This is a genomic window from Gemmatimonadota bacterium, from assembly GCA_022560615.1.
GTDB lineage: Bacteria > Gemmatimonadota > Gemmatimonadetes > Longimicrobiales > Gaopeijiaceae > UBA1138.
In genome coordinates this window covers 1-115,343 of the sequence record JADFSR010000004.1, presented here as the reverse complement: position 1 = coordinate 115,343, position 115,343 = coordinate 1, and the positions used below count along the sequence as shown (strand labels likewise).

At 65.3% G+C, this 115,343-nt stretch carries 102 protein-coding genes and 1 pseudogene (1 of these 103 running past the window's edge); 35 read left to right on the top strand and 68 right to left on the bottom strand.

What is annotated here, in order from left to right; translation table 11 throughout:
- The 22 genes and pseudogenes from IIB36_04175 to IIB36_04070 all read right to left on the bottom strand — a co-directional run.
- A protein-coding gene (locus IIB36_04175) for a hypothetical protein (GenBank protein ID MCH7530944.1) crosses the window boundary here: on the bottom strand, positions 1–1,685 show its 5' portion. 238 nt of this gene lie to the left of the window's left edge; the window shows 1,685 of its 1,923 coding nt (coding positions 1–1,685); the start codon lies at positions 1,683–1,685; the stop codon falls past the left edge of the window.
- Positions 1,686–1,701: 16 nt separating this feature from the next.
- On the bottom strand, positions 1,702–3,006 hold the full coding sequence (locus IIB36_04170; protein ID MCH7530943.1) for a M23 family metallopeptidase: 1,305 nt from the start codon (positions 3,004–3,006) through the stop codon (positions 1,702–1,704).
- 93 nt (positions 3,007–3,099) lie between these two features.
- Positions 3,100–4,302, bottom strand: a complete 1,203-nt coding sequence (ftsZ, locus tag IIB36_04165) for a cell division protein FtsZ (GenBank protein ID MCH7530942.1) — start codon at positions 4,300–4,302, stop codon at positions 3,100–3,102.
- A gap of 70 nt (positions 4,303–4,372) precedes the next feature.
- Entirely contained in the window at positions 4,373–5,602 is a 1,230-nt protein-coding gene (ftsA, locus tag IIB36_04160) for a cell division protein FtsA (GenBank protein MCH7530941.1), read from the bottom strand.
- Positions 5,603–5,892: 290 nt separating this feature from the next.
- Positions 5,893–6,630: an FtsQ-type POTRA domain-containing protein gene (locus IIB36_04155; protein ID MCH7530940.1), complete on the bottom strand. Its 738-nt coding sequence runs from the start codon at positions 6,628–6,630 to the stop codon at positions 5,893–5,895.
- Positions 6,623–8,035, bottom strand: coding sequence for a UDP-N-acetylmuramate--L-alanine ligase (locus IIB36_04150; GenBank protein ID MCH7530939.1), 1,413 nt, complete (start codon positions 8,033–8,035; stop codon positions 6,623–6,625). The genes IIB36_04155 and IIB36_04150 overlap by 8 nt, the downstream gene beginning before the upstream one ends.
- Complete coding sequence (gene murG / locus IIB36_04145) at positions 8,032–9,177, bottom strand: undecaprenyldiphospho-muramoylpentapeptide beta-N-acetylglucosaminyltransferase (GenBank protein MCH7530938.1); 1,146 nt, start codon at positions 9,175–9,177, stop codon at positions 8,032–8,034. The genes IIB36_04150 and murG overlap by 4 nt, the downstream gene beginning before the upstream one ends.
- The gene (locus IIB36_04140; GenBank protein ID MCH7530937.1) at positions 9,170–10,348 is read right to left on the bottom strand and encodes a cell division protein FtsW; all 1,179 of its coding nucleotides are present in this window, start codon (positions 10,346–10,348) and stop codon (positions 9,170–9,172) included. The genes murG and IIB36_04140 overlap by 8 nt, the downstream gene beginning before the upstream one ends.
- Positions 10,345–11,700, bottom strand: a complete 1,356-nt coding sequence (gene murD, locus IIB36_04135) for a UDP-N-acetylmuramoyl-L-alanine--D-glutamate ligase (protein MCH7530936.1) — start codon at positions 11,698–11,700, stop codon at positions 10,345–10,347. Before murD ends, IIB36_04140 begins: the two co-directional genes overlap by 4 nt.
- 37 nt (positions 11,701–11,737) lie before the next feature.
- Positions 11,738–12,844, bottom strand: a complete 1,107-nt coding sequence (locus IIB36_04130; GenBank protein MCH7530935.1) for a phospho-N-acetylmuramoyl-pentapeptide-transferase — start codon at positions 12,842–12,844, stop codon at positions 11,738–11,740.
- Positions 12,844–14,241, bottom strand: coding sequence for a UDP-N-acetylmuramoyl-tripeptide--D-alanyl-D-alanine ligase (locus tag IIB36_04125; GenBank protein ID MCH7530934.1), 1,398 nt, complete (start codon positions 14,239–14,241; stop codon positions 12,844–12,846). Before IIB36_04125 ends, IIB36_04130 begins: the two co-directional genes overlap by 1 nt.
- Entirely contained in the window at positions 14,238–15,713 is a 1,476-nt protein-coding gene (locus tag IIB36_04120) for a UDP-N-acetylmuramoyl-L-alanyl-D-glutamate--2,6-diaminopimelate ligase (GenBank protein ID MCH7530933.1), read from the bottom strand. Before IIB36_04120 ends, IIB36_04125 begins: the two co-directional genes overlap by 4 nt.
- The gene (locus IIB36_04115) at positions 15,706–17,679 is read right to left on the bottom strand and encodes a PASTA domain-containing protein (protein ID MCH7530932.1); all 1,974 of its coding nucleotides are present in this window, start codon (positions 17,677–17,679) and stop codon (positions 15,706–15,708) included. The genes IIB36_04120 and IIB36_04115 overlap by 8 nt, the downstream gene beginning before the upstream one ends.
- Entirely contained in the window at positions 17,676–17,960 is a 285-nt protein-coding gene (locus IIB36_04110) for a hypothetical protein (protein ID MCH7530931.1), read from the bottom strand. Before IIB36_04110 ends, IIB36_04115 begins: the two co-directional genes overlap by 4 nt.
- On the bottom strand, positions 17,960–18,889 hold the full coding sequence (gene rsmH / locus IIB36_04105) for a 16S rRNA (cytosine(1402)-N(4))-methyltransferase RsmH (GenBank protein MCH7530930.1): 930 nt from the start codon (positions 18,887–18,889) through the stop codon (positions 17,960–17,962). The genes IIB36_04110 and rsmH overlap by 1 nt, the downstream gene beginning before the upstream one ends.
- Positions 18,886–19,317 (bottom strand): division/cell wall cluster transcriptional repressor MraZ, encoded by a 432-nt coding sequence (locus tag IIB36_04100; protein MCH7530929.1) that lies wholly within the window; start codon positions 19,315–19,317, stop codon positions 18,886–18,888. Before IIB36_04100 ends, rsmH begins: the two co-directional genes overlap by 4 nt.
- Before the next feature lie 362 nt (positions 19,318–19,679).
- On the bottom strand, positions 19,680–21,413 hold the full coding sequence (locus tag IIB36_04095) for a tetratricopeptide repeat protein (protein ID MCH7530928.1): 1,734 nt from the start codon (positions 21,411–21,413) through the stop codon (positions 19,680–19,682).
- A 320-nt stretch (positions 21,414–21,733) separates the two neighbouring features.
- Positions 21,734–22,792, bottom strand: a complete 1,059-nt coding sequence (locus IIB36_04090) for a DUF4097 family beta strand repeat protein (GenBank protein MCH7530927.1) — start codon at positions 22,790–22,792, stop codon at positions 21,734–21,736.
- Between the two features lie 32 nt (positions 22,793–22,824).
- Positions 22,825–23,673: a hypothetical protein gene (locus IIB36_04085; protein ID MCH7530926.1), complete on the bottom strand. Its 849-nt coding sequence runs from the start codon at positions 23,671–23,673 to the stop codon at positions 22,825–22,827.
- A gap of 1 nt (position 23,674) precedes the next feature.
- A complete protein-coding gene (locus tag IIB36_04080) occupies positions 23,675–24,397 on the bottom strand; it encodes a zf-HC2 domain-containing protein (GenBank protein MCH7530925.1) in 723 nt (240 codons plus the stop codon).
- A complete protein-coding gene (locus IIB36_04075) occupies positions 24,394–24,618 on the bottom strand; it encodes a sigma-70 family RNA polymerase sigma factor (protein ID MCH7530924.1) in 225 nt (74 codons plus the stop codon). Before IIB36_04075 ends, IIB36_04080 begins: the two co-directional genes overlap by 4 nt.
- A 70-nt stretch (positions 24,619–24,688) precedes the next feature.
- Positions 24,689–24,937, bottom strand: a pseudogene (locus IIB36_04070) (sigma-70 family RNA polymerase sigma factor).
- A 195-nt stretch (positions 24,938–25,132) separates the two neighbouring features.
- Here IIB36_04070 and IIB36_04065 point away from each other — a divergent pair.
- Together IIB36_04065 and IIB36_04060 are read left to right on the top strand one after the other, a co-directional pair.
- Entirely contained in the window at positions 25,133–25,891 is a 759-nt protein-coding gene (locus IIB36_04065; GenBank protein ID MCH7530923.1) for a glycerophosphodiester phosphodiesterase, read from the top strand.
- 50 nt (positions 25,892–25,941) lie between these two features.
- Entirely contained in the window at positions 25,942–27,543 is a 1,602-nt protein-coding gene (locus tag IIB36_04060) for a glycerol-3-phosphate dehydrogenase/oxidase (protein ID MCH7530922.1), read from the top strand.
- Here IIB36_04060 and IIB36_04055 read toward each other — a convergent pair.
- The 11 genes from IIB36_04055 to IIB36_04005 form a co-directional block, all read right to left on the bottom strand.
- Positions 27,540–29,324 (bottom strand): PAS domain S-box protein, encoded by a 1,785-nt coding sequence (locus IIB36_04055; GenBank protein ID MCH7530921.1) that lies wholly within the window; start codon positions 29,322–29,324, stop codon positions 27,540–27,542. The genes IIB36_04060 and IIB36_04055 overlap by 4 nt on opposite strands.
- On the bottom strand, positions 29,321–30,643 hold the full coding sequence (locus IIB36_04050; GenBank protein MCH7530920.1) for an FAD-dependent oxidoreductase: 1,323 nt from the start codon (positions 30,641–30,643) through the stop codon (positions 29,321–29,323). The genes IIB36_04055 and IIB36_04050 overlap by 4 nt, the downstream gene beginning before the upstream one ends.
- 7 nt (positions 30,644–30,650) lie before the next feature.
- Positions 30,651–31,142 carry a hypothetical protein gene (locus IIB36_04045; GenBank protein MCH7530919.1) on the bottom strand — a complete coding sequence of 164 codons (492 nt, stop codon included), beginning with the start codon at positions 31,140–31,142 and terminating at the stop codon, positions 30,651–30,653.
- Between the two features lie 87 nt (positions 31,143–31,229).
- Positions 31,230–32,390, bottom strand: a complete 1,161-nt coding sequence (locus tag IIB36_04040; GenBank protein ID MCH7530918.1) for a DUF5009 domain-containing protein — start codon at positions 32,388–32,390, stop codon at positions 31,230–31,232.
- Positions 32,391–32,392: 2 nt separating this feature from the next.
- Positions 32,393–32,983, bottom strand: a complete 591-nt coding sequence (locus IIB36_04035) for a molybdenum cofactor guanylyltransferase (protein MCH7530917.1) — start codon at positions 32,981–32,983, stop codon at positions 32,393–32,395.
- A complete protein-coding gene (gene fdhD, locus IIB36_04030) occupies positions 32,980–33,819 on the bottom strand; it encodes a formate dehydrogenase accessory sulfurtransferase FdhD (GenBank protein MCH7530916.1) in 840 nt (279 codons plus the stop codon). Before fdhD ends, IIB36_04035 begins: the two co-directional genes overlap by 4 nt.
- Positions 33,820–33,823: 4 nt before the next feature.
- Entirely contained in the window at positions 33,824–36,073 is a 2,250-nt protein-coding gene (locus IIB36_04025; GenBank protein ID MCH7530915.1) for an FdhF/YdeP family oxidoreductase, read from the bottom strand.
- 47 nt (positions 36,074–36,120) lie between these two features.
- Positions 36,121–36,618, bottom strand: coding sequence for a YIP1 family protein (locus IIB36_04020; GenBank protein ID MCH7530914.1), 498 nt, complete (start codon positions 36,616–36,618; stop codon positions 36,121–36,123).
- Positions 36,619–36,803: 185 nt separating this feature from the next.
- On the bottom strand, positions 36,804–38,222 hold the full coding sequence (locus IIB36_04015) for a hypothetical protein (GenBank protein MCH7530913.1): 1,419 nt from the start codon (positions 38,220–38,222) through the stop codon (positions 36,804–36,806).
- 94 nt (positions 38,223–38,316) lie between these two features.
- Positions 38,317–39,006, bottom strand: coding sequence for a hypothetical protein (locus tag IIB36_04010; protein MCH7530912.1), 690 nt, complete (start codon positions 39,004–39,006; stop codon positions 38,317–38,319).
- A complete protein-coding gene (locus IIB36_04005; GenBank protein ID MCH7530911.1) occupies positions 38,997–40,211 on the bottom strand; it encodes a membrane dipeptidase in 1,215 nt (404 codons plus the stop codon). Before IIB36_04005 ends, IIB36_04010 begins: the two co-directional genes overlap by 10 nt.
- Positions 40,212–40,350: 139 nt before the next feature.
- Between IIB36_04005 and IIB36_04000 the strand changes: the two genes are divergently transcribed.
- Both IIB36_04000 and IIB36_03995 read left to right on the top strand, forming a co-directional pair.
- Entirely contained in the window at positions 40,351–42,951 is a 2,601-nt protein-coding gene (locus tag IIB36_04000; GenBank protein ID MCH7530910.1) for a DPP IV N-terminal domain-containing protein, read from the top strand.
- A gap of 125 nt (positions 42,952–43,076) precedes the next feature.
- Entirely contained in the window at positions 43,077–44,507 is a 1,431-nt protein-coding gene (locus IIB36_03995) for a hypothetical protein (GenBank protein MCH7530909.1), read from the top strand.
- 93 nt (positions 44,508–44,600) lie between these two features.
- Here IIB36_03995 and IIB36_03990 read toward each other — a convergent pair whose 3' ends face one another.
- Positions 44,601–45,143, bottom strand: a complete 543-nt coding sequence (locus tag IIB36_03990; protein MCH7530908.1) for a hypothetical protein — start codon at positions 45,141–45,143, stop codon at positions 44,601–44,603.
- Between the two features lie 327 nt (positions 45,144–45,470).
- On the opposite strand from IIB36_03990, the gene IIB36_03985 reads away from it, so the two are divergent.
- From IIB36_03985 to IIB36_03945, 9 genes are all read left to right on the top strand, one after another.
- Positions 45,471–46,340, top strand: coding sequence for a hypothetical protein (locus IIB36_03985; protein MCH7530907.1), 870 nt, complete (start codon positions 45,471–45,473; stop codon positions 46,338–46,340).
- Positions 46,341–46,473: 133 nt separating this feature from the next.
- On the top strand, positions 46,474–46,869 hold the full coding sequence (locus IIB36_03980) for a heavy-metal-associated domain-containing protein (protein MCH7530906.1): 396 nt from the start codon (positions 46,474–46,476) through the stop codon (positions 46,867–46,869).
- Between the two features lie 3 nt (positions 46,870–46,872).
- Positions 46,873–47,313, top strand: a complete 441-nt coding sequence (locus IIB36_03975) for a MerR family DNA-binding protein (GenBank protein ID MCH7530905.1) — start codon at positions 46,873–46,875, stop codon at positions 47,311–47,313.
- A 92-nt stretch (positions 47,314–47,405) separates the two neighbouring features.
- Positions 47,406–47,750, top strand: coding sequence for a mercury transporter MerT (locus IIB36_03970; GenBank protein ID MCH7530904.1), 345 nt, complete (start codon positions 47,406–47,408; stop codon positions 47,748–47,750).
- An 18-nt stretch (positions 47,751–47,768) separates the two neighbouring features.
- On the top strand, positions 47,769–47,954 hold the full coding sequence (locus IIB36_03965; protein ID MCH7530903.1) for a hypothetical protein: 186 nt from the start codon (positions 47,769–47,771) through the stop codon (positions 47,952–47,954).
- A gap of 60 nt (positions 47,955–48,014) precedes the next feature.
- On the top strand, positions 48,015–48,209 hold the full coding sequence (locus IIB36_03960; protein MCH7530902.1) for a hypothetical protein: 195 nt from the start codon (positions 48,015–48,017) through the stop codon (positions 48,207–48,209).
- On the top strand, positions 48,209–49,624 hold the full coding sequence (gene merA, locus IIB36_03955; protein MCH7530901.1) for a mercury(II) reductase: 1,416 nt from the start codon (positions 48,209–48,211) through the stop codon (positions 49,622–49,624). Before IIB36_03960 ends, merA begins: the two co-directional genes overlap by 1 nt.
- A gap of 1,186 nt (positions 49,625–50,810) precedes the next feature.
- Positions 50,811–51,419, top strand: coding sequence for a gluconate 2-dehydrogenase subunit 3 family protein (locus IIB36_03950; protein ID MCH7530900.1), 609 nt, complete (start codon positions 50,811–50,813; stop codon positions 51,417–51,419).
- A complete protein-coding gene (locus IIB36_03945; GenBank protein MCH7530899.1) occupies positions 51,416–53,074 on the top strand; it encodes a GMC family oxidoreductase in 1,659 nt (552 codons plus the stop codon). The genes IIB36_03950 and IIB36_03945 overlap by 4 nt, the downstream gene beginning before the upstream one ends.
- A gap of 40 nt (positions 53,075–53,114) precedes the next feature.
- Here IIB36_03945 and IIB36_03940 read toward each other — a convergent pair whose 3' ends face one another.
- A complete protein-coding gene (locus IIB36_03940; protein ID MCH7530898.1) occupies positions 53,115–55,340 on the bottom strand; it encodes an SMP-30/gluconolactonase/LRE family protein in 2,226 nt (741 codons plus the stop codon).
- A 139-nt stretch (positions 55,341–55,479) separates the two neighbouring features.
- Here IIB36_03940 and IIB36_03935 point away from each other — a divergent pair, with 139 nt between their 5' ends.
- The gene (locus IIB36_03935; protein MCH7530897.1) at positions 55,480–57,630 is read left to right on the top strand and encodes a carboxypeptidase regulatory-like domain-containing protein; all 2,151 of its coding nucleotides are present in this window, start codon (positions 55,480–55,482) and stop codon (positions 57,628–57,630) included.
- A gap of 92 nt (positions 57,631–57,722) precedes the next feature.
- Positions 57,723–58,847 (top strand): hypothetical protein, encoded by a 1,125-nt coding sequence (locus tag IIB36_03930; GenBank protein ID MCH7530896.1) that lies wholly within the window; start codon positions 57,723–57,725, stop codon positions 58,845–58,847.
- Between the two features lie 39 nt (positions 58,848–58,886).
- Here IIB36_03930 and IIB36_03925 read toward each other — a convergent pair whose 3' ends face one another.
- The 5 genes from IIB36_03925 to IIB36_03905 form a co-directional block, all read right to left on the bottom strand.
- Positions 58,887–59,213 carry a cupin domain-containing protein gene (locus IIB36_03925; GenBank protein MCH7530895.1) on the bottom strand — a complete coding sequence of 109 codons (327 nt, stop codon included), beginning with the start codon at positions 59,211–59,213 and terminating at the stop codon, positions 58,887–58,889.
- A gap of 34 nt (positions 59,214–59,247) precedes the next feature.
- On the bottom strand, positions 59,248–61,176 hold the full coding sequence (locus tag IIB36_03920; protein ID MCH7530894.1) for a pyrroloquinoline quinone-dependent dehydrogenase: 1,929 nt from the start codon (positions 61,174–61,176) through the stop codon (positions 59,248–59,250).
- Complete coding sequence (locus tag IIB36_03915; GenBank protein ID MCH7530893.1) at positions 61,173–61,622, bottom strand: hypothetical protein; 450 nt, start codon at positions 61,620–61,622, stop codon at positions 61,173–61,175. The genes IIB36_03920 and IIB36_03915 overlap by 4 nt, the downstream gene beginning before the upstream one ends.
- A gap of 112 nt (positions 61,623–61,734) precedes the next feature.
- Complete coding sequence (locus tag IIB36_03910; GenBank protein ID MCH7530892.1) at positions 61,735–62,193, bottom strand: hypothetical protein; 459 nt, start codon at positions 62,191–62,193, stop codon at positions 61,735–61,737.
- A 5-nt stretch (positions 62,194–62,198) separates the two neighbouring features.
- Entirely contained in the window at positions 62,199–63,248 is a 1,050-nt protein-coding gene (locus IIB36_03905) for a hypothetical protein (GenBank protein ID MCH7530891.1), read from the bottom strand.
- Positions 63,249–63,505: 257 nt separating this feature from the next.
- On the opposite strand from IIB36_03905, the gene IIB36_03900 reads away from it, so the two are divergent.
- Positions 63,506–64,807, top strand: a complete 1,302-nt coding sequence (locus IIB36_03900) for a hypothetical protein (GenBank protein ID MCH7530890.1) — start codon at positions 63,506–63,508, stop codon at positions 64,805–64,807.
- 87 nt (positions 64,808–64,894) lie between these two features.
- On the opposite strand, the gene IIB36_03895 is transcribed toward IIB36_03900, so the two are convergent.
- Positions 64,895–67,282: an ABC transporter permease gene (locus IIB36_03895; protein MCH7530889.1), complete on the bottom strand. Its 2,388-nt coding sequence runs from the start codon at positions 67,280–67,282 to the stop codon at positions 64,895–64,897.
- A gap of 132 nt (positions 67,283–67,414) precedes the next feature.
- On the opposite strand from IIB36_03895, the gene IIB36_03890 reads away from it, so the two are divergent.
- From IIB36_03890 to IIB36_03875, 4 genes are read left to right on the top strand one after another with little or no spacing between them, the layout of a single operon-like run.
- The gene (locus tag IIB36_03890) at positions 67,415–68,062 is read left to right on the top strand and encodes a CDGSH iron-sulfur domain-containing protein (protein MCH7530888.1); all 648 of its coding nucleotides are present in this window, start codon (positions 67,415–67,417) and stop codon (positions 68,060–68,062) included.
- 4 nt (positions 68,063–68,066) lie between these two features.
- On the top strand, positions 68,067–68,678 hold the full coding sequence (locus IIB36_03885; protein MCH7530887.1) for a NifU family protein: 612 nt from the start codon (positions 68,067–68,069) through the stop codon (positions 68,676–68,678).
- A 23-nt stretch (positions 68,679–68,701) separates the two neighbouring features.
- A complete protein-coding gene (locus tag IIB36_03880; protein ID MCH7530886.1) occupies positions 68,702–69,940 on the top strand; it encodes an ATP-grasp domain-containing protein in 1,239 nt (412 codons plus the stop codon).
- Positions 69,941–69,970: 30 nt separating this feature from the next.
- Positions 69,971–70,573 (top strand): scramblase, encoded by a 603-nt coding sequence (locus IIB36_03875; protein MCH7530885.1) that lies wholly within the window; start codon positions 69,971–69,973, stop codon positions 70,571–70,573.
- Positions 70,574–70,586: 13 nt separating this feature from the next.
- Here IIB36_03875 and IIB36_03870 read toward each other — a convergent pair whose 3' ends face one another.
- A complete protein-coding gene (locus IIB36_03870; GenBank protein MCH7530884.1) occupies positions 70,587–71,792 on the bottom strand; it encodes a twin-arginine translocation signal domain-containing protein in 1,206 nt (401 codons plus the stop codon).
- A 231-nt stretch (positions 71,793–72,023) separates the two neighbouring features.
- Between IIB36_03870 and IIB36_03865 the strand changes: the two genes are divergently transcribed.
- On the top strand, positions 72,024–73,265 hold the full coding sequence (locus tag IIB36_03865; GenBank protein ID MCH7530883.1) for a serine hydrolase: 1,242 nt from the start codon (positions 72,024–72,026) through the stop codon (positions 73,263–73,265).
- Positions 73,266–73,295: 30 nt separating this feature from the next.
- Here IIB36_03865 and IIB36_03860 read toward each other — a convergent pair whose 3' ends face one another.
- The gene (locus tag IIB36_03860; protein ID MCH7530882.1) at positions 73,296–73,649 is read right to left on the bottom strand and encodes a hypothetical protein; all 354 of its coding nucleotides are present in this window, start codon (positions 73,647–73,649) and stop codon (positions 73,296–73,298) included.
- Between the two features lie 68 nt (positions 73,650–73,717).
- Here IIB36_03860 and IIB36_03855 point away from each other — a divergent pair, with 68 nt between their 5' ends.
- Entirely contained in the window at positions 73,718–74,149 is a 432-nt protein-coding gene (locus IIB36_03855) for a heme-binding protein (GenBank protein ID MCH7530881.1), read from the top strand.
- Positions 74,150–74,188: 39 nt separating this feature from the next.
- On the opposite strand, the gene IIB36_03850 is transcribed toward IIB36_03855, so the two are convergent.
- On the bottom strand, positions 74,189–75,220 hold the full coding sequence (locus IIB36_03850) for a hypothetical protein (protein MCH7530880.1): 1,032 nt from the start codon (positions 75,218–75,220) through the stop codon (positions 74,189–74,191).
- 59 nt (positions 75,221–75,279) lie between these two features.
- Complete coding sequence (locus IIB36_03845) at positions 75,280–77,310, bottom strand: PQQ-binding-like beta-propeller repeat protein (GenBank protein MCH7530879.1); 2,031 nt, start codon at positions 77,308–77,310, stop codon at positions 75,280–75,282.
- Positions 77,311–77,471: 161 nt separating this feature from the next.
- On the opposite strand from IIB36_03845, the gene IIB36_03840 reads away from it, so the two are divergent.
- The 3 genes from IIB36_03840 to IIB36_03830 are packed head-to-tail and all read left to right on the top strand — an operon-like array spanning position 77,472 to position 82,357.
- Positions 77,472–78,746: a hypothetical protein gene (locus IIB36_03840; GenBank protein MCH7530878.1), complete on the top strand. Its 1,275-nt coding sequence runs from the start codon at positions 77,472–77,474 to the stop codon at positions 78,744–78,746.
- A 3-nt stretch (positions 78,747–78,749) separates the two neighbouring features.
- On the top strand, positions 78,750–80,306 hold the full coding sequence (locus IIB36_03835; protein ID MCH7530877.1) for an amidase: 1,557 nt from the start codon (positions 78,750–78,752) through the stop codon (positions 80,304–80,306).
- Positions 80,303–82,357 carry a PQQ-binding-like beta-propeller repeat protein gene (locus IIB36_03830; GenBank protein MCH7530876.1) on the top strand — a complete coding sequence of 685 codons (2,055 nt, stop codon included), beginning with the start codon at positions 80,303–80,305 and terminating at the stop codon, positions 82,355–82,357. Before IIB36_03835 ends, IIB36_03830 begins: the two co-directional genes overlap by 4 nt.
- 11 nt (positions 82,358–82,368) lie before the next feature.
- Here the strand turns inward: IIB36_03830 and IIB36_03825 are convergent, their stop codons facing one another.
- The 4 genes from IIB36_03825 to IIB36_03810 all read right to left on the bottom strand — a co-directional run bounded on the left by IIB36_03825 (position 82,369) and on the right by IIB36_03810 (position 86,176).
- Positions 82,369–83,160 (bottom strand): carboxypeptidase regulatory-like domain-containing protein, encoded by a 792-nt coding sequence (locus IIB36_03825; protein MCH7530875.1) that lies wholly within the window; start codon positions 83,158–83,160, stop codon positions 82,369–82,371.
- On the bottom strand, positions 83,153–84,502 hold the full coding sequence (locus IIB36_03820; protein ID MCH7530874.1) for a carboxypeptidase regulatory-like domain-containing protein: 1,350 nt from the start codon (positions 84,500–84,502) through the stop codon (positions 83,153–83,155). The genes IIB36_03825 and IIB36_03820 overlap by 8 nt, the downstream gene beginning before the upstream one ends.
- A 375-nt stretch (positions 84,503–84,877) precedes the next feature.
- The gene (locus IIB36_03815; GenBank protein MCH7530873.1) at positions 84,878–85,390 is read right to left on the bottom strand and encodes a TonB-dependent receptor plug domain-containing protein; all 513 of its coding nucleotides are present in this window, start codon (positions 85,388–85,390) and stop codon (positions 84,878–84,880) included.
- Between the two features lie 6 nt (positions 85,391–85,396).
- Entirely contained in the window at positions 85,397–86,176 is a 780-nt protein-coding gene (locus tag IIB36_03810; GenBank protein MCH7530872.1) for an SEL1-like repeat protein, read from the bottom strand.
- A 193-nt stretch (positions 86,177–86,369) separates the two neighbouring features.
- Here IIB36_03810 and IIB36_03805 point away from each other — a divergent pair, with 193 nt between their 5' ends.
- Positions 86,370–87,809 carry an amidohydrolase family protein gene (locus IIB36_03805; protein MCH7530871.1) on the top strand — a complete coding sequence of 480 codons (1,440 nt, stop codon included), beginning with the start codon at positions 86,370–86,372 and terminating at the stop codon, positions 87,807–87,809.
- Between the two features lie 24 nt (positions 87,810–87,833).
- On the opposite strand, the gene IIB36_03800 is transcribed toward IIB36_03805, so the two are convergent.
- The 3 genes from IIB36_03800 to IIB36_03790 form a co-directional block, all read right to left on the bottom strand.
- Positions 87,834–88,601 (bottom strand): DUF481 domain-containing protein, encoded by a 768-nt coding sequence (locus IIB36_03800; protein ID MCH7530870.1) that lies wholly within the window; start codon positions 88,599–88,601, stop codon positions 87,834–87,836.
- A gap of 342 nt (positions 88,602–88,943) precedes the next feature.
- Positions 88,944–90,050: a hypothetical protein gene (locus IIB36_03795; protein ID MCH7530869.1), complete on the bottom strand. Its 1,107-nt coding sequence runs from the start codon at positions 90,048–90,050 to the stop codon at positions 88,944–88,946.
- 64 nt (positions 90,051–90,114) lie between these two features.
- On the bottom strand, positions 90,115–91,695 hold the full coding sequence (locus IIB36_03790; GenBank protein ID MCH7530868.1) for an MBL fold metallo-hydrolase: 1,581 nt from the start codon (positions 91,693–91,695) through the stop codon (positions 90,115–90,117).
- Positions 91,696–91,836: 141 nt separating this feature from the next.
- On the opposite strand from IIB36_03790, the gene IIB36_03785 reads away from it, so the two are divergent.
- Positions 91,837–93,180, top strand: a complete 1,344-nt coding sequence (locus IIB36_03785) for a class I SAM-dependent methyltransferase (GenBank protein MCH7530867.1) — start codon at positions 91,837–91,839, stop codon at positions 93,178–93,180.
- Between the two features lie 9 nt (positions 93,181–93,189).
- Here the strand turns inward: IIB36_03785 and IIB36_03780 are convergent, their stop codons facing one another.
- The 5 genes from IIB36_03780 to IIB36_03760 all read right to left on the bottom strand — a co-directional run bounded on the left by IIB36_03780 (position 93,190) and on the right by IIB36_03760 (position 98,676).
- The gene (locus IIB36_03780) at positions 93,190–93,639 is read right to left on the bottom strand and encodes a cupin domain-containing protein (protein MCH7530866.1); all 450 of its coding nucleotides are present in this window, start codon (positions 93,637–93,639) and stop codon (positions 93,190–93,192) included.
- 1 nt (position 93,640) lies between these two features.
- On the bottom strand, positions 93,641–94,636 hold the full coding sequence (locus IIB36_03775; GenBank protein MCH7530865.1) for a hypothetical protein: 996 nt from the start codon (positions 94,634–94,636) through the stop codon (positions 93,641–93,643).
- The gene (locus IIB36_03770; protein MCH7530864.1) at positions 94,633–96,117 is read right to left on the bottom strand and encodes a cytochrome c; all 1,485 of its coding nucleotides are present in this window, start codon (positions 96,115–96,117) and stop codon (positions 94,633–94,635) included. The genes IIB36_03775 and IIB36_03770 overlap by 4 nt, the downstream gene beginning before the upstream one ends.
- A 101-nt stretch (positions 96,118–96,218) precedes the next feature.
- Positions 96,219–97,868 (bottom strand): PQQ-dependent dehydrogenase, methanol/ethanol family, encoded by a 1,650-nt coding sequence (locus IIB36_03765; GenBank protein MCH7530863.1) that lies wholly within the window; start codon positions 97,866–97,868, stop codon positions 96,219–96,221.
- Positions 97,869–97,881: 13 nt separating this feature from the next.
- On the bottom strand, positions 97,882–98,676 hold the full coding sequence (locus IIB36_03760) for a c-type cytochrome (protein ID MCH7530862.1): 795 nt from the start codon (positions 98,674–98,676) through the stop codon (positions 97,882–97,884).
- 168 nt (positions 98,677–98,844) lie between these two features.
- Between IIB36_03760 and IIB36_03755 the strand changes: the two genes are divergently transcribed.
- Together IIB36_03755 and IIB36_03750 are read left to right on the top strand one after the other, a co-directional pair.
- The gene (locus IIB36_03755; protein ID MCH7530861.1) at positions 98,845–99,768 is read left to right on the top strand and encodes an aldo/keto reductase; all 924 of its coding nucleotides are present in this window, start codon (positions 98,845–98,847) and stop codon (positions 99,766–99,768) included.
- A 93-nt stretch (positions 99,769–99,861) separates the two neighbouring features.
- Positions 99,862–101,442: a benzoate-CoA ligase family protein gene (locus IIB36_03750; protein MCH7530860.1), complete on the top strand. Its 1,581-nt coding sequence runs from the start codon at positions 99,862–99,864 to the stop codon at positions 101,440–101,442.
- A 42-nt stretch (positions 101,443–101,484) separates the two neighbouring features.
- On the opposite strand, the gene IIB36_03745 is transcribed toward IIB36_03750, so the two are convergent.
- Positions 101,485–101,742, bottom strand: coding sequence for a type II toxin-antitoxin system RelE/ParE family toxin (locus tag IIB36_03745; protein MCH7530859.1), 258 nt, complete (start codon positions 101,740–101,742; stop codon positions 101,485–101,487).
- A complete protein-coding gene (locus IIB36_03740) occupies positions 101,729–101,962 on the bottom strand; it encodes a CopG family transcriptional regulator (protein ID MCH7530858.1) in 234 nt (77 codons plus the stop codon). The genes IIB36_03745 and IIB36_03740 overlap by 14 nt, the downstream gene beginning before the upstream one ends.
- A 154-nt stretch (positions 101,963–102,116) precedes the next feature.
- On the opposite strand from IIB36_03740, the gene IIB36_03735 reads away from it, so the two are divergent.
- Positions 102,117–102,476 carry a helix-turn-helix transcriptional regulator gene (locus IIB36_03735; GenBank protein ID MCH7530857.1) on the top strand — a complete coding sequence of 120 codons (360 nt, stop codon included), beginning with the start codon at positions 102,117–102,119 and terminating at the stop codon, positions 102,474–102,476.
- Positions 102,473–105,139 carry an ABC transporter permease gene (locus tag IIB36_03730; protein MCH7530856.1) on the top strand — a complete coding sequence of 889 codons (2,667 nt, stop codon included), beginning with the start codon at positions 102,473–102,475 and terminating at the stop codon, positions 105,137–105,139. Before IIB36_03735 ends, IIB36_03730 begins: the two co-directional genes overlap by 4 nt.
- Before the next feature lie 140 nt (positions 105,140–105,279).
- Here IIB36_03730 and IIB36_03725 read toward each other — a convergent pair whose 3' ends face one another.
- On the bottom strand, positions 105,280–105,891 hold the full coding sequence (locus IIB36_03725; protein MCH7530855.1) for a histidine phosphatase family protein: 612 nt from the start codon (positions 105,889–105,891) through the stop codon (positions 105,280–105,282).
- 82 nt (positions 105,892–105,973) lie between these two features.
- Between IIB36_03725 and IIB36_03720 the strand changes: the two genes are divergently transcribed.
- Positions 105,974–106,126 (top strand): hypothetical protein, encoded by a 153-nt coding sequence (locus IIB36_03720; GenBank protein ID MCH7530854.1) that lies wholly within the window; start codon positions 105,974–105,976, stop codon positions 106,124–106,126.
- 28 nt (positions 106,127–106,154) lie between these two features.
- Here IIB36_03720 and IIB36_03715 read toward each other — a convergent pair whose 3' ends face one another.
- Positions 106,155–106,421, bottom strand: a complete 267-nt coding sequence (locus tag IIB36_03715) for a hypothetical protein (GenBank protein MCH7530853.1) — start codon at positions 106,419–106,421, stop codon at positions 106,155–106,157.
- A gap of 255 nt (positions 106,422–106,676) precedes the next feature.
- On the opposite strand from IIB36_03715, the gene IIB36_03710 reads away from it, so the two are divergent.
- A complete protein-coding gene (locus tag IIB36_03710; GenBank protein MCH7530852.1) occupies positions 106,677–107,822 on the top strand; it encodes a molybdopterin-dependent oxidoreductase in 1,146 nt (381 codons plus the stop codon).
- 36 nt (positions 107,823–107,858) lie between these two features.
- Here the strand turns inward: IIB36_03710 and IIB36_03705 are convergent, their stop codons facing one another.
- The 4 genes from IIB36_03705 to IIB36_03690 form a co-directional block, all read right to left on the bottom strand.
- On the bottom strand, positions 107,859–109,211 hold the full coding sequence (locus IIB36_03705; GenBank protein MCH7530851.1) for an aminotransferase class I/II-fold pyridoxal phosphate-dependent enzyme: 1,353 nt from the start codon (positions 109,209–109,211) through the stop codon (positions 107,859–107,861).
- A gap of 177 nt (positions 109,212–109,388) precedes the next feature.
- Positions 109,389–109,919: a hypothetical protein gene (locus IIB36_03700; GenBank protein MCH7530850.1), complete on the bottom strand. Its 531-nt coding sequence runs from the start codon at positions 109,917–109,919 to the stop codon at positions 109,389–109,391.
- Positions 109,916–111,064 (bottom strand): histidinol-phosphate aminotransferase family protein, encoded by a 1,149-nt coding sequence (locus IIB36_03695; protein MCH7530849.1) that lies wholly within the window; start codon positions 111,062–111,064, stop codon positions 109,916–109,918. Before IIB36_03695 ends, IIB36_03700 begins: the two co-directional genes overlap by 4 nt.
- A gap of 113 nt (positions 111,065–111,177) precedes the next feature.
- Positions 111,178–112,251, bottom strand: a complete 1,074-nt coding sequence (locus IIB36_03690) for an NADPH:quinone oxidoreductase family protein (protein ID MCH7530848.1) — start codon at positions 112,249–112,251, stop codon at positions 111,178–111,180.
- A 113-nt stretch (positions 112,252–112,364) separates the two neighbouring features.
- On the opposite strand from IIB36_03690, the gene IIB36_03685 reads away from it, so the two are divergent.
- Both IIB36_03685 and IIB36_03680 read left to right on the top strand, forming a co-directional pair.
- On the top strand, positions 112,365–112,622 hold the full coding sequence (locus tag IIB36_03685; GenBank protein MCH7530847.1) for a DUF2191 domain-containing protein: 258 nt from the start codon (positions 112,365–112,367) through the stop codon (positions 112,620–112,622).
- On the top strand, positions 112,619–113,059 hold the full coding sequence (locus IIB36_03680; GenBank protein ID MCH7530846.1) for a PIN domain-containing protein: 441 nt from the start codon (positions 112,619–112,621) through the stop codon (positions 113,057–113,059). Before IIB36_03685 ends, IIB36_03680 begins: the two co-directional genes overlap by 4 nt.
- Before the next feature lie 10 nt (positions 113,060–113,069).
- Here the strand turns inward: IIB36_03680 and IIB36_03675 are convergent, their stop codons facing one another.
- The 3 genes from IIB36_03675 to IIB36_03665 form a co-directional block, all read right to left on the bottom strand.
- A complete protein-coding gene (locus IIB36_03675; protein ID MCH7530845.1) occupies positions 113,070–114,347 on the bottom strand; it encodes an NAD(P)-binding domain-containing protein in 1,278 nt (425 codons plus the stop codon).
- Positions 114,344–114,889, bottom strand: coding sequence for a hypothetical protein (locus tag IIB36_03670; protein ID MCH7530844.1), 546 nt, complete (start codon positions 114,887–114,889; stop codon positions 114,344–114,346). The genes IIB36_03675 and IIB36_03670 overlap by 4 nt, the downstream gene beginning before the upstream one ends.
- Before the next feature lie 95 nt (positions 114,890–114,984).
- The coding region (locus IIB36_03665) for a DUF1501 domain-containing protein (protein ID MCH7530843.1) at positions 114,985–115,343 on the bottom strand (359 nt) is incomplete at its 5' end.

Genomic DNA, 115,343 nt, shown 5'->3' with positions numbered 1-115,343 from the left:
TGGTACAGCCCCGGAGCCATCGTGCCGAGGGACCGCGTCGTTCCTCCGCGGAACACGGTGTCGGCGACTACGGAATCCCCCCTCAGGATGTTGATTCGCACGGCAGCGGAGTCACGCGGCAAAGACCAAATGACAGGATCACCGCGGTCGAAAACCCACCGTACCGGTCGCGGCTCCGGTGCAACCAGGGAGTCGCCGGCGAGCACCCATCCGGCGACTCCCGACCAGAGGCGGCGATACGCGTCGCGGCCCGCGCCCTCTCGCATCGCCCAGCGCCAAAATCCGGAGGCGAGCCCGAGCGCCCTCCGTCCCCCGGCGTGCGTGTCGAGGTGGAACGCCGCCGCGGGAGCGCCGATACCTCGAAGCTGGAGGTTCAGGGGAGAAACCACAGTGATAGCGTCCGCGGGAACCAGGACATCTGTGAGCGGAGGAAGCCCGAGGAACTCAGCACCCGAAAGTTCACCGACCAACGGCGAAGCCGGGATGTCGCCAGAGGCGTACCACTCCCCTCCTAACGGCGTCGCCGTCCGCACGCCGGCGAGCGCGGCCCCCTCACGATCGCCCGCGAGCAGAATCGCGCTGGACGTGCCCTCCACGAGCCGGCGGCTCCACTCATCGGCGTCACCGTGAAGGCCGTGCACGACGACCAGCGCCGCATCGCGAACCGCTCGCCCAACCGTCGCTGAGTCGACGGGACCGGCTCGCTCCACCGCCGGCCCGATGGAAACAAACCATTCCGCTCCCACGCGCAGGTAGCCGACCCCCGGGAGGCCCGTGACGTCCTCGAGCACCGACAGCAGGAAGCGGGGCTCCCAGTCGGGCTCCAGCGACACGAGCACCAAAGCTCCCTCCTCGTGGCCGACGGTCGCGTAGGCGATCGCCTCGTCGTCCGAAGCGAAAGCGTCGGACGCGGCGGTCACCCGTGCCGAGTACCGGATGCGGCCAGCACCGTTGGGGACCGGAATCTCGATCTCGACACGACGGCGGAGGCCGGGGTCTGGTAGATCCACGAGCTGGGAGACCACGATTTCTCCGTCGACCCGCACCTCGAGTGTTACGCTGTCCGCGCCGACGCCGTGCACTTCCGCCATGGCCGTGACCGTGCCCTCGGGGCGGGCAGCATCCGGGACGTCGAATGCCGAGATACCTGCATTGACCAGTTCGGCGCCGAACGCCTCGAAGTCGACCTCCAGAGGCAGCGCCTCGAGCGCGGCGCGCACCGCGACGCCGTCCTCGAATCGGAGATCCGAGAGCACTCGGACGGTACCGACACCGGCCTCGGCGGCGCGCTCCAGTGCCGGCGCTAACAAGGTCCGAGTCTGGTCGGGGGAGTAGTCGAGTCCTTCAGGAGCACCGGTGTTGGCGCCGAACGTCACCACGCCCCAGCCCTCGCCGGCGAGCTCGACCGCCCTCGCCTGGGCTTCCTGCCAGGGACTCGACCCTTCGACCTCGGCGGTCATGCTGAGCGAGGCGTCGAGGAGAACCCACTGGGTCGACGTCGCGGTCGTGCCCGTCCCCGGGATCCGAGGATCGAAGAGCAGCGCCAGGATCACGACGAGCGTCAGGGCTCGAACGGAGGCCAAGAGGCGTGTTCCACGCACGGGAAGCTCGACGCGCAGGTATACCCAAAACGAATAGCCGGCGAGTGCTGCGGCGAGAACGACGAACAGTAGACCCCGAGTCATGCCGGCTGCGAAGCCGCTACCGCGCGCCCCCGGGGTCGTCCTCGGGCAGGTCGGGCTCTTCGTCCGCGGCAAATACACGAACCGGCCCGGCACCCGGGATCGCTTCGAGCAGCGAGACGCGAGTGGTCATCTCTTCCAGCCAACGCAAGCGATCCTCCGACGGCACCGGGTCCCCGGCCGGGAGGTCCATCAACAGCGGATCGATCTGCCGCCCGTCGCTGAGAATCTCGTAGTGGAGGTGCGGACCTCCCGCGAGGCCCGTCATGCCGACGTATCCGATGATGTCGCTCTGTCGGACACGAGTGCCGAGGTTCACACCAGGGCGGAAGCGACTCATATGGGCATAGCGGGTGATGAAACCGTTGGGGTGCCGAATCTCGATCATGTTGCCGAATGACCCCTTTGCACCACGGTGGACCACAACACCGTCGGACGTAGCCATGATCTCCGTGCCGCGGGCCGCGGCGTAGTCCACGCCGCGGTGCGCGCGCCACGTCTTGAGGATCGGGTGGAAACGCGAGTTTGTGAAGCGCCCAGAGATGCGCCGGTACGTCAGCGGTTTCAGCAAGAAGGCCCGCCGGACCGACTCCCCGTTCAGGTCGAAGTAAGAGCCGTCGCCGTCATCGTTCGGGTCGAACCAGATCGCGTGGTACGCCGTGCCCGAGTTGACGAACTCTGCCGCGAGCAAGCGACCCGCTCGCATGGAGCCATCCGGCCGGACCTCGCGCTGGAACGCGAAGCGGTACGTGTCTCCGACACGGGTCTGACGAGAGAAGTCGACCTGCCACTTGAAGACGTTGTCGAGCGCATCGATGAGACGGGCCGCGTCGCCAGCCGTCATGCGATTGAGCGCAGGGTTCCCGACCACCGCCGCCCAAAGGTTGGTCTCGATCTCGCCCGTGGCGGTCATCGTGTCGACATAAACGGGTGTTGGCACGAGCTCGGAGGACCAGGCGCCGCTGACCAGGGAAAGTCGCACGGTCACGTCGCGGCTCACCTCCACGTCGACGCCGCGCAACGACTCGTCGCCCTTGCTGAAGCGAAGCGTGACCTCGGTCCCGGCTCGCATTCGCCGGGGATCGGCGTGCTCCTGCAGCGCGAGGAAGAGCGACGCTTGTTGGTTGTAGCTGAGGGAGCCCTCCAGCAGCTGCCCGAGCGTCTGCCCCCGGCGGAGCGCCAAGATCCGGATGTGCTCCGCGGGCTCGGCGTAGACCGCACTCAGCGTCCCCACATCGGGCGGCACCTGGTAGCACGACGCAGGCGCGGCAACGCCAAGCGTCACCATGAACCACTTCCAGCGGGTGTGCTTCCCAGTTTTCACCAAGTACATGCCTCCAAAGTACTACGACCGCCCGGCGGACGTCTCCACCGGGCGGCCCGTCGCCTCAGAATCAGCCGGTGCTAGGGCACCGGCCTAATCCATTTGGCGACGGATGAACGTCGGAATATCGAGCTCCACGAGCTGCGCGCGCGAGACCGTCTGCTCCGGGAACCTGTTCAGAGGAAGAACCTCCTCCACACCTCCACCACCCACTGCCATGCGAACCGTCTCGAACTGAGCCACCTCTTGAACGACCGGCGTCTGGGCCGGCACCGCCCTGGGCTGGGTCTGCGGCCGGGATCGCCGGAAGTCGCCCGGAATCACCTTTTCGTCTTCGGCGGTATCGAAGCCTGTGGCGATCACCGTCACGCGGATCTTGCCCTCTAGATCCGGGTCGTGGACGGCACCAAAGATGATCTCCGCCTCGTCTCCCGCCTCCTCCTGGATAATCGAAGAGATCTGTGTAACCTCGTCAATGGCGAGGTCCAGGCCCCCGGTGATGTTGATCAAAACACCTTTCGCACCGGCGATGGACACGTCGTCGAGCAGCGGAGAGGAGATCGCCTCCTGGGCCGCCTCCTGCGCCCGGTTGTCACCCTCGCCGAAGCCCGAGCCCATGAGCGCCGGACCCCGTGCAGCCATGATGGTGCGCACGTCCGCAAAGTCGACGTTGACCTCACCCGTCACACGGATGAGGTCGCTGATGCCCTGTGTGGCATTCAGCAGCACCTCGTCCGCCTTCTTGAGCGCGTCGCGGAAGGACGTCCCCTTCGGCACGACGGCAAGCAACCGGTCGTTGGGCACGAGTATCATCGTGTCCACACTGCGACGAAGCTCAGCCAACCCCTGGTTCGCCTGGCGCTCCCGCTTCTTGCCCTCGAACGAGAACGGCTTCGTCACGACCCCGATCGTGAGCGCACCCATTTCACGGGCAATCTCGGCGACCATCGGAGCAGCACCCGTTCCGGTACCGCCGCCCATGCCCGCTGTCACGAACACCAGGTCGGCTCCGTCGAGTGCCCTGCGCACGTCTTCTTCACTTTCGGCGAGCGCCTGACGCCCCACTTCAGGGCGTGCGCCGGTGCCGAGACCACGCGTCAGCTTCTTCCCGATCTGCAGCGTGACCTGGGCACGCGAACGCTTCAGCGCCTGGGCGTCGGTGTTCATCGAGATGAACTCGACGCCCTCCAAGTCTTCGTCGATCATGCGATTGACGGCGTTGCCGCCCGCACCACCGACCCCGACCACCTTCATTCGGGCGTTTCGGACTGGAGTCTCCTCGAACTCGAAGATCATCATGTCTCCTCCCTAGCGGAGTGTTGGAAAAGCGAATGTGTGAGCGGCCTTCTAGGCACCGGAGCGTCCACTAGAAGAACTCCTTCAGCCACGTGCCGAGCTTCGTGAGCATGCCAGAGGTGATCGTGGATGCCCCACGCCCGGTCTCTGCGAAACGGTCCGCGCCCCAGAGCGCGAGCCCAGTCGCGATGGCGAAGCGAGGGCGGCCGACGGAGTCGGCGAGCCCGCTGAGGCCCTCGCTCGGCACGCCCAACCGCACCGGTGAGGCGAAGATCTGTTGGGACAGCTCGAGGATGCCGGGAATCGCGACGGTACCCCCTGTGAGTACGACGCCGGCGCCGAGCTTGTCCAGCAAGGCGTGGTCCTGGAGCTCGCCCTGCACCAGACTGAACATTTCGTCCAGGCGCTGCTCGACGATGTGCGCGATCAACTCACGCGCGACGGCCCGTCTCTGGCCTGGCGACGGTCCAGGCATTTCTACGGTTTCGCGGGGATCGACCAACTGCGCGAACGCCGTGCCGTAGTGCTCCTTGGCTTTCTGCGCTTCTGCGTATGGAACCGACAGACCACGGACGAGGTCGGCGGTAAGCGTGTTGCCGCCGAACGGCAAGATCGCCACGTGCTGCACCTTGCCCTCGTAGTACACTGCTAAGTCCGTGGTTGAAGCGCCGATCTCGACCATCGCCACACCGACTTCCTTCTCGTCTTCGGTGAGCACGGCACGAGCTCCCGCGAGGGGCTCCAGCACGAGCTCCTGAACGCGGTACCCCGCTCGGTTGACGGCCTTGCGGATGTTCGCCGACGCGGTGATCGCGCATGTGACGAGGAAGACCTCGGCTTCCAGTCGGACACCGGCCATGCCGAGTGGATCCTTGATCCCGCGCTGCCGGTCGACCCTGTACTCCTGCGGAATCGCGTGCAGCATCTCCCGGTCCGGTGGCAGCGCGACAGCGCGCGCGACCACGTGCACGCGGTCGACATCGTCCGCCGTGATGTCGTCTTCGGAGACCGCGACCACGCCCATCGAGCTCGTGGCTCGCACGTGGTCACCCCCGATCCCGGCGTACACGCGATCGACGGCCACGCCGGCCATGAGTTCGGCTTCCTTGAGCGACGTGCGGACCGACTCCGTCATCTCCTCGATGTTCGTCACTGTGTCGCCGCGCAGACCGCTCGTGCGGGTCTGGCCGACGCCGAGGATCGTGAGACCTGGCCGCCGGAGATCCCCCATGATCTCACCGATCACAGCGCATGTCTTCGTGGTCCCGATGTCGAGTCCCGCGATGAGGTTTGAACGCATCTAGTGTCCCCTCCCGGAAGTTGGGCGCGCACCGAGGGTGCCGAGGCGCCACCCTGGGAAGGCGCGACGACGAGTCATAGCACGGCTATGGGGCACCCGCGCCGCAGGCGTGGGTCGAGGAGCAACCGGGGACCCGCTCGCAGCAAAGCGAGTGGGTGCAGGGTGGATGCATCGGCGCCCGAGCCGAGCGGCCGTCCAGGTTGTCGTAGCCGGCCTGTCCCACCGCGAGACGATCGAGCGCAGCGAGATCAATGCCGGCGAACTTCCGGGAGGGGACACTATCGTCACCGTCACTTTCCGCTGGTGCGACGGACCACCACCTGGTCCGCGAATCGCAGGTCTATCACTTCAGGCACTTCGCCCGATGTGTTCGAGGCCGCGTGAGCGAGCGCGTTCAAGGCCTCGCGAAGGCGGTCCTGCGACACACCGAGGGGCAGCAGAAACTCCACGTCGGGCTCGATCCAGCGTGCGACGATCGTCCGGCGCTCCCCCCACCGCACCTCGGAGACCATCTGCAAGAACGCGGTGTCGATACTCATGAGGCGAGCGACCTCGGCCACGAGCTCACGCGCTTGCCCCGGAAGCAGCCTCGAGCCGGCTGCGGGAGCCCGACCCACGTCGACGAGCGGCAGGTCGAGACGGTGCTCAGCGGGATCGAGCGGAAGTAGGATGCCTTCCTCGTCGACGGGCACGACCGTCGGGGTCGAGACCAAGGCCACCGGTACGCGTTCACCGATCGTGATCACGAGCGCGTTCGGAATCCTGCGCTCGACTTCAACTGTCCGAACCAGCGGGTGGGCTCGAAGCGCTTCGGCCCATGAGTCGAGGTCACCCCAAACCGACGTGTCAGGCCCGACACGTATCGCCTCGAGCACATCTGAGCGGGTGAGGTAGCGCACTCCCCGGATCTCGACTTCGGTGACCCGGAACGCCTCCATCTCAGAGAGCGCTTCGGGAACACGCCCGCCCCACGTCCACGCGGCGCCGAGAAGAACGGTCGCGAGCAGGATGCGGAGTTCTCTACGCATGGACGCTCGCCTCCAGGCCATCGAGCACCGTCTGCCCCACGTCTTCGATCGAGCCGGCCCCGAGCGTTAGCAGCACGTCACCCGGGCGAAGTTCGTCCAGGAGGGCTTCCGGCAGAGCGCCGACTTCTGCCACGTAGCGCACCTCTCTCAGACCCGCCCGCTCCAGCGCCGCTACTACGGTCTCCCCGGTGATTCCGGGGATCGGGGCTTCTCGGGCCGGGAACACGTCGGTGACGTAGGCGAGGTCGGCGGACGCCAGCGAGACCCCGAAGGCGTCCGCAAAGTCGCGCGTCCGTGAGTACAAGTGTGGCTGGAACGCCGCCACGATACGGGCTGCCGGGAACATCGAATGCGCCGCCGCGAGCGTCGCTTCGATCTCGGTCGGGTGGTGCGCATAGTCGTCGATCACGACTACGCCGTGGGCTTCTCCGAGCCGCTCGAAGCGGCGTTTCACCCCACGGAAGCTCGCGAGTGCTTCCAGGATCGCCGCCCACTCGGCGCCCAACGCCCTGGACACGGCGGCCGCCGCGAGAGCGTTGCGCAGGTTGTGTACTCCCCCCATCGAGAGCGTCAGCTCGCCAACCCCGACCCCCTCTTCTACGACCCGGCAGCTCGTTGTCGCCGAGGTGACTCGTACGTCGATGGCTCGCAGCATCGAGCCGGCCGACATCCCGTAGGAGAAGCCCGCGGAGCCGGCGCCCGGCAGTAGCGACGCAGCGCCGTGGTCGTCGGCGCACGCCACGATCCGGCCACCGTTCCGCATGCCGCGGAGAAAGGTCAGGAAGCCCTCGCGCACACCTTCGAGGTTGCCGTAGATGTCGAGGTGATCCGCCTCGAGATTGGTGACCACGGCCACGTCGGGCGTGAGCGCGTGGAACGAGCGATCGTACTCGTCGGCCTCCACGACGAAGAGGTCGTCGGACCCGAAGCGGAGATTGCCCGACCAGCCCGGCACACGCCCACCGACCAGGCCCGTCGGGTTTTTCCCGGCTCTGGCGAGCACCTCCGTGGCCATCGCCGTCGTCGTCGTCTTGCCGTGGGTGCCGGCGATCGCGACTACGCACCCCGCGTTCACGCATGCACCGAGCGCCTGCCCGCGCTTGAGCACCGGGATTCCGCGCTCACGTGCACGCAGCATCTCGGGGTGGCCCGCCGGCACTGCGGATGTGACGACCAGCGCGGACGCCTGTTCGACGTGCGAGTCGTCGTGACCCAAGTGAATCTCCGCGCCGAGAGCACGCAGGTCGACGAACGCCTGACTCTCCTTCAGATCGCAGCCGGTTACCCGCCCCCCTTGCCGCAGGAGGAGTTCAGCGAGCGCGAACATGCCCACGCCTCCGACCCCGACGAAGTGGACGGGCTGCTCCGCCGCGAGCGCGCGCAGATCAACGTGCACGCCGGTCATCGGATGTCTCCCCGTGTGGTGAGGAGCCCCTCGACATCGGCGGCGATCTCGCCGGCAGCGCCGGGCCGCGCGCGACCCAGCGCTGCGCCACGCATGTTGGCGAGAGACGCTTCGTCCTCGGCCAGGCACACCACCTCGGCCCACAAGCGCTCACCGGTGAGGCCCGCCTGGTGTGCTACAACCGCCGCGCCGGCCTCGGCGAGCGCCATGGCGTTAAGTGCTTGGTGGTTTGCGGCCGCGGTCGGTAGTGGAACCAGCACCGCCGGCAAGCCCTGATTCAGCAATTCCGCCGTGGTCATCGCGCCCGCCCGGCTCACAGCGAAGTCCGCGGCAGCAAGCGCCGAGGGCATATCCTCGATGTAGGGGAGCACATGCACCCAGGGCGGATCGCCCAATCGCGCGAGCCTTGCGGCCACCGCCTCGTGATGCTTCGAACCGGTGGACCAGAGAAGCCAAAGTCGCTCGGGCCGACTGAGCACACTCCCGACCACGCCGTCGATCGCCTGAAGGATCAGTTCGTTGAGCGCGAGCGAGCCCTGGCTCCCGCCCGTTACGAGCGCTACGAGCGCGTCGGCGGGCAGTTCGAAGAGGCTGCGTGCCTCCGCTCGACTGCGAGGTGAAGTAGCCCGCACCGGGTTGCCACTCTGACGCACCCGGCCCTGCACACGTCTCGGCAACCGCCCAATCGCTTCGGGGAAGGCAACGTGGATCGTGACCGCGAAGCGGCTGAGAACGCGCGTCACCAAGCCGGGCACGGCGTTCTGCTCTTGCAGCACCAGCGGCACGCCCAACATGCCTGCGACGAGCCCCGCAGGGGTTCCCGCGTACCCACCGGTCACCACGACGGCCTCCGGCCGTAGGCTGCGAAAGAGCCGCGTGACGGTATAGAGCGACGAGCACAGGGCCGGGACGGCACGCCAGCTCGACATGGGCCTCGTGCGATCGATTCCCCGGACCGGGAGCAGATAGTGCTGTTCGCCCCGCTCCGGGAGGATTCGAGCCTCCAGGCCCCGGGTGGCACCGATGAAGACCGCGCGGACATCGCGTCGTCGTGCCCTGAGCGCATCTGCGATCGCCAACGCAGGGTAGAGATGCCCCCCAGTCCCGCCGCCCGAGAAGACGACCACGGGGCCCTCATGCACGGGCCGCCTTTCCGCCCGGAGCTGCACGGGCCACAGAAATGAGGACGCCCATCGCGGCCAGCGTAACCACCAAGTTCGAGCGTCCCCATGAGACCAGCGGCAACGAGAGCCCAGTCGGTGGCAGCAAGCCGAGGCCGACCGACATGTGCAGCACGGCCTGGAGCGCGATCAGGTTGGTGAAGCCGAGCGCCAGCAGCTCGCCGAAAAGATCCTGCGCCCGGCTCGCGATCCGGAACCCGACGAGCACGATGCTCATGTAGAGCGCGACCAGGAAGAGGACCCCGAGCAGGCCCCACTCCTCCCCGATCATGGCGAAGATGAAGTCGTTGTGGGCCTCTGGCAGGAATCCGAACTTCTGCCGCCCCTCCCCTATTCCCACGCCCGTCAAGCCGCCGGAACCAAGTGCAACGAGCGACTGACGGACCTGGAAGCCCGCGCCGGAGGGATCCACCGCCGGGTTCAGGAAGGCCTCGATCCGGTCGCCGCGGAAGCCCACGGCGAGTTGCTTCTGAAGGAAGGGCACGATCAGTAGCCCGAGGAGCAAAAAGTGCGAGACCCGTACTCCGGCCGCGAAGACGATCATGACGCCGAGCAGCCCGATCAACACCGCTGTGGAGAGATCGGGCTGCAGCGCTATCGGGACCAGCACCAGCGACCAGATCACGAGAAAGGGCGCGAGTCCCTTCCGCAGCGACCGAAAGTGCGGTGCCTTCTTCACCGCCATCGCGGCGGTCCACACGATGACGGCGATCTTCGCAAACTCCGAGGGCTGCCCCGATACAACACCGACCTGCAGCCAGCGACGCGAGCCCTTGATCTCCGGCGCAATCGCTTCGGTTCCGGGGAGAACGAGCACGACGAGTGTCGCGACGCTCACCCACAGCAACGGCCAGGACAGACGTTGCCACCAACGGTAGGGCGTCAGCGCGCACGCGGTCAGGACCAGAAGCCCTGCGCCCGCGCCGGTAGCCTGCCTCAATAGGTAGTAGGTGTCGGGTAGGCCCTGTCGCATCGCCAGCACCGATGAGGCGCTGTAGAGCGTCACGAGCCCGAAGGAAAGCAGCAACACCGTGAGCCCCATCACCGCCACACCTTCCCAACCGCGCCCGAGCCCGGAGTCGGGCAGGAGGATAGGCCCGGCGGGCGCGACGTCCATGGGGCGGGCCGTCACGCAGCTCCCCTCGCGAGCGCTGTGAAGAGGCGCCCTCGTTCTTCGTAGTTCTCGAACATGTCGAAGCTCGAGCACGCCGGTGAGAGCAGGACGACATCGCCAGGCTGTGCGATGGCGGCGGCGCGGCGCACGGCGCTCTCGAGCCCGCCCGCGACCAGGTCGCTTCCCGACAGTTCACTTACGAGCCGCGACCCGGCGGCGCCGTAGGCGATGACCGCGCGCACGCCCGCGCCGTCCGGCACGAGTCGGGAGAAGTCCTCTCCCTTGTCCTTGCCGCCCACCAGCAGCACGACCGGCCGATCCAGGCTCTGGAGCGCGGAGCGGGTCGCCGCGACGTTGGTCGCCTTGGAGTCGTTGACCCAGAGCACGCCATCGCGGTCGGCCACCGGCTCGAGCCGGTGGGGGAGCGGGCGTGCCGTCCGCAGACCACTCCTCAATCCCTCCGCATTCGCCCCCGCGAGCCGTGCCGTGATCGCTGCCGCGAGCGCGTTGCCCAGGTTGTGACGACCGAGCAGCGGCAGCTCCTCCGTTGGGATCAGGGCATCGGCCTGGCCTTCGGTGCGAAGCGTCAGCGCGCTCCGGGAGACGAAGGCGTGCGTTCCCGGGTTCTCCAACTCACCGAAGAAGAAGCGAGTGCCCGGGGTCTCCGCCATCAGAGACACGACAGCGGCGTCCCCCGCCGGTAACACCCAGACGCTGTCCGCGTCGGCACGGTTGAAGATCCGTGCTTTGTCGGAATAGTATGCGTCGAGACTCGAGTACCGGTCGAGGTGGTCGGGTGACAGGTTCGTGATCACTCCGATGTCCGGCCGAAACGTGTCGACGTCGGCGAGCTGGAAGGAGCTCATTTCCAGTACGTACCAATCTGGAGACTCCTCGAGCAGAGCGAGCTCCGAGGCCGCTGGCGCGAGCCCGCCGCCCACATTGCCGCCCACAGCCGCGCGGAGCCCGGCCGCCTGGAGCAGGTGCCCCACCAAGAGCGTCGTCGTCGTCTTCCCATTGGTTCCCGTGACCGCGATCAGTGGTGCAGAGAAGAACCGAACGGCGAACTCAGGCTCGGAGATCCACCCAACACCACGATCCGAGAGCGCTCGAAGCACCGGAGCGGCGGGGAGTATTCCGGGACTGACAACGACGAGATCGGCTCCCGCCAATCGCTCGAGGTCGTGTCCTCCCATCTCGACCCTGGCGCCTGCTGTTCGCAGGTCGGCTCCACCAGCTGCAACTGCGGGTTCAGTACACAAATCCGAGACATAGACGTCTGCTCCTCTATCGAGGGCCAATCGGGCCGCGGCGATGCCGCTGGCTCCGAGGCCGATGATCGCCACACTCACTCCACTCAATTCGCTCATTACCCATTTCCACTTCGCCTGATCACAGCATACTCGCTCACCTGATCTTGAGGGTTCCGAACGCGAGCATCGCGAACAGGATTCCGAGGATCCAAAAGCGCGTTACCACCTTCGGCTCGGGCCAACCGAGCTTCTCGAAGTGGTGATGGATGGGGGCCATCCTGAAGACGCGTCTGCCCTCCCCGAACCGGGCGCGCGTGTATCGGAAGTAGCTTGTCTGCACGATCACCGAGAGGATCTCCATGACGAAGACGCCGCCGACGATCACCAGCAGGAACTCAGCCTTGAGTAGGATCGCCATGACCCCGATCGCGCCGCCCAACGCAAGGGAACCGGTGTCACCCATGAAGACCTCGGCTGGGTGAGCGTTGAACCACAGGAATCCGATCGCGGCACCTGCGAGCGCGACCGCGAAGATCGCGAGCTCACCCGCGCCGGGTAGCGCGAAGAAGCCCAGGTAGTTCGCCCAATCGGAACGGCCCGCGATGTAGGCGAAGATCCCGAACGTCACGGCCGAAATCGCAGCGAGTCCCGCCGCGAGCCCGTCGAGGCCATCCGTGAAGTTCACCGCGTTCGACGTACCCGAGACGACGAACCCCGAAAAGACGATGAAGGCGAACGGAAAGAAGTTCGCCTGCACATCCGAGAAAAACGGCACCGAGGTCGCGGTCGATGGATGAGGCGAGATCGGGTTCAGGATCAGGAAGACGCCGAGTCCAAGCCCGAACGTCCACTGCCCGACCATCTTGTACCGGGCGATCAGACCCCTCGACTTCCCCTGAACCACTTTGAGGTAGTCGTCCAGGAAGCCGATGGCGCCCATCCACAGGAGCGAGACGAGCGCGATCAGGACGTACACGTTGGTCAGGTCTGCCCACAGCAGCGTTGAAGCGACCGCCGCCAGGATAATCAGGACCCCGCCCATGGTAGGGGTTCCGGCCTTCGAGAGGTGCGCCTCGGGCCCGATGTCACGCACGACCTGGCCGACACTCGCGAGCCGAAGGCGGCGAATCACCATGGGACCGAAGACGAATGCGATCAGCAACGACGTCACCACGGCCCCCGCGGCTCGGAACGTCAGATAGCGGAAGACGTTGAAGACGATGTGCACGTCGGAGAGGCCCGGTAGGAAGTGGTAGAGCATCAGGCCTCCGCCGTAGCCGACGGCGTCTCGGCACCAAAGTCCTGCTCGAGCGAGGGCAAGATGCCCTCGAGCGCGACGCCACGGGACGCCTTCAGGAGCACGACTTCGTCACCCTCCAAGCGCTCCCGCAGGGACGGATAGGCGCTCCGCCAGTCGTCGGCGCGCAACACACGGTCAGCGTCGGTGGTGGCCGCGGCGGTATCCGCGAACGCACCGGTCGCCACGATCAGATCGATGTCGAGTCCGAGCGCGAACGTGAGTAGCTCTTCGTGGAGCCGCGCCGTGGCCTTTCCCAACTCCAGCATGGTGCCGAGCACCGCGACGGTTCGGGATGCCGCTGACTGGCCCCGCAACAGGTCAAGCGCCGCCCGAACGCTCTGTGGATTGGCGTTGTAGCAGTCGACGAGGACGGTCAGGCCCCCGATCCGTCGGACCTCACCCCGCAACGATCCGGGCTCGGCGCTAGCGATACCCTGCACTGCGTCCTTCGGAGCGATGCCAACCAGCTCCGCAATCGCCAGGGCGATCATGGCGTTCGCGACCGAATGCCGTCCGGGCAATGCGAGGGCGAGGCTCTCGCCGTGCCAATGGAAGCGATGGCCCCCGAATACGTCCACCTCGACCTGTTCGGGGCGAAGCGCAGGGTCGGCGCGCTCACCCCACCCGGCGACCCGCACCGAGGGGCAGATCGAGCGCGCGCCATCGACCAGCGCCGCCGGCTCATCGCCAACCAAGCAGGTACCGCGGCCGGCGACCGCGCGTAGGAGGTCGAGCTTCTCGGTCAGCACGCCCTCAAACGACCCGAGCTTCTCCAGGTGACTCTCGCCGACCGTCGTGACGACGCCGATGTCCGGCTGGGCGATCGCCGCGAGCGTCGCGATCTCGCCCGGCTCGTTGCTGCCGAGCTCGAGAATCACCACGTCGACCTCGCTCGGCGTCGCGAGCAGCGTGAGCGGCATGCCGATCCGGTTGTTGAAGTTGCCGGACGTCGCATGAACTCGGGCTCCGCCTTCGATCGCGGCACGCGCGAGGTCCTTCGTGCTCGTCTTGCCAGTGGAGCCTGTGATCGCGACTACCGGAACGTCGAGCGCCTGGCGCCGGAAAGCTGCCAAGGCGCCGAGCGCGATGAGCGTGTCCTCGACCGCGTACAGTTGCTCGCGCGGCGCAGCCTCTACCGGCCGGGACACCACCGCGCCGATGGCCCCACCCGCGAGCGCGTCGGCAACGAAGTCGTGCCCGTCGAAATGCTCACCACTGAGCGCGACGTAGAGGTCTCCTGCGGCGATCAAGCGCGAGTCGGTCGAAACGCCGGAGTACGCAACGCCATCGTCCGCGAGCTCCGCCGGCAGGCCGAGCGCTTCGCGCACCGCGCCATCGGTCCAAACGAAGCGGCTCATGCGACGCCCAGTTCCTCCAGGCACTCTCGCACCACGACCTTCTCGTCGAACGGGATCGTCTCGGTCCCAATCACCTGGTACGTCTCGTGCCCCTTCCCGGCGAGCACGACGGTGTCCCCGTCTTGCGCCGTTTCGAGCGCGAAGCGAATGGCAGCGCGTCGGTCGACGAAGCGCTCGTATGCCCCATCTGCCAGCCCCTCGGCGAGATCGTCGAGGATCCGCTCAGGATCCTCGGTCCGCGGATTGTCCGACGTCAGAACGATCACGTCGGCCACGCGTGCGACCGCCTCCGCCATCGGACGACGCTTGCTGACGTCGCGGTCGCCGCCGGCGCCGAATACGACGATGAGGCGACCCCTCGTGAGCGTGCGCACCGCCGAGAGTGCCCCGTCGAGCGCGTTCGGAGTGTGCGCGAAGTCGATGAGTACCGAGAAGGGCTCCGTCACCACTGTCTCGAGGCGGCCCGACACCGGCGGGACCGTATCGAGTCCGGCGGCGATCTCGTCGATCGAGAGCCCCGCAGCGGCACCGACCGCCGCCGCCGCAAGCGAGTTTTCGATGTTGTAACGCGCGAGCAAGGGCAGGCGCACCTCACGTCGGTCCCCATCGATCACGAGCGTGAACTTCGATCCGTCGGGGCCCAACCGAATCGACTCTGCCCTCACGTCGGCCTCGGCATCCAATGCGAAGGTGCGCAGCGCGCGACCACCGGCATCGAGCTCCTCCCACGCGGGATCGTCGCCGTTGACGACCAGGGTCCCGTCCGGCGCGACGAGCTCCACGAGACGGGCCTTCGCGCCGAAGTACTCGGCCATGCCGGCGTGGTAGTCGAGGTGGTCCTGCGTGAGGTTGGTGAAGACACCGACATCGAACTCGACGCCGTCCAGTCGATGTTGATCGAGTGCGTGGGAGGATGCCTCCATCACCACGGCCTCTATCCCTCCGTTGGCGAGCTTCCAAAGCCACACGGCGACCTGAACCGGGCCAGGCGTCGTAAGACCCTCGGTGCCCGGCCACACGCCCTCGTCGTCGACGACGCCCAGCGTACCGACCGCAGCAGCAGGCCCTCGACCCGCCATCAGATGACGCACGAGCAGCGCTGTGGTCGTCTTTCCGTTCGTGCCGGTCACGCCGACCATGAACATGCCCTCGTCGGGAGTACCGATGACCGCACGCGCCGCCAGCGCCGCCGCGCGACGACCGTCAGCCACCACGAGCTGTGGAACGTCTACGTCCACCGGACGCTCGACCACGACCGCGACGGCCCCGTTCGCGACAGCGTCCGCCACGAAATCATGCCCGTCCGAGGAGGCGCCCTTCCATGCGAGGAACAGGTCACCGGGCTGGGCGTCACGGGAGTCCTGACATACCCCCAGAATGGTGACGTCCCTCGGGCCGCGCAGCTCCCCAAGGAGGTCGGCCGACCGGAGGACATCGCCTACCGCGTCCAGGGTCCGCGCGGGCTCAATCATCACTCTTCCTTCGTATCTTCAGCAGGATCGTGTCGCCTCGGACCACGCGGGTGCCCGCCGCGGGTTCGGTCCCGATAATCTCTCCGGCCTGCGCTCGGGAAACCCTCAGCCCCAACGCGTGCAGTCGGCGGACCGCGATCCGTGAAGGGAGCCCGGAGACGTCCGGTACGGGCACGGTGGACCCCAACGAGGGCGACTCCAACGGCGCCTTCTGAGCCGGCGGCACGGGGGGATCGATCGGTAGAGAAGCGAAATGGGTGGCTGGACGCGCAGGCGGAGTGGTGAACGCCTGCGCCGCGCGCAGCAACGCGGCGCGATCGAGGTGGGTCGCTCGGGCGGCGAGCGCGGCCTCCATCGTGGCACGTGTCACCGGCGCCGCCACTGCGCCGCCGTAGTACGCGCCTTGGGGGCGCTCGAGCTTCACGAAGACCACGAGCTGCGGGTCCTCCGCCGGGAAAAAGCCGACGAAGGACGAGGAATACGCCCCGGGCTCATAGCCGACGTTGGGAGAGTAGAGACGGCTCGTTCCGCTCTTGCCCGCGACACGGAAGGTGCCGAGGCGCGCTGACTTCCCGGTCCCGTTTTCGACCACGTCCACGAGCACGCGGCTCACCGAGCGGGCAACCTGCGGGGAGACGACCTGGCGGATCACCCGCGGCTCGAAGCGCTGAAGCACCGTGCCATCGCTGTCGCGGATCTCGCGGACCAGGTGGGGCTGCATGAGCCGGCCGCCGTTCGCCAGCGCCCCGTACGCCATCACCATCTGCAGCGACGTGACGGAGATCTCATACCCGATCGCGAGCGACACCGGAGATTGTTCCGTCCACCGTTCGGGTCGGCGAAGCGTGCCCCGTACCTCACCCGGAATCTCGATGCCCGTGAGACCGCCGAATCCGAAGTCGCGCAGGTTCTCGTACTGCCGCCCCGGTGGCATCGGCTGGGCAGCTTTCGCGATCCCCACGTTGGAGGAGACGCGCAGCGCGTCGGCAACGGTCATGCGGCCCGAGTGGTGCTCGTCGAGTGTGCGCCCGGCGACAGTCCAGCTTCCATCTCCGACGTCGATCGTGTCGTGCAGCGAGACTATTCCATGCTCGAGGAGGCCGGCAACCGTGAACGGCTTGAGCGTGGAGCCGGGCTCGAACGGCGTGTTGATCGCAGAGAGCGAAGCGGTCTGACCGTCGCGGATCGAGACGAACGCGAGGATCTCACCGGTATACGGATCGGTGATCAGTAGGTCTCCGCCACGAGCTTCCGTATCGTCGATCGCTTCCTGCAGAGCCTCGCGTGCGATCTCCTGCAGATCCATATCGAGAGTGAGCACAACCTCACCGCCCGGATGTGGCGGCTCGACGAGAACGCGCTCGCCGGGGATCTCTCGGCCGAGGTTGTCCCGCGCCACGACTGCCTGGCCGGGGCGGCCGCTCAGCAAGTCCTCGAAGGCCTGCTCCACTCCGCCACGCCCCGTGTCGTCGAGGACGACACCGAGTACGCCGTCCGCGAGGTCTCCGTGCGGGTGGTAGCGCTGCAGCTCGCGCGTGACATAGATCCCGCGGACACCATTCAGCTGCTCACGCACTGCGGGCGGGTAGCGACCCAGGACGACGCTCCAGCGCCGTTCCAGAGACGTGAGCTGCCGTGCCTTGCGGGACGAAATCCCAAGCGCGTCGACGAGGAGAGCACGTGCCGCCTCTACGTTCATGAGTTCGTTCGGAGCGATGCCGACGCTGAAGCGCTCGCGCGACACCGCGAGTGGCGTGCCGTCGCGGTCCAGCACGCTCCCGCGCGCCGCGATGACTTCTTCGTCCTTTCGGTGCTGAGCTTCCGCGAGAGCGCGCCACTGCGCAGCCTGCACCCCCTGGATCTGGCCCGCGCGCAGACAGATGATTGCCGCCGCGGTGAGCCAGGCGCCGAGCAGAACTCTTCGCCGCCAAGGACTGGGCCGCCCGATCGCGTCTTGCGGGGTCATGGTCTCGAGTCTCCCGGAAGCGTGACCAACTCCACCCCCTCCGGGATATGCATTCCAAGGCGTTCTCGCGCCTCGGGCACCACACGCGCCCGGGACTCGAGCACCAGGATCTCCCGCTCCAGCTCGACCCGCTCCGCCGCGGCTACCGACATCTGGCGGTGTAGCTCGTCGAGCGAGGCGAGTGATTCCAGTGCCCGGCTCTGCCGCCACGTAACCATTCCGAGCGCACCGAGCAGGACGACGAAGACCACCGCGCCACGAGCAAGGGTGGCCGGTCCCATCAGGCGGCCCTCCGCCAGGCTCGCAGCCGAGCGCTGCGTGCGCGCGGGTTCCGCCCGATTTCGTCTCGGTCCGGACGTACCGGCTTGCGCGTGAGTGTCTCACCCAACGGCACGCCTCGGCAACTGCACAGGGGAAGCTCTGGGGGGCAGACGCACGCCTTGCTCCACTCGCGGAACGCGTTCTTCACAACCCGGTCCTCGATTGAGTGGTACGCGATCACGACCAAGATGCCTCGATCGTTCAACGCTTCCCGGATGGCGGGTAGCCCCATCTCCAACAACTCCAGCTCCTCGTTTACGGCAATCCGGACAGCCTGGAAAATCCGTGCCTTGTCCTGCCGAGAGGGCGAGCGCCGCAACGTCACGGACAGCGCTGCGACCAGATCGTCACTCGTCTCCAGCGGAGCAGACGCACGACGCTTCAGGATCTCCCGCGCCAGTCGCCGTGCCCTAGGCTCCTCGGCATAGTCACGGAACACCGACACGAGCCGGTCCTCACTGGCCGAGGCCAGCAAGAAAGCGGCGTCGTTCCCCTCCGTCGTATCCATTCGCATATCCAGTGCCACACCGCGTCGGAAGGCGAATCCCCGGTCTTCTTCATCGAGCTGATGGGAACTCACGCCGAGGTCGAGCAAGGCACCGTCCAGGCCACGGTCGCGGACCTCGATGTCCGCCGGCGCGCGGTCGAAGCGGCTGTGCAGAAAGCGCACTCGGTCGCCGTACTCGCCGAGCGCTGCCCGCGCCTCCTCGAGTGCCTCCGGATCGCGGTCCACGGCCAGAACCCGGCAGCCGCGACACTCCTCGAGGATCCGCCGCGCGTGCCCTCCCCCACCGACCGTGCCATCCAAGTAGAGCCGCTCGCCCCCGGGACTTAGGAACTCCACTACTGCGTCGCTGAGCACAGGCTCGTGGTAGCCGAAGTCGGTCATCCGAACAGCCGGTGCGCAAATTGTTCCAGGGCGCCCGCGTCCTCCTGGACGGCCTCCCCATACGTCGAGGGGTTCCAAAGCTCCACGCGGTCGAGGTTGCCGCTGAGCAGCACCGTGCCCGAGAGCCCTGCGGCCTCCTGGAGGCCTGCGGGCACGAGGATCCGCCCCTGTTTGTCGGGCACAACCTCCACCGCGTTCGAAACGATGAGCCTGACCTGGTTCCAAGCCTGCGGATCGTTGCGGCGGTATTCGAGAAGTCGCTCCTGCACGCCTACCCACTTGGATTCTGGAAAGAGCGTCAGGTACGGCTTCTCCCATTGGAGGAGCACGAAGCGGCCTGAGTCAGCCTCTCGACGAAACGCCGAGGGAAGGCTGACCCGCCCCTTCTCGTCCATCTGATGCTCGTATTGCCCGACGAATCCGTTCACCAACCGCCCTTCGTGGTAAGAAGTGGGATTAAGTGGGATATCATGGTGTCAGTATACGCCCCGGTGGCTCAGGGCGTCAAGGGTGCTTTATTACAAATATTTGGGGTCGTGAGGCAGTGCCGGATGATGGGAATGCGCGCTCAGGACGGGCACGATCACCGAATCAGCGTTTTCCCCAATTTTCGATTTTACGAAGAAACACCGAAGGTGCCCTCGCGGGGCGGTGGGTCGAAGTGGGGGGGGGGTCGGCACAACCGGCGGTGAGCACGGGGAGGCCCCGCGCCCACATACATGCGCAATGAAAAAGCGCCCCGGAGCCGAAGCCCCGGGGCGCTCAAGCCCGGTCGGTTGTTGCTAGTAGGTCAGCGACCCCGCTTGATGATCGCGTCCTGAATCTCCACATACGTGTTCGCGTTCGCGAGCAGCTCCCCGAGGTTCACATTCACCGACGCCGGGTAGGCTCCAGACTGGTTGAACAGGTCCATGGCGGCCCGGAACTTCGGCAGCGTAGCCTCCGCAGTCGCAAGCGTCTGGGGCGCTTGCTCCTCAACGGCGGCCTTGTACACGCTGAAGCCGTGCCAGAAGTTGAGCTGGCTGACCATCGTTTCACTGAGGTCGGGCAGCTCCTTCGCCGCCGCCATCCCCGTGATCGCGTACTGGAAGTTATCCTGCTGGTAACCCTTTTGGTATGCGTCATTGAAGATCAAACGGGCCGCCTGCTCCGCTCGCTGCGGGTCGTTGGCGGCAGCCTCCTTCAAGATCGCGACCGCATCCTCAATGCGACCGGCCTGGATCAACCAGTTGCCTTGCCGAAGCCTGGCGCTCGGATGCGAAGGGTTGATCTCACGGACACGGTCGAGCGCGGCGATCGCATCGGTGAGCTGATCGTTACGCTGCAGCGCGTCCGCGTAGATCGACCACAGCACGTCTTCCTGCGCGTGCGTCTGGAGAACCCGAGCACCGACCTCGACCGCATTGGTGATCTCGTCGAGCTGGATGTAGGCCGCGATGATGTTCCGAAGGTGCCCTACGGGCGTCTCCGCGCCCTTGCCCTCGAACACCTTCTCATACGCCTGGATCGCCTCTCGGTAGTAACCCTGGGCCTCCGGCGAAACGCCACCCCCGTTTTGCGCATCGAGCGCCGCGTCCTGCTCGGCATCGAGCGCCGCTGAGAACGCGAAGCCACCGTACTGCTCCCAGAGGTCGATGTTTTCGCGGTCGACCTCGAGGCCGATCTCGATGACCTGCATGCCGCCCACAGGGTCGCCGGCCCTTGCGAGGTCGTAGGCGATCCTCATGCGAATCGCCGCGTTCGCCGGGTTCAACTCGAGGTAGCGTCCGTAATACTCACGAGCCCGATCATCGTCATCCCGCAGAGCCGACATGTATCCGGCCAGCTCGAGCGCTTCCTGATGCAAAGGCTCCAGTGCCAGCACCTTCTCCATTTCCCCGAGCGATTCCGTGTAGTTCTCCATCTCATAGAGGATGCGCCCGCGCAAATACCGAGTGCCGATGCCATCGGGGTTGAGGTCGAGCGCCTGGTCGCAGTTTCGCAGCGCATTCTCCCATTGCCGACTCGCGAAGTAGTCGGAGCAGAAGGTATGAGCACGGATCTGCTGCACGTAGCGGTCGAACTCGTTGAAGATGTGCTGCGCCGCAACCTCATCGTCCTTCTCTGCCACCGTGATGTCCGAGACCGCGAACTGCTCGCTCGAGGCGATGTCCCAGAAGACCACGTTCTGCAACTCCCAGGACTTGTCGGCCAACTCGTTGTACTCGGCACACAGCGCAACCTGCGCGTCGATCTGCGAGGCGAGCTGACGCGTCATGATACAGTTCAAGTCTTCGATCTTGAGATCGAAGCGCTTGGCCTGATCCTTGATCTCCTTCTCTTCGATGGGCTCGTGCGTCGCAAGCGTGTTGATGAGCTTGCGGAGCTCCTTCGAGGCGTCCTTGCCGAAATCATCATCCGCATCCCCCAGCGGGAGGAAGTACGGGATGAGGACGCGGAAGCGGCCCTGAGCGTGAAGGGCTGCCGGGCTCAGGACGAGGGCCACGAGGACGAGGTTGAGCGACAGCTTCAGGGGTCCGACCATGCTTCGTTCTCCTCGGGGTCTCCCCCAACTATTCTGTCCGCCGAAGCGGACTCGCCCGGACCGGGACCGGACGCTGTTGAACTGGAACTACAAGCTGGTTGCGGGCTGGACCGTCCGGGTCCCCGTGACCGCCAGAGTATAGGACCTGATATTTTATGCACAATGGATGCGTAGGGTCAACGCTCCCGACCCACGGCACCGACTCTCCGAAGCCCCGAGCGCAGAGTCACGCACCATATCCCTCTACCTCTATCAGCCGCAGACCTTACATGTTCCTTGGCGATCGCGCCATAGTTAGGTCCACTCGGGCCGTGGTCATGCTAGCGCAGCACGCCTCTCGTGCGGAGCAACCGGATCGAACCCGAGCCCGTGTCGATCACGATCCTCCCACGACCGTCCCCGAGCCGGCCACGCATGCTGTCACGCCGGGCCGACCGCAACTCGACCGGAAAGTCGACATCGATTCCGCCGCTGCCTGTGTCGATCTCGAGTGACGCACCGAGGTTCGACGGAGCCCAGACGGTGACCGAGCCCGAACCCGTGTCGATGTCCAAGGACTCAATGTCCGTCAACAACTCCAGTTCGACTGAACCCGAGCCAGTATCGACCGTCACGTCGGCGGATCGGATCCGCTCGAGGTCCACGCTACCCGAACCGGTGTCGACGCCGAGTGAGCGAGCCTCGATACCGCGCCCGACGACCCGACCCGAACCGGTGTCGAGGTCGACTTCGCCCGCAACGACGTCCGAGACGCTGATGCTGCCCGAGCCCGTGTCGACGGTCAGGTCGCCATCCATGCCCGTCACCGCGACCGCCCCCGAACCGGTATCGATCGAGAGCGACCCAGACATGTCCTCTGCGGACACCGCTCCGCTACCCGTATCTATATCGATCTCGCCATCCACGTCCCGCGCCTCTACCGTGCCGACGGCGAGGTAAACGTGGATCTCTTGCCCGCGAGGCACTTCGATCACGAGGTCGGCCCACGCCTCGAGGCCGCGGCCCGAGCCGCGCACCCGGACCTGGTCGCCTCTGCGCAGACCACTGTCGGAGAACGTGCCATCGTCGCGAACGCGCGTCGTCGTGCTGGACCCGCGGCCCATCTCGGGATACACCACCTCACGCGCCGGATAGACGATGCGCACGGTCTCCCTCCCGCGGATCTCTCCCGTCTCGACGCGCAAGCGATCGGCATCGTCGCCGTGGCGGGCGATTCGCACTACGACCTCGGAGCCGCTCCCGGCCACCATCTCCACGTGCCCCGCAATGTTGTATATGGCTACCGACCTGCCCGATACCCGCTGCACCTCCTGCGCGGAGATCGGGGCAGTCGCGAGAATCGCGGCGAGCGCGATCAATCCTCTCTCTTTCATCTTCATCGTATTCCTCTCATCGTGATTCCCCTCCCTGTTCAGCGCCCCTGGCGCCGCAGCCGGATTTCCCCATCGAATACCGAGATCTCGAGCCGAGCCCCACCGTCACCCAGCACGAACTCGAATTCCCGTCCTCCCCTGAAGCGTTCGACCAGCACGGGAAAGTCCGAGACGAATTCCCCATCGAAGATCGACGCCTTCACACGTGCCCCCGTGCCCTCCGGGATCGCGATCATCGCATCACCGTCGTGCACAAAGAAGCCGTATTCGCCCCCGCTCATCAGTGACCCACTGAAGGTGATGTCACCGTCCTGGGTCTCGGCGCGTACCGAGTGCGCCTCCATGTCCGTCAGCGTCAGATCGCCGCCGCCGGAGTGGACCTGTACGGCACCGCTCACCCGTCGCAGTCGCACATCATCCCCCTGGGACGAGGCGGAAATCACACCGCTCGCGTCGACGATGTCGATCTCGCCCTGCACCGACGTCACCGTCACGCTCCCCGTCGTGTTCTCCACCCTTACGTCCCCCCGCACCGTCGCTATTACCAACGCCCCACCGACACCGCTCACACGCACATCGAGCGAGCGTCCACTGATCGTGACGCCGACCCAGGAGGGAATTCGGATCTCCACCTCGACCCCTCGGCGCCGCCCCTTGCTGTCGTCCGGCCGCAGCTCCAAGCGCGATCCCGAACGCCGCACCGCCAGTGCCGCCCGGCTGTCGTCCGTAGTCCGGACCTGAAGTTGGTCCCTGTCCCACGTCACCACCCGGACCTCTCCGACGATATTCTCGAGCACGACCCGGTCACCGCGGGACAGATCGACGACCGTGTCCGCAGCCATGGGAGTGGTCGCCAGGACGGCCGAGGCGAGAAGGATCGGGATCATGTCAGCTCGACCACCGCGCAATCTCGGTGGCTTCCCTCAGGTAGCTGAGCTTTCGTCGGTATTCGCGCTCTAGGTGCGCGCCCAGGAATTCGTTCGCCGGATCCTGTGCCAGCGCGCGACGCAGGTCCTCGATGGCACGCTCGATAACCCCCAAATTCTTCTTCAGGACACGCACCGTCTCCGGATCGAGCGATACGCTCACGTCAGCCAGCAGCTCTTCCAGCGCCTCCAGTTCAGCGGACAGCCCTTCGCTTGCCCCCGGCAGATCAGCGCTCGCCATCACGGCGGTGGTGGGAACCCCTCCAGCCGCGATCGCGCCGCGCTCCGGAACGCCCGGACCGACCCACCAAGTGATGGCGGCGGAAAACACCATCAGGATCGTCGCAGCCGCGGCCAGCTGGAGCCGCGTGACGGTGAGCGCGCTCACCGGCTTCCGCGCCGCGCCCCATCGAGCGGTCGGCAGCTTGATCACCTGGCTCTCAACGGTCCCGAGTCCGAGCGGCGCCTGGGTCGCGGCAGCGATCCCCGGCCACAGGTCACGCGGCGGGGACATCGTGCGGAGGCCTTGGGCTTGCTCCAAGACGGCGCGCAGACCCTCCAAGTCGGCCCGACACCGTCCGCACTGTTCGAGATGCTCGGCGACAGCTTCCCGCTCGGCCGCCTCGAGCGTCCCGTCCAGGAACTCGGACAGCCGGCCCTCCAATTTGTTGTGTATCTCGCTCATCCGCGCAACTGCTCCCGAAGTAGCTTGCGGGCCCGGTGCAACTGCGACTTCGACGTGCCCACCGACACCCCTGTCATCTCCGCGATCTCTTCGTGTGCGTAGCCTTCGACGTCGTATAGCACGAACACCTCCTTCGCCCTGCTCGGCAGCGTCTGGAGCGCAGACTCGATGTCCAGCCCCTCTGCCGAGGCACGTCGTCGTGGCGCGATCATGCGCTCCATGATTCCCTGCCCGGTCACGTGCCGGGCCTCTCTCTTCCGTACAGTCTCTCTCTCTGCGACTGAGAATGTGGTTCACCGCAAGGCGGTGCAGCCACGTCCCGAACCTCGCATCTCCACGGAACGAGCCCAGCTTCTTCCAAGCGCGAATGAACACCTCCTGCGTCAGGTCCTCCGCGAGGTCTTCGCCCGTCATGCGAAGTGCCAACGAGTAGATCCTGTCCACATGACTGCGATAGAGGCGTTCGAAGGCCTCGTGATCGCCGTCCGCGGCGCGCAGTGCGTCGGCGGATTCACGCTCTGCTGGCACAGGTTGGGCCAAGGTTCCTCGGTCGGTTCGATCCACGCTTCATCTATTCATTAGGGTTGGACAACAAGCTCACGCCTTAGGTTGGAAGCCGGAACGTCGCGGAGAGACCGTGTTTGCGTTCGGAGTCCCGTGCCGACACCATCACCCGAGTCTACTCCACCCTAGCCGTTTCAGCATGCAGATAGACTCCTTCGACCTCAGCCGACCGTGACCGAAGACTTCGCGTTCGACGGCTCCGCCGAAGTGATCGCACACCGTGGCTACAGCGCGCGCGCGCCGGAGAACACACTCGCGGCGATCGACCTCGCGATCGAGGCCGGCGCCGACGCCATCGAGTTCGATCTGCATACGGCCGGCGACGGCAACCCGGTGCTCTTCCACGACCCGATGCTCAGCCGCACCACGAGCGGCGTCGGTCCCGTGCGGCGGCGAACCGTCGAGCAGCTCAAGAGGCTCGACGCGGGCAGTTGGTTCGGTGCCGAGTTCGCAGGGGAAAAGATTCCGGCGTTCCGGGACGCTCTCGAGCACGTCGGGGACCGTGTCGCCCGCATATACGCCGAGGTGAAGGGTTTCCGCGAACTGGAGGACCTGGACCGGATGGTGCGCTTCGCGGCCGAGACCGGCCAGAAGGAGCGTACGATCTTCATCGCCCTGAACTGGACGTTGCTCGACCGGATGCGCTCGCAGGACGCGTCCCTCCGCATTGGGTACATCGTCGACGACGCCGAGTCCGCAGAGGAAGCCTTGCGCAGAGCGACTGGCGACCGTTCGGCCCTGATCGACTTCAAGGCTGAGCTTCTGCTCGACGACCCGTCGCTGGCCTCCCGGGCCCGCGACGCCGGCATCGCGTTGGCGGCATGGACGGTGGACGATCCGTCGGACGCTTCAAGGCTGCTGCAGATGGGCGTTCCGCGCATCACGACGAACGAGGTCGAAGCACTGCTCGATTGGAAGCGCACGCTGTGAGCCAAGGTGGGTTGCCCCACCCTTTCTCGCCCCTCGGTCGCGTTGACGCATTGCGCCGGATGCGCTCGGAAGGCGTCGACGTCCTGGTGCTGGGTGGCGGCATTACCGGGTGCGGCATCGCCCGGGACGCTGCGCTGCGGGGCTGGTCGGTCGCGCTCATCGACAAGGAAGACTTCGCCTTCGGCACGTCTTCCCGCTCCTCGAAGATCATTCACGGCGGCGTGCGCTACCTCGAGTATGGGCACTTCCTACTGGTCCGTGAGTCCGCGAGAGAACGGACAGTGCTCCGCTCGATCGCGCCTCACCTCGTCCATCGTCTGGACTTCCTCTATCCGGTATTCGCACCCGACTCGTTGCTCAAGATCAAAGCGGGGCTATCGGTGTTCGACTGGCTCGCGGGAGCGTCGAACGAGGACAAGCACGTGAATCTCGAGCCTCACGAGGTCCGGGCCCGGCTGCCCGGATTGCGGGGACCGCTCCGGGGTGCCGTCCAGTACCCGGAGTACATCACCGACGACGCACGTCTAACGCTGGAGAACGCGATCTCGGCCGCAGAGCACGGGGCTTTAGTCGCGAATCATGCGGCCTTCGATCGCTTTCTGATGAACGACACGGGAGGGGTGCGAGGTGCCCGCGTCGAGGACCGCCTGACCGGGGATGTCTTCGACGTCGAGGCGCGATGCGTCGTCAACGCGTGCGGGCCCTGGGCCGAAGAGGTGCTGCGAAACGCGGACATGCCGGTAGGAACGCCGCTGCGACCGAGCAAGGGCATCCACCTGTTGCTATCGGCGGAACGATTGCCGATCGAGGGCGCGGCCTTCCTCAAGTCGACCTCGGGTCGCAGGGGACTCGTGATGCGCCGACTGGACTACGTGTACGTCGGAACGAGCGACACGAAGTACGACGGGCCATTGGATACTCCTCGAGCGACCCGGGATGAGGTGCTCGAGCTGCTCGAGATGGTCCAGGACTGCTTTCCCGACGCAGCGCTACGCATCGAGCACGTGCTCGCCACCTGGGCCGGGATCCGTCCGCTCATCGAAGAAGAAGGCAAGACGACCCGCGACACCTCGAGAGAGGACGAAGTCTGGTCCGGCCCTGACGGCCTCGTGACGATCGCGGGGGGGAAACTCACCACGTATCGTCGCATGGCCGAGCGCGCCATCGACGAGGTGCGAGAAGTGCTGGGACCACCGCCACGCGACGAGGTCCGGACGGCTACTGTCCCGCTTCCGGGAGCCCCCGAAGGCGATATCATGGACTTTGAGTCCCAGGCAACGGAGCGTCTCTTGGCGGCAGGGTTGACCGAGACGACGGTCCAACGGCTACGATGGCTCTACGGCCGTCAGCTCCACCATCTGCTGGCCCTCGCAGAGACCGACCCGGGATGGCTGGAGCCGCTCGGAGCTGGGGTACCGGCCGTGCGGGGCGAGGTGAAACTCGCGGTGGAACGAGAGATGGCCTCGACTCTCATCGACTTCATGGACCGGCGCAGTGCCCTGCTCCTCTTTTCCCCCGACTTCGGACTCGCCGGGGCCGGTGAAGCTGCTGAGATCATGGGGTCCCTGTTGGGCTGGGACGAGGCGCGAAGAAGCGCTGAGGTAGAGCGCTACCGGGCGTACGCTGACGAGCACCGGGTACCTGCTGGCTAAGCGTTCGTCTCGGCCGAGACATGAGCCACCGGTAGCAACAGCCGGAACGTGGTCCCCGTCCCCGGCTCCGAGTCCACTTCGACGACACCGCCGTGCGCCTCCACGATGCCCCGGACGATCGCGAGACCGAGGCCGGCTCCACCGTGTCCGGCGGTCTGCCAGAAGCGGTCGAAGAGCCGGTCGAGTGCTTCGGGCGCGATCCCTTCACCGGTGTCGGACACCGAGAGCACCACCCGCCCGTCATGCTCCGTGCCCCCGAGCGTCACGGAGCCGCCGGGCGGTGTGAACCGGAGCGCGTTGTCGAGCAGGTTCGCGAGCGCCTGGAGCATGCGGTCCCGGTCCATTCTGGCCTGGGGCACCTGCGAAGCGACCTCCACCAGCAGCTCGATGCCGGCGAGCTTAGCCTGAGCCTCGAAAAGCTCTCTGGCCTCATCCAGGATCGGGCGCACGTGCTCGGCGGAAGGACGCACGACGAACGCTCCCGCTTCGATACGCGCTACATCGAGCAGCGCCTCGATGAGCCGACCCATGCGGCCGGCGGATCGCGCGATGATCTGCGCTTGCTTGCGACGCTCGTCCTCATCCAACGGCAGATCTACGAGCAGGTCGGCGGCGGCCGCTACGACACCCAAGGGGTTGCGGAGGTCGTGCGAGACGATCGAGACGACCTCCTCGCGCTGCTGAATGGCGCGGCGAAGAGCGGCCTCCTTCTCCCGAATCTCGCTGACGTCCGCGAAAGTCAGGACCGCGCCGCGCAGCTCCACGCCATCGACCAGCGGATGCAACGACCAACGGGCCGGGAACGACGTCCCCTCGCAGCGCCACAGCACGTCGTTGTCGTCGGAATCCACACGGCCTCCCGCGTGAAGCGCCGCAAGGATCGGCGAATCCGTGCGGTCTCGGGGCTCTCCGTCGGCGGTGGAGTGATGGACCAGGTCGTGCATATCGCGACCCCGGATCTCGCGTTCGGTGAAGCCCAGAAGCGCACACCCTACCCGGTTCAGCGACGTGCACTTCCCGTCGAGGTCGATTCCCAGAACACCATCTCCCGTCGCCTCGAGCAGCGCGTCGATCTCGCGCCGAGCTCGCACTGCCTCCGAGCGACGCTCTTCGCCTTCCGCCATGAGGCCCCGAAGCCGTCGACTCACGAGTCCGATCACGAGCGTCGAAGCGAGGGCGACGAGGGCCAGACCGAGCGTGATCCAAAACTGGAGGCGTATCGTGCGGGCAGTCTTGCGTCTGCCCTCGTTGACTTGGCTCTCGATGGCGCGTTCTAGCACTCGTGTAGCGCGCCGGAGATTGTCGAAAGCGGCCAGACTCTCCGCGGCGAGCGCCCGGCGGACAACGGCGTCGTCCGGCGCGTCGAAGACCCTACGGTTCTCGAAGTGCCAACGCGCCGACTCCGCCGAGAGTTGGGCCAGGCGCTCACGGACATCGAAATCCATGGCACGAACCCTATCGGCCAGGTCGACGTAGAGGCTGTCCTCACGCACTACCGCAGCGTTGTACTGCGTTCGATACGATCCTTCGCCGGCTGGCAGGAATCGCTGAAGGAGGTCCACCAGGCGAGCTTGGGCGAGCGACAGCTCCGCGCTCGCCAGCAGCGCCGGCTGGAGGTGCTCGGTGATCTGTTCCTGCGCCCGCGCGGCGCGTTGCCCGAGATAGATCGGCACAATCGCCAGCGCGATGAGCGCGACCGCGACAAAAGCGAGTGCCATGCGGGCGCGCGTCTTCTGGGGGCTACCGTTTCGGTGACCTGCCGCCGAACGGGTTGGGCTCATCCAAGACGTCCCCGCCGCCGGCGGCCTGCGTCCTCCGAGAACTCCTCTTCGAGAAGGCGGAAACTGTCGTTGAGCTCCTGGTCGTTCTCCGTACCCATGATACGACCCGCGATGTACTCGCCCAGAACGGGACCTTGCTTGAACGACTCCGCCGAGCCGCCGCCCGCGAGCCATCCATTGTCGTAGTCCGGGTGCTCGTCGATGATGAAGTTCCTGCTCACCGTCTGGGTGTAGTGACACGCCCGGGTCTCGTTGATCGAGCGCTCTGCGAGCGCCGGAAAGTACTTGGCGAGGATTTGCCGTGGCCTGGCGTGTGATTCTGCGTCGACCCACCGGATGCTCGTATCCGGGTCATCGCCGCTGTGACCGCCGGTGCGAATGCGGAATCCGCGGGAGTCGCTGGGTAAGGCCGGCCATCCGGTTACGCCCGGGAAGTTGTAGCTCGGACAGTTGGGGTGCCGATACGACTCGTCGCCCGGAGGCGTCGAGAAGTAATAGACATGCCCGAGCGTGCTCACGTTCAAGCGCTTGCCCATGAGCGCGGGGAAGAACTTCGGGAACCACGGACCGAGCGCGAATACGAAAATACCCCCGCTGATGCGGTCGCCGCCTTCGAGCTGTACGTCCGAGACGCGGCGGCCCTCGATCCGCCCCAGCGAGACACGCCCAATCCGGATCTCTCCCCCCTCCTGCTGGAAGACCTGAGCGACAGACTCCATCGCTCGCCTCGCCCGAACGACGCCCGCATCGGGCTCGTAGATCGCGACGTTGACGTCCGGTGTGTGGAGGACCGGCCAGCGGTACCGCACCTCGTCCGCGGTCAGGACCTCATAGTCGCGCCCGAGCACGTCCCAGTTGGCTACAGTCTGTTCGAGGAATGGCGTCATCTGGTCCCGCATGATGATGTCGCCCGTCGTGTAGAAGAGCTTGGGCAGCATCGCGTCGGCGTACTGCTCGTCCCACGCCTTCCACTTCTCCATCGCGCGCACTGCCCAACCGCCCCACTGCAGACCATGCGGGACATCACCGTAGCTCGAGCGCACACCGCGGGTCTCTCCGCCCGACGCCGAGCGCGAATTCCCCGGGCCGTACTGGTCGAGCAGCGTGACCTTCGCTCCCATCCTCTGCAGATGGAGCGCCGTCCAGTTCCCGAAGTTCCCGGCCCCTACGACTACGATATCGGGAGCCTGGCCGGAGCGGACGAGCGGTGAGCGCACGGATCCGGCGCGGAGCTCCTGCGCTACCGCCGACGTACCCGTAATCGCCAGCCCAGCACCGGCGGTCGCGACCTTCAGGAAGTCGCGTCTATCGATGCCCATACGGCGTCTAGTTGCCGAAAGGCGCCAGACTGATCGTTTCGAGCGCCGCTGCGTCGGGTGGCAACTCGCCGCTGCCCGCTTCGAAGCCGTTCAGGCGTAGCACGAAGGCCACGATGTCGGCGTATTGCTGGAGCTCCAGGCTTCCGGGCGCATCTTCGGGCATCTGGGTCGACACCATCTCGAAGAGGTCACCCGCCGTGCGCCGCCGCCACTTGAACTTGAACTGGCGGTCGTTGAACTCGCTCGAGTAGTGGCACTCGGTACAGGTCGAACGAAAGACGTTTCGGCCTCGGTCGGCCTGAGCCGTCGAAAAACCGAGCGCCGACGTGGCGGGAGCGGCGTCCGCGCCGGTTGCTGCGCCGCCGCCGCTATCCGCGGTGACCGCAGCGGCCCCGGGGGAGTCGCCGGCGGGGGAGGGTCCCTGCGCGACAGTCGTGCTGCCCGCGCAACCCGCGAGAGCCAGCAATGTTACGAACGTCAGATGTTTGGACGGAATCATCGTGCTCTGCCATTGAGTGAGAGGGAAGGTTGCAAGATGAGGCGGTGCGGGCCGAACCGGCAAGCCGAGGATGAAGGTCCGAGACGGTCAGATCTTGATGTAGATCCGGCGCCGATGGAGGATCCACATCAGGGCCAACCAGAGGATCACATAGGAGACGGCAAAGGACAATGATCCGTTGTAGTCCCCTGCCCAGGAGCGGAAGACGTTCTCGTAAATCCATGCGTACAACGAGGTGCCACCGTCGCCCCCGACCCGGACTCGAACCATCATCTTGGTGACCATGCCGGACGCCACGTACACGGCGATCGAGTTCATGCCATACACCACGAGTGGAACAAGCCACCATCCCCGCCACCGTTTTACGTCGATCGCCCAATACATGATCCCGAAGAGGAGCAGCGCGGTGCCGGCCGTGAAGAGCACGTACGAGCTCGTCCAAAGGTTCTTGTTGATCGGGAAGACGAGATCCCACACGAGCCCCAGAGCCACAAACCCGGCGCCGGCGACCAACATGCCGCGGGTTTGCACCAAACCTTTTTGGTCCCGCAGTAGCCACTCTCCCGTGAAGATGCCGAGCAGGGAGGTCACGACAGCGGGCATCGTTGACAGAAGTCCCTCGGGATCCCAGCTCTCCTGCCACAGATGCCCACCCATGAGCATCCGGTCCAGGTAGGCTGCGAGATTGCCGTCGGCCGAGAGGTCCCCGGCGCCGTACCCAGGAACGGGCACCAGCGCCATCAAGCCCCAGTAGAGCAGCAGCAGGCCCCCCGTGGCGACCCAGCGCCCGCTCGGCTTCAACCACAGATAAAGGCCGGCGGCGGCCAAGTATACGAGTCCGATGCGCTGAAGAACGCCGGCCCACCGCATTTCGGTGAAGTCGAAGCTGGGCACCGCTCGCATCAGCAAACCGATCGCGATGAGTAGTAGCGATCTGCGCGCGACGTGACGAAGAAGGACGGTCCGCGGCACGCCCTCCGCGAGTCGGCGTCGGAAAGAGAGCGGGATCGCCACGCCGACGATGAAAAGGAAGTACGGGAAAATCAGGTCGGTAGGGGTCCACCCGTGCCACTCGGCGTGCGCGAGCGGGGGGTACACATACGCCCAGCTCCCTGGATTGTTGACGAGGATCATGCCCGCGATCGTCAGGCCGCGGAACGCGTCGAGGGAGACCAAGCGGGCGGACGACGGCAGCGACGCCGACGCAGGCGGCGTGGCGCTTGCGTCGAGGGTCGCACTCTCGGCCATGCTCACTCCAAATCGTCGTGGAGATGCGCCCTCACGAGGTCGTCCGGTGTGTTCACGTTCAAAAAGGTCGCGCCGGTCTCCAGGCCGAGCGACGCCAGGTCCAGCTCCCGACCCTCGAGCGCGCGGAAGAGCGAGTGCAACGAAAGGTCGGGACCATCGAGTCGTTCCGACACCAATGGCAGCGCAGCGCAGCCATAGACGGCACAGAGTGGCTCGACGCCACCGGGTCGGCTCGGCGCAGCCGCCAACGACGTCTCGGCGTGTGCCGCAATCCGAGCGATGACCCGCTCACTTACGAGAGGGAGATCACACGCGAGGAGCAGCACGGCGTGCAACTGGCACGCCTCGGCCTCCAACAACGCAGTGTGTAGCCCACCCAAAGGCCCGTGCCCGGGCCTCACGTCAGGGAGTGCCCTGATCCCCTTGGGGAGCTCAGCGTGGTTGGACGAGATGACTACGACTTCATCCGTCACGGCCTCGAGCGCATGAATCGCGCGGTGCAGCATCGGCACCCCGCACACGAGCTCCATCGCCTTGTCGCGTCCGTAGCGGCGGCTTTGCCCACCCGCGAGTACGGCACCCAGGAGCCTCACCTGACGCGCTCGGCCCCACAGTACACGTTGAAGCCGCCATCGCGCGCGAAGCCGACGAGGGTTTGGTGGAACCGGCTCGCGAGATCGACGGCCAGGCTCGACGGCGCCCCTACCGCGACGAGTACCGGGACCTCGGCCATGAGCGCCTTTTGCACGATCTCGAACGAGGCGCGCCCGCTCACGACCAGCACTCGGTCGTGGCACGGGAGTGCCCTGGCGAGCAGCGTGTGCCCGAGCACCTTGTCCACCGCATTGTGACGGCCGACGTCTTCGCGAAGTACGTCCGAGGATCCGTCCGCCTGAAAGAGACCCGCGGCGTGAATCCCTCCCGTGCGAGCGAAGACGCGCTGCCCTGCCAGCAGCCGATCGGGCAGCTTGGGCAAAAGCGCGCCGGAGACTTGGAATCCCGTGGGCAGAATCGAGCAACCGGTCGCTTGCACGGCTTCGATCGATGCCTTGCCGCAGATGCCACAACTCGACGATGTGAAGACGTTGCGACGCATGCTGTCAACGTCGAACGGGACCCCAGCGCGCAGACGGGCCTCGACGATGTTGTACTCCTGAGCCTCGTCGCCACGACAATACGTCAGTTCGTGGAGGTCGTCAGTCGTCGGGACGACGCCCTCGCCGTGGAGGAACCCGGCGACGAGCTCGAAGTCATCGCCCGGCGTGCGCATAGTGACCGCGACGGGCTCGACGCGACGAAGCTCGCCTTCCGTCCACGAGACTCGGATCTCGAGCGGCTCTTCTACGGTGAGTGTGTCCTTTTGCCGAACCACGCGCCCGTCACGGTGCCGCGCGACGCGTACGGAGCAGGTGGGGCTCCTCCGTCCAATCACGTCAGTCCGCTGCCTCGCGTGCCGCCCCACGCGCCGCCTCAGCCCGCACGACCTCCACGATCGCCGTAAAGTCCGGGATCCCACACTCGGGCTCCACGACGTCACGCCGGATCATGGGGTTCGCCTCGGGCCAGTAGACCTGGAGGTTGCGCTCCTTCATGGGGGCGATGCGGCAGCGGCCGGAGAACGAGCCCACATCGGACCGCAGAGTAACCGCGTCACCGTCCTCCAGTCCGAGGCGTGCGGCGTCGGCAGCGGCCATGAAGACGTCGTCCCGCGCTCCGCCAGTGAGCGGATCGAGCCGCGCCTGGATCATCGAGTTGAACTGCTTGCCGCGCCGCGTGCTCAAATGGAACCAGCCCTCCGGGATATCCAGCTCCGCGGGATGCACCGGGTGGAATCGGGAACGGCCGCCCGGGAGCGCGGAGCGTCCGCCTTCACAGAGGCGTGGGCCGCCCCACTGGATCGCATCGCCGGCTGCGGACAGCCGCTCGATGCCCCGGTAGAACGGCACCGCCCGCGCGATGTCATGCCGCACCGCGGACGCATCCGTCAGTCCGAGAAGGTACGCGCGATCCGGGTCGACTCGGGCGGCCAGATCCACGAGCACCTCCCACTCGGAGCGGGCCTCCTCGATGCGGGGACCGGGGATTTCCGGAGAGAAGTAGATCCGACGCTCGGTAGCCGTCGCGGTTCCGCCACCCGGCTGCTCGTAGCGCGTCGTGGCAGGCAGCAGAACGACGACGTCTTCGGGCTCGACGAACATCTGGTGTGCGAGAACGATGTCCTGGTGCACGCGCAGGGGAACTCGCCGCAGCGCCTCCCTGCAGTACGCGGGGTCCGGCAGCGTATGCAGATAGTCACCACCGATCGCCCACAGCACGTCGATCTCGCGCCGGTGCGCCGCGTGCACCGTCTCGACGGCAGTGAGGCCGCGCCACTCGGGCACGTCGAAGCCCCACAGCTCGGACATCTCCGCGGCGCTCTGTGCGGTGACGGCTCGACCACCCGGGAACGACCACGGTACCGCCCCGACCTCGGCGCCGCCCTGCACCCCGCTGTGGCCTCGGATCGGCATGAGCCCACACTTCTCCCTCCCGAGGAAGCCGCGAGCCAAGGCGAGGTTGATGATGGCCTGTACGTTGTCGACTCCAAAGCGGTGCTGCGTAATGCCCATGCTCCAGATGAACACCGCGCTCCGCGCCTTCGCCACGGTCTCGGCGAAGTCGGTCATGCCTTCCCGTGTCACACCGCTGAAGCGCTCGAGCTCCGACCACGACTGCCCCGCCAGCTCGCCCTCGAGCTCCGTGAAACCCTCGGTGTGTCGGTCGATGAATTCGCGGTCGACTCCGTCCGTGGCGATGAGGTGCTTGAGCACGCCGTTGAGAAACGCGACGTCGCCACCCTGGTGCACCTGCACGAAGTCGTCGGCCAGCTTGGTGCCGAAGAGCGCGCTGTCGAGGATCGACGGAATCCAATACCGCTCCATCGCAGGCTCACGGTACGGGTTCACGACGACGATGCGTGTGCCCTTTTCCTTGGCGCGGTACATGTACTTCGTCGCAACCGGTTGATTGTTGGCGACATGCGAGCCGAAGAACACGAGCAGATCGGTCCCGATCCAATCGCTGTAGGAGCACGTCGAGGCGGCGTACCCGATCGAGCGCTTCAAGGCGGTGGTGCTCGGCGCGTGACAGACGCGGGCGGAGTTGTCGACGTTGTTGGTGCCCAGGAAACGCGCGACCTTCTGCACTCCGTAGTACACCTCATTGGTGATGCCGCGAGAGGTCAGGTAGAAAGCGAGGCGTCTGGGGTCCATGCCGCGAACGCGATCCGCGATCAGTGCGAGCGCGGCGTCCCACGAGAGGCGTTGGAAGCCGGGCTCTCCCCTCCGCCGCATCATCGGGACCGGAATCCGCCCCAGATTCCTCAGGCCTTCGCCGTCGAGTCCTGCGACTGAGTCCACATCGCTCAGCGTCGCCGGATCGAGCGCGGGCATCGTGTTCAGTCGGAGCAGCTCGAGGCGAACCGAGCAGAGGTGGATCCCGTCCAGCGTGAAGTCGTGGATGCCGGTGGTGCCAAGCGCACAACCGTCGCACACGCCGTCCTTCAAGATCCTGGTCGCGTACTCGAGCTGGTCCCGGTTCTTCCACCAGACGCGAGCCATGTCGCGGAAGTGTTTCGGTTTCTGCTGCCCGAGACCGAACGGTATAGGAGAGACCCACGTCGACGGATTCCAGCCGAATTCCATATGGGGCGCTTTTCGCTGTGGCGGCGGAGGCGAGTAGCTATGAGTAGCTAGAGGAGACGCTCGAGAAAACCGCTCACACCGAGGCCGACCAAGATCGTCAGCACGGTCTTGATGTTGCCGATATCGAGCGCCTGACGAATCGCGATGAAGCCCGCCACAGCCACCCACAGGGGGAGCAATGCGTAAAGCGGCCAACCAAGGATCGGAATGAACGCAAAGATCCACAGGATTCCCGGGGCCTGCGCGAAACCAAGCGTCCTCAGGAGCTCGCCCCAGGTCGCATTTCCGCCGAAGATGTGGACCCCGACCAGGTAACAGATGCCGGCCCACACCCCCCAGATGACGAGGGCGCCCACCGCAGCGAGCGAAGCGGCCATCAGCCCGCTGCCCGACGCTCCGATCCCGCGCGCGACCGCAACGATCGCGACCACCATCGCCGCCTGACCGGTCGCATTCTGATCGTGCTCGACTTCTTCGAACGTGTCGACGCTGAGGAACGTCGCCCCAACCATCCGCTCGACAAAAGAGCTCGTCGCCTCGGTCATGTCAGTACTCCCGCAGAAGGGTGTGCCTAGCAGCCCGTGGTAGAGTCTGCCGAATCAAAAGGGCACCCGCCAGGAGCATTCCCCACGCCCCAAGAAAAAGCTATCGAGGCAACCACTCCGGCGATGGTGTCGGAGTCTGCGAGCACGCACCCTCGCCCCGCTCTTCGCACGTGTCAAGCCATGTGTCAAGCGTCGAAATACGGCTCCAACGCGCGTTCCGGGGGCGGTGCAGTCACCAGACTCACGCCGATGAACAAGGCCGCCGACACGAGGAAGCCCAAGAGCACCGGTTCAACGGAAGAGGCGCCGAAGATCTCCCACAGGAACGTCGCGACTACACCTCCGACCATGGCAGCGGCGGCGCCCTCCTTGGTGGCCCTTCGCCACACCACGCCCCCAACGACCGGCATGACGAACGCCGCGGCCATCAAGGCCGTGAAGAGCAAGACGATGAACTGCACGAGCTCGCCTTCCCCGACGCCGCTCAGCAACAGGATCACGGGAACCGATCCGACGACGAGGATCCCAACGCGACCGATCCACATCCGACGCTCGGGTGTGACGTCCGGATCGACCAGGTTCTGGTATATGTCGACCGACAGCGCGGAGCCCGCGACGATCAAGAGCGAGTCGACGGTGGACATCATCGCCGCGGTGATCGCCGCGAGCATGATCGCGCCCAGCGTGACCGGGAGCACCGCCGTCGCCACCATCGGCATCGCGAGGTCCCCGGTCGGAAGCTCCGGGAAGAGAACGATCGCGCACAACGCGAGCATGAAGACCAGCAGGTTCAGCGAGAGGATCATGATGATCGCGAAGAGGATCCCTCGCCGGATCGTGTGCATGTCCTTCATCGCGTAGAGCCGGATCAACTTTTCAGGTGTCGCAATGCCACCCAGGAAGAACGAAAGTCCCATCGTGAGCAGGAGCGTCGCGGGCATCGTCTCCCACGTAAAGACGAGGGGATGGGCCGATTCGACAAGCGAGAGCAGCTCGCCGAAGCCGCCCACCTGCCTGAGCGCGAGAGGGACGGCAAAGAGCGCACCGAGGCTCATGACGATGAGCTGGAACGCATCTGTGTAGACCACGGCGATCATTCCGCCGACCACCGTGTACGCCAGCAGGATGACCGTGAATCCCACCATGCCCCAGGCTGCCGGGATCCCGAACACCGTGTGCGCGATGAGCCCCGCGGCGACGATCTGCGCCTGGATGTAGACGACGGTGGCAACGAGGATGATGCCGCCGGCCAGCCCTCGAATGCCCTTGCCGTAGTACCTCGTCTCGATGAAGGCGGGGAGCGTCAGCTCCTTCTGCTTCGTGAAGCGCGGAGCGAGCACCGCGACCATGAACCAATAGGAGAGCGGAATCGCGAGCAGCACCCAGGCAAATGACCAGCCAGCCGTGTACATGACGCCGATCGTACCAACGAACGTGCCCGCCGACGTATGGGTCGCCGCCATCGTGGCGCCCCCCGTGAACCAGCCGAGATTGCCACCCGCGATCCAGTAGTCCTCTTCGTTGCGGGTCGCGCGAAGACTGTACCAGCCGATCGCGAACAAGACGAAGAAGTAGCCGACGAAGACCCAGATCTGGGGAGTCACCTGCGCTCTTCCCAGATCATCCACAGCGCGTAGGCGACGACGATCGCGCCACAGACCAGGAAGAGTCCGTAGAAGATCAAGCCGGGTCGCCCGGTCACGACGCAGCTCTCTTGACGTGGCGCCAACCCATGAAGCCGAACGCGAGCAGGATCGCACCGATCAGCACGTCGATCAGGAGAGGTAGCCCAGGACGCCACGCGCCGTCGGCGCGTCCCCGTAGGCTGATGACGGACGGCACCACGGGCAGATCGACTACGTACAGACCCTCACCGTCGGCCTCGAGCCCCGTCGGGAAGCCCTCGGCGACCGACCAGGCAGGCGGGAGCCTGAGCTCCGCGCGGAACAGGTCGGGAACGCCGTCGGTCGGCGGGAACGCGACGGAGAGCACCGGGACGCGCACGCGGACATCTTCTCCATCGCGCTGCACGGCCTCCGCGATCCGATACACTCCGACGAGGTGATACGGCTCGCCGGTCTCGGCGAAACTCAGCGTAAAGCTTGCCGCCCGCATCGAGCCGGTCTCGGTATCGAGCTGGATCCGGGTTCCCGTGCGCTCTTCACCAAGCCAGAACAAGTCGGTGGTCGCGGAACCGAAACCGAGCAACTCGAATCGCAGCTCTGGCGTCCCTCGTACGTCGAGCACGTACTCGACGCGGACTTCGGCCCCGCCGTCGTCCGGGCTCAGATCCGCGTAGAGGCGCACCGACCGGACGGTAGTCTGCGCCGAGGCGGGAATCGCCACTGCGACGATGAGCACCGCGAGCAGAGGCGTGCTCAGGCCCACGCGTCTCTCATCACGCGCAGCGCGTTTCCACCCATGACCCTCTCGATGTCCTCGTCCGAATACCGGTTCCTCACGAGCCAGCGCACTGTGTTGTGCGAACCCTCGGTCGGATTCTCCAGCCCCTCGACGTACTCGACCTCGTCGTATTCCTGCCCCGGCTGGCCCTTGCCCTTGGACTCCTCGATCGAGAGCGCCGCCATGTATGTGTGGTGTAACCCGACATGATCTCCGTACACCGTGTCCGGACCGAAGCCCACGTGGTCGATGCCCACCAGCGCCTTCACGTACTCGAAGTGCTCCATGAACGCGTCGAGATTGTGTACGCGGTTGCTCCTTGTGAGCGTGGTATGCGGCGCGCACTCGATCCCTATCACTCCGCCTTTGGCCGCGACCGCCTCCAGCACGTCGTCGGGCGCGAGCCGTTTTGATTCCCACAGCGCCCGCGCGCCGATATGTGAGAGGACGATGGGCTTCTCACTCCACTCCACCGTGTCGAGCGTGGTCTGGTCACCGCAATGGGAGCAGTCGATGAGTAGACCGACCTTGTTCATACGCTCGACCGCCCGCTTTCCGAACTTGGTCAGTCCGCCGTCACGGTCTTCTTTTAGCCCGTTTCCGAGCGCGTTCGACTCGGAGTAGGTGATCCCGAGCGAGCGCAGTCCAAAGCCGTGAAGGAGGTCGATCCGGTCGAGCTCGTGCTCGATCATCGCCGCCCCCTCCAACGTCGCGACCCATGCGACGCGCCCCTCGTCATGCGCCCGCTGAACGTCGTCCGCCCGCGTGCAGTGGAAGACGAAATCCTGATGCGCGAGGTCACACAGGCGCATACCCAGGTCGTGCAACACGTCGTCCCACTGCCAGCCTGAAGACGAGTGGATTCTGCAGATCCCGTCCATCAAGTTGTCGAAGACGCAATCCCAATATGAATGCGCCAATCCTTCGAACGCCGTGGCCATGCGCCCGTGGCGGGCGTACTCCGGGGTCTGCTCGATTCGGTCCGGGAAGACGCCGAGGTGCTCGTGCATCGACACGAACGGGAAGCGCTCCGCGAGGTCGCGCACACGTGCTTCCTCTTCATCGCTGAGCGGGAAGCGATACGGCGGCACCCGCTCCACCTCGTCCGCGAGCTCGAAACGCTCGTAGTCGGCCCCCGCCTCGAGGTAGGCGAAAGACCGATATCCTGCATATCGCTTATGTAGGCTCATTCCTCATCCTCATTGTGCCGGTGAAAGCCACAACCTGGGGTGTCGGGTTTGCCGAGGCCATTGCCGGGTCGGCGCGCGGGCCCCCTCTTGCGGTCGTCCAATATCACTCGTCGCATATCACTCGTCGGAGCTCGCATACATGCACGCAACGCTGCGCACCGCCCGGGCGCACCTGAAGCTGGTTCCGTTCGCCCTCGCACTCATCCTGGTGCCCGCGCTACCCGCATCGGCCCAGGAAGGCGGATCGATGTACGTCGGTGGCCCCGGATCGGCGAACTTCGATCTCGCAGCCCGGTTCGCCCCGTACAAGATCCGCGATCTGGTTCACAGTACGACCGTCTCACCTCGCTGGATCGAGGGCAGCGAGAAGTTCTGGTACGAGTGGGAAAACGCCGACGGGACCTTCTACTACATCGTCGATCCGGTCCGCGGCACGAAGAGTCAACTCTTCGACAACGATCGCATCGCCGCCGAACTGACCCGCATCACACTCGATCCGTGGGATGGGCAGCACCTGCCGATCACCAGCATCCGCTTCATCAACGACGACACCTTCCAATTCGATGTCGAGTCGTCCCAGGACGAGGAGGTCGAAGACGGAGAGGAAGACGAAGAGGACGAAGAGGACGAGGAAGATCAGGAGGAGGACAGCTCCCGCGGTCCGCAGACGAAGAAGAAGGTCCATCACTTCGAGTACACGGTGTCGACCCAGACCCTGCGCCAGCTCGAGGAGTACGAGTCCCCGAACGATCACCCCTCCTGGGCGAGCGTCTCCCCCGACGGCCAGACCGTTGTCTTCGCGAAGCTCCACAACCTCTGGATGATGACCGGTGAGGACTATGAGCGCATCCTCGACGCCCGCCGCGGCAAGAGCGGCGACGATGCCGACGATGCCGAGGAAGACATCGAGGTCGAGGAGGTCCAGCTCACTACGGACGGTGAGCAGTATTACAGCTACGCGGCGAACTCGAGCGGTCGCGGCGAAACCAATGTCTCGCGCGAAGAAAACATGGAGGACCGGAAGCGCGCCGGCATCTCGTGGTCCAAGGACTCGCAGCGGTTCGCGCTCGTCCGCCGGGACCGGCGCGAGGTGGGCGACCTCTGGGTGGTGCACGTCACGGGCAACGAGCGGCCCGAGCTCGAGACGTACAAGTACGACATGCCCGGAGAGGAGGACGTCACACTGAGCGAGATCCTCGTCTACGATCTAGCTGCGCGCGTGATGGTGAAGGTGGACGACGATCCGTGGAAGGATCAGCTCATGTCGATCATCAACGATCAGCAGTTCGTCTACACGGACTCGGACGAGCCACGCCGGTCCCTGTGGCTCTCCGACAACTCGGACGAACTCTGGTTCACGCGGATCTCTCGAGACCGCAAGCGTACCGACGTGATGATCGCCAATACGTCCACGGGTGAGGTCCGCACCGTGATCGAGGATCGACTCAACACCTATATGGAGACGCGCACACCGATCCAACTCGACGACGGCGACCTACTCTGGTGGTCCGAGCGGGATGGCTGGGCGCACGTCTATCGGTACGGCTCGGACGGGACGCTCGTCCGGCGTCTGACCGAGGGCCCCTGGCACGTCGACGGAATGGTCGGGGTGGACGAGGCACGCGGCTACCTGTTCGTGACCGGCCAGGGTCGGGAAGACGGCGAGGATCCATACTATCAGCACCTGTACCGAGTGAACCTCGACGGCTCCGGCGTCACGCTGCTCAACCCTGGGGATTTCGAGCACCGCTTCAGCAGCGGCGAGTCGCGCCGCTTCTTCGTGGATAACTACTCGCGCGTGAACACGACCCCGGCTTCTGCGCTTTACAACGCGCAAGGACAGAAGGTTCTCGACCTGGAAGAAGCGGACTTCAGCGCGCTCACGGAGGCTGGATACCAGTTCCCGGAGCCGTTCAAGGCGGAGTCGGCGGATGGCGTCACCGACATGTACGGGGTGATGTACAAGCCGTACGACTTCGACCCGAACAAGAAGTACCCCATCGTCGCGTACGTGTATCCCGGTCCGCAGACCGAGTCGGTCTCGAAGTTCTTCAGCACGAACGCGTCCGAGCAGGCGCTGTCGCAGTTCGGCATGATCGTCGTCACGCTCGGTAACCGGGGAGGCAATCCGGATCGCTCGAAGTGGTATCACAACTATGGGTATGGCGACCTTCGCGACTACGGCCTCGATGACAAGAAGGCCGTGCTCGAGCAGCTCGCGGACCGCCACGACTTCATCGACCTGGACCGCGTCGGCATCTACGGGCACTCGGGCGGCGGCTTCATGTCCACCGCGGCGATGCTCGTCTACCCCGACTTCTTCAAGGTCGCCGTGTCGTCGTCCGGCAACCACAACAACGACGTGTACAACCGCAACTGGTCCGAGACCCACCACGGCGTGAAGGAAGTCGTCGACGACGAGGGCGAAGTCACCTTCGAGTACGACATCGAGAAGAACTCGGACCTCGCCGCGAACCTGAAGGGGCACCTGCTGCTCACGACCGGTGACATCGACAACAACGTGCACCACGCGGGCACGTTCCGGATGGCCGAGGCGTTGATAAAGGCGAACAAGCGCTTCGACTTCTTCGTATTCCCCGGCCAGCGGCACGGCTACGGCGACATGGGCGACTACTGGTACTGGCTCAGGGCCGAGTACTTCGTGAAGCATCTCCTGGGGGACGACGAGTGGGACGCGGACATCATCCCGCTTCAGGTGGACAGTCCGAAAACGCGGTAGCGGCACGGGGACGCACGACGGTTGTCGAAATCCTTGCGCAACGACGTGCTCGGGCTAGGATTTGGACTAGGGCGCCTGCGGTGAAGACCGCCTTACGCCCAGAAAACCGAAGACGAGGGCTCGACATGGAAGACCGGATGTCACGCAGGGCCGCACTCAAGGTGCTCGCGGCGGGCGCGGTTTTCGGCTGTTCGCCCGAGGGGGATGGGGACTCGGGCCCGCTCGCTCCGATCGTGGAGGGGGGAGCCGAGCCGGCGGACGCTTCCGACTACCAGGGAGCCGTTTCGTACCTAGCGACGGAGCAGCTGCAGGACATCCACGGGAACCCCGCGCCGGGAAGCATCTACGTTTACGGGGTCAAGGACGACGTCGTCCATTTCATCGACGGCAGGCGGGTGGGCGAGGACGGGTACTTCGAGCGGATTCCAATCCACGACCAGTACTCGAAGATCCTTCTCGCAGGCGTGATCTCCAGCGGTGTCACGGCGGTGACGAATGTCGTGAGCTTCACGCCGCTCATCGACTTCTCTCAAGACGAAGAATTCGTCGGGCCGCTCCGGTTCAAGGTCCTACGCAAGGACCAGATTCCTGAGGGGTTCGACCCGAGCCTGTTCACGAATTACCTCCAGAACTTGGACCCGGTGGGAGAGGATGGTCTGGGCGTGACCCATGCCTTTCAGTTCTCGGTCAAGGACGGCATGGTGACGGACGTCTCCGGTACCTACCTGAGGCCCTTCATGCCCGAGATACGCGACCAGTTCAAGCTGTTCATCCCCGAGATCAGCTTCAAGGGCTTTCCGTTGGCTGACCTCGGCGAGCGCGAGCACGTGGTGAGCCAGCTCGCACGGAATCTCCGCAAGTTCGTTCCCAATCTGGAAGTGGTGATCGATAAGATTGGGCGCACCGGTGGCGTGCGCTTAAACGCGGAGGGCGTGTACGAGATCGATCCGGGGTATTTCTTGATTTCGCTCGAGCGGCAGCAATGGCAGCAGCCGGACGGGTCCTCCGTCATTCCCATCGAGACCGCCATCGAGAGCGAATTCCAGGGAGAGCTGCGAGGGGCGTTCGGTAGCATCTTCATGACGAAGCGACTCTCCGTTGAACTGTTGGACAAGATCCTGGCGAAGGTAGCAGCGCGGTGCGTGGGGCTGACAGGAACCGCGCCCATGGCCGTTCCGCCGCATCTGACCATTCTGACGCACGGGCGCTTCTACCATGAGAGCCCCGACGAAGTAGCAGAGGCCGAGATCATGGCCTTCAAGCTGGCCAACGCGTACCCGGCCCGGCCCGGAAACGACAGACGGCGGCCTATCGAGGTTTTGGGGGACGCACTGCCTACTGAAGGGCAATCAGTGACGACGCTGTGGGGCGGAGCGGCCGCGGGCGTGTCGGCCCCTTCCAGGGGGACGATCGGCAGCGGGAGCGCCAGGGTAGCGCCAGTGCCGGTGCGGACCAACGCCCACGGCAGCTACGGACTTGCGGCGCGAGACCTAGCGACATGCCTCGAACAGAACTTCGAGGCTGCGGGACCGCTGATCTCGGCCCGGCGGGATTGAGGAGCAGAGAGCCGGCACACACGCCATCCCTGGCACACAGAAAGGCCCCGCGGCGTCGAAATCCGCCGCGGGGCCCCTGCTCGGGTCCTCGGGCTAACGACCCGGTACCATGATATGGGCGCCGCCCGTGCCTGCCGCCATGAGGTAGGCGCCACCTGCCTCGCGGGTGACCGGAAAGCCAGTGGATTCCGCGGTCGCGCCTGGCACGGCAATGGTGGTATGCATCCCGGCACTCGCCTGATCCGCGCCAGACATGGCCAACCACATCGAGCCGTACTCGACCGACGCGCGTGTGCCGTCCGCCTCCGCGGCAGTGATCATCGCGCGCTCTTCAGCGCCGTTGGCCGTCTCCACCCGGAAGCGCCGGTTTTGCGCAACTCTGTCGAGGTTCGCCTTGCTCGTGCACTGCACGGCAAAGGGCTGCCGGTCACGCTCATCGGACCGGTCGTAGCAGACCAGCTGGTTCGTCCCCTCCTTGAGGGTCTCGTACGTGTAATCGGCATTCCACTTGATGACTGTGGCGCCTTCCCTTGCCCTCGCGGGCGCCGCCGCCAACGCCGTTTCGATCGCGCTCTGCGCGTGCGCGGTCACCGAGACCGTGAGCAGACAGACGACGGCAAGGATGAAGCTCTTCATTGTGTTCCTCCACTCGTCCAGTTGATCCACACCTGACACCGGCAAAGAGTACACCGGCTACCCCGGGGGTCTCCACAGTTGGGTGGCACGAGAGAACCGTCAAGGCTGAAGTTCGAACCCGTGGTCAGTCACCGGCCGGCCCGGCCTCGCTCACGGCTCCGCGCCGGAGTGCCGCCCACTGGCCTCGCCTTGATTTCCGCGGTAGTCATTCGCCGTCCTTCTCCAGAATCCGGATCGGTCCTTGACATTGGAGCCCACTCCAACCCTTACCTTGATTCCATGCTGGAGCAGAAGCAGGTTGACTGACGCACGAGCAGGCGTCCGGTCGTGACGAGGGCAGTCGTCGGGATCGGCTTCGGCCTGGCCGTCAGCATTCTCCCTGTAGCGGCCCCTGTGGCGGCCCCTCTAACGGCCCAAGGGCACGGGCCCGTATACGGGCTCTCGACTCCAACGCTCGGACGCGGTGGCTGGAGCCTCGACGTCGCTGGAATGGGGCGCTTCTTCGACGGTGGTCAGACCGCCATGCTCCGCCCAATGCTCAGCTATGGGGTCACCGAAGACCTTCAGCTCTCGGCGTCGCTGCCCCTGCCCGTGGCACGCGACGACGACGCCCCCGCGGTGCGGGCCTTCATCCGGATGCCGGCTTCGCAGGACGCTGAAATTATGGTTGGCTGGCGGGTTCAGCGGCGCGGTACAGGCGTGGGGACCCGACAGGAAACGACACTTTGGTTCGCGGTGGACGTTCCCACCGACGCACGTCGCGACGGCCTCGAGACGGCGCCCGGGCTCTTCGGCTCGGTCGTGACCGGATACGCGTCCCGAGCGGTCTACGTCTGGCTCGGCGGTGCGTATCGGCGCTCCTTATCCGCCGGAAGCGACCAGCACCGGGCGGGAGACGTGACCATGGGGAGCCTGGTAGTCGGCTACCGACCGCCGTCGTTCCGAGCCGACTATCCCCACCCGGACTGGCGCATGTTCGTGGAAGTCGTCGGGGAGCGCGTCGGCCGCGACTCCGTGGGTGGCATTCGACGTTCCGATAGCGGAGGCCGTCAGCTCTATGTGGCACTCACGCTGCTGGGCCTCTACGGCTCATGGGGGCTTGCGGGAGGCCCCGCTTTCCCGCTCTATCAGTCGTTGAACGGAAACCAACGCGACGACGGAGTCCGCTTGGCGGTGAACGCCAGCTTCTGGTTCTGATCCTGAATCCTCAGAGGACAGCCTCATGCTCAGATCTACCCTCCTGGCGCTGGTCGCCGCCGCGGTGACGATAGGCTCGGCCGAGGCTCAGCTTCGATCTGTCGATCAGACGATCTACGGAATGGACTGAAGCGTGTGCGCCCACGCCGTGCGCGTGGCCGTGGAGAAGCTGGACGGCGTCGACAACGCGGAAGTGAGTCTCAACGACGGTCGGGTTCGTGTCCGGTTCGCACCGGGGAACACGGTGACGATCGCAGAGCTGCGTCGCACGATCCGCCATCAGGGCTTCACACCGAGAGAAGCGAAGCTCACGCTCTCGGCGCGCATCGAGATCCAGGCCGGAGCGCTGGTGGCGATCGTGCCTGGATCGGGAGTTACCTACGCCGTCACGGCTGACGGTGAGGTCCACCGGCGGCTGTCCAATAGCGCGGGCGGCACGGTGATCCTCGAAGGAGAGGTCGCGATCGATGAGGACGACCTGACGCCGGAGCGGATCGAAGTGACTGCGGTGGTTGGCGGTCAGTCGTGAGGCATGCCGGCTGAATCTGGTCTTACCACAGGAGCGCTCGCCGAAGCCGCGGGTGTCGGTCGCGAGACCGTGCGCTTTTACGAGCGGAAGGGTCTTCTTCCAGAGCCACCGCGCACCACGTCCGGGTATCGGGACTATCCGCTCGAGTCGGTAGGACGGCTGCGGTTCATCCGCCGAGCCCAGGGGTTGGGCTTCACTCTCGACGAGATCGCGGACCTACTGGCGCTTCGCGTCGACGAAGTCGCCGCGTGCGGCACCGTGGAAGCCCGGGCCCGTGAGAAACTCGCGAGTGTCGCCGACAAGCTGACTGAGCTGCGCCGCATGAAGAAGGCCCTGGAGCGCCTGGTCGATGCATGCCAGTCGCGCGAGCCCACGAGCGACTGCCCGATCCTCGAGGAGCTCGAAGAGCGCCAAGCGTCCGCCGAGCAACGAACCTCCCCTTGACCCTGTACTAGGGTACCGGGTGTAGGTTGATGGTGTGGAGCCGGATCGGGCGAGTCGGTCCCGGCTGATACGAAGACGTGCCGGAGGACGAGTTGAAGGATTCAATGAAGGCAGCGTTGCCCGGAGTAAGCGGGGTCGTCGCGGCAGCCGGCTCCGCGCTTTGCTGTGCCGGGCCCGTGCTCGCGGTGACCGTCGGCGTTTCGGGCGCTGGGCTCTCCGCCTTCGAGCCGTTACGCCCCTACTTCCTGGGCGCGACCGCTCTGTGCCTGGTGCTGGGCTTCGTGCTTCTCGACCGAGAGGAGAAGAGCGCCTGCGTCCCGGGCAAGCCGTGCGCAGACCCCGACGTACGCCGCCGCATGAAAGTGGTGCTTTGGATCGCGACCGGTGCGGCAGTGGTCTTGGCCACGTTTCCGCGTTGGCAGACACTCGTTTTTTAGACCCAGGAGAAGCCGAGCATGAGTTGGAAGGAATGGACAGCCGTCGGCGTCGTGATCGGCGTCGGGATCGTGATGCAGATCCCCAGCCACGGCGACGTGGCGACGGACCACGAGGCTTTGGGCCACGGAGAGATGCCCGCGGAAATGGCCGCGGCAACGGGCCTCTACCGCACGGTGGCGCTCGACGTCACCGGCATGACCTGAGACGGTTGTGCCTCAGCGGCCCGGGTGGCCGTGGAACGAGTAGAGGGAGTCCGTGAAGCGGTGTTCTCTTACGACCGTGCGGAGGGGTTCGTCACCTTCGACACGACGATGACGTCCCCGGAGGAGTTTCTCGCCGAGCTCGATCGAATGACGGACTTCAGTGGGACGGTTCGAGCCGACGCGGACTCGAATGCGACGTCGCACGAAGAGGCCGACGAGCACCCGAGCGGGAGTGGAAACGGCGGAACGAGTTGATGAGCTCCGACACGCAGGGAAGCTACGACCTGGCCGTGCTCGGCGGTGGCTCGGCCGGCTTCGCAGCGGCCATTCGCGCGGTTGAGCTCGGTGCCCGCGTGGCGATGGTGAACGAAGGAACGATCGGCGGTACGTGTGTGAACGTCGGCTGCATCCCGTCCAAGACGGTGATCCGCGCGGCCGAGGCACGGCACGTGCAGAGCCATCACGGCTTCGACGGTGTGGCGCGATCTGAGGAGCCAGTCGACTGGGCGCGAATTCGGGCCGGAAAGGACGACCTGGTGACCGCGCTCCGAACCGCGAAGTACGAGAACGTCCTGCGCGGCTACCCGGAGATCACACTCATCGAAGGCCGAGGGGTTCTGGACGAGGAGGGCCGGGTCCGTCTGTCGCACGGCACGCCGGTGCCCGGCGAGCGCGTTGTCGTCGCGACCGGCTCCTCTCCGTGGGCACCCGACGTCCCGGGGTTGGCCGGGGCGGGATATTTGGACAGCACCGCACTGCTCGACCTGGGTGAGCTGCCCGGCTCGCTTGCCGTCTTGGGCGCCGGGTCGGTCGGAGTCGAGCTGGCGCAGGCGTACGCGCGCCTCGGCGTACGAGTGACGATCCTGGCTCGCTCGCGCGTTTTGTCGACGGAGGACCCGGACGTCAGCGCAGAGCTGACGCGCCACCTGCGCGACGAGGGCATCGGAGTGGCCACCCACGTGACGCTAGAGTCCGTCGAAAGGACTGCCTCGGGACGCCTGATCCACTACCGTGCCGGAGATGCGGAAGCCACATCGCTCGAGGCGGACCAGATCCTGGTGGCCGCCGGACGCAGGCCCAACACGGACGCCATAGGCCTCGAGACCGCGGGCGTGGAGCTCGGGCCTTCGCTCGAGATCGTGGTCGACGCGGAGCTACGGACCAGCAACCCACGGGTTTTCGCAGGGGGCGACGTCACGGGCGGGCCGATGCACGTGTACGTGGCCGCCCGCGCGGCGAGCCTGGCCGCGGAGAACGCCTTGGGCGGAACGAAGAAGCTCGACCTCTCTGTGCTTCCGAGGGTGACGTTCACGAGTCCAGCGGTCGCTTCGGTCGGCCTCACCGAGCAAGAGGCCCGAGAGTCCGGGATGGAACCGCTCGTCTCGAAGCTCCCCCTGGAACAGGTGCCGAGGGCCCTAGCCGCCCGTGATACGCGCGGCTTCGTGAAGCTCGTGGCCGACGCCGCGACGCGGCGCATCGTGGGTGCGCACATCGTGGCCGCGGAAGCCGGTGAGATGATCATGGAACCCACGCTGGCGGTGAGATTCGGCCTCACGATCGACGACCTGACCTCGACGCTTCACCCCTATCTGACCTTGTCGGAAGGGATCAAGCTCGCGGCGCTGACCTTCGAGAAGGATGTCGCGACGCTTTCGTGCTGCGCGGTCTGAGCCGGCGCGAAGCAAGCGAACGGAAGCTACCGCCGGGTTGTCCGCCGAGTTGTCGAACCACCAAGTCATGTGGAGCTTCGACCCCGCCGGGACGAAGAGTGGTTCCTCGTACTCGTACAGGAACTGCCAGTTGAAGTCATAGTGCGGGACCCATAGTAGGGTCTCCCACTTCCCGTCCGGATACTCAAGTTCGTACTTCACGGCTTTGCCGCGAAAATGCATGTGCGGCCCCATCGAGAGCAGGTAGGTGTCCTCCTCGGTGTCGACCACGTAGTCGATCACGTCGCCCGCCTCGTAAAAGACAAAAGCCCCTTGGGTAAGATCCTCTACGCCCGTTCCCGGCCCGGCGGTCTTGTGATAGTGCATGTTGAGGGTGATGAACGGATCCTCGGGCAGAAGAACGCCCCAGCCCTCGGGATAGGTAAACGGCCCTCGGCCCGGGACACCGACACCCAGATGACTGGATACGATGTGGTGCACCCAAGGACCACCGGGGCGTAGCTCGGCCTTGGAGATCCACTTCGCCTCCGTGTGCTGGCCTTCCGGAACGGGCAGATAGACCGTCGGCTGCCAGTCGACGACGCTGTCGGGCACGTGAAGGGGCTCCGGGAACTCAACGATCAGATCTGGATCACCGATCCACCAGCCCGAGGGCGGCAGGGTCGTGCCCCCTACTCTTCCCTCTCCTAGGACTTCCGCGCCCGAATGCACGGGAGCGTCCGCCGGGTCCCCAGCGGGTGCACGGGCGTCGACCCAAGCAATGAGCGTTTGCTTCTCATCTGCCGAGAGATAGCGCTCGTCCTTGAACGTGCCCTGGTGCTGCTCGTGTGCTCCCCATGGGGGCATATATCCGGTTTCGATCGCCCGCTTGATTCGGGGCGCCCACCGGCGTGCCTCCTCATAGGTCATCAGCGACATCGGCGCCGTGATTCCGCCGACCTTCGGTCCATCTGGCTGGTGGCAGGCCAATCATAGAATCCCCCCGGATGTGACACCGCCCGCACTGCCTCAAACCAGGACCGAGCTCGCGGAAGCACCGGACGCCCGAGCACACATCAACCCACGCCGAGGGTAGTGGCTGGCGGTGACCATGCGCAAGCGTGAGGAGCCCCACCCGTCCTGTCCTTGCTCACCGCAAGAGCCCACTCTACCCTGGCTCCAGTCCGACACTCGAGTCCGATTTTCTATGGATCACGACGAACGCACCCGCAGAGAGTTCCTCACCACCTCCGGCTCCGCGATGGGTGGTGCATGGCTCCTTCGCTTCGCGCCGCTCATCGCGGTGACGCAGGCGTGCGCGTCGGACGCTATGCGCTCCGGTCTTCCCTTCACGACCTTGAGCGAGCGCGAGGGCGCGGACTTCGACGCGTTCGCGGCACGCATCGTGCCGACGGACGATACGCCCGGCGCGCGCGAGGCGGGTGCGGTCCACTTCGCCGACCGCGCGTTGCAGACCTTTCTGGACGAGCTGCTTCCCATCGTGCGAGACGGGCTCTCGAGCATGAATAGGCGGGTCGCCGACACATTCGGGGGAATCGGGGCGTTCGCGGACCTTTCCGAGGACCAGCAGGACGAGATCATCACGGCCGTCGAGCAGGAGGACCCGATTTTCTTTTCCTTCGCGCGCATCCTCGTGATCATGAGTCTGATGGCGGAACCGGAGTACGCTGGGAACGTGGACAGGGTCGGGTGGCAGCTCATCGGGCGCGGGAACGAGGCCGTCTTCCAACCACCGTTCGGCTTTTATGATCGAGACGAGCACGGTGAGCCGCCGGCGGGGGGGGCGGACCAATGATCCAGGAGATGGTGCGCTACCCGACGAGCGAAGAGGTCGACTTCGTCATCATCGGGTCGGGCGCGGCCGGAGGCGTTATCGCGAAGGAGTTGTCCACAAACGGCTTCTCCGTCGTGGTGATGGAGCAGGGTCCCTACCTCCGCCCCTTCCAGTTCGGTCACGACGAAGTGGACACTTTTTTTGGCGAGGGCTTAGACGGAAAGCTGGAGGACCATCCCCACTCGTTCCGAGCCAGCGCGGACCAAGACGCGGTGCCGGCGTCTTTCATGCCGAGCCTCTTCTACGCGAAGGCCGTGGGTGGGAGCACGCTCCACTTCGCCGCCAACTATTGGCGCCTCCGACCCGTCGACTTCCACGAGCGCAGCCTACTCGGGCCGATCTCGGGCACGACCTTCGCCGACTGGCCGCTCACGTACGACGAACTCGAGCCGTACTACACGAAGGTGGACTGGGAAGTAGGCGTGTCCGGCGAGCCGGGCCCGGGAGACCCGCGGAGGTCGCGTGGCTACCCAGTCCCGCCCATGCCCATCAAGTCCTCCGGCGTGCTGCTCCGTGACGGGGCCGAGCGCATGGGCTACACGTCGAAGCCCGCACCCCTGGCGATTTTGTCCCAGCCCTACAACGGGCGCGCCGCGTGCGTCCATTGTGGCTTTTGTTGGGGCCAAGCCTGCGAGGTGGGAGCCAAGTCGTCGACGCTTGCGTCGATGATCCCGGTCGCCGAACGGACCGGTCGCTGCGAGATCCGAGACCGCAGCGTTGTGACACGCGTCGAGACCAACGCGGCCGGCCGCGTCACCCGGGTGATCTATCTGGATCCGGACGGCGTCGAGCAGGCCCAGCCCGCCAAGGCGGTCGTGCTGTGCGCCAATGGTGCGGAAACGCCGCGACTGCTCTTTCTCTCCGAGTCGAGCCAGCACCCTCACGGACTGGCAAACTCCAGCGGGCTGGTGGGAAAGAACCTGATGTTCAACTACAACCCGATAACTTGGGCCCGATTCCCTGAGCCCCTCAACGAGTACAAGAGCGTCGTCGCGACCCGGGTCGTCATGGACTTCTACGAGTCGGACCCCAAGCGCGGGTTCTACGGCGGCGGGGGCATCGACGGGCGCGCCACCATCGGTCCGCTCTTCTGGGCCATGTTCGACAACCCGATGCCGGGGATGCCGTCCTGGGGGCCGGAGTTCAAGAAGCAGCTACGCTACTACAACTACACGATGGCCATCGTAGGGCACGGCACCTCGCTGCCCCAGGAGACGAATATGATCGAGCCGGACCCGGACCTGGTCGACGCTTGGGGTCGTCCGGGCATCCGCATGACGTACGCGGACCACGCGGACGATCTGGCGTTCGCCGGTTTCCTGCAGGAGAGAATGGGGGAGATCATGGAGGCGGCAGGCGCCGAGCAAGTCACGCCCCTCCCACTCGCTCCCTCGGCGGGGACCGCTCACCTCTTGGGGACCTGCCGAATGGGTAACGACCCCCGGTCGTCAGTGGTCGACCGCTACCACCGGGCTCACGACGTGGCGAACCTCTTCATATGCGACGGGAGCAGCATGGTAACGTCGGGCCGGGGCCAACCCACGATGACGATCCAAGCGCTGGCGTTCCGCGCGGCTGACTACATGACGGAGGCCGCGCGGGCGGGCGAAATCTAGCAGCCCGTGGTATGAAGTACAGCGGGCCGGGTTCCCTCGATCAGCGCCGTCCGATGTCCGCCGCCTCCGCCTCTCGGATCGTGGCCTTTGCGTCGTAGTCCAAGATGTAGCCACGCTCGAGGTTGGCCGCCACGGCAGCCCTCACCGCGGTGACGTACTCCGCATGCGTCGGATAAAGCGTCGCGAGCGTGGCCGCGCTGAACGGTTCGTTGGAGCCGTAGAGGCGACAGAAGCCCGACCCCGTGTTGATGCCGGTATTGGTCGCCGTCGGCACCGCATGCGCCGCGAGGCGGATGCCGCCGAGCGCGTTGCCATGCGCGTCTCGCGCGAAGACCGTCTCCGAGCCCGTTGGAGCGGCCTCGATGGAGGGCGCGGTCGGGGGCGCCGTGCCGTCGTCCACCCAGCGCACCAGTTGATCGAACGCCGCATGCATCACGTGCCGGAACGGAACCCGGCTGTAGACGGGTCGATCGCACACAAGATCGCGCAGCTGGGCCTGGGCCGGATCCCTCCCCTCGCTGACTGCGATGGCCTTGACGCGTTCCTGTCCGTAGAAGACGTCGACGTGGGACGAGCCGGCGACCTCCCACTGGCGGAACGTGTCGGTGTCCGGCTGCCGACTGCCCACGCGCCTCACCATGTCGGTCTCCGCCATCAGCTTCCAGATCTTTACATCCTGGTCGTCCCGGATTCGTCCACCCCCACCGTGCACGACGACCGCGTCGAAGACCGGATCCCTGGGGTGTACGTTGTTGAGATACACGGCGAGCCGCCCGGCCGACTGCGAATGCCCGGTCGCGAACAGGCGTTCGACCTCGAGACCTCCTAGAGGGTCGACCTCGCCCGGCTGGCGGACCACCCTGCCCATCGCCGTCAGGATGTCGTAGGAAAGAGCGTCGTTCTCGATCGTTCCCCCGGCGGTCACATCGAGGGTACCGTAGCGGGTGGGGCTCCACTCCCTCATCTGGTCGACTCCGACCCGCTGCGCGGAGAGGCCGATCCACGCATAGCCGCTGCGCATGAAGTGCTGCCCGACTTGCAGCCAGTCGATGTCCAGGTCACGTCCCGCCGTGACGTTGACCCACTCGATCACCACAGTGCCGTTGAAGTCTGCGGGATCGGCCGGGCGCCGGACGATGAAGCGCGTCTTGTACGGGTGTCCCCCGTCCACCACATCCGCCGTCTCCATCTCGGACGGCGTGTATCTGTTGGCGGTGCCCTCGATGAAGAATTCCTCCTCGATGTATCCGTGCCCGGCGAGGTCCATGCCCGACATCGAGAAGATGAAGTCGTGCGATGGGTCGCCAGGCGTGACGTTGACCGGAACCGGCCCGGTGACGGTCGCCGCGGGAGACTCTCCTGCCCTGAGACCGGCGCCCCTTACGCTCATACGCACGGAATAGAGCCCTGTCCGCGCAGTGATGAAGAGAGTTCTGCCGTCCTCGCCGCCGAATCCCACGTTGGCGGGCATTTCGGGAACCTGAATGATCTCGAGCTGCTCGCCGTCGGGGCTGTAGACCGTCACGCCCGCGCGCCACGTCAGGTAGAGATTGCCCCGCTCGTCCATGGTCATGCCGTCCGAGGCCTGGGGCGCGAACAGCTGCTTCGGACCTAGCGTAGCGTCGGCGCGAACGTCGAGTACGTAGGTCTCGCCGGACGTGTCGGCGACGTACAGCTTGGTGCCGTCCAGAGAACCGATGACACCGTTCGGTTTGCCCATGTCGCTCACGACGCGAGTGATCGAGCTCCGGTCCGGCGACACGTAGTAGACGTGTTCACCATCCTGCTCCACAGGGTATTCACCGAACTGGTACCGGGGATCCGTGAAGTAGAACCCGCCCCTGGCGTCGATCCACATGTCATTGGGACTGTTCAGCCTTTTTCCCTCGAAGCGCTCCACGATCACCGAAACGTTGCCCTCAGAATCCATGGTGGTCAGGCGCTGCGCGCTTCCCTCGGCCGCCATGAGATTGCCGTCACGGTCGAAGATCAGGCCGTTGGCTCCGCCCGTGCTCTCGCGCACGACGGAGAGCGTCCCATCCAGAGACCAACGATAGATCCGGTTCGCCGGGATATCCGTGAAGTAGATGTTTCCGAGGGCGTCCGCCGTGGGGCCTTCGGTGAACTGGAAGTCCCCGTGCAGCTTCTCGACCTGAGCACCCGGAGCAACGAGAGATTGAGCGTAGGCTTGCTGCGACATCGAACACGCCAACGCGAACGCCGCCATGACGAGAACCCGATGACGTGCACGCGTGGCTTGTCCCATGGTGGTGTCCTTGGCGAAGAGGGTGGCGGCGTAAAAGTGAAACGCTCACCCACTCGACGCTAGCCTGCAACGGATACCCTGGTGCGCACTCCTCGAGACACGTCTCTTCCAGCAACGGCACGCCGCAGGAGGGAGAGTCATGAGGAGAAGAATCAAGTCGCGGAGCATCTTTGGCATCACCTTCATCGCGACGGTGTCACTGGTCGGAGTGAGCGCTTGCGAGCAGGCCGGCAGGGAAATCCTGATCGATGACGACGACATCGGCGGGGTCGTCACCAGCCCCGACGGGCCGGAGGCCGGCGTGTGGGTCATCGCCGAGACCACCGACTTGCCCACGCCCTTCAACAAGATCGTCGTAACGGACGACGAGGGCCGCTACGTGCTCCCCGATCTGCCGAGCGCGACCTACGACGTGTGGGTGCGCGGCTACGGACTCGTCGATTCGCCGAAGCTCGAGGTCACGCCCGGCAGCATGCAAGACCTCACGGCGGTGGTGGCACCCGATCCGCACGCGGCGGCGCAGTACTACCCGGCCGGCTATTGGTTCTCCCTGATCAGCGTACCGGACAAGGATCAGTTCCCGGGCACGGGACCTGACGGGAACGGCATCTCTCCCAGCGTGGAGAGCCAGGCCGAGTGGCTCAGGAGCCTCAAGTCGGGTGGCTGTATGGCGTGTCATCAAATGGGCAACAAGGCGACTCGGGAGATTCCGCCCGAGCTCGGGGACTTCCCCTCGACCGTGGCCGCGTGGGATCGGCGCATCCAATCCGGGCAAGCGGGCGGTAGCATGGTAGGGGGTCTCAACAGGATGGGCCTGAGGGCGGCGCTGGAGATGTTCGGTGACTGGACCGATCGCATCGTCGCGGGCGAAGTGCCGCCCGCGCCGCCCCGGCCGTCAGGCGTAGAGCGCAACGTCGTCATTTCCCAGTGGGACTGGGCCGATCCGCAGGCGTACCTCCATGACGAGGCCTCCACCGACAAGCGAGACCCCACGGTCAATGCCAACGGGCCGATCTACGGCGCGCTCGAGGCCAGCGCGGACTACATTCCCGTTCTGGACCCCGTGCGCCACGCGGCGAGCCAGGTGCCGGTCCCGGTGCGCGATCCGAACACGCCCGTGGCGTCGGGGCCTCCGTTGATGCCGTCGCCGTATTGGGGGGACGAGGCGATCTGGGACAGCCGGGCCAACGTCCACAACCCGATGCTCGATCACCGGGCGCGGGTCTGGCTCACCTCCAGGATTCGGCCGGCTGCGAATCCGCCGTTCTGCCGGGAGGGCTCCGACCATCCGTCCGCGCAGCGCTTCCCGACCACTCGAACCGGCCGCAACCTCGCCATGTTCGATCCGGCGACCGAGGAGTTCAAGCTCATCAGCACGTGCTTCAGCACGCATCATCTGATCTTCGCGGAAGACGACGACCACACTCTGTGGACGAGCGGTGGCGGCCAGGTCATCGGTTGGCTGAACACCAGGATGTACGACGAGACCGGAGACGAAGAAGCGTCACAGGGCTGGTCTCCGCTCATCCTCGACACCAACGGGAACGGTGCACTGGACGAGTGGGTCGAGCCGGGTGAGCCGGTCGATCCTACCAAGGACAAGCGGATCACCTCGGGCTACTACGCCGTCGCCTTCAATCCGACCGACGGCTCGATCTGGGGCACGTCGTTGGGCTTCCCCGGAGGGGTCATCCGGTTCGATCCAGCAACGGGTCTCACGGAATTCTACGAGCCGCCGTGGGGCAACCCAGACGTTCCCGAACAGGGCTACTCGCCGCGCGGCGGGGACATCGACCGCGACGGCGTGATGTGGACCGCGCTGGCGAGCGGGCACATGGCGAGCTTCGATCGCAGCAAGTGCGCGGGGCCTCTCAACGGACCGACCGCGACGGGACAGCACTGTCCTGAGGGTTGGACGCTCTATCCGGAGCCGTTGCCACAGTTGAAGGGTCTGACCGACTCCGGCAGCGCAGAGTCCAGCTACTACACGTGGGTGGACCAGTTCAACACGCTCGGGCTGGGCGAGGGCGTGCCGATCAACACCGGCAATGGATCCGAAGGACTGCTCGCGCTGCGGGACGGGGAGTGGGTCGTGCTGCGCGTGCCTTACCCGCTCGGGTTCTACACCAAGTGGATGGATGGCCGCATTGACGATCCGAACGCTGGTTGGAAAGGAAAGGGCCTATGGGCGACGTACAGCACCCGGGCGCCTTTCCATCTCGAGACCGGCAAGGGCACTTCGAGCAAGGTCGTGAAGTTTCAGCTGAGGCCCGACCCGCTCGCGCGGTAGTTAGTTAGAGGTCTCACGGAGGGAGAACGATGATCCGACGACGCGAAGTACTCATCGGTGCAGCAGGGTTGACGCTCATCTTGGTGCTGGCAGTGGCCTCGGCGTGCTTGGATGAGCGCGCTGAGGAAGCTCAGTTGGGGGGCGTCGAGGTCCCTCTCTTCGAGGTCGATCCGCTGTGGCCCAAGCCACTGCCCAACCACTGGATCCTCGGCTCCACGATCGGCGTGTCGGTGGACTCTCGCGACCACATCTGGATCATCCACCGACAGACCACCTTCAACGTGAACAACGAGCTCGGCGCGACCCTCGATCCGCCTACCACCGAATGCTGTGTTCCCGCGCCGAACATCCTGGAGTTCGATCTAGAGGGGAATCTCGTAGGCTCGTGGGGAGGACCGGGTGAGGGCTACGATTGGCCCCAGTCCAACCACGGCATCACGGTCGACGCCATGGACAACGTCTGGATCGGTGGGAACGGCGCGAACGACTCGCACATCCTGAAGTTCACGCGGGACGGAACGTTTCTCATGCAGTTCGGCCGGCCGGGAATGAGGGCTGGAAGCAACGACACTGAGCACTTCTGGAGGGTTGCGGAAGTCACGATCGACGCCGAAGAAAACGAGGCGTACGTCGCGGACGGGTACGGCAATCGCAGAATCGCCGTGCTCGACGCTTCCACCGGAGAGTTCAAACGATACTGGGGCGCGTACGGCAATACGCCGGACGACTCGCCGCTCCCGCCGTACAGCCCGGATGCACCCCCAGCCCAGCAGTTCCGCAGCCCGGTGCACTGCGCTCAGATCTCGCACGACGGGTTTGTCTACGTGTGCGACCGAGCGGGCGACCGCATCCAGGTCTTCCAGCGAGACGGCACCTATGTCACCGAGGCCTTCGTCGCGCCGGAGACACTGGGCTCTGGCTCGACTTGGGACATCGCCTTCTCACGCGATCCCGAGCAGCGATTCCTCTACCTGGCTGATGGCTCCAACAAGAAGATTCACGTCCTCGACCGCGCGTCGTTGGAAGTGCTCACGACTTTCGGTGACGGTGGACGTCAGCCGGGCCAGTTCTACGGCGTGCACAGCATCGCGACGGACTCGCAAGGCAACCTCTACACGACGGAGACCTACGAGGGCAAACGGCTGCAGAAGTTCGTGTTCATGGGCCTGGGCACCGCTCCCCGCGACCAGGGTGTGGTCTGGCCGACTCGCGACTGAAGCGACGCCTCCGCCCGACTCGGATGACGAGGCTCCGGCTCAGGGCGCCGGTGTCAGAATAGCGAGCACGATCAAGCGATCGTCGCTCGTGTTGCGGATGCCGTGCGGGACGCCGTCGGGGGCGACGAGCATCACGCCGGCCTCCATCTCGACCTCGCGGTCCTCGAGCAGGAAGAGTCCCCGGCCTTCGAGCACGTGATAGATCTTGTCCATGCCCTTGTGGGCGTGGAGCCGATGTTCCTGGCCGGGCTCGAAGGCGTTCAGCCCGACGAGCACGCGCTCCGACCTGAAGATCGTGCTCTTGCCCATCTTCTCGGAGTCGAAGACGGCTTTCGATTCCGGTCGAATCGCTTCAGGGTGCGTCATCGTGACAGGGCCTTGGGGACTGGTTTTCGCGGGTCTACCTGAGCGCCAACGCGATGAGACCTGTCTCGTCGCTCCTGCCGAAGGCCACCACGATATACTGACGGCCCGCCGCCATATAGGTCATGGGGGTCCCTGTCGGCGTTGACGGCAGCTCGATCGTGTGAAGGGTCTCGCCCGTCGCCTTGTCCAGCACCAGCAGAGCCGGGCCACCGGCCGCCCCGTCGCGGGCACCGCCATGACCGATGAACAGCAGCGTCTCGGTCAAGAGCGGACCTGTGAACGCACCTCCGCCCAAAGGCCCGGGATCCGGTATTCCCATGTCGATTACGCGGGCACGGATTCCGTCGCCGAGAGGGATCTGCCAAACATGATCCCCCGTATTGAGGTCGATGGCGGTCAGCCGCGCGTACGGCGGCTTGACCAGCGGCAACCGCTGCGGGCCGAGAGGGGAACCGCCCCGCCCTCTCATGTACCGGAAGTCCGACCGCGCGGAATCTGCCTCCACCAGCCGAACCGTGATCGGGCTCGTTCGCGACGGCACGTACAACATGCCGTTCGACGGATCGACCGCCGCGCCCTGCCAGTTCGCGCCCCCCCCCCAACCGGGCAGGTTCAGCGTTCCCTTTTGTGACGGCGGATGGAACAGCCCACCATGGTCGGAGTTCTCGAGAAGAGCCTCCGCCTCGGCGCGGAGTTCGGGTGTGAAGTCTATGAGATCATCGACCGTAATCCCCTGTCGCTCGAACGGGGCGGGTCGCGTCGGGAACGGTTGTGTCGGGGACAGCCGCTCTCCCGGAACGGTCGACGGAGGGACCGGACGCTCCTCGATCGGCCAAACGGGCTCGCCCGTGACCCGATCGAACACGTATACGAAGCCCTGCTTGGTCACCTGCGCCACGGCCTTGATGCGCCGGCCGTCCACGGTGATGTCGATCAGCGTCGGCGCCGCCGGGATGTCATAGTCCCACACCCCGTGGTGCACGAACTGGTAATGCCACACGCGGCGGCCCGTCGCCGCCTCGACGGCCACCAGGCTTTCGGCGAACAGGTTGTCCCCGAGGCGGTGGCCACCGTACCAGTCGTTGGTCGGCGTGCCGATCGGCAGGTAGACGTACCCCAGCTCTTCGTCGGCACTCATGATGGTCCAGACGTTCGTATTCCCGGTGTATTGCCAGGAGTCGTTCTCCCAGGTGTCGTTACCTGGCTCCCCCGCCTGCGGCACCGTGTGGAAGATCCACCGCCGCTCTCCCGTGCGTACGTCGAAGGCACGGACGTCACCCGGCGGCGCGGTCATGTAGCGCGGACCATCCGAGATCGAGGACCCGATCACGACCACGTCACCGACGACCAGCGGCGGGGACATGACCTGATAGCTACGTCCGGACACCTCGCGCCGAAGCCCCGCGGTGAGATCGATGCTCCCCTCACTGCCAAAGTCTGCGACGGGCTCTCCTGTGGCGGCGTCCAGCGCCCACAGACGCGCATCGCCGGTGGCGAGGAAGATCCGGCTCTCCCCACCACCGGCCCAATGCGCTACGCCACGCGAGTTGAACCCGAGATTGGTGGGGCGACCCGCCTCATAGCTCTTCGGGTCGAACACCCAGAGTTGCTCGCCGGAAGCCGCGTCTATCGCGGCCACGAGGCTGAGCGAGGTCCGGATGTAGAGCACGCCGTCCACCATGATCGGCGTTGCCTTGAAGGCGGCAGGGCTGAGACCCGAGTCCGCCCCGAAGGCGGCAGAGCTGGGAGCTGGGTTCTCCCCAGCCAAAGCGTTGTCCGGCGAGCGCCACTGCCATAGGACGCTCACCTGATCGACGTTGCGCTCATGGATCTGATCCAGCGCCGAGAACTTCGTGCTCCCTGCATCGCCGCCATAGACGGGCCACTCGCCGTCGGGTGCGCCCTGCTGTGCACCAAGAGTCGCGGGAAGGGCGGCGAGACAGAGCGTGAGGAACAGTCTCATGATCGGCGTCGCCTCCCGTAGTCCGGTCGATAGTTCCGGTGGCACTGGACGCAGGACTGGTAGAGCTGATCGTTCAGCTCGGTGAGCGCCTCCACGTCCTTTTCTTTCGCCGCCCAAAACGCCGCTTCGCCGACGTCGAGCAAGAGCTTGGCGTCCTTCATCCACTGCTCGCGGCCTTTTGCCCGGCTCGGCATCATCAGCAGGTTGGCGGACTCAGCCAGCATCAGCGACGTACCCTCGAGTTCCGTCCATTCGGCGGAGGTGGTCGGGGTCCGCGTGGTGATGTAGAAGATCGCGTCCGAGGCCGGGTAGATGATCTGTACCATGAGGTCGCTCATCGTCCCGATGCGCCGCGCGACGGGAACCGAATCCAGCTCCTCAGGCACTGCCTGGGCCGCGAGTGCTTGTGGACCGGCAGCACCGACGAGGCAAACCGCCACGGACAAGAACAACGTCGTCCGCCCCTTTGAAGTGCCGCAGGGGGAAGTGCCGCACGGGGAAGTACCGTACAGGCGACTCATGCGACCCTGTCCCGCAAAGTCCCGCAAAATCGGTGCGTCAGCATCTCCCAGGGTCGGACCCGCGCGACCGGGCCTCTGCGCCATCGTCAGGCGCGCCGGTACCCGACGAGCCCAGGAAGAACTTCCTGCCGTCCGGGAACGTGACGTCGCGGCCGTTGGCTCGCTTGAGCGTGTGGTCCTTCGTCTGAAAACCGTCGACGACGAGCACGGTCCCAATGGGCAGGCACTCGCGGCGGAGCCCGCGGCGCACGAGCACATTGGGCGTGCCGCCCTCGACCATCCACACCTCCTTCGAGCCATCTTCCGTTGTAATCTCGATGTGAATCCACGAGTGCGGGTTCACCCACTCGAGCTTCACGATCGGTCCCTTGAGCTGAATGGGCGCGTCCGCGTCGAACTCCGCGCCAAAGGCGTGATGTGCTACCGCCGGGACCGCGTACACGAGAAGCGCCAGGGCGCCGAATGCTGCTGTCCAAAAAACCGATTTTGATCGCATGATGCTCACCTCTGTTCGGGCCGGTTTCCCTGCTTTTGGTTTCCCTGCTTTTCTTGATAGCGTGCGCCCCGCATGATGTTGTCGAGAGCGTAGTTCCCCTCGTGACACGCATACTCGTACAGGAGGTCGTCGAACGCCTTGAACGGGATCTCCCCGCCCCAGGGGCGCGTATACGTCTCGGGATCGTCGATCGTGAACTCGTAGAGGATGGTCTCCTCGTCGACCCGGGTGAAGCGCTCGGTCACCTTCCGATGCTTCGAGGGCGGGACTCCGCGGAACGTCTGCCGGGGATTGATATTGCTCGTCTCGACCACGAGCGCGTCACCCTCCCACCGTCCCCACGAGTCGCCCATCCACGGACGCATATGATCCGGCAGCCGATCGGGTTCGCCCAGCCGGATGATGCGCACGTCGTGGACCATCTCCGTCACGATCATCACGTAGTCGGCGGTCTGCACGATCGTGTAGTTGTTGTTGTAGAAGTTGTTGGGGATCATCGGGGGGCCGGCACTCGACCCGAACGACATGATGCAGCGCTCGCCGAGCGGACGATTCTCCGGGTTGTCGTACTGACCGAATTGGTCCCTGAAGGCCCGGTAGTCAGAGATCCTCTTCTCACCTTCGAGCGTCATGGGCGGCATGCGCCCATCGGGCGGATTCGTGAGCAGCGAGCTCCTCGCTTCCCCGTTGACGAAGGCAACGATCTTGCCGCGATCGATATAGACGTTGTTGTAGCCACCGGTCGAGCCGCCCGCCTCCGGCGGCGGCCGGTCCGGGTCGCTCGGCCGGGCGCCTCTCTCGACTCGCGCAGCCGCCCGACCTTCGAGCGTGGCGACCTCATCCGAGGTGAGAACGGGGCCCTTGCCTTCTTCCCGCTGGAACGGAGTGACCGTCACGTTGGTCCAGTTCCCCTGCAAGTCCGGATGACCATCGGCCGTCCGCGGCACAACCCAATGCCCGGCGTCGCGGGCCTGGGCCTGCGCCGCCGCCTGCGAAACCATCCCGAGGAACGCGATCGCGACGCACAGCGCGAGGAGCAAAGTCGAGTATCTCATGCTCATCTCCCATAGTCCGAACGGATGTGATTCTCAACCTTCGAATCCGCCGCACCCCGCGAATATGTGGCGCTGTCGCCCGTCAGGCCAGTTCCGTCCGAGAACGCCTCGATCCCTTGCCGCGGCGCCACGCCGTGGGTATTGATTGAAGTTGGCGTTGCTGCGCTTGGGCAGCGCCCAGCCGGCACACGAGACCCTCCCCACAGGAAGGTGCTGAGATGCGAGTTGCGAGCCCTCCCAGACTCCTCGATTCTGCCTTGTTCATCCTTGTGGCGTTCGTCGTGCAGGCCTCGGCTGGACCGTTGACCGCCCAGGTGACCCAAGTCGCTTCGGCCGATCCAACACCAGGGGTGACGCTCGACGCTCCCACGTTCTACGCCGACGTTCTCCCCATCATTCACGAGAACTGTGCGTCATGCCATCAGCCCTCCGGACTGAACATGGGAGGCAACGTCGCGCCGTTCTCCCTGCTCACGTATGAGGACGCGAGGCGACGGGCGCGTAGGATCGCAGCGGCGGTGAAGGAAGGCCGGATGCCGCCTTGGTCTGCCGCGGACGTACACAAGGGAACGTTCAAGAACGAGCGCATCCTCGAAGACGAGGAGAAGGCGACGCTGATCGCGTGGGCAGAGGGAGGCACCCCGGCCGGGGATCCGGCCGTCGCGCCACCCGTGCCGGAGTTCCTCACGCTGGCTGCGGCATTGAACGGTTGGTCCCAGGGAGAGCCCGATCTCATCATCGAGTTTGATGAGGACTTCTGCCTGGACGACGACCTCAGGGATATCTACGTCAATCTCCCCGCGCAGATCACCGCGGAGATGCTTCCCGAAGACCGCTGGATCAAATCGGTCGAGTACCGTAACGGGCCGGCGGTCCACCACATCATTTCCGCGGTCGGGGGTCTGGTTCCAGGGGCCGCGCCTCGTGTGTACGAGGAAGGCTATAGTCGGGTGATGCGAGCGGGGCCGAGAGAGGTCATGTTCAACATGCATTTCAACAAGGAGCCGGGACCTGGCACGGCGCTTTGCACGAACATCCAGGCGGGGATCATCTTCAAGGAGCCGGGTGAGGTGATCCGCCACGTCACGGGCGGCGACGGTCTCTTCATACGCCCCATCTTGATCCCGGCCGGGGCTGAGAGCTACTCCGCATCGCGGGAATATGTGTTCGAGGAAGACGTCGAGATCCTGAGCTTCATGCCGCACATGCACCTGCGCGGGAAGGCTGCCCAGTACGAGATCACGTACCCGGACGGTCGGCACGAGACGCTTCTGCACGTGCCCAACTACGCCTTCAACTGGCAGCACACGTATAAGTTCGCAGAGCCGCCCAAGGTGCCGGCTGGCTCGACGCTCCGCTTCACACTCTGGTGGGACAACTCGGAGAACAACCCGAACAACCCGGATCCGACCGTCGACGTGAAGTGGGGTCGGCCCACGCACGCAGAGATGTCCCAGGGTTACATGAGCTTTCGAAAGCTGGAGAAGACCGATTTCGTAGTGGGCGATGGGAATTTCCCGGATCCCCCGAGGGACCGCGGAAGGGGTGGAGGCCAGTAAAAAGCCTCCAGTAAAAGCCAAGCGGACGCCGCGAGACGTCCGAGCCCCGGCTCCCCCATCGGGAGGTCGGGGCTTTTCTGCGCCCTACTACTCGTTCCGTAGCGCAACGACCGGGTCCACTCGGGTCGCTCGGATCGCGGGGAGCCAACTCGCCGCGAGAGCGGTGAGCAGGAGCGCAAGCGGCACGCCTCCGAACGCCACCAGATCGAACGGGGAGACGCCGAAGAGAAAGAAAGCGAGGAGTCGCGTGGCCGCCGACGAGATGATCAAGCCAGCGACGATGCCGATCCCGGCCATGGTGAGGCCTTGTCGCACGACCAGCGCACGCACATTGCGGCGGTCGGCTCCCAGGCTCTGCCGAATCCCCATCTCCTGCGTCCGGCGGGCGACCGAGTACGCCATGACCCCGTACACGCCCACCGCCGAGAGCACGAACGCGATGAGCGCTAAAACGGCCAATACCTTCGCCATTGCAACGTTCCCGGAGAGCCTCTCGTCGAGCACGTCGCGCAGCGTCCTGAAGTCGTAGACGGCTTGCTCGGGATCGATGCCGCGGACGGTCTCGCGAACCGATGCCGCAATCGTAGCGATGTCCCGATCAGATCTCACCATCAGGATCGGATTCCGCCATGTCCGCTGAGCCAGGGGGGCGTAGACCATCACGCCCGGTGGGCTGTCCGGGCCCAAGTCTCGAGTGTCCGGTACGACTCCCACGATCTCAGAGTCCGTCTCCCAGATGTGGACGCGCTCCCCGAGCGGCGAACGACCTTCCCAGTGCCGGTTTGCGAACGTCTCGTTCACAACGATGACGGGGGCGGTGTCGTGCTGATCAGCATCGGCGAGAGCTCGCCCCCTCGAGAGCTCGATCCCCATGACGCCGAAGTAGTCCGGTGAAACGTACCGCACGTTCACAACCGGCTCGCGTCCCGGCTCCGGCGGGTCGTCTCCCGACACCGTGTAGGTGGCGGCCGTGTTGCCCTGCATCGGTCGTAGGTTCGCTGCGGCGACGAGCTCCACGCCGGGCACGCCAGCGAGGCGCTCCAGCACGGTCTGGTTGAAGGCCCTGAGGTCCTCGGGCTCCGGATACTTCGCCTCCGAAAGCGACAGCTGCATCGTGGCGACCTCGTCCAGGTCGAAGCCGAGCTCGTTCGCCCGAATCTGCGCGAACGCCTTCACGAGAAGGACCGCCGAGATGAGCAGGACGACCGAGAGGGCGATCTCGGCCATGACCAGCCCGTTCCGAATGCGTCCCCCCCGTCGACTCGTGCCCGACCGGCCGCCCGCCCCGAGCGAGTCACGGAGGTTGGTCATGCTCGTCTGCAGGGCCGGAGCCAATCCGAAGAGCACGCCTGCCAGCGCGGTTATGCCACCAGTGAACGCGAGCATGCGCGCGTCGAGCGCCAGCCGGTTCACACCAGGAACGTCGGGCGGGAAGATCCCGCGAATGCCCTCCATCCCGATATAAGCGATCCCCAGCCCCACGGTGCCGCCGATCAGTGCCAAGATCAGGCTCTCCGTCAGGAGCTGGCGGATGAGGCGACCCCGACCAGCCCCGATCGCCGCTCGCAGCGCGATCTCGCGCTCGCGGTCGGCGCCCCTCGCCAGGAGCAGGTTCGCGACGTTGGCGCACGCGATGAGCAAAACGAAGAAGACCGCGGCACCCCCGATCAGCGTCCCCTCGCGGAAGCCCTCGTCGAACCACACGTCCTGAACGGTCCGCACCTCGACCCCGACCTCCGCATTCGAATCGGGGAACTCGTCAGCGAGTCTGGCGGCGATCCCCGAGAGCTCCGCCCTTACCCCTTCCAGCGACGACGCGGATGCGATCCTGCCCAGGACCTCGAGGGAGCGGTCCCCCCGCCGCTCCTCGCCGCTGAAGCGGAGCGGGATCCAGATGTCCTGTCGCTGACCGAACTGGAAGTCCTCGGGCATGATCCCGACGATCTCGGTAGGCTCTCCGTCGAGGGAGAGCACGCGACCCACGACAGTCGGATCGCCGCCGTACGTCTGCTGCCAGACCTCGTTGGCCAGAATGGCGACGCGCGGCGCTCCGATGCGCTCTTCGTCCGGACCGAAGCTTCGGCCCAGTTGCGGGCTCTCACGCAGGATGTCGAAGAAATTCCAAGAGACGGCCAGCCCGTCGAGGCGGGTGGCGCCATCGGCCGTCGTGAGGTTCAGGCCGGCGCCGGTGTACGCCGCGAGCTCGACCGTCCGTGCGGCGGCGCGCCAATCCCGAAAGTCACCGGGAGAGCTGCTCGACGTCGACGCGCGTGCCTCATTCGTCGACGACACCAGGACCAGGTCGTCCGAGTCCTCGAACTCGAGAGGCCTGAACATGAAGGTGTCGATGGCGCTGAAGACCGCCGAGCTGGAGCCGATCCCAAGCGCAAGCGACGCCACCGACGCTACCGCCAACATGGGGCTCTTGATCAGCGAGCGAAACGCGAAGCGGATGTCTTGGAGCAACTGATCCATGGATGATCCCGGAGGGACTCTATAGTTTCCTTTTCCGAGCAGCCCCCTAAACTAGGGTAAGGCTAGGGGCCAGTCCCCCGCGTTGAGCAACCCGCCGGTGCCAGCCAAATCTTGCATGAAGAGGGGCCTCACGTGACTCGAAAAATCCGCTCGTACGAAGCCGACGAGTTGGTCGTCGAGTACGACGTCAAGCGCTGCATCCATGCAGAGGAGTGCATACATGGTCTGCCGGACGTGTTCGACGCCGGACGTCGGCCCTGGATCGACCCCAGCAAGGCGGCCACGGCAGATCTCATCCACACGATCGAGAGCTGTCCGACTGGCGCGCTGCACTACCGCCAGACGGATGGCAGAGCGGAGCAGCCGTCACCAACCAATACAGTGCGCGTCGAGGCCGACGGGCCACTCTACGTCACGGGCCGCCTACGAATCGCCCTCCCCGACGGCGAGACGATCGACGAGACCAGGGCGGCGCTCTGTCGCTGTGGCCACTCGAAAGACAAGCCGTTCTGCGACAACTCGCACCTCGAGGCGGGATTCACCGACGCCGGTACGATCGGGGACAACGGTCTGAAGCCGCCGGAGGGCGGCGAGGCGGAAGCCTTGGAAATTTCACCCGTTCCGAATGGACCGATCCTGGTCCGAGGTCCCATTGAGATCCGAAGCCCCGCGGGGGCGAGCGCGGACGGCGCTTCCGGTGCACTTTGTCGGTGCGGGGGGTCGGCCAACAAGCCCTTCTGTGACGGGACCCACAGCTCGATCGGATTCAAGGCGGATTGATACCATGAGCGACACAACGAGGTCACCCATCCAGTTTACGGACCTCGCGAGAGACGCGGTCCTCCGATTCGCTGACACGGGCAGCGACAGCGGGCCCGCGGTCCGCGTCCAGGTCGCGAGTCCGAGTCCACTCGATCCCCGTTACGAGATCACGCTGATCGACCACGATGAGAAGTGCGAAGAAGATCTCGTGTTCGACGAGCAAGGCTTCGATGTCGTGGTGGACCCCGAAAGCGCGAAGCTCCTCGATGGCGCCCGCATCGATTGGATCGAAAGCCCGATGGAGAGCGGGTTCAAGGTGGACAACCCGAATCTGGTGCCGATCGGCTCGAAGCCGTTGGAGGGCCCTCTCGCCGACCGGGTTCAGCAGGTGATCGATCAATACGTGAACCCTGGCGTGGCTCAGCACGGCGGGCGCGTTACGCTGGTCGAAGTGAGGGACGACATCGTCTACCTCCAGATGGGCGGCGGCTGCCAGGGCTGCGGAATGGCGTCGGTAACGCTCAGCCAGGGGATCGAGCGAATTCTGAAGGAACAGGTGCCAGAAATCGTGGGCATCGAAGACGTAACCAACCACGCGGCTGGCGATAACCCCTACTTCACTGCCGAGAAGTAGCGGCACTCGAACGGCGGACCGTTTTGCCAAGGGTCCTTCTCCTCTTCGCCCGGACCTCCTATCGAGCCGAGGCGTTCCTCGAGGCGGCCCGCCGCCTGGGCGTGGACGTGACGGTAGGTTCCAATCACCGGCAGGCGCTGGCCGATCTCACTCCAGGCAGCACGCTCACGCTCGGGGTAAGGGACGTCCCCCGATCTTCGGCGATCATCGTGCGGTTCGCCGCCGACTATCCCCTGGCGGCGATCGTGGCGGCGGAGGACGACTTCACGCCGTTGGCGGCGGCGGCGTCCGAGGCTCTCGGACTGACGCACCATCCACCCGACGCGGTCCGGCACGCCCGAAACAAGGCTCTCATGAGGAGGCGACTCTCGGCGGCTGGATTCTCATCACCCTGGTTCCACACCGCTCCATTACAGGACGATCCGGTCGCTGTCGTGTCCAGAATCGACTTTCCCTGTGTTCTCAAGCCGTTCGCGCTCTCGGCCAGCCGCGGCGTGATTCGGGCCGATACGCCCGAGCAGTTCGTCCGCGCCTGGCACCGCATTCGTGCGATCCTCGAGAGCAGCGATGTCGTTGCGAAAAGCGGGCACCTAGCAGCGGAAATCCTGATCGAAGCCTACCTACCGGGGCGTGAGGTGGCCGTTGAAGGGATCGTGACGCGAGGCGAGCTCCTCACGCTGGCCATGTTGGACAAGCCGGACCCCCTGGAGGGGCCGTTCTTCGAGGAGACCATCCTCCTGACTCCTTCACGTGTCCCGGATCGGGTCCAGGAGGACATTGTGTCGTTCGTCCGCCGGTGCACCGCTGAGCTGGGCCTCGATGACGGCCCCATCCACGCCGAGTTGCGCGTGGACGGCGACCGGATCTCACTGCTCGAAATCGCCCCGCGTTCTATCGGAGGTCGTTGCTCGGCGATCCTCAAGTTCGACCCCGACGCGACCCTCGAGCAGCTCATCCTGCGGCATTCCCTCGGCATGCCGCTCGACGGCTTCGTTCGAGAGCCCGGCGCTGCCGGAGTCATGATGCTGCCGATCCCCGCGGCCGGGGTCCTGCGCGAGGTTCGCGGGCTGGAGGCCGCGCTCGAGGTGCCGGACATCGAAGGACTCGAGATCACGATCCCGCTGAGCCATACCGTCCTTCCCCTGCCCGAGGGCAATCGCTACCTGGGGTTCCTCTTCGCCAGGGCGGAGACTCCCGATCAGGTAGAGCGCGCGCTCCGGGCCGCGCACACTCGAATCGAGGTGCGAATCGAAAGCGCGTGAGGGCGTGTGGAGGCGGGAAAAGGGGGAGATATGAAGAGGCTGGAATCGGTAGGTAAGCTCGCGGTAAGCCAAAAGAAGGAGTGGGGAGAAATCCTGAGCGGTTTCGAAGGCCGCAACAAGTACGTGGTCTCCGACGAGCGCGGGAACGAATTGTTCTACGCTGTCGAGGAACCAGGATCGGTCCTCGCCCGCCTCTTTCTCAAAGCGTACAGGCCCTTTGCCATCGATGTCCTGGATCGAGGTGGTAAGACCTTGCTCCGCATCGAGCGTCCCTTCCGATTCTACTTCCACAGTGCGTCGATCTTCGACGGCTCCGGCAAGCTGGTTGGAAGGGTGGAAAGGCAGTTTTCGGTTCTTCGGCGGCTCTACTCGGTGCTCTCCAACGATGGCAACAAAGTCTTTGATCTATTCGGTCCCCTCCTTCACCCGTGGACATTCAAGATCCTCGAAGGGGGCAGGGAGCGAGGGATGATTCAGAAGAAATGGACCGGGTTGCTGAAGGAATCCTTTACCGACGCGGACAACTTCGGCGTGACGTTTCCGTCCGATTGGCCCGTCGAGCGGAAGACGCTTGCGCTCGGCGCGGTCTTCCTGATCGACTTTGTTCACTTCGAGAACAAAGGCAATCGATAGAAGCGCGCTTGGACTACTGGTCCCTGCCCAGCTCGGCGTGCCAAGCGTCGAGGACCTCGCGCTCCCGATCCCGGCTCCACCCGAAGCGGCGGTTGGCTCTCTGCTCAGCCGGACGCGTCTTGTCCCACTCCAGAGTGTCGCGCGCGGTGACAGGGATGGGCCGGTACGTCAGCCCAGCATCGACGGCTTTCTGAAAGGCAACGAACATCAGCGCATCCCCCGGAATCCATGTCGGGAGGTCGCTCCAGGGCGCCACTCCCTGAGCTTCCAGGAAGTCCTCCGAGACCCAGGTGAGCTCGAACGCGTTCGAAGCGATGGTCCCGATCTGCTCGAGCATTTCTCCCATCGTGAGCCGGTAACCGGGTCCGACACCGTTGAAGTCTCCGGTGGTGCCGTCCTCGGCGAGTCGCACGATCCACTCGGTGAGATCCCGCTGATCGATGATCTGGTTGGCATGCGATGGATTGCCCGGAGCCAGCACCTCTCCCCCCTCGTCGATCCGCACGGGCCAGTACGTGAAGCGGTCCGTCCGGTCGCCGGGACCAACGATGAGACCGGGGCGTACGACGGTGGTTCGACCCGGGAACGCGGCGTGGGCGATGTCCTCGCTGAGCGATTTCATGAGACCGTATGGCGCGTCGTCCCCGTCGCTCCACCCCTCCGGGGCCGAGATCCGCTGGTAGCCCTCGTCGACGATCGGCTCCATGAGGATCCGGTCCTTGTTGCCCCAACCGAAGCCTTCGAGATCGTAGGCCGAGATCGACGAGACGAAGACGTACTGCTCGGCCGCGTCCTTCAGGAGCTCGGTGCTCTTCTGCACCCAGCGGTAGTCCTGGGCGTTGTTGTCGAGGACGACATCCCACGTCCTACCCTCGAGCGCGGTATGGTCGTCGTTGCGATCCCCGATCAAGCGCTCAACGCCAGCGGGGAGCTCCGCGCCGGAGCGACCTCTCGTGAAGATGCTCACCTCGTGTCCACGCTCGACGGCGTAGCGGACCATGTTGGGCCCGATGAAGCCGGTCCCTCCGAGGATCAGAAGCCGTTTGGAAGTCGACTCGCTCGCGGCCGAAGGGTCCCGACCCTGCGCGTCGGGGGCACACGCGGATATGCCGCCGAAGGCGATTCCCGCTCCGACGGCTCCCGCGGTCTTGAGGAAGTCCCGTCGGGTCGGGGTCATGATTCCTGCCCGGGTCACCCGTTCCTTGGCAGTCGTGTTCACCGCTACCTCCCGATCGGCTTGTCATTTCGGAGCCCCGACACCTCTCGCGGGAACATAAGCACGTTCCCGCGGGGACGCTGCTTGGCTGCACGCGCAGCAACCGCTGACGGGCCGACCGTCTAGACGCCCGCAAGGGCCATTCGCATGGCGCACACCGACGACGCCGTCTAAGCTTGGGGAGGACAGATCCACCGGTCCGCAGCTCGTTCCAAGGCAACCTCGGAGGTTTCCATGTCTCGGCACCCGTCGACACCCCTGCGAGCGCTGCTCGCGCTCATCGCACTACTATTCGCGACGGAGCTCGCATCCGCCCAAACGTACTGGCCGGGCAAGCATCTCGACTGGGAACGCAAGAGTCCTCAGGAAGCCGGGTTCGATGCGGTCGCCATCCAGCGGGCGATCGAGATCGCGATCGCGGGCGAATCGACCTCGCCCAGAGATCTGGCCTTCAACCACGAGATGACCTTCGGGCGCGAGCCGCGCGGAGAGGCGGTGGGCCCGTTCACGGTCCGAGCGCCCCAGACCGGACTGATCGTGCACAAGGGCTACATCATCGCCGAGTGGGGTGACCCGCATAAGGTCGACAACACTTTCAGCGTGTCCAAGAGCTTTCTGTCCACGACGGTCGGCTTGGCCTACGACCGCGGCCTGATCGCGGACGTGCACGACCTGGTCCGCCCGTACGTCGCACCGATCGTCCTCGAGAGCGGAGACGGGGAGCCGGGGGACGAGGCCGGGCGCAGGCCCAAGCTGCTGTTCGAGTCCGAGCACAACCGTAAGATCACGTGGGACGATATGCTGCGTCAGACGAGTGACTGGGAAGGCACGCTGTGGGGCAAGCCCGAATGGGCCGATCGTCCCGACGAGGATCGCAGCACCTGGGGGACGCGGGCCCGCTTCGAGCCTGGCACGGTCTACGAGTATAACGACACCCGGGTGAACCTTCTCGCGCTGGTCGCGATGGGCGTTTGGAGGCAACCGCTTCCCGAGGTTCTGCGGGAATACATCATGGACCCCATCGGCGCGTCACCGACGTGGCGCTGGCACGGATACGACAACTCGTGGATCACCATGGACGGCCGCAGGGTCCAGGCGGTGAGCGGGGGCGCTCATTGGGGCGGCGGCATGCTCATCAGCGCCTTCGATCAGGCGCGGTTCGGTCTGCTGACCATGCACAAGGGGAACTGGAACGGGAAGCAGCTGATCTCTGAAGAGTGGATCGACATGGCCACCACGCCCGGCAAGGTGAACCGCACGTACGGCTTCATGAACTTCTCGCTCAACACGGATCAGCGGCGCTATGCGAACGCGCCCGAGTACACGTGGACGCATACGGGCGCCGGCTCGAACCTCATCTATGTCGATCCGGAGAACGAGCTCGTAATCGTCGCGCGCTGGATCCGCGGGGGCGCGTTCACGAACGTCGTCCATACGGTGCTCGATGCGATGGGGGCCGTCGCGGCCAGCAATTAACCACGGCAGCGGGGCACCGCCAGCCGCATTTCACCGAAACGCTCCGTACAACGACTCGAGCGCGAGCATCACGTCGTCTTCGGCGAGGTAGAAGTGGAACTCCGTCGTGGTGGAGGCGACTTCCGCCAGATTCACGCCCTGGAGAGCGAGGGGCTGGAGGAGGCGGTAAAGCACGCCGGGCGCGGAAAGGTTGTCCTCGCTCAAGGAAACCGACAGGCTCGCGATCCCCCGGGCGATGCGTGCCGGGCGCTCCCCGACGGCTTCATGAACACCCTCGAGCATCGCCTGCTCGATGATCAGCGTGATCTCCCTGATGCCCTCGGTGATGGTCAGGTAGCGTCGCGCGAACAGCCCGTGGCGCTCGTCCGGCCGTGGCCGCCTCATTTTGACGGAGTCGCCTTCAAGCCGCAGCATAATGCTCAGCGACTAGAGCACAAGCCAAGGAGTGCGACGTGACGTTTATTGATCTCCGTACCGCCCGCGCGATCATTGCGGCGACGCTGGCGAAAGGCCACGAGCTGGGACTTTCGCCACTGTCCGTGGTGGTCCTCGACGCGGGGGGCCACGTAAAGGCCTTCGAGCGCGAGGACGGGGCATCCAACCTCCGATTTCAGATCGCGCACGGAAAAGCATACGGCGCGATCGGCCTGGGCGTCGGCTCACGGGCCCTCATGGCCCGAGCTGAACAGCAACCCTATTTCGTCTCGGCTGCCACAGCGGCGATTGGAGGCGCGCTGATTCCCGTTCCGGGTGGCCTACTCGCGAAGGACCCCGACGGAGTCATCGTCGGGGCGGTAGGTGTCACTGGCGACTCATCAGACAATGACGAGGTGTGCGGTCTCGCGGGCATCGCTGCGGCCGGCCTGACGCCGGAGACCGGCTGAAACCGGCACACCCACATCCGCGTCGGGACTCGGCTAACATCAATCTCGCCCGGCCTGCCTTTCCTGGTAACGCGCGCCGCTCAGCACGGCGGAGAGCGCGTAGTTTCCCTCGTGACAGGAATACTCGTAGAGCGGCTCACGGAACGCCTTGAACGGAATCGCACCGCCCCAGGGGCGCGTATACGTCTCGGGATCGTCGATCGTGAACTCGTAGAGGACGGTCTCCTCGTCGACCCGGGTGAAACGCTCGATCACCTTCCGATGCTTCGAAGGGGGAATCCCTCGGAAGGTCTGCAGCGGATGGATGTTGGTCGTCTCGACCACGAGCACGTCCCCTTCCCACCGTCCCCAGGAGTCGCCCATCCACGGACGCACGTGATCAGGCAGCGGATCAGGTTCGCCCAGCCGGATGATGCGCACGTCGTGCACCATCTCCGTCACGATCATGACGTAGTCGGAGGTCTGTACGATGGTGTAGTTGTTGTTGTAGGCGTTGTTGGGGATCATCGGGGGGCCGGCACTCGAACCGAACGACATGAGGCAGCGCTCGCCTAACGGTCGATTCTCTGGGTTGTCGTACTGACCGAACTGCTCCCGCAACGCCCGGTACTCAGCGATCCTCTGCTCGCCCTCGCTCGTGAACGGCGGCCTGCGGCCATCCGGCGGATTCGTCAGGAGGGAGCTCCTGGGTTCACCGTTGACGATGGCGACTACTTTGCCTCGATCCCAATAGAAGTCGTTGTAGGTCCCGACTCCTCCTGTGACGTCCGGCGCCGCGCGATTCGGGTCGCTCGGCTCGGCACCCCTCACGACGCGAGCCACTGCCCTGCCTTCGAGCTCGGCCACCTCATCCCAGGTCAGGACGGGGCCTTTGTCCTCTTCGCGCTGGAACCGAGTGATCGTCGCGTTGGTCCAGTTCCCCTGCAGGTCCGGATGACCATCGGCCGTCCGCGGCACGACCCAATTTCCGGCGTCACGGGTCGGGGCCTGCGCCGCGGCGGTCGAAGCCAATACGACCGCCGAGAGCGCCACGCATAGCACAAGGAGTGGAGTCGAATATCGAACGCTCATCTCCCGTCCTCCGAGTCGAGGGGACACCCTTGCAAGATGCCTCTGCTTGGGCCCCTCCGTTACCGTAGCCGCAGCGCAGCGAGCGACCCCGGAATCCCATTTCCGGCGATGGGCACCACGATGTACTGCACGCCCTCGTGCAGATAGGTCATGGGTGCAGTACTCGACGGCGCCGGGAGATCTACGGCTCCGATCCTCTCTCCGGTCCGCTTGTCGGCCGCGTACCAGAGAGCCCGTCCGCCCCGTCCTTCGGCGAACATCAGGAGACTGCGCGTGATGAGTGCCGTGGAGTGTCCTTGGTAGCCGGTGTTGGGAAGATCGATGCCCTCGAGCAGCGGGTGGTTCGCGATCCTCTCCGGCGTGTCTCCGTTCGGGATCCACCAGAGGTGCTCCCCGGTGTTCATGTCGATCGCCGTGATGCGACCGTAAGGTGGCTTGAAGATCGGGAGGCCATCCATGGCGGCGAAGCCACCGCCTCCACCCGACATCCAGTCGACGACCGTGACGCCCAGACCGCCAGGACCTCCGTCGTCTCGCTCCGATCCTGCGGCGAGCACGCCTCCGGTGCATGCCTTCCGCGAGGCCACATACATGATCCCGGTTTCCGGATCCATGACGGTTCCGCCTATGATATTCGTGCCGCCGGTCGCGCTCGGGCACTGGGCGGTGGCCCGGTAGGCGTCAGCGTTCCCCACGTGCACCCACGGGGTGAAGATCGGCCCCAGCTTGATGTCGCTGACCTGCTCGATCGCCATCGCGCGCAGCTCGGGCGTGAAGTCGATGAGATCGTCCACGCTGAGCCCCTGCAGCTCGTAGCCGAGGGGCCAGGACGGGATGGGTTGCGTGGGCGAGTACCACTCTCCCGGTACGTCGCCAGGCGGCACGGGAGTCTCCGGGATCGGCCAGATCGGTTCTCCGGTCTCACGGTTGAAGGCGTAGACGAACGTCTGCTTGGTGGTCTGCACGACGGCGGGGATCTCCACACCATCCACCGTAAGGTCCACGAGAATCGGAGCAACCGGGTTATCCCAGTCCCAGATGTCGTGGTGAATCATCTGGAAGTGCCACCGTCTCTCGCCTGTGTGCAGGTCCACCGCGATCAGGCTGCTGCCGAAGAGGTTGTCGCCCGGTCGGAAGCCGCCGAAGTAGTCATTCGTGGGGGCGTCCGTGGGGAGGTAGACGATGCCGAGTTCCGCGTCAGCCGACAGCGGTGGCCAGGCATTCACGTTGCCGGCCCACTGCCACGCACCCTCCTCCCAGGTGTCGTTCCCGAACTCACCAGGCCGAGGAATAGTATGGAAGGTCCACAGGTGCTCGCCGGTTCTGGCGTCGAAAGCCTGGACGTCACCCGGAACGTTCTCGATCCTCGAATAGCGACCTCCTTGGTGCGCCGAGTTCCCGACGACGAGCACCCCGTCTACTACGAGCGGCGCCGATGAGGTCGTGATCGACCCGCGTGTCGGGTCGATCCCCGAGTACACGTCGTAGGGATGCCCGAGGGTCGCCAGCATGTCGACGGTCCCGGTCTCACGGAACCCGTCGATCGGGATCTGTCCTCCGAAGCCTTCCAGCGGTTCCCCGGTCTTGGCGTCCAGTGCGTGCAGGAAAAAGCCAGGCGTGACCATGTAGATCACGCCCCGTCCGTCGATCTCGGCGTAAGCGACGCCTCGGCCATAGTTCTTGCGGGGTGAGCCCTGCCAGCGCTCCGTGTACGGTTCGCGGAAGGTCCAAAGCGTCTCACCCGTGGCCGGGTCGAGGGCGACCAACGTGCGCCGCGTCCCGGCAACCGTGTACAGCAAGCCATCCGCGTAGATCGGCGTCGAGCGCATGATGAAGTCGGGCGCCGGCCCGAAGTTGTCTCCACGCCATATCCACGCGACCTCCAGCTCCTCGAAATTGTCGGCGTTGATCTGGTCGAGGGGGGAGTACCTCGTGCTCCACTGGTCGGCGCCCCAGTAGCGCCACTCGCCGTAAGGGTTGCCGCGGTCCTGAGCCACCGCCGGAAGCGTAGTGCCGCCGACGAGTACCAGAACCAACGCCATGCTCCGACCGATGAGTCGTGGCAGCGTAGCCAGGCGCCTCTCGCACATAATGATAGCCTCGCCTCAGATGGTGGGACTGAATCGGAGCTACGGTGACCCTCTCGGGACCGTCTGTCCAGAAGATCAGTCCGAGCGCTCGAGTACGCGACCGTGCGTGGGAGCGCCCCAAGCCATATCCTGAGTGAGATTCCAACCTCCGGAGGTGTACCATGAGCAGAAGCAATCGCTCCGCGTGGATGATGGCGATGGCGTTCCTACTTCCCGTGGTCGGCTTGGCGAGCTGCGCCCCAGCGGAAGATGCCGAGGCGGGCCAGGCTCCTGCTGATGCCGCGACCCGATGGAGCCATCAGGATTGGCCCACCGGCCACTACCAGGTCGCGGCGGACTGGCCCAAGCCGCTTCCTGACGACGACCACTCGCATGACGGTTGGACGTGGGGCTCCTTCGGTGGCGTATACGCCGAGAGCCCGGACCGGATCTGGGTGGCGATGCGCGGGGAGCTACCACTCCCGGAGGGTGTTGAGCCGTGGACCGCGTACGGCGCCACGAACGTCGTGGGCAACGCGCCACCCACCACGGACGGTCTCACCGCGAGGTGCCAGCCTACACAGAATCGCCGCGGTTACGAGCGGCGTTGGCAGCACAGCATCAACGTGTACGACGGCGAGGGCAATCTCGTCGACACGTGGCCGCACCTCGACTCGCTATTCGCGCAGCAGCCCTGCGGCCGGGGACCACACCAGATCAAGATGAGCCCGTACGATCAAGAGAAGCACGTGTGGATCATCGACGACCAGCTCCATGTGATCTACATGTTCACGTACGAGGGCGAGCTCGTGCGCACGCACGGCGAGTTGGGCGTGCCAGGGCGCGGACCCAACAACTTCGCCCGCCCGACCGACATCGCGTGGCTCCCCGATGGCACGTACTTCATCAGCGATGGCTACGACGGCAAGCGCATCGCGAAGTTCGACGCGGAGGGCAACTTCCTCATGGACTGGGGTCAGGCCCCCGAGGATCCGCAGAACCCCGGGCCGAGCGAATTCAACAACCCGCACAGCATCGCGATCAGCGCGGACCGTCGGATCTTCGTCATAGACCGAGGACACGCGCGCATGCAGGTATTCGACGAGAACGGGGTCTTCTTGGACATGTGGCCGCTCAAGTCACCCCACTGGCCGGACAACCAGGGCACACTGATGGCCAACCATCTCATCACGACGGAGGGCCACATCTGGGTGGGGGACGCGCCGACGAACCGGCTCATCAAGTTCGATCTAGAGGGGAACTACCTGTACAGTTGGGGCGCTCCGGGCACGCCGGCTGGGCGGATCGCCTGCTCGCACGGGATCACGACCGACCAGGACGGGAATCTGTACTTGGCCGACTGCTTCATGGGCCGCGTGCAGAAGTTCGAGCCGATACCGGGCGCGGACCCCGACAAGCTCGTCGGCCAGATCCTGCGTGAGTATCCGGTGGGCTGAAGCGTGATGCGCCGGGCCGTCGCGCTCCTCCTCGCCCTCCCGGGCGCGCTCCCGGCGCAGACGTTCGAGCTGGCGGAGGCCACCATCGCGGGCGCTCACTCCGCGATGGAGGCGGGGAGCATCACCTGTCGGTCGTTGGTGCAAGGCTACCTCGACCGGATCGAGGCCTACGACCAGGCGGGTCCGCGGCTCAACGCCATCCAGCACATCAATAGCCGCGCGCTGGAGGAGGCCGACTCGCTGGATGCTGCCCTACGATCCGACGGGATGGTAGGGCCGCTGCACTGCGTGCCAGTGCTGCTCAAGGACCAGGTGGAGACGAGCGACATGCCGACCACATACGGCTCGGCCCTCTTCCAGGGCTTCATCCCGTCCCGCGACGCGACCATCGTGACGAGCATGAAGAACGCGGGCGCGATCATCCTGGCCAAGACGAATATGGGCGAGTTCGCGTCTCGGTATGTGGGCTCGGCGTTCGGGGTGATCCGAAACGCGTACGCACCCGACCGGAATCCGAGTGGCTCCTCCGGTGGGACGGCGGCCGGGATCGCGGCGAGCTTCGGTATGGTCGGGATCGGTGAGGATACGGGTGGGTCGGTGCGGGGGCCGGCGGCCGTGCACAACCTCGTCGGCCTGCGGCCGACCCTGCAGCTCGTGAGCAGGCATGGAATGATGCCGGCGAATCCGAGCCAGGACACGATGGGCCCGATCACGCGGACGGTGACGGACGCAGCCGTCCTTCTGGACGCCATCGCCGGTTACGACCCCGAGGACCCGATCACCGCATACTCCGTTGGACGCGTTCCGGAGACGTACACCGCCTCTCTCGGGACCGACCGACTCCGCGGCGCACGCATCGGCGTCGTGCGCGAGCCGATGGATTCGAGGGCCGATCCTTCTTCCGACGACTACCGGAAGGTGAAGGCCGTAATCGATCGAGCGATCCAAGAGTTGGAGTCGCTCGGCGCCGACGTCGTCGATCCGCTGGTCATTCCCGAGCTCGGGATCGTCCGGGAGATCGGGAACAGCTTCGAGACCGAGCGCGCCATGAACGACTATCTGGCCGAACACGCGAACGCACCGGTCACCACGCTCCGAGAGATTCTGCTCTCTGGTGTCGTGACACCCTGGCGGGCGCGCGGAATGATGACTTCGGTGGGGAAATCGACGGACGACGCGGGTTACCTGCTCGTCATCCAGAAACGGGAAAAGCTGCGGCAGAGCGTCCTGAAGGTCATGGCCGACCACGGTCTCGACGCGATTGTGTACGCGACGTTCGATCACCAGCCGACGCTGATCGCTCAGGACGTCGAGACGAACCCGAGCCCCGCGGACGACTACGGTTGGGGCGACAACCGGGGCCTCAGCCCCGCCATCGGATTCCCGGCGCTCACGGTCCCAGCTGGGTTCACGACGGACGAGCTACCGGTGGGGCTCGAGTTTCTCGGCAGGCCGTTCACGGAGGAGATGCTGCTAGGCTTCGGCTACGCCTACGAGCAGGCGACGCGGCACCGTCGTCCGCCGCCGACCACGCCCCCGCTGGAGAGCGCGGGCCGGTGATGGCGCCGAAGCGCTCGTGGCTCGTGTTCACCCTTGGCGCCGCGTCGATCGCCCAGGCTCTGGTCACCACCCAGGCGCCCCTCGCCGCACAACAGCGAAGCAGTCCCGCAGCCGAATGGCGTTACATCGGTGGCGATGCCTCGCATACGCGCTACTCCCCTCTCGATCAGATCAACGCCGACAACTTCGAGAACCTGGAGGTGGCGTGGATCTGGAGGGGCGACAACTTCGGACCGAACCCGCTCGCCGTGTCGCGCTCGACGCCACTCTACGTGGACGGCATGCTCTACACGGTCGCGGGCGAACGCCGGTCGGTCGTCGCGCTCGACCCCGCGACCGGGGAGACACTCTGGACCTTCCGCGAGCCCCACACGACGCGCTTCGATCGAGGCATGCGGAACGGCTACGGAAAGGGAGTGGCTTTCGGCGAGGTGGGTGGCCGCGGGGTGATCTATATCACGAGTCCGGCCTTCTTCCTCTACGCGCTCGATGCCAGGACCGGCCGTCCCCTGGAGGACTGGGGCACACCCGTGCCGCTGCCCGACTTCCCGCAAACGGGGGTCGTGGATCTGCTTCCGGACCTCCTGCGGGACTGGGGGCCCTGGGAAAGCTGGGACGGCGGCCCGTACGACCCGGACTTCGGGATCCCCCGAGAGCTTGGACACATCACCAGCTCGTCGCCCCCCATCGTGGTGAACGGCGTCGTGGTGGTGGGCAATTCTGCCGAGCAGGGCTACAACCAGACCAGGATCGAGATGGTGCCGGGAGATATTCTGGCCTACGACGCCGGAACTGGGGCGCACAAGTGGAAGTTCCACGTCATCCCGCGGCCGGGTGAGTTCGGTCACGAGACCTGGGAGAATGACGCTTGGCAGCGGACCGGAGACGTCTCGTCGTGGGCTCCGATGTCGGCGGACCCGGAGAGGGGCCTCGTCTTCATTCCCACCAATCCACCGACGATCGATTTCTTTGGCGGTTTCCGGCCCGGTGACGGCCTGTTCGGAACCAGCGTCATCGCGCTGGACGTGCAGACGGGCGAACGGGTCTGGCACTTTCAAACCGTCCACCACGACATCTGGAACTTCGACAACCCCACAGCCCCGATCGCGCTGGACGTGATCGTCGACGGGGAACCGACGCCGATCCTGGTTCAGACCACCAAGCAGGGGTGGGCCTACACATTCAACCGGGCGACCGGCGAACCGATCTGGCCCATCGTCGAGCGCCCCGTTCCCCCGTCTGAGGTGCCTGGCGAGTCGCTGTCGCCCACGCAGCCCTTCCCCACCAAGCCGGCTGCTTACGAGATGCAGGGCCTCACCGTCGACGACCTCATCGACTTCACGCCTCAGCTGCGGGCCGAGGCGCTCGAGATCGTCGAGCACTACCGCATCGGGCCGATCTTCAACCCGCCAATCGAGACCGGCCACCCCTCAGGTCAACGCTCATTCGTGAGCTGCCCCAGCGGCGCGACGAACATCAACGGACCGACCTCCGCCGATCCGGTGACGGGCATCCTCTACGTGTCGACGCGCAGGGGGTGCAGGTCGGAGAACATCGTGCCCGGCCAGGATCTGGACCTTCCGGACGACATCATGACCACCGGCACGACGATCGCCGAGTGGGCGGTCCTGAATCGCGGAGATTTTCGGGGTCCCCAGGGCTTGCCGATCTGGAAGCCGCCGTACAGCCAGGTCGTCGCGATCGACATGAACACCGGCGAGCACCTCTGGGCAGTCCCGAACGGCGACACACCCGACTACATCCGGAACCACGAGGCGCTGCAGGGCGTGGAACTTCCCAACACGGGACGGCTCTCCTATCCGATCACGATGGTCACGCCGACGCTGCTCATCACCGCGGAGGGAGCCGGAGGCGCGGCAGTACTGCATGCCGTGGACAAGAGGACCGGGGAACGGCTGGCCACGGTCGAGATTCCGGCGCCCGGCCAGTACGGGATGATGGGGTACATGCACGACGGTCAGCAGTATGTCGTCGTACAGATCGCGGGACGCGGGATGCCTGGCTCGCTGGTGGGACTCCGGTTGCGCTGATACCGCAGTCGTCAACCGCCGCCTGGGCGTCCGTTCCAGTGGAATCCGCGCGTGAAGATGAGGACGTCGGGAGGGCGAACCACAACGATCCCGATTCCCTTCAGGTCCACACCATCGAGGTGCTCGGCCGGATAGGGAATGTCGTCGACGATGACCTTGCCGCACGTCGGCGAGAGCATACGCTGGGTGGCCCGCTCGACCTCTGGTATGCGCCATCCCACACACGCCTCGGTCCCGTTGGACACGGGAATGAAGAGCCAGCGGAACAGGTCGGTGCTGGTCTTGCTTCTGAGACGGGCCTCCTCCAAACGCAGCCCCTGGATCACACGATATCCGAAGAGCCCGTTCGAGCTCCCCTTGTAACGCCGTTTCATCCAACGTTCGAACTGGTCGTTCCGAACACCCACGAGCAAGGGGTCGAGCGCGATCGGCTCCGGACGGATCTCCAAGTCCACGTCGTACCGCCGGTCGACTGAAACGGCTAGGAGTGGGGACTCGGTTTCGTAGTATCCGATCCGCTGCACGAACAGGAAGTACTCCCCCGCGGTAGGCACGGGCAGGCGATAGCGCCCCAGGCTGTCGGCGATCGACACCGCGACCTGGCCCCGTTCAGAATCCAGAAGAAACACGCCCGCCGTCCGGACCGGTTGTCCGTTGGAGGAGTCCAGCACCCGCCCTCGGATCTCCTGACAGCGCGCGTCGGTCGCCGCGAAGAAGAGCATGAAGAACAGCGTCAAGAGCCCCGACAGCGAGTGACGAATAGCGGGCCATGTCGACTCGCGCTGCTTGGCCAACTCAGCCACCCCTGTGAGTCCAGAGGAGGATCACGCCGCATTCATTCCGGCTGTACTGGACGGGGGTGTCGATCCCTATGTAGACCTCAACCGCCGCGAGTTGCTCGGGAGGGACCAGGTCGAGGTCAAGATCCAGGGTCTCGAGCCTCCCGTCCACGTACACTGCGAGCACACAATCCCGCCCCCCCCTCTGTCCCCTGCTGACCGCTCGCGCCATCGTGCCCGAGACTGGGCCAGTCGTGGGACTGCCGTCGGCCGGGGAAGCGCCGTACGATCCATACTGGATTCTCACGCCCGGAACGCGGCCGCGAATCACTTCGGAGACGCCGTTTGGAGTCAGCCTCTCGATGTCAAGCGCTGTGAAGTGCGTGCCTACCATTCCTTCGGACCTTTCGTAGAACCCGTTCTGCTCCAAAAAGCTCGAGCGGACTGTCACCTGGATGGGCTCGAGCTCGATCGGCTGGGTGACCATTGTGGGGGCGATCTCGACCGTCCTTCCCGGCTGGACGATCAAGGTCGCGGTACGCGGGGCGTAGCCCAGGTGCACGAAACGGACTTCGACCAGCCCGGGCTCGATGTCCCTCAGCGTGAATCGGCCTTGCCGGTTGCTGAGCGTGCTCGCACGCTGCTGCCCCAGCACCGTGACTTCCACGTCGGAGAGCGCCCGTTCTCCAAGCTCCGTGACCCGGCCCACCACGCTTCCTGTCTCGCGCAGGTCACCCACGACGGCCCGCTCCAGGAGAACGAGGAACTCCGGATTCCCCGGCACCTCCAACTCGCCTTGAAGCGCCTCGTAGCCGAGGCGCTCGGCCCTCAGCGCGTACCGGCCGGCGGGGAGTCCGTCCAGATCGAAGCGACCAGCCGCGTCGGAAATCACCACAATGCCGAGCGCCGGCACTTCGACAACCGCCGCACCGAGCGCGTCCCCGGTCCGCGTGTCAGCGATCCGGCCCGATTTGAAGAACCGCTCGCCCGGCTCGACGCTCACCGCCTGCTCGACCGCCGAGCGGCTCTCGCACGCCAGTAGCTCGCCGCCCTCGCAGGCGACCTGGTAGAGGCCCCTCGCGCGGGCGAGATCCCGAGTGACGCCGACGCCGGCTTCGTACATGAGGCCGAGGTTGGTGCAACCCACCAGCAAGCCGCCCTCGCAGGTGCGTTGGTAGAGGCTGTTGGCGCGGGCGAGATCCTGCGGGACGCCATCCCCGTACTCGTACATGAGTCCGAAGACGTTGCAGGCGATCATATCCCCGCCGTCGCAGGCGGACTGATACAGACGCTCGGGACCCTGAGCTACGACCATACGGGGCAGCAGGATCAGAAAGCCAGCCAGGATCAGGGCGCAACGGCTCACGTTTGGCTCCTTCACTACAGCCTCTCCAGCGATGAGTCCGACCGCTCCGGTTGGCTCCGGTTGAGAGTACATCGCATTGCCGTGCGGGTCGAGAGCGCCGGCGTCCACAGTGCCGCAGCCAACGGCCAGCGATCCCGACGCCAGTGCGAGTGGTCCTCTAGGGGCGGAAGATGCTCCATCAGGCTGCGGTGCGGGACGCAGGTAGGCGATATGCTGGCATAGTCGCCGGTCGCGGTACGCGCCATACGATAAGCAGTGGGGTGGTGCCGGCTCGGGTCAATCGGCCCCGGCGTCTCAAAAAACTCGACAAATTGCTGAGTCGTGGGGTGGGCTCAGAAGGATCTGGACATCGACAATCTGCTGGCTCCCGTCGGCTCAGCCACCTCGTCGAGTCCATAGGAGAACGACGCCGCAGGAATTGAAAAAGCGATACTCTATAGGGGTGTTCAATCCGCGGTAGACCTCCACCGCCTCGAGGCCTTCGGGTTGAATCCAGTCGAGATGAGAATCGAACATCGGCACGCCGTCGACGTACACCGACAGAACACACGGACCCCGGCCGACACCGGAACTCCGTCTGCTCACGGCTTGCACTGAGCTCCCAAACCGCACGGTGACACCGGGAACGCGCCAAAGAAGGTCGGATACGAACATGGGATCGATCGTGTCGAGGTCCTTGCGCGTGAACTGCCTGCCCCAGGAGCGGCGGGCTCTCCGGTAGAATCCGTTCCGCTCGAGATAGGAAGAGCGGACGGTCACCTCGATCGCCTCGAGCTCGATCGGCTGGGTGAACATCGTCGCCGACAGATCGACAGTGCTGCCCGGTTGCACGATCAGTGTCGCCGTACGGGGAGCGTAGCCCAGGCGCGTGAATCGGAGCTCCGCCAATCCGGGCTACAGGTCCCTCAGATTGAACCGGCCTTGGCGGTTGCTGAGCGTACGCACCTGCGTCTGTCCCAGTAGCGTGATGTCGACGTCCGCGAGTCCACGGTTTCCGCCCTCGTCCATGATGCGACCATTGATCCGTCCTGGGGCGAGCGGGTCGTCCACCTCGGCCCGGTTGAGGAGGATCAAGAAGTCCGCGTTCCCCGGGACGTCCAACTCACCCTCCACGACGCCATAGCCGACGCGCTCAGCCCTCAGCGAATGCCGGCCGGCTGGGAGGGTCCCCAGCTCGATCCGACCGTCCGCGTCGGAAATCACCCGAATCCCGAGGTCTGGCACCTCCACGATCGCCTCGCTGAGCGCGCCTCCTGTTTCGGCATCCCCGACGCGGCCGGACTTGACGAACCGCTCGGCCACCGCGGCGCCCCCGGTCTGCTCCACCGGAGCGAGGCCGCACCCCAGCATCTCGCCGCCCTCGCAGGCAACCTGATAGAGACCGACCGCGCGCGCGCTGTCCTGAGTGACGCCGGCTCCGGCTTCATACATGAGTCCGAGATTCGTGCAGCCCACGAGCGCGCCGCCCTCACAGGCTCGCTGGTAGAGACCGACGGCACGCGCGAGATCCCGCCTGACGCCTTCTCCGGTCTCGTACATGAGCCCGAAGATGTTGCAGGCGATCATGTCTCCGTCATCGCAGGCCTGCTGATACAACCGTTCAGTGACCTGCGACGCGACCGGACGGGGAAGCACAGTGAGGAGGACAACCACGAATAGCCAACTGCGTGTCATGTCGCCTCCTCAAGCCTCGTGGGCCGCCCACTCATGGTGGCGGGATGAGGTCACTGTTCTCATCCGCTGGCGAGCTGCACTCAAACGTATCGCGGTTCTGCTGCGCGCCCAACCCGTCCCACCCGCCACCAATCGCCGCGCTTCTTGTCCGCGGCTGGCACCGGTCGTACCATGCGGTTTGAGGAGGTGAGACATGAACGTCCGCATCCTGGCCTCGGCGCTCTTCGTGACCCTGACGGTGCCCGGGCCGAGTCTGGCTCAAGAGCTCTACGACGTGGTGATCCTCGGGGGCAGGGTGATGGATCCCGAGACAGGCCGGGACGAGATCGCCAACGTGGGCATCCGAGGAGAGCGGATCGAGGCGATCACGACGGAGGAGATCCGCGGTCGTGAGACGATCGACGCGCGCGGTCAGATCGTGGCGCCGGGATTCATCGACATCCTCGCGAGCATTGGCCGAAACCGGGACGCGCACGTGTTCAAGATCGGCGATGGCGTGACGACGGTCCTGGGCATGCACGGAGGGCCGCTCGACGTCGCTGGCTACGTGGAAGGGCACACCGCGGTCGGTCCGCTGGTCAACTACGCGGCGACAGTCAGTCATGCCGCACTCCGCGAGGCGGTCGGAGCCACGGATCGTTACGCGCCCGCGACGCCGGAGCAGATCGAGGCGATGCGCCCGCTCGCGGTGCGCGCGATCCGCGACGGGGCGGTCGGGATCGGCTTCGGGGTCAACTACACGCCCGGAGCCTCCTACGAGGAGATCTTCGCGCTGTTCGAGGTCGCGGCCGCCGAGGGCGTGCCCTGTCACCTGCACGCGCGCTACAAGGGCAACGTCTTCCCGCTGACGATGAGCCTCGCGGCCATGGAGGTAGTGGCAATAGCTGCCGCGACAGGCGCGCAAGCGCAGCTCGCCCATCTGATCTCGTCGACGGTGGGATCGGCGCCGCTCTCGATCGCGCTCGTCGAGGGGGCGTACGCCCGTGGGGTCGACGTCGGCTTCGACTTCCACGTGTGGACACGAAACCAGACTACGCTGCAGTCAGCGCTCTTCGACGAGGGCTGGCAGGAGCGTTTCGGCGGCGCGACCTACTCCGACATCTACGTCGCCGAAACCCAGGAACGGCTAACGGAAGAGCGCTTCTTCGAGCTGAGGACGCGGCCCGGCGGCCTCGCGATTCAGACCGAGTTCATCCCCGAAGAAGAGATGATCATGGGCCTGAGGAGCCCGCTCGGGATCGTCAGCTCCGACGGTGGCGGGCTCGTGAACGGACGCGGGCATCCCCGCAGCGTGGGTACGTTCGGCCGCTTCCTGGGGCGGTTCGTGCGCGACCTCCAGGTGGTGAGCTGGATGGAGGGAATCAGGAAGATCACGCTGCTCCCGGCGGGGCGCCTCGAAAGGGCGGTCCCCCGAATGGCGAGAAAGGGCCGACTTCAGGTCGGAATGGACGCCGACGTGACGGTCTTCGATCCGACCACCGTTCGAGAGCGAGCCACCTACGGCCGTCCGGCACAAATGTCCGAAGGCATCTCGTACGTGATCGTCAACGGCACACTCGTGCTGGACGGTGGCACGATCGTGGAGGGTGTGGTGCCCGGCCAATGGCTCCGGCATCCGCGGCCAGTCTCTTGACCCGTCACTCGGGACAGTTGCTGATCAGTACGTGTACGTCACGCCCGTCCGGAGCACCGTATCGATCCTCGCGACGCCGTCCGGAGGACGTGAGTCGTAGCGGAGGTTGAACGACACCGTGAGTGCGACCCTCTCGGTAATCGACGACGCGAGCCGCAGGTTTTCCAGGACGCGTACGTCCCGGCGGGCCCGGAGATCCGGCTGCAGATAGGTCGTGGAGGTCACGACGAGCCCCTCTCCTGAGGTCAGGCGAAGTGTCAGAAAAGAGCTCGACCGGACGACCGTCGTCTGCTGTGGATGGAGGGCGGAATCGGGCAGCTCGAGGCGCTCGTGTTCGAGCATCAGTGCCGTGCCGGCTCCAAACTGCCCCCATGGTCCGCGGGCGACCGCGGTGCGGATACCACCGCCCCCCACGAGCCGGAACCGAAGCAGTTGGGCCCGATCGTAGTTCGCCTGGGCGTACCACTCAGGCGAGATCCACTCGTGGGAGTAGGTCCTACGGTAGTGCAGGAGTCCGGAAGATGCGAAGCGGCTCCGCGCGAGAAGGCCGATGCCTCCATTCCCGACAATGAGTGTGGTCAGGTTCTCGCTCACGACGTAGTGGCGTCCGTTGAAGCCGAACTGCACGAAGTCCACGTTGCCGGTACGCAAAGTGAAATCGCCGCCGAAGGAACCAGAACGGCCCAGCGGCGGATCGTCGCGTCGCAGCGCCTCGATGTTCACCTGTGCGTGCGCAGGGCTCGCGAAAACGATGAGGAGGGTGGCGATCGAGGAGGCGAGATCGCGGATCACGGACTTGGCCAGAGGACTGATGATGCGCTCCAGAGACGGGTGTGTCGGGGCGTGAGGGGACTTCCGAACCGGTCGAAAGCTATACGTGTGAGTTGGCGGATGTAGTGCTGGAGCCCGGTCAGTTGATCGAAGGTGACGTCCGCGTACGCGGGCATTCCCCGGAACACCAGCGTGCCGTCCCGGGCGATTCCAGCGAATGGCGCCAGCGCCCAGCCGCGGTGTCAGCCCCGGAATCCGACCCCATGCACGCAGTCACGGAAGCGATCAGCAGCGAGGCGCCGATCAAGGGCGAACGACGACGGGAAGAGCGGAGTAGTGGCGACAGGGCTGCACCTCCTACGGTTAGCGGATCTGCCCCCCAACCTCCGGCGGCCTGAACGGCACGTATTTCACCAGCCGCATGCGGGTGACCTCACCCGCGTAGATGTTTCCAGAGAAGTCCACGCCGAGGAACTCGATTCCCGCGCCGACGTCCACGTCGTGTTGGGGAATGAAGTGCGTGACCCAAGCCTGCTCGGTTTTCAGGTCTCCGATCCGGATGCCCTTCTCCCACCCGAAGTTGCTCCGCCATGGGTCGGGCGGCCCGGTCCGCAACTGGCCCGACAGGCCATCGCCCGCGTATAGGATGTCGTTGCGGTCTATGAAGAGTCCGCTCGGCTTACCGTAGTGCGTCCAGATGTAGAGCAGCTCGCCATCCGGGTCGAAGACCTGGATCCGGCTGTTGCCGCGGTCGGCGACCAGGACGCGGCCCTGGGAATCGATCTTGATGTCGTGTGCGTCGCTGAACCGGCCCGGCTCCCTGCTCTCCGAACCGACACCGCCCCCCACGGCGAGCACGAAGGTCCCGTCGCTCGTGAACTTGACGATGCGGTTGTTCCCACCCCGGTGCCCATCCGATACCCAGATGTCTCCGTTCGCGGCGATCGCGACACCCGACGGTCCATTGAAGTGACTTTGGTCGTCTCCCCAGACCGCGGCCTCTCCCAACCGCATCACCACCTCCCCCTGACGGGTGAGCTTGAGGACTTGATGCCCTATGCCCATGCTCTCGCCCAGCGTGGCTCGAGCGTCGCCATGTGACCCGCCTTCGGTGACCCAGAGGAATCCCTCGTGGTCCAGGGCGAAGCCGTGCGGAAAGGCGAACAAGCCCGCGCCGAAGCTAGCCACGAGGTTGCCGTCGAGATCGAACTTCAGGATCGGATCCAAATCGCTTCCGGCGCACTGATTCCCGCCACACCGGTCTAGAATCCACAGGTGCAGCCCATCGGGGTCCGGGATGACTCCGCTAATGACGCCGAGGCTTCTTCCTTCGGGGAGATTCTCCCAACCGAAGGTGGCGCGGTACGGGTTGGTGGTGGAGGTCTGGGCGCGCAACGCCCCGCCCAATGCCGCGGTCAATAACGCCAAGCCGACTACGATCGTTACGCCTGTTCGCTGGGCATGCAACATTCTGTTGCTCTCCAAATTCGCAGTTTGTGGGCAGCGGGCCTCGTCTTCCGTGCCTCCGGTCAAACTATCGAAGCGACTCGACGAGTTCCACGAAATCGGACCACGCAACGGGCAGCCCGTGGATCGGCACAATCGTCTCGACGTCGAGCCCGAGGCGCTGCACGTGGCCCAACAGGGTCCGGCTGGCCGAAAGATCGGCCTCGATCAGGATCTTCTCGTTCGGTAGGTAGGCGACGAGCATGCCCTCGACGTGTGGGAGTGGGTGCACGTACGAGACATGCATCGAACGCTCCCCGTCGCTCAGCCAGTAGTTCTCCCGAACCGTCTCGTACTGATAGCCTTCGGCGAGCTCCGTCGGTGGCCAAAGCGCGAGCATATCGGGGTCGAGCGTCCGGGGCGCGTAGTTGAGCACGTCACGCGTGTAAAAGTCGTGGTTCTTCCAGTGCGTGATGATGGTGGCGCCGATGTGCATGTACGTGCGCAGCCCGCCGATGTGGTCATGGTGCTGGTGCGTGTTGACGAGGAACCGGATCGGCTTGTTGGGCACGAGCCTGACGACCTCGTCGATGACGGCGAGGCTACGCCGGTCGTCGATTGGAGCCTCCACGACCGCGACGTAGTCGTCGAACTCGACGGCCACGCTGTTGTGTGACGACCCGCCGAGCAGCCACACGCCCTCGGCTACCTCCAGCGTCGTGACCTCGACCGGGAAGTCAGCCCGGCGGACCGCATCCGGGACGGTGAGGGGGTCCTCGCAGTCGTTCGCTCGGATGTCTGCGAGCGTTCCGCCGAACGCATTGTGGCCGGCGTTGACGCTCTGGGTCTGGTAGTTGTCGTCCCATCCCTGGTGGTGATGCCAACCGGTGGGAAAGCGAACGCCGTCGCCGAGATCCACGTAGCTCGCGTTGCTGAACTCATGCTCGTAGTTCATGTCCCCGAGCACCGGATCAGGGACCCAGGTGTGGATCCGCTGAAGCAGATTCTCGCTATTGATGGTCGCGTCGACCCTGTACTTACCCAGCACGGTAATCGAGACAATCGTCACCTTCTCCGGGGCGACCGTCGCACCGTCGCGACCCATCTCACCGAGCTCCCAGCGCCAGGTGGCCCGCGCTTCGGCGCCCGGCATCATCGCCGCCTTGAGGAAGCCGTGCGGGTTGAGCCATAAGTCGAGCTGCCACCGCTCCGCGTCCTCGGGTGGCGCCGCAACGGGCGCGCTACCCTGCCCGTCCACGTGCCATGCGTGCATGCCGTTGACCGCGAAGAGCTGGCGACTATTCCGCTGTAGCGGCGTCCCGCCGCGCCATCCGAGTCCGTACTTCCACGACGCGGGGTTGTGGCCGGGCTCACGGTCGAACGTCTCGACCGAGGTCCCAGCGTCCCAGTTCATCGTCCGTGTGTAGTTCGTCAGCCGCTCACCCCGCGGCCAGTCCACTTCGTACCCATTCAGCCGCTGCTGGCCCACCATGCCGGCGTAGGCGCTCCCGGAGATCGTCACGCACCGCAGGTTGGCGACACCGATCGCTTCGGCGGCGGCCTGCAACACCGGGCCGGGATCGATGAAGCCCGGCGGTAGCTCCTGAGCGGCCGACGGCACGCCCATCAATGTCGCTGCGACTACGAGACCCGAGAGTCTGGTGGACATGCGCGCTCCTGAGTTCGCGGTGGCCCGATATGCGGCGGAAGGATAGGGAGAAGAAACGCCCTGCGCTCGTCCACCTTGGCGCAGGCCTATGCTATCGCGATATGATCCACTATCACGAGCCACGCGTCACGGGAGTTGGTCATGCTGAGAGTGAAGACCCTGGTGTGCGTATTCGTAGGCCTACTCCTCTGCGTCGGGCTGAGTCCAGCGTCTGCGCAGGAGCTGCCGCTAGAGCTTCCCGAGCGCGTCCCGGCCCAATTCATGTCCTACCAGGGAGCCCCCTGGCTCGAACGCGCCGAGCGCGTCGCCGAGGAAATGCCCGACGAGATGCTGGCGGCGATGGGCCTCGAGGACGGAGACGTGGTCGCGGACATCGGTGTCGGCTCCGGATTCCACACGCGCAGGATGGCCCGGCTCGTGGCTCCGACCGGCACGATCTACGCCGTGGACATCCAGCCCGAGATGCTGGAGATCCTGCGAGGCTACGTCGAAGAAGAGGGCCTGACAGGCATCGTGCCCGTCCTGAGCGAATTCGACGACCCGAAGCTGCCCGAGGGTGAGATCGACTGGATCCTGCTCGTCGACGTCTACCACGAGTTCTCCAACCACGAGGCGATGCTCGCCAAGATGCGGCAGGCGCTGAAGCCCGACGGACGGGTGGCGCTGGTCGAGTACCGAGTCGAGGACGGCACGGGCGACCATATCAAGCCCGACCACCGGATGTCGGTCCGCCAGGTCCTCAGCGAGTGGAACCCGGCGGGGTTCGACCTCGTCGAGCTACATGAGTTCTTGCCGGGCCAGCACATGTTCATTTTTGCGCCCGTTCGCAGCACACCCGTTCGCAACACGACAGCGGTCGAGCCCCGGTCGGTCATCGCCAACTACGACATCCTCGAGGCCCTCAGCGAGGGCCGCATCGAGGTGATCGCCGCGGGCCAGGGAGCGGAGACCGTCAAACTGACGATCAGGAGGATCGGGCCCGACCCAATAGTGATCACGTTCCCGGTCGGCACGTACTTCGAGAGCGAGAGCGGAGCCAGCGACATGGTCGCTCGCAGGGACGGCGCTGTCGTGCTCCGGGAGGATGGCCCCGAGAGCTGGACCGTCCTGGCGCGCAGAGTGCATAGGACGAGGCCGGTCCCCCAGCCGCAGGAGCGATTCGAAATCCGACCGGCTTACGAACACAGGGCCACGAGGAATGTCGTGTGGCAATTCCAGGGGATGAACCTCGGCCCCGTGCTCGCCCCCGTGATCGAGCAGCTCGCGTTGTGGATCGCCTCGGAGAACGCCGGCTACGATGATCTCGCCGAGCACGCGTCAGCTGTGCCGATCCCTGCGGAACGAGTTGTGGCGCTCGCCGCGGCGTATACGTCCTCGGCCGGGATCGACATCACCTTGAAGCGAATATGGACCGACCGCGAGAAGTTCGTGCCCGCGCTCACCGACGAGAGCCTGAAGAGATTCTTCGAGGCTCGACAGAACTGAAGCGTCGTCCTACCTCCCGGGAGCCGCCCTGTACACGTCGTCGCTCACCGGCTCCATCCAGTTCACGGTGCCGCTGTAGATCGTCATCTGAAGCGCGTCTTCCTCGAGCCCGGCACCGTGCCAGTGCTCGACGCCAGCGTCCGTCCACCAGGGCTCGCCCGGCTGCATCACTTCTAGAGCCTGCCCGCGCACCTGCGTGCGCCCGCGCCCTTCTTCGATCATCAAAAGCTGGCCGTCAGTATGAGTGTGCCAATTGGAGCGGCTGCCGGCTGGGAACAGGAGGCGCAACGTTCTCACCTCCTCACTGTCCACCACAGAAGGGTTTCCGCCCATGAAACGGCTCTGCTGCTCGGCCATTGACTCCACGGGGTTCGTGAGAAACATGAACCCGAAGATGCCGGTCCCGACGAGCGCCAGCGCGAGCATGATCTGGGACGACACACCATTTCCACGTTTCATATCACTTCCCCGGGTCCGAGTCGGAAATCGGGGTCACCGTTACGTTGAGGTTTGCGTAGCTGAACATGGAGCCATCGCTGGCGACCGCGCGCAGCACGTAATTTCCGGGCTCGCCGAAGGTCGTTTCGGCAACCCACCTACCATCCTCAGGCGGCTCGGGGATGATCCAGGGAGGCGACCACGGAGAGTTGCCCCATACTCTCGAGTCCGTCCACGTCTTCATCTGCGTGGGCGTAAAAGTCACTTGTTCGGCATCGCCGCGGTACACGATCCACGACAGCCGCAGGCCGGGTCCACTGAGCACCACGATGGACGAAGGAGGCCGGTATAGCGCTGCCAGCGTCGTCGGCGGTCCTCCGCCTCGCATGCGTCTGGCCGGGAGGTTGTCGGGATCGTGAGCCTTCGCGACCACCGTCAGCACCTGGCCGACTCCGATGCTGACATGCGCATCCCCCTCGATCTCGAGCTCCGGAGGAATGTTGGTGCGAAGAGCGTCGCTGAGGCTACCGAAGTTTCCGCCTACTTCCGTGGAGATCACCTGCGGGTCGATCCGGTAGTCGGGGGCTTTGGACGCATAAGTGCGAAGCGTCTTCCCGTTGGTCTTGAGAGTCCAGACGAGCTCCTTGGAGCCAAAATCCGCGGGCACCTGAATCGTGAACAAGAAGGGGTTACGTCGCGGGTAGAAGTGCGTCGGCTGTCCTTGGTCCGCAGTCGCCGGATCAAAAGCCTCTCGCTCGATGTCGTCGAGCCCTCTCGGCTCGGTGAAGGCGAAGTAGTTGTCCGGCCCGACAGGGACGTTGAATTCCTGCTCCCAGTTGGAGTTCATGTACCCCATGAACAGCGTCAGCGAACCGTCCTCGTTCGGCCACCACCCCTCGTAGGCCGGAGACACGGTCTGGCCGCGCAAGTACATGAATCGGGTCTGGGCGTCGGCCGCCTGGACGACGAGGAGAACTGCGAGAGCCGCGAGCAGGAGCCTCGACCCTTGCGACCTCATCGTTCGTCCCTTCCGCCCGTCGGGGGTCCGGCCGTGCCCTCCTCCGTCATCGTCACGGTCGGGGCCCAACACAGCGGACACCCGACGTCGTAGTCGTTCCTATCCTTCATCAGCGCTCGTCGCGTGGCCATCTCCGCCTGGAACTGCTCTTCCGTGAGCGTAACCGAGTAGCCAAGGTCGATGAACATGTTCGAAACCGAGCGCCGACCACCGCCAGCCCAATTTCTCGCGTCCGCAATATTTGGATTGTCAGCGGTGGTGTCGAGGAAGCCGATGATGTGCAGAATGGTGCCCTTCGGCAGCAACGGCGCGGAATCGTCCTCGTAGACGTACTGCTTGACCCAATTGTGATCGTAGCCGACGCAGTTGAGCGTGAACTGGTTGTGGCCCCAGATCGCCTCGAGGCACATGCGTACGCCCGGCGCGTGCAGGTGCGGCTCGAAGGCGATGATCTTGGTGTGCTCCTGCAGCACTTGGTAGGAATGGAATTCCTGGTTGGCTTTGTTCGGAGCCACGTCGATGTCGACGCCATTGCCGAGACGGGGGCCTCTCCTCGTGTACTCCGGTTCGTATCCCACTGGGAAGAACTTGAAGCCGAACTCGAGGTGCCCGGTCGACTCGCGGCCGTTCGAATGGAGATGCGACGCGCCCAGACTCAGCGCCGAATTGGCGGGAAGGAGTCGGCCGGCCTTCACCGGAAAGACATCCGCGTTGCGCCCGACCTCGTGGATGGGCCAGCTCGTCCTGCGATCGATGACCTCGGTGCCATCCTCGCTCAGGACGCCGCTGGTATACGTCATGTGGTGCCACATCCAGCGTCCGCCCACCGTGCTGCTAGCCGCGTCCGCGGGAATATCGTTGACCTCTCGGACCTGGACTGCCATCACGTAGCGGTCCTCCGTGAGACCCGTCGGCACGAGGCCAATATCGCCCCAGCGGTCGGGCCCGACGGCCGGCATGGTCATCTCCCTGGAAGTGAGGATCAGGTCGGGCTCACCGATCTCCCAGTCAGAGGCGTCACTGAATACGAGCTGCGGCGGCATGTCGGCCGGATCGCCCTCGGGAGCTCCGTTGTCGGCCCATGCCTGGATCTTGGCCAGCTCTTCGTCGCTGAGTGAGGGGTCGTTCTTGAATGCGAGGATCCCGATGTCCTTTTCCACGAACCACGGGGGCATGGCGCCCATACGGTCCCGGATGGCCGTCTTGCGCGCGATTCTGCGGCCGTACCGCTGCACCTCGTCGTAGGTAATCAGTGACATCGGTGCCCCACCACCGGCGCGGTGGCAGTTCTGACAGCTCCGTTGAAGGATCGGAGCGATGTCTTTGCTGAACGTGACAGCCTGTGGATCGATGCCGAAGTCCGCCGCCGCAAAGAGATGCGGCTGGTGGTTGGCGACGCTGGCGTCGTGCGTCTGAGCGCTGGCGGCGACGGGCAAAATCAGAAGGGCCACGACCGAATAGGAGAACTGTCTTGCGTTCATCACAAACTCCCCTTGGCAACGTCCAAAGCCTCGAGCCACGATGAGCTAGTCGAGCGCTCATCGCAAGCGTTTCAACTGCAACCGATAACCCAAGAGCGACCCTAGCGCCGGTTCTCCGGCAGCGCGAACGCCACGAGCGTGGTCCCCGACGGAATCAGCACGTGCTGCCGCCCATCGAGCATGTGTGTCATGGCGGCGGCGCCCCAAATGCGGGAGCCGGTCTGGTAGTGCCATAGGTTCTTACCGGTGCTTGCCTCGAACGCCATGAAGTTGCCTTCGTGATCGCCCGCGAAGACGAGACCGGACGCGGTACTCGTGACCCCCGCCATCGTGGCGGACGGGTAGCGGAACTCCCACTTGCGCTCTCCGGTCCGTACGTCGATCGCGCGCAGAGCGCTGTACCAATGATCCCGGTCGATCCATACGACACCGCCGAACGAGCTCCGACCCGGAACGAACTCGGGCTTCTGCGGTGCGAAGGTCGCGCAGGTCTCTCGCGCGGTGACGAAGAATAGGCCGAGATCGGGATTGAACGACGGCGGCATGAAGTTCGTGCCGCCCCAGGGGTCCGGAAGACACCCTTCGCTGCCGTCGTTGAGTATGATGGGCCGACCGTCGGGCCCGATCTCCCGCGCCCAGGTCGTTTCCGTGAACGGCTTCCCGAGCAGCAGCTCACCTGTCGTGCGGTCGAGCACGTAGAAGAAACCGTTGCGGTTCGCGACCATCACGACCTTGCGCAGCTCGCCGTCGAACATGATGTCCGCCAGCACGGGCACATGGTTGGAGTCCCAGTCGTGGACGTCGTGCGGCGTGAATTGGTAGTGCCAACGGAGGGAGCCCGTTTCCGCGTCGAGCGCCACGATCGAGTTCGTGTAGAGGTTGTCCCCCGGCCGGTCGTCGCCGTAGTAGTCGGGATTCGGATTTCCCGTGCCCCAATAGATGAGATCGAGCTCCGGATCGTAGCTTCCGGTCATCCAGGTGCCACCGCCTCCTCGCGCCAAGATCTCTGCGTCCTGCGGCCAGGTCTCACTGCCGGGCTCGCCAGGACCGGGCACGGTATGGAACCGCCAGATGCGTTCGCCGGTTGCCGGATCGTAGGCGTCGATGAAACCGCGCGTCGCATACTCGCCACCCGAGATCCCGACGATCACTTTGCCGTCGATGACCAGAGGGGCCATGGTCGCGGCATAACCGACACGGTAGTCCGCGAGCTCGATGTCCCAGAGCACGCTTCCGGTCTTCCGGTCGAGCGCCAGGAGGTGCGCATCGAGCGTCACCATGAAGAGACTTTCTCCGAGCATGCCGAACCCGCGATTGACGGGCGCGCTCGCGCCGTAAGTGAGATCATCTGGAAGGTCGCGCCGATACTGCCAGAACCGGCGCCCTGTCCTCGCGTCGAGCGCCCACGCGAAGTTGTTCGACCCGGTCACATAGAGGACGCCGTCCAGCACGAGTGGGGTGGTCTCGAAGCCCCGGCCTCGGGTCATCGTGCCGGTCTGAAACGTCCAAATGGGGACAAGGCGGTGGACGTTCTCGGGGGTGATCTGGGTCAGGGGGCTATGGCGTCGACCACTGTAATCGCCCGAGAAGGTCAGCCAGCTCGACGGATCGGAAAAACCCTGGAGAAGGTCCGCATACGTTACGCCGGGGTCGCCTACGCCGGCTTCGTCGTCCTGAGCGACCAGACTCGACGGGCTGAGGCCCGTCACCGCCACCAGCGCAACGACGCCTACGAATCTTCTAAGCAGCATATGATCCACCTCTTTACCGGCGATTGGAATCAGCCTGTCGCAGCGTGCCGAGATATCGCAGCAGGTCATCGAGATCGCCGTCGCTGAGACGGTCGGGGTCGAACAGGGGCATCAGCGAGCGCTCCTCTTGGACGAGCTCTTGCAGATCCGCCTTGAGGTATCCCTGGAGCCGCTCGCGGGTGTCCACGACCTGAATCGAGAAGGCATCCTCGCCCTTCGTCACACCGCGAACGCGCCGACCGTCTTGCGTCACGAGTGTCACCGCACGATACCCGACCGCGACCGACGCGCTGGGGTCGCGAATCGCCCGCATCAGCATGTCGCGCGATCGGATCGCGGCGATGCGAGACAGGTCAGGGCCCAGACGCCCGCCGCGGCGGTTCACGCGATGGCAGCGCGCGCACGTCGAGGAGAAGACCTCCTGGCCCCGCTCGGCATCCCCGGTGTCGTTCTCGAACGGCGGCACGGTGCTGAGACCCTTCACGTAGGCGACGACCGCCCAGATCTCGCGGTCCGGCGCAGAGCTGGACCGCATGATGCTGCCCGACACGCCCCGCCGGATCACCTGGAACACCCGGTCGTCACTCGTGCCAGACGCCCACATCAGGGTCAGATCCGGACCGCTGATGCCTTTGGCGTCCGCACCGTGACACTCGGCGCACCGCGTGCCATACAAGGCGGCGCCGGCGCGGATCGCGGTACGGTCCCCCTCATACGGATTCCCGCCCTGCGCGCTCAGGGAGAGCGGCGCGGAGACACTCAGGATCAGGAATACGCGCGTCAGCGCTGAGCGGACCATATCGGGCATACCATAGCAATCCGATTCGAATGCGCAAACGACTCCACACGCAGGCGCGGAGCGAAACGCAAGTCATGACACCCCTCCCTTGCCCCTACCCTACACCCCGCTCATCGTGGGAGGTAGGGTGACGTCACGATAGGCCACAGAACGCTGGTGGCTTGGGAGCGAGGCAATATGGCTACGATCTGCGAAACCACTCGGCGCGAATTCCTGGTGCGACTCGGCGGGCTGGGCGTGGTTCTTTCTCGGCCGCCGCGGCTGCTCGCACAGGAAAAACTGCCCACGAGGATGATCCCAGGAACAGGGGAGGCGCTGCCGGTCATCGGCCTGGGATCGTCGAAACCGGTTCTCGAGATCCCCACCGAGGGCACGGAGCCCGTCGCGGCCGTGATCCGGATGTTGCTCGAGCGCGGAGGACGTGTGGTCGATACGTCGATTAGAACCGAGGCGATCGACGCCGAATTCGGGCGCGTCTTGGCGGAGCCGGACATACGCGACAACATCTTCCTCGCGACGAAGATCAACACGCCCGACCCCGAGCTCGGGATCGCGCAGATGCGGCAGACCCAGAGGCTGTTCGGCCGTCGCACCATGGATCTCGTACAAATCGAGAGCCTGCGAGGTCTCGAGGCTCACTGGCCGCGGCTACGAGAATGGAAGGACTCGGGCGAGGCACGCTACATCGGTGTCACGGTCTCCTCGTATGGGAACTTCGAGCCCCTCGAGTCGTTCATGAGGAGGGAATCGCCCGACTTCGTGCACATCAACTACTCAGTGGTAGAGACACGTGCTGAAGAGCGGCTTCTACCGCTCGCCCAGGAGCTGGGCATGGCCGTCATCATCAACAGACCCTTCATGAACGGCACATATTTCGGGCGGGTCAGCGGGCGCGAGCTCCCCGGGTGGGCGGCCGATTTCGACTGCGCGGCCTGGTCGCAATTCTCGCTGAAGTACATTCTCGGGCATCCAGCCGTCACCTGTGTGCTGACCGAAACGACCAACCCGGAGCACATGGAAGAGAACATCCAGGGCGGCTTCGGACGTCTGCCAGACGAAGCGACTAAGCGGCGCATGCGACAGCACATCGCTGACTTCTGAAATAGATAGGCCCATGAGAAGAGCAGTCTTCCTGGTTGTCTGACCGGCTGGCTCGCGTGCCCTAGTCGGGGGACGCGGCTAAGTTGTCTCGCCATGAAGCGATACCGGCGGGCCGCCGACCTCCCCCGGCGCTACAACGCCGTATCGATCCTCGAGCATAACTTGGAGGATCGTCCGGACAAGACCGCCCTACTCACGCCCGGCCGGGAGTCGACCTTCCGCGAGGTGGCGGACGAGGTGAACCGCGTGGGCAACGCACTGCTCGGACTCGGTGTGCATGCGGGCGAGAGCGTGGGGATCCTGGTCCCCGACACGACCGAGTGGGCGACGACGTTTTTCGCGTGTCTGAAGACCGGAACGGTCGCGGTTGGGATCAATACCCTGCTCACACCCCGCGAGCTCGCTCAGATCCTCCGTGAGTCGCGCGCGCGAGTGCTCGTCGTGCACGACGCGCTGTTGGCCGGAGCACTAGAGGCTCCAGACGAGTCAAGTTTCATCGAGCACGTGGTCGTGGTGGGTGGGGAGGCGAACACGCCGGCCGGTGACGGGCCGGTACTCCACGACTGGGATGCCTGGATCGGGGGCGAGCCGTCCACACTCGAGGCCACGGACACTCACCGCGACGACTTCGCCACGCTCAACTTCTCCAGCGGTACGACCGGGGAGCCGAAGGGCATCTACCACACCCACGCCGACCTCGCGTTGACCGCTCAGCTCTGGGGCGTCGACGTGCTCGGACTGCGCGAGGACGACCGCACGTTCTCGGTCGCGAAGCTCTTCTTCGTGTACGGCCTCGGCGGCAACCTTGTCTTCCCTTGGTACGTGGGGGCTTCCGCGGTGCTGTACCCTGGGAGCCCCCGCGTCGCGGCAGACATCCTCGGCGTCATCGACCGATTCAAGCCCACGATCCTCTTCAACGCGCCGACTGGGTACGCGTCGATCCTCGCGGTCGAGGCCTTTGCGGAGCGGTACGACCTCTCGTCTCTCCGGCTAGGGGTCTCGGCCGGCGAGGCCCTGCCCGCTCCGCTTTGGCACCGGTTTAAGGACCAGACCGGCATCGAGCTGCTCGATGGCATCGGGTCGACGGAGAACTTCCACATCTTCGTCTCGAACCGGCCGGGCGACGTGCGCCCCGGCAGCAGCGGGAAGCCCGTCGCCGGCTATGAGTGCCGTATCGTGGACGACGAAGGGAATGCGGTGCCCCACGGCGACGTCGGCAACCTACACGTCAAGGGCGAGACCGCCGCGCTCTTCTACCTGCACGACCCCGAGCGAAGCCGGCAAACGTTCCTGGGAGCGTGGCTGAACACCGGCGACAAATACACGGTGGACGAGGACGGCTATTACTGGCACGCGGGTCGGTCGGACGACATGCTCAAAGTCGGCGGGATCTGGGTCTCGCCGGTGGAGGTCGAGAGCGTCCTGGTCGAGCACGAGGCCGTGCTCGAGTGCGCGGTGGTGGGGGTGATCGACGACTCCGAGCTGGTGAAGCCGAAGGCGTTCGTCGTACTCAAAGAAGCCTCGTGGGACAGCGGCGGAGATGAGCTGGCCCAGGAGCTGATCGAACACTGCGTCGAACGGATCGCCGCCTACAAGCGGCCCCGATGGATCGCGTTCGTCGACGAACTTCCCAGGACCGCGACCGGGAAGATCCAGCGCTACCGGCTGAGATGAGCGGAGCGGCCTACGTGAGGGCCGGAGCGCGGCAGGCTCGGACTAGCGGTAGACGTCCCTGCGGTGCCCGATCTTCACGACCGTCACGGTACTGGCCTCATCGTCGACCTGGTAGACAATGCGGAAGACGCCCTGGCGGACCCGATACCGATCGCTGCCGGTGAGTTTCTCACAAGCACGGGGTCGGCACTCTTCGCCCAGTGCCTGAATCTTGCCAACGATGCGAGCTCGGTCCCTCGCCTCCAGGCCCTGCAACTCCTTCACAGCAGATGGCTTGATCCGGAGTTCATAGCTCGCCACGACGCCTCAGGTCCTCGAGCACGTCCTCGAACAAAAGACTCGGCTCGGCGGCGCGAGCTTCGAACGCTTCGAGATCTTCGGCGTCCTCGGCAAGACTCTCTCGGACGGCCGCATTAACGAGATCCGACACGCTCTGATCGGTTTCAGCGGCCTTGAGACGCAGTGCCCGGTGGATCGTGGGAGAAAAGTAGACGGTGGTGCGCTTCGACTTGGTACCCATGGCGCATTATAGCGCTATAGCGTTATGACGTCAAAGCCACTCCGTCCTCCCCGGGCAACCAAGAGCTCTGCTCGTTGACCCAACAGAATGTATGTATACAGTTGGTATGTAGTCGTCCGATCGCCGAACGTGCTCTCAGAACGATGACACGCCCATGACGCCCAATCTCGAACTCCAGACCGACCGCTTCATCCCCCTCAAGCCGGTGGTCTTTGGGATCATGATGAGCCTCGCCGAACAGGAACGTCATGGGTACGCGATCCTGCACGATGTGCGCACACGGTCGGGCGGACGCCTGAAGCTCGAGACTGGGCCCCTCTATCGGCACTTGAAGCGTCTGCTCGACGACCGACTCGTTGAAGAGACGGAGGGAGCAGAGGGAGGGGAGAGCTCAGACCAGCGACGCCGCTACTATGCGCTGACCGAGCTGGGTCGATCCGTGCTCGCTACCGAGGGTCAGCGTCTTGCCCAGGCAGTCCAGCACGCGCAGGCGCTGGGGGCGATCCCGACGTGAGCCGACGCCTCTACCGCCTCTTCCGGCGCTGCTATCCCGCGGCCTTCCGCGCCCGGTTTGGGCGGGACATGGAAGAGACGTTCGACCAAGACCTCGCGGATGCGAAGAACCGCGGTAGCCTCGCGGTCGCTGGCTTGTGGGCGCGCGCCCTCGTGCAGGCGATTCTGCTGGGCGCTGAAGAACGATTTATGGCGACTTCCGTCGCTCCAAACCGTCCTCCTGAACTTTTCGAAGAAAGCAGATCATACATGAGCACGTTCATTCAGGACGTTCGATTCGCGGTGCGCACGTTCGCGCGTAACCCGTCGTTCACAACAGTCGCTGTGATCACGATGGCACTCGGCATCGGCGCCAGCACCGCCGTTTTCAGCGTGGTCAACGGCGTGCTGTTGCGTCCGCTGCCCTACCCCGACTCCGAGCGACTCGTGGTCGTGGGAGGCACGCTGGAGGGACAGCAAGGCTTCCCCACGGGACCCATCTTCCCGGGTGTCTTCGCCGACTGGCAGGAAGGCAACACCGTCTTCGAGCAGATGGCCGCGGTGAGCGAGTGGACGCTCGACCTGGTGGGCGAAGGAGACCCGCAGCGACTGAACGCAGCGGGTGTGTCCGTCGACTTCCTTCCGCTGCTCCGCGTCTCTCCGCTCGTGGGGCGCAATTTCTCGATGGAGGAGGATCTGCCCGACGCCGGACCTGTGGCCATCGTGAGCCATCGCCTCTGGCAAACCCACTGGGCGGGCGATCCGGATATTCTCGGCAGACGCATCACCCTCAGCGGAAAGCCATACACGGTCGTGGGTGTGCTGCCGGGTGATTTCCGCTACCCCGAGGTGCTCAACTTCGACGCAGTGGACGTGCTCTATCCTTACCAGCTCAATATTCCGACACAGGACTTGGTCTATGCGTTCGCGCGGCTTCGCGACGGCGTGAGCCATGCTGAAGCCCAGGACGCGCTCAACGGAATGGGGAGCGAGTCCGCCGAGAGACGGGGTCTGCGTGCCGACGTGATGCCCTTGGCGTCACTCACCATTGGGGACGTCGGACCGCGCCTGAAGCTGCTGCTCGGTGCCGTCGGGCTCCTGTTGCTGATCGCCTCGGCCAACGTCGCGAATCTCCTGTTGGCACGGGCTACGTCTCGAACCCGCGAGATCGCCTTGCGCTCATCTCTGGGAGCCGGGCGGGGGCGAATCACCCGGCAGCTGCTCACCGAGAGCCTCATCCTCTTTACCGCTGGCGGCGCCCTGGGAGTAGCGATCGCCGCCGGAGTCATTCAAGCCCTCGTCACCATCGACCCGGGCAACTTGCCTCGCCTCACGGAAGTATCCCTCGACGGAACCGTCTTGGGCTTCACACTTGTGGTCACGTTGGTAACCGGCGTCATCTTTGGAGCGATGCCCGCCGTGCAGCTCGGCGGACTAAGCGGTGGCTTGAGCGGCGCGAGCCTAGCCACAGGCGGGGCGCACGCCTCGACGACCCGAGTGGGCAAGAGAATTCGTTCAGCCCTCGTGGTGTCACAGGTCGCACTCGCACTCGTGCTGCTGATCGGCGCGAGTTTGCTGATCGAGAGCTTCGTCACTCTCCAGAACGTAGATCCCGGATTCGATCCCATGGACGTTTCCTTCGCATCGCTCATCCTGGACGAGCGATACCAGACGAGCGAAGAGCAGTTGATCTTCTTCTCCAGCGTGCTCGACCGGGCGCAGCAGACCGTTCCCGGAGTGGTCTCGGCGGCCGTGGTCACGGCGTTGCCGATGTCAGGGGACCGCTGGCGCGCCCCAATCGCCATCGAAGGCTATGCGCCTCCCGAAGGGACTCGTTTGGGAATGGACTACGCTCAGGTGAGCGAAGACTACTTCACTACGATCGGCACCCGGGTCGTCTCGGGGCGCGTCTTCTCAGCGGAGGACCGCACGTCGGACGGGCCCACCAGTCTCGTCGTAAATGAGGCCTTCGCTCAGCAGTTCTGGCCGGACGGCAACAGCCTCGGCCGCCGCTTGAAGATCGGACGCTCGGCCGACGGCCCTGGACCATGGCTCACCGTGATCGGTGTCGTCGCCGACGTGCGCCAGCAAGGGCTCGGCGAGTCGGGCGAGCCGCAAACGTATCTCTTCTATCGTCAGATGCCGTCCGACCAAATGCGCATCGTGGTTCGTTCGGACGCTGACTTCTCACTCGTGTCCCAATCGTTGCAGCGCGCCGTGTGGGAAGTCGATCCGAACATCCCTGTCGAAGTAGTCGCGCTGAGCGATCACGTCGCGAGCACCATAATCGCTCCTAGATTCTACACCGGACTGCTCGCCAGCTTCGCCACCTTGGCGCTCATCCTGGCCGCGGTGGGCATCTACGGCACCATGTCCTACGTCGTGGGTGAGCGTCAGCGGGAAATGGGAATCCGGCTGGCACTCGGCGCCGTGGCGTCATCGGTGACGACGCTGGTCGTACGACAAGGACTGATGCTATCCGCTTTCGGTGTCGTGCTCGGCATCGTCGGCGCGGCAGCCGCGACCCGGCTTCTCGAAAGCTTCCTCTTCGGGATCACGGCCGCGGACCCATTAGCCTTCGTGCTCGGTGTCGTGGTACTCTGCGGAGTTGCGCTCGTCGCCAGCTACGTGCCGGCTCGGCGGGCGACACTGGTCGATCCAGTGCAGGCCTTGAGGGCGGAGTAGAAAGGCTGGCAGCCCGCGGGAGACCCACAACGGCCCGAGAGCTGCTAGGCGCCTACGTCCAGAGGCGTCTCCCGTAGCGCCGGCGTCCAGGCCTCTTCGGTACTCGGCTGCCCGCCCTTCTTGGCCGCCTTGCCAGTCCGTCAAACCGGCGACGAAACCCGGCCCTCGTCAGCAGCAGCCGTGTCCAAGTGCGCAACACAGTTGAGCAGGTGCACGCGATGGGGAGCTGCCTGCTCGACGATCGTCAGACTCGAATTGGCAAACAGCTCGGGCGCCGGCATACGCGGCGGCAGCTCCAGGCTTTGCTGCAAGAGCGAGCCGCAGACCAGCCCGTGGGTAACGACAGCCAGGGTTCCGTCCAGGCGCTGTCTGGTCTCGACGACGTAGGCCCAAGCCTCCCGCACACGACGGTCGAAGACTTCCACGCTCTCTCCGTTCGGCGGCTCGTAGCCCTGGGCAAAGATGTCACGGTCGAGCTCGGCGTACGGGGTGCCGCGAATGTCACCGAAGTTCCGTTCCTGCAGCAACGGGGTGTGCTCGACCGAGGAAGACGTGGCGAGCGCGATCGGCTCGGCAGTCATGGCGGCACGCAGCAGATCGCTAGCGACCACATGCGCCACGCCGAGCTCCGCCAAGTGGTCCGCTAGCAGCTGCGCCTGACGCTTCCCGCGCCCATTGAGGGGCGTGTCGGACGGCTGCACCACGGCGGTGGCGTTGAGCGCTGTCTCCCCGTGGCGGATGATGTAGATCACGCGCGGAACGTAACCTGCCGGCAGGCTTGTCCGACCCTCATCCCCGCCCTACCGTGGATTCACCTTCCGGGAGAGCCCCATCATGCAGATCCGACAGGCTGGGCTGGTCGCCGTCATGGCGCTGGCAACGCTCCCGTTCGCCGCCCGCGCGCAAGAGCGTTTCGTCACGATCGAGCGGTTCGTGCCACACACATCGACCGTGCCGGCCAATACCGCGTCTACCGTGTGGGGGTGAACGGCGCTGTGGCGTCGGGCGGGTAGCCCTAAACCTCCGCTGCCGCCTCTCCGTCCACTTCCTCCTCCGCACCGTCTTCACCGTCTTCACCCGCCCCGCACGCGCAGCCACCACACCAGCACCCGCAGTGCGAGCACCCGCCATGACAGCGATGGCGACCGCAGCGCCCCCGGCGGCAGCAGATCCAGTAGATGAAACACAAGATCAGGATCAGCTTGACGAGTCCGCCACCGGCTAGGCTGACCCAGAAAGCGGAGAGGCTTTCGACGTACCAACTCAGTGCTTCGATGATCATCCGCAGTGCTCCGGCGTCCTAGTCGTCATTGATATATATACACCCTCAGACGAGGAAGGGGCCCGGTTTGTTTCCCGGCCCGTTGTCAGGGAGAACATCCCGCTCCTCCGCCTAGCTCCGGGCTGCTGTCGGGCACTGCCGTCGGGCTGCCCTTGCGTTCGTCGAGACCGGTTCCCCATCCTACCCAGGGCACTTCTCCTTTCCGCGGGGACTCCGATGAAAGAATGCAGCTCGTCGACCACGCTCGACGGTTTCATGACTCGCCGAGACCTCCTGAGCCAGCTGGGCATCGTCACCGTCGGCCTGGCGGTAACCCCGGTACGTGGTTGGCCGGCGTCCTGGTTCGCTCAGGAAGCGATCGTCCCGTTCACGGACGTTCCAGAGACCTTCTCCACCCACCGCGGATCCGACGGGAGTGGACTCCGCGTCGCGCAGGATCTACGCAACCTGACGTCGTGGACGACACCGGTCGACGACTTCTTCGCGGTGGCGCACTACGGCTACCCCGAATTGAACGCCTCGACGTATCGGCTCGGATTGACCGGGCTAGTTCAGCGGCCGCTGACGCTTACGCTCGACCAGCTCAAGTCCCGACCCCGTGTGGAACGCACGACGGTCTTCGAGTGCAGCGGAAACTCGGCCCGGCTGTTCCACGGCATGGTGGGGAACGCCACATGGACGGGTACCGAGCTCTTGCCGCTTCTCGAGGAATTGGGGCCGGCGGACGACGCGAAGGAGGTCCATTTCTGGGCGGCGGACTCGGGAACGGAAGAAATCCGGGGAAACGAATACGAGCAGAATTTCGCTCGGTCGATGTCGATGGATCAGATCAGAGATACGAATCCGATCCTCGCGTATGAGATGAATGGGGAGCCTCTGCGGGTGGTTCATGGCTTCCCGGTGCGGCTGATCGTCCCCGGCTGGTACGGGATCAGTCAGGTCAAGTGGTTGAACAAGATCGAATTGAGCGCAGACCGCCTGATGACCCGCTTCATGGCCAAGGACTACGTCACGCTCATGGGGCGCGAGGTGGACGGTCGGACGGAGTGGATCGAGACGTCGGTCACACGCCAGCGGCCCAAATCCGCGATCGCCCGCGTAACTCGGAGCGGCAGCCGATTCACGATCTTCGGCGTGGCCTGGAGCGACGGCACTCCGCTGGATCGGGTCGAGGTGCGCGTAGACGACGGCGCCTGGAGCACGGCCGAGCTAGACCGCCCGAGCGATCCCCACAGCTGGACGTTCTTCACGCTCGAGATGCCGGAGTTGCCGGCCGGAGAGCATACGCTGGTGTCGCGGGCCACGGACACCGTGGGGCGCACTCAGCCGGAGCACCTCGACATGAAGAGGACTCGCTGGGAGAACAACGAGCTCTTCCACCGGACGATCGAGGTAGCCTGACGGGCCGCGTAGTCCTCCGCACCCAAAAAAAAGCCGTCAGACGCGCGCCAACGCAGCAGCCATATTGTCGAGCGCGCGCTCGATGAGGCGTCTGGACGTGCCGACGTTCATGCGCATGTGGTCCGCCCCGCCCGTACCGTAGTCCGATCCGGGATTCAGGTAGACACCCGCGTTCTCGGCGAGCCAGCGCTGAACGATCTTCTCCGGCGTGACCGGGTTGACGGACGTCTCGCTTTCCTTTGCCGCGATCTGCTTCGCCCCGATTCTGTCGACGACTCCGGCTACGTCGAGCCAGGCGAGGTACGTGCCCTGCGCCTTCGTGTACTTCAAGAGCGGCACGCGATCCCTGATATAGGACTCCACGAAGTCATGATTGCCGTCGATGTAGACGCGCAACTGATCGAGCCATGGCTCGCCCTCCGTGAGGCCGGCGTGGTTGGCAACCAAGCCCAGGGTCGTGAGGTCCGCCCGGGTGTTGGCCTTCATTCGCTCCAGAAGGTCCGGGTTGGTCGAGAAGTACCAGGCGACCTTGATCCCTGCGAGGCTGAACGTCTTGCTCGCCGCCTTGAACGTGACGCTGTTGTCGACGATGTCGAGGTTCGGAAGGCTAGCGAACGGTGTGTACGTCTGCCCGCTCATGACGAAGTCACAGTGGATCTCGTCGGCAAAGACGACGACCCGGTGCCGGAGACAAATCTCACCCATCCGCGTCAGCTCCTCGGGCGACCAGCAGTTGCCCGTAGGGTTCTGAGGGTTACAGAGGATGAAGACGTTGGCGCGGGCTGCGCGCAGCTCGAAGTCCTCGAAGTCGATCGAATACCGTCCGTCGACCAGCTTCATCTCACAGTCCTCGGCCACGGTCCGCGTGAAGCGCAGGTCGGTGTAGAAACCGTTGTACGTCGGCGTTGTCAGGAGGACCTTCGTGCCCGGCGGCGAGAACGTGTGCAACCCCGCGACGAGGGCGGGATGCACGCCTGCCGTCCACACGACCGTCTCGGGATCGATGTCGAGTCCGTAGCGCTGTCGGTTCCAGTCGACCACGGCCTCGACATACCTAGTGGGCCTTCTCAGGTAACCCCAGTTCTCGTGCTCGCAGCGCTCGGCGAGAGCTCGCGTGATGCAGGGCGCGGTGCGAAAGTCCATGTCGGCAACGCCCATGCCGACCTCGATGCCCTGACCGTACGTCGCGATCGCGCCGTCCCACTTGGTGCTGTCCGTCCCGACTCGGCTGTAGATCTCGTCGAAGTCGAAGACCTGACGTCTGGGGGTCGGCAGAGCCTCGGTGACGTCACCCGCCATGGCGGGCTTGACGCCCACAGCGCCCAGGAGTGCGGTTCCTCCTGCGTTCCGCAGGAACGCTCTACGATCGAGTCCGCGATTCTTTGGCATCACTTCGCCTCGACGCGGGTGCGGCCGCGCAAGGCGGCGCTCAGACAGTCGCTCGGGTCGGACATCCGAATGTCCTTGCTGAGGGTCACATCCACTCAACATCCGAAATGGCGTGTGGCGGCGCAAGCAACGGAGAAGACCCGGGTCAGCATACCGCGCGTTTCCCGCAGCGGTTCTCTAGGCATAGCTGATGAATTCGAGCAGATTGCCGTCAGGATCACGGACGTAGACGCTCTCACCGATCGCGCTTCCACCATCACGGCCGCCCCGCCGCTCGCCCTCTGCTACGATCTCGGCCTCGGCTGCTTGAAGGACGCTGCGAAGCGCTTCCGAGGTGCCTTCCCACACCCAGCAGAAGTCACCACACGGCGGGATCGCTTCGGCTGCCCGGAGCGTGAAGTTCTCGTTCTGCCACCGCGCCGGAACGTGGAAGTTGATCTTCTGGTGGCCGAAGTGGACGGAGATCCCTTGGCCGACCTCGCTCACGCGGAACCCCAACGCCCGATAGAACTCGACCATCTGTTCGACCCTCTGGATCGGTATCGCGACGTGGTCGAGCGCGCCGATCCTCGCAGCCTGCTGCGTGACCGCATGGGCCGGCTGCGCGACTCCATCGGAGGGGCTTGCGAACGTGCTCGCCCCCGAGACCACCGGGCCCGCGATGATCGCCTTTTTGATGAAGTCGCGCCGGGAACAGGAGCTCCTCAACTCAAGACGCTTCGAAACACGCCAACCGCCGTCTCCATCTCTTCCATCGTCCCAAGTGAAATCCGAGAGTAGGTATGCTCCATGGGCGGGAAGTCCCGACCCACGCGCACACTCTGTTCCAGACACGCCTCCCGAAACTCACTCGCCGGACGCTTGAGGTCGACGAAGATGTGGTTGGTGTGGGAGTCGGGAGCCTCGAACCCCAGGTCCCGGAACGCGGAGAGCGTGAACCGGCGAATCCGTGCGTTCTCTCGCCGCTCCTCGGCGATATGCTCGGGATCCTCGATCGACGCGATCGCGGCAGCGGCGGACAGCGTGTTCATGCTGCCGAGATTCCACGCATCGCTGATCGCATCGAGGGTCTCTTCTTGCCCGATCGCATAGCCGACGCGCAGACCCGCCATGCCATGCGCCTTCGAGAAGGTGCGCGTGATGAACACGCTCGGAAACTCCTGTGTCAACGGGGCCGCGGTCTTGACGGCCGAATCGAACGTGTAGTCGATGTAGGCCTCGTCGATCAGGATCTTGGTAGCGGGTGAAGCACGCATCACTCGTCGGACAAAGTCTTCCACTGCGCTCGCCGAGTGCGCCGTGCCCGTTGGATTGTTCGGGTTGCAGAAGAACACCATGCCCGCCCCGCGGGCGGCCTCCGCCATCGCAGAGATATCCAGACCCAGCGAGCCGTCGACGGGAATCATCTTGACGGGCGCGCCGATCCGTCTCGCCATCCGGTCGGGCGTGCCGTAGGTCGGCGCCGCGGTGACCAGCGGCTTGGTGGCGGAACAGAAGGCTCGGACCGACCCAGCGAGGATGGCACCCGAGCCCGTACCCACGACGACGTTGTCCTCCCCTACGCCGTATATCTCGGCGATCGTCGTTACCAGCTCGTTTGTGTAGTCTGGTGGATATCCCCGCCCCGTTCTCGTCGTGATGGCCTGGTGGAGCGCCGCCATCGCGTTCGGACCAGGGCCCCGGGCGTTCTCATTGGAGCTGATCCGGATGATGGGATCATCGAATGGCTCTTCCGCCAACTCGGGCTCGAACGCTGCCGCCTCCCGGCCACGGCCGATGATGAACGAGCTGGACAGCAAGCCGGCCGTACCCAGGCCGATCGTGCGAGCGAACCCGCGACGCGTCAGTGACATGACATCCCCCTAGACCGGCAGAGCCGGCATGTTGATGAGACGGGACTGGGCCGACTCTGCATCATAGCGCCCGGGAGGCGCCGAGGCATCTGCCCCACACCGCGCAGGTGAGCCTAGACCTCCTCTCCGGTCATACACACCACCGTGTTGCCGCGTCCCTCGTTGTTCTCGAAGAGCTCGAACGCTTCGATAAAGCGCTCCAGCGGGAATACGCGATCGGCACGCGGCGCCACAGCACCGGTCGCCATGTAGCTGAGGATCTCGGCAACGTGCTCCTGGTGCCGATCCGGATTGGCTGTGGCCCACGGACCCCACAGGCTACCAATGGCAGCGGCCTGCTTGATGAGCAGCATACCCGGTCGAATCGGTTTCTGACCTGCCGTGAATCCTACTAGACATATCTTGCCCAGTGGTCTCACAGAGGAGACCAGCGCCGCCTCGAAGAGATCTCCCTGCACCATGTCGAGCACCAAATCCACGCCGTCCGGATGCCCTAGCTCACGCGCCGCTTGTTTGACCTCATTCTTGAAGGCCCGGTGGCTTTCACGATCACGACCATAGCAGAGCACCCTGTCCGCGCCGGCAGCGGTTGGGTACGCCCGCTTCTCAGGTACGCTGACGCCCGCGATGACCTGAGCGCCCATGGCCTTGGCGAGTTGGATTCCGGCCATGCCCACGCCACCCGACGCGCCATCGATGAGCACCAGGTCACCGGGAGCGATTTCACCGATGACCTTCAGAGAGTGATACGCCGCAAAAAAGTTGCGGCCGACGTTGGCGCACTGCGACAGCGGAACGTTGTCGGGTGCCTTCCACACGGCACGCGCGTCGGCCTTGACGACCTCGGCCATCGCGCCGATGCCCATTTGCGCGATCACTCGGTCACCCACCCGCAGGCCCTCGACGCCTTCACCGACCTCGAGAACCGTTCCCGTCAGGTCCATGCCGGGCACATACGGGAGGGGTGGTCTTACCTGGTAGAGGCCCTGAGCCTGAAGCGCATCAGGGTACTGGACTCCGACATAATGTGAGGAGACGAGAACACTCCCGGCTTCGCACTCTGGTGCTTGCACTTCATCGAGCGACAGCACATCCCTGAGTGGGTCCGGGGTCGGCACCGGCTTCCCGTCCTCGTCGAGCCCCGCGAACCGGTGGCAGCGAATCGCTTTGATAGGACTGCTCATCATTTGGACGCCGCGACGCGGGGGGCGTGGAGTTGCCGATCAGGCGGGCGGTCCATACTGCAGCCGAACGGCGGCCGGGGGAAGTAGGAAGCGTCTAAGCGGGCCGATAACACGTCATTCGGTCGCCCGTGAGCACGAGTCAGATTGCGGGCTCGCGGCTGCTTGCCGCGGCGAAACGCCACGCGGGAGAGCGCGGGACGACTCTGCGGGCGCTGGTGGAGGCGGGCCTGAGGACGGTGCTCGACGCCGCACCGCACGACGACGCCTTCGTCCTCCGGGACGCGAGCATCGGCGGCAGGGGCTTGCGGCCCGATGTGCGCGAGGGCGGCTGGGAGAGGATCGCAGAACTGACGTATGAGGGGCACGGCGGATGATCGCCGTCGATACGAACGTGCTCGTCTACGCTCATCGGCAGGACTCCGAGTGGCACGTCGAGGCGGCCACAGCACTTCGTTCGCTTGCGGAGGGACGCGCACCCTGGGCGATTCCTTGGCCCTGCATCCATGAATTCCTCGCGATCACCACGCATCCTCGGATCTACGACCCTCCGACGAAGTTCGCGGCGGCACTCGATCAGGTCTCCGGGTGGCTCGAGTCGCCAACGTTGACACTTCTCTGCGAGGGGCCGGGATACGCCGGTCGCCTCACCGATATTCTCCGGACGAGCAAGGTCGCAGGCGCCAAGGTCCACGACGCCCGCGTGGCAGCGCTTTGCATCTACCACGGCGTCCGGGAGCTGTGGAGCGCAGATCGGGACTTCACGCGATTCACCGCACTGGCGGTCCGGAATCCGATGGTGGGCCAGGGCTAGGGCCCTCGCTCTACGTCAGCCTCGACGCTGCCCGGCGTAGCGCCCGCTCGTACACGTCGCTCTTCACGTAGTAGGCGTGCCGAGCGCTCGACAGGTACCTCCGCCCACCTCTGAGGTCGGATCGATCATTGGCGCGCAGGCGGTCGAACGCCTGGGCCGTCCCACGGCTCCGCGCATGCAAGTAGGCCGCGATGAGCTCGGCCTGCGCGCCGTAGAGTGGGTAGGCGGCACCGTCGGTCTCGAACAGTCCGATGATGAACAGGTCCGGGTAGCGGCGGTGGAAGACGTTCAGGTAGAGGTCGAGCGCGCCTTCCCGTCGGTCCAGATCGTCCTCCCCGAGAAACGGGTAGACCCGCTCGTATCCGGTGGCCCAAACGATGACATCGATCTCCTCTTTAGTCCCGTCCTTGAACTCGACCTCGTGCCCTCTGAGCTCGCGGACGTCCGGCCGTGCCTCCAGATCGCCGTGCCCCAGGTGGTGGAGGATCTGGGTGTTCATGATGGGGTGAGAACGCAGGATCAGATGGTCTGGCGCCGGTAGGCCGTAGCGCGTCAGGTCTCCGACCAGGAAGCGATTGATCAGGAACGAGAAAACGCGCTCCTCGAGCCAATGGGGGAGCGAAGGGCCCGTGTGCGCGAACACGTCGGTCGGCATGCCGAACACGTACTTCGGGACGAACTGGTATCCTCGCCGGACACTGATGAAGGCTCGCTCGGCGCTGTGCGCCGCGTCGCACGCGATGTCGCATCCCGAATTGCCGGCGCCGACGATGAGTACTCGCTTCCCCCGGAACTCTTCCGCCGAGCGGTAGTGCGAGGAGTGGTAGGATTCTCGGTTCCACGCGCCCGGAAACTCAGGGAGCCTCGCATGCCAGTTCATGCCCGTGGCCGCACAAAGCCCGCCGTAGGCGCGCCGCTCGCCCGAGTCGAGCGTCACTGTCCATCCCCCACCCTCCTCTCGCCTCGCGGAGTCGACGCGGGTTGCGAACGTGATATGACGCTCGATGTCGTGCTGAGCAGCAAAGTCCTCGATGTACGCCAGGATCTGGTCGTGCCGCGGATAGTCCGGGTAGGAGTCCGGCATTGGGAATCCCGGAAATCCCGACAGCGTCCGGGACGAGATGAAGTGTGCCGACTCATACATGGGCGAGTCCGGCCGGTCGATGTCCCAGATCCCCCCTACACGCGAGCCGGCATCCAGAATCTCGAACGGAATGCCTCGGGTTTGCAGTGCAGCCGCGGCGCAGAGTCCGCCGGGGCCCGCTCCGATGATGCCGATCTCGTTCATGGCCTGAATGAGCAGAGCCCTCCACTTCGGTTCTGCATGGCGACCACGATCCTCCGGAATCCGATTGCCGCGAGGTGCTCCCGCACCCGGGCCGCCGGGTAGTCCCCGCATTCCCCTTCGACCTCGCCAGATACGGTGAACCACACCGCTATGTGCCCCAGGCCTCGAGATTCGACGAGGACGTCCGGATCCATTTCCGACAGAGCCGTGACGTACGCGCCACGCGCGACTTCCGCGGCGAGCACCTCTTCAGGGTCGGGGGGAGCGTCCACGACCCCCGTCGCCAGGATGAGAGCGAACACCCCGCCGACGAGCAACGTGCCAGGAGTCGACCACTCCGTGTATCGGCGCAGCGCCGACGAGATACCTCCGGCGAGCACGACAAACAGCCCCATCCCGAAGTTCGAGCTGAACGTCATGATGGGCCCGCCCAGCAAGAGCCCGATCAAGAAAATCGTGTCAGAGAGGGCCTTTTGCGATCGGATGCGCCTTCTGCCTTCCGTGGCGAGACGGCGCACGTCGTCGACGATATCGTTGAGCAAATGGCCGCAGCGCTTGCACTGGTTGGGGCGGCCCGAATAAGTGACTCCGCAGAAGCCGCACTCGCCGGCCTCCGGCGTGCTGAGAGTTCGCTCGCTCAGCCGACGATCTGCGGTATCAGCGTGCCGGCCACGTCCGTGAGCCGCACGTCGCGGCCGCTGAATCGGTACGTCAGCCTCTCGTGGTCGATCCCGAGCAGGTGCAGCATCGTCGCGTGCAGGTCGTGCGCGGAAATCGGCTGCTCCACCGCCTTGTAGCCGAACTCGTCGGTCGCGCCGATCACTTGCCCGCCACGGATTCCGGCGCCGGCCATCCACGCCGTCATGGCGCCGGGGTTGTGGTCGCGGCCCACGCCTCGCTGCGAGATCGGCATGCGTCCGAACTCGCCGTGCCACACGATGAGCGTCGAGTCCAGGAGCCCGCGCGCTTTCAGGTCCGTCAAGAGTCCGGCGATGG

What these genes read in the sequence shown, in the direction of transcription:
- IIB36_03720 (MCH7530854.1), top strand. Translation starts at nt 105,974, where the DNA reads ATGCAGATCCGACAGGCTGGGCTGGTCGCCGTCATGGCGCTGGCAACG.
- IIB36_03735 (MCH7530857.1), top strand. Translation starts at nt 102,117, where the DNA reads ATGACGCCCAATCTCGAACTCCAGACCGACCGCTTCATCCCCCTCAAG.
- IIB36_03770 (MCH7530864.1), bottom strand. Translation starts at nt 96,117, where the DNA reads ATGAACGCAAGACAGTTCTCCTATTCGGTCGTGGCCCTTCTGATTTTG.
- IIB36_03740 (MCH7530858.1), bottom strand. Translation starts at nt 101,962, where the DNA reads ATGGGTACCAAGTCGAAGCGCACCACCGTCTACTTTTCTCCCACGATC.
- murD (MCH7530936.1), bottom strand. Translation starts at nt 11,700, where the DNA reads ATGAGCGAATTGAGTGGAGTGAGTGTGGCGATCATCGGCCTCGGAGCC.
- IIB36_03935 (MCH7530897.1), top strand. Translation starts at nt 55,480, where the DNA reads ATGAGGAGAAGAATCAAGTCGCGGAGCATCTTTGGCATCACCTTCATC.
- IIB36_03940 (MCH7530898.1), bottom strand. Translation starts at nt 55,340, where the DNA reads ATGGGACAAGCCACGCGTGCACGTCATCGGGTTCTCGTCATGGCGGCG.
- IIB36_03780 (MCH7530866.1), bottom strand. Translation starts at nt 93,639, where the DNA reads ATGAAACGTGGAAATGGTGTGTCGTCCCAGATCATGCTCGCGCTGGCG.
- IIB36_03850 (MCH7530880.1), bottom strand. Translation starts at nt 75,220, where the DNA reads ATGAGCGTTCGATATTCGACTCCACTCCTTGTGCTATGCGTGGCGCTC.
- IIB36_04130 (MCH7530935.1), bottom strand. Translation starts at nt 12,844, where the DNA reads ATGCTCTACCACTTCCTACCGGGCCTCTCCGACGTGCACATCGTCTTC.
- IIB36_03920 (MCH7530894.1), bottom strand. Translation starts at nt 61,176, where the DNA reads ATGAGACTGTTCCTCACGCTCTGTCTCGCCGCCCTTCCCGCGACTCTT.
- IIB36_03965 (MCH7530903.1), top strand. Translation starts at nt 47,769, where the DNA reads ATGAGTTGGAAGGAATGGACAGCCGTCGGCGTCGTGATCGGCGTCGGG.
- ftsA (MCH7530941.1), bottom strand. Translation starts at nt 5,602, where the DNA reads ATGCGTTCAAACCTCATCGCGGGACTCGACATCGGGACCACGAAGACA.
- IIB36_03710 (MCH7530852.1), top strand. Translation starts at nt 106,677, where the DNA reads ATGACTCGCCGAGACCTCCTGAGCCAGCTGGGCATCGTCACCGTCGGC.
- IIB36_04150 (MCH7530939.1), bottom strand. Translation starts at nt 8,035, where the DNA reads ATGACCGGCGTGCACGTTGATCTGCGCGCGCTCGCGGCGGAGCAGCCC.
- IIB36_03790 (MCH7530868.1), bottom strand. Translation starts at nt 91,695, where the DNA reads ATGTCCACCAGACTCTCGGGTCTCGTAGTCGCAGCGACATTGATGGGC.
- IIB36_03860 (MCH7530882.1), bottom strand. Translation starts at nt 73,649, where the DNA reads ATGAGGCGGCCACGGCCGGACGAGCGCCACGGGCTGTTCGCGCGACGC.
- IIB36_04020 (MCH7530914.1), bottom strand. Translation starts at nt 36,618, where the DNA reads ATGACCGAGGCGACGAGCTCTTTTGTCGAGCGGATGGTTGGGGCGACG.
- IIB36_04055 (MCH7530921.1), bottom strand. Translation starts at nt 29,324, where the DNA reads ATGAGCCCAACCCGTTCGGCGGCAGGTCACCGAAACGGTAGCCCCCAG.
- IIB36_03945 (MCH7530899.1), top strand. Translation starts at nt 51,416, where the DNA reads ATGATCCAGGAGATGGTGCGCTACCCGACGAGCGAAGAGGTCGACTTC.
- IIB36_03990 (MCH7530908.1), bottom strand. Translation starts at nt 45,143, where the DNA reads ATGAAGAGCTTCATCCTTGCCGTCGTCTGTCTGCTCACGGTCTCGGTG.
- IIB36_03905 (MCH7530891.1), bottom strand. Translation starts at nt 63,248, where the DNA reads ATGAGATACTCGACTTTGCTCCTCGCGCTGTGCGTCGCGATCGCGTTC.
- IIB36_03760 (MCH7530862.1), bottom strand. Translation starts at nt 98,676, where the DNA reads ATGCCCGATATGGTCCGCTCAGCGCTGACGCGCGTATTCCTGATCCTG.
- IIB36_03695 (MCH7530849.1), bottom strand. Translation starts at nt 111,064, where the DNA reads ATGTCACTGACGCGTCGCGGGTTCGCTCGCACGATCGGCCTGGGTACG.
- IIB36_04115 (MCH7530932.1), bottom strand. Translation starts at nt 17,679, where the DNA reads ATGACCCCGCAAGACGCGATCGGGCGGCCCAGTCCTTGGCGGCGAAGA.
- IIB36_04085 (MCH7530926.1), bottom strand. Translation starts at nt 23,673, where the DNA reads ATGATCCCGATCCTTCTCGCCTCGGCCGTCCTGGCGACCACTCCCATG.
- IIB36_03875 (MCH7530885.1), top strand. Translation starts at nt 69,971, where the DNA reads ATGAAGAGGCTGGAATCGGTAGGTAAGCTCGCGGTAAGCCAAAAGAAG.
- IIB36_03995 (MCH7530909.1), top strand. Translation starts at nt 43,077, where the DNA reads ATGGAAGACCGGATGTCACGCAGGGCCGCACTCAAGGTGCTCGCGGCG.
- ftsZ (MCH7530942.1), bottom strand. Translation starts at nt 4,302, where the DNA reads ATGATCTTCGAGTTCGAGGAGACTCCAGTCCGAAACGCCCGAATGAAG.
- IIB36_03690 (MCH7530848.1), bottom strand. Translation starts at nt 112,251, where the DNA reads ATGATGAGCAGTCCTATCAAAGCGATTCGCTGCCACCGGTTCGCGGGG.
- IIB36_04000 (MCH7530910.1), top strand. Translation starts at nt 40,351, where the DNA reads ATGCACGCAACGCTGCGCACCGCCCGGGCGCACCTGAAGCTGGTTCCG.
- IIB36_03845 (MCH7530879.1), bottom strand. Translation starts at nt 77,310, where the DNA reads ATGTGCGAGAGGCGCCTGGCTACGCTGCCACGACTCATCGGTCGGAGC.
- IIB36_03785 (MCH7530867.1), top strand. Translation starts at nt 91,837, where the DNA reads ATGCTGAGAGTGAAGACCCTGGTGTGCGTATTCGTAGGCCTACTCCTC.
- IIB36_03750 (MCH7530860.1), top strand. Translation starts at nt 99,862, where the DNA reads ATGAAGCGATACCGGCGGGCCGCCGACCTCCCCCGGCGCTACAACGCC.
- IIB36_03795 (MCH7530869.1), bottom strand. Translation starts at nt 90,050, where the DNA reads ATGTTGCATGCCCAGCGAACAGGCGTAACGATCGTAGTCGGCTTGGCG.
- IIB36_03950 (MCH7530900.1), top strand. Translation starts at nt 50,811, where the DNA reads ATGGATCACGACGAACGCACCCGCAGAGAGTTCCTCACCACCTCCGGC.
- IIB36_04090 (MCH7530927.1), bottom strand. Translation starts at nt 22,792, where the DNA reads ATGAAGATGAAAGAGAGAGGATTGATCGCGCTCGCCGCGATTCTCGCG.
- merA (MCH7530901.1), top strand. Translation starts at nt 48,209, where the DNA reads ATGAGCTCCGACACGCAGGGAAGCTACGACCTGGCCGTGCTCGGCGGT.
- IIB36_03975 (MCH7530905.1), top strand. Translation starts at nt 46,873, where the DNA reads ATGCCGGCTGAATCTGGTCTTACCACAGGAGCGCTCGCCGAAGCCGCG.
- IIB36_04025 (MCH7530915.1), bottom strand. Translation starts at nt 36,073, where the DNA reads ATGGAATTCGGCTGGAATCCGTCGACGTGGGTCTCTCCTATACCGTTC.
- IIB36_04050 (MCH7530920.1), bottom strand. Translation starts at nt 30,643, where the DNA reads ATGGGCATCGATAGACGCGACTTCCTGAAGGTCGCGACCGCCGGTGCT.
- IIB36_04080 (MCH7530925.1), bottom strand. Translation starts at nt 24,397, where the DNA reads ATGAGCGAGATACACAACAAATTGGAGGGCCGGCTGTCCGAGTTCCTG.
- IIB36_03765 (MCH7530863.1), bottom strand. Translation starts at nt 97,868, where the DNA reads ATGCTGCTTAGAAGATTCGTAGGCGTCGTTGCGCTGGTGGCGGTGACG.
- rsmH (MCH7530930.1), bottom strand. Translation starts at nt 18,889, where the DNA reads ATGACCGACTTCGGCTACCACGAGCCTGTGCTCAGCGACGCAGTAGTG.
- IIB36_03755 (MCH7530861.1), top strand. Translation starts at nt 98,845, where the DNA reads ATGGCTACGATCTGCGAAACCACTCGGCGCGAATTCCTGGTGCGACTC.
- IIB36_03910 (MCH7530892.1), bottom strand. Translation starts at nt 62,193, where the DNA reads ATGCGATCAAAATCGGTTTTTTGGACAGCAGCATTCGGCGCCCTGGCG.
- IIB36_03895 (MCH7530889.1), bottom strand. Translation starts at nt 67,282, where the DNA reads ATGGATCAGTTGCTCCAAGACATCCGCTTCGCGTTTCGCTCGCTGATC.
- IIB36_03680 (MCH7530846.1), top strand. Translation starts at nt 112,619, where the DNA reads ATGATCGCCGTCGATACGAACGTGCTCGTCTACGCTCATCGGCAGGAC.
- IIB36_04125 (MCH7530934.1), bottom strand. Translation starts at nt 14,241, where the DNA reads ATGAGCCGCTTCGTTTGGACCGATGGCGCGGTGCGCGAAGCGCTCGGC.
- IIB36_04120 (MCH7530933.1), bottom strand. Translation starts at nt 15,713, where the DNA reads ATGATTGAGCCCGCGCGGACCCTGGACGCGGTAGGCGATGTCCTCCGG.
- IIB36_04040 (MCH7530918.1), bottom strand. Translation starts at nt 32,390, where the DNA reads ATGGCCGAGAGTGCGACCCTCGACGCAAGCGCCACGCCGCCTGCGTCG.
- IIB36_04075 (MCH7530924.1), bottom strand. Translation starts at nt 24,618, where the DNA reads ATGGAGCGCATGATCGCGCCACGACGACGTGCCTCGGCAGAGGGGCTG.
- IIB36_03675 (MCH7530845.1), bottom strand. Translation starts at nt 114,347, where the DNA reads ATGAACGAGATCGGCATCATCGGAGCGGGCCCCGGCGGACTCTGCGCC.
- IIB36_04045 (MCH7530919.1), bottom strand. Translation starts at nt 31,142, where the DNA reads ATGATTCCGTCCAAACATCTGACGTTCGTAACATTGCTGGCTCTCGCG.
- IIB36_04110 (MCH7530931.1), bottom strand. Translation starts at nt 17,960, where the DNA reads ATGGGACCGGCCACCCTTGCTCGTGGCGCGGTGGTCTTCGTCGTCCTG.
- IIB36_03865 (MCH7530883.1), top strand. Translation starts at nt 72,024, where the DNA reads ATGTCTCGGCACCCGTCGACACCCCTGCGAGCGCTGCTCGCGCTCATC.
- IIB36_03840 (MCH7530878.1), top strand. Translation starts at nt 77,472, where the DNA reads ATGAGCAGAAGCAATCGCTCCGCGTGGATGATGGCGATGGCGTTCCTA.
- IIB36_03810 (MCH7530872.1), bottom strand. Translation starts at nt 86,176, where the DNA reads ATGACACGCAGTTGGCTATTCGTGGTTGTCCTCCTCACTGTGCTTCCC.
- IIB36_03775 (MCH7530865.1), bottom strand. Translation starts at nt 94,636, where the DNA reads ATGAGGTCGCAAGGGTCGAGGCTCCTGCTCGCGGCTCTCGCAGTTCTC.
- IIB36_03805 (MCH7530871.1), top strand. Translation starts at nt 86,370, where the DNA reads ATGAACGTCCGCATCCTGGCCTCGGCGCTCTTCGTGACCCTGACGGTG.
- IIB36_04155 (MCH7530940.1), bottom strand. Translation starts at nt 6,630, where the DNA reads ATGCGTAGAGAACTCCGCATCCTGCTCGCGACCGTTCTTCTCGGCGCC.
- IIB36_03885 (MCH7530887.1), top strand. Translation starts at nt 68,067, where the DNA reads ATGAGCGACACAACGAGGTCACCCATCCAGTTTACGGACCTCGCGAGA.
- IIB36_03705 (MCH7530851.1), bottom strand. Translation starts at nt 109,211, where the DNA reads ATGCCAAAGAATCGCGGACTCGATCGTAGAGCGTTCCTGCGGAACGCA.
- IIB36_03925 (MCH7530895.1), bottom strand. Translation starts at nt 59,213, where the DNA reads ATGACGCACCCTGAAGCGATTCGACCGGAATCGAAAGCCGTCTTCGAC.
- IIB36_04005 (MCH7530911.1), bottom strand. Translation starts at nt 40,211, where the DNA reads ATGAGCCTACATAAGCGATATGCAGGATATCGGTCTTTCGCCTACCTC.
- IIB36_04095 (MCH7530928.1), bottom strand. Translation starts at nt 21,413, where the DNA reads ATGGTCGGACCCCTGAAGCTGTCGCTCAACCTCGTCCTCGTGGCCCTC.
- IIB36_03715 (MCH7530853.1), bottom strand. Translation starts at nt 106,421, where the DNA reads ATGATCATCGAAGCACTGAGTTGGTACGTCGAAAGCCTCTCCGCTTTC.